This is a genomic window from Stenotrophomonas sp. GW821-FHT09E08 (assembly GCF_059416125.1).
In genome coordinates, this window is record NZ_JBWKOO010000001.1 from 309,558 (window position 1) to 422,505 (window position 112,948).

The following is a 112,948-nucleotide window of genomic DNA, read 5'->3' on the forward strand; positions in this document are numbered from 1 at the left end:
CCCCGCCCCCCGCCACTACCCGATATCACGCTTACAACCCGTAACGCTCGATCACGTCCAGGTGCGGCTGGCGATCCTGGTCACAGGCCTCGGCCAGGCGCAGCCAGCAGTGCGGGTGCGGCCACTTCGCGGTCTCCTGCTGCAGGAGGCGGTGCAGCGCCAGCGGCGCATGATCCTGCGGCTGGGCGACGGTGAACAGCACGCCCGGCAGGGTGCCCTCCTCCATGTCCGGATCGGTCACGGTGTAGTCCGCACGGCTGTGCGACCACACCTTCCAGCCCTGCGCCTCGGCGGCTTCGACGAAGGCATTCCACGCGTCCTCGCCCGGATGCGCGCCATCGACCAGCCAGCTGCGGGCAAAGCCGCCGCGCTCCAGCACATGCACCTGCGCATAGGTCGGGATGAAATGCTCGCGCGCTTCCTCTTCCTCCGGCGCCGGATGCACCAGCGCGGCGTCGAACACCACCCAGTCGCCCACCTGCTGCGCACGATTGGCCGGCGCGTTCTCGACGATGCGTGCGGTCACCGGGCCACTACGGCGTGCGTAGTACTCCATCGGCTCGCCGTTCTCTTCGCTGCGGATGATCACCCAGCCCCACGGCTCCTCGACCACGCCGTCCTGGCTGGACAGCTCCATGCCGATCGCCGCCGCCGAGCGACGCACCGCGTCCCAGTCGCGTGCCGCGCTGGCCGCACTCATGTGGTCCCAGTGCGCGGCGCTGGGTTCTTCCAGCAACTCCACCAGCTGCGCATAGCTGGCCTGCGCCTCGCTGAAGCGACCGGTTTCCATGTACATCCGCGCCAGCGTGCCGCGTGCGCCATGCGAGCCCGGCGAGGCCGCCAGCAGCGCCTGCGCGGCCTGCTCCAGCGCCGGCCAGTCCGACACGCGGCGGGCGCGCTGCACCTCGCACCAGTGTGCGAACACCGGCACGCTGCCGCGATAGGTATCCGCCAGCTGGCGCAGGCCGTCGTCGTCGCCCTGCTCGGTCAGCCAGCGCATCAGGGTGTAGGCGGCCGGGCCATCATCCTGCGCGTGCGCGCGCACGAAGCGCCACAGCAATGCGCGCGCTTCCGTCTGTGCACCACCGGCGCTCAGCGCAGAGGCGGCCATCTCGGCCAGCGCCTCATCATCTGGCAGCTGCGCCTGTGCCTGCAGCAGCCACTGCGCCTCACGTTCGGGATCGCGCGACTGATTCTGCTCCCCCTGCTCGTTCAGCCAAGCCAGCAGTTCAGCGGCCGGCACCGGCAGCGGTGCGACCTCCGGCAAGGCATCGATGCGCGCAGCCAGGCCCGCCACCAGCGCAGCCGCACCGCGGTCCTGGCGCAGCTGCGCCAGATGAGTGCGGGCCAGTTCCAGCTGGCGCTGCGCGACCCAGCGCGCGCCACGCTGCAGGGCCAGCTCCAGGCTCAGCGCGGCCACCTCGATCAGCAGCCGATGCGAACCGACGCGGGCGAAGTGTTCGATGATGGTGTTGAAGCGCGTGCCCAGGTCCCAGGTATTGCGCGCCGGATCACGCTGGCACAGCGCTGCGGCGGTGTTCGCCCACAGTCGCCAGTAGGTAGGCGTCAGTTCGCTCCATGGCACCAGCTGCTGCAGCGCCTCTTCGTCGCGACCCAACTGAGCCAGCGCCCAGGCTTTGGACAAGCGGCGGGGCACCGTGCAGTTGGCCGGCTCGTACTCGCCGGACGCGGCCACTTCGGCCTCGCGCTTCTCGATCAGTACCAGCGCTTCTTCGGCGCGGCCCATGCCCAGCAGGATCTTGATCTGCATCTCCGGGAAGCTGTCGAACACTTCCTTGCCGCAGGCTTCGATCGCATCCGACTGCACCTGCAGGTAGTCCAGCGCGTCCTGGCCGCGACCATCGTCAAGCAGTGCATCGGCCTTCTCGCAGCTCAGGCACTGGAAGCAGGCCCAGCTCGGGTCGATGCGACCCAGTGTTTCATCGCACACCTCGATACGTTCCGGCACCCAGCCCGGGCCATCGATGTTGCCGTAGCAGGCGGCCAGGTCCTGGGTCACGCAGATCGACTGCGGGCACTCCAGGGTGTCCTCGCGGTGTGCACGCTCGAACAGCGCCACGGCTTCGCCCAGCGCGCTTTCGCCTTCGACGCGGTTGCCGACGCGGTTGCGCAGTGCCCAGTGGCCTACGTAGACGTCGACCCAGGGGTTGTCCAGCGCCTTGCCCAGCGCACGCGCTTCGGGCAGCAGTGCGTCGACGCGGTCGACCTGCAGTTCGCTGACCTCGTCGGCGAGACGGTTCAGCAGGTGCGCGTTCTGCGCCTGGCCGGCCTGGCGCAGGTCACCCTGCAGTTTTTCGACCCAGTTCCAGATGTCCATGGGGTAAATGCTCCTGTCTAACGAAGGCTGGATGAGAGGGGGTGGTGCTCAGCGCAGCATCTGCTGCAGGGCACCGGCAATATCGGCGAAGGCGCCATTGAGATCCGGGCCCGGCGTGGCAGCCGTGCGGGCCAGCGGACGGCCCTGCGCGGCGACAATGATCTTCAACGAACGCAACAGGCGTGCAGCGGCTTCGGCCTGCGGATGGCCGTCGCGCTGGGCGCGCAGCAGGGCCTGCACCGCCGGGTTGTCGAGATTGAGGTACAGCCGCGACGGCGCGCGCGATTCGATGCGCGCGGTGAACTGCCGGGCCAGGCGCAGCGCCGCCATTGAAACGCGCTTGTCGTTCTCGTCGTCTTCCAGGCGCTGCTTCAGCTCGGCCTCGCGGTCGGGCACCACCACCACCGGCAGCGCCTCCGGGCTGAAGCGTGCCGGCAGCAGCTGTTCACCATCGCCCAGCTGCTCGCGCAGCCACGCCAGCTGCGTCTCATCAAGGCTGTCATCGGTACGGAACAGCGCGCGATTGCCCTGCTCGGTGCCGAGTTCGACCAGACGCAGGCCCTTGGCCTGGGCCCAGCGCCGCAGGAACGGCACCACCGCATAGCGATGGCCGTGCGCCACCGGTACGCCCATCGCGCGGAACAGCATTTCCTCGAAGCCGCCGCCGTTGTCGAGGATGACGTGCACCGCGCCACGTGCCGGCAACGCGCTGGCCGGCAGGTCGCCCTGCGAGGTCGGCACGCGAACATGCTCCAGCAGCAGTTCGAACAGGCGGTCATCACACAGCGCCGCGCCCAGCAGTGCCTCGTTGTGGCGGCTCAGCACGCGCCGCCAGGCTTCCGGCTGTTGCCGTGCGACGTCGGCCAGGCCATCGATCAGCGCTTCCAGCAATGCATGCTGCACGGCGCGGTACTGGTCGTCACGCTGCAGGTCCTCGCGACTGGCAGTGGGCGTCAGCCGCGAGGATTCGATCACACCGCCGATGAAGCCGGCCCACGGCGGCAGCAGGTCGCGCGCATCGTCGTCCAGCAGCATCCCGCGCACGAACACCGACAGGTTGCGGTTGTCACTGGTGCCGTAAGTGGCACCGTCCTGTACCCACAACATGCCTGTGGCATCGCTGTCGCCATCGGCACGCAACGGCACGGTCACAATGGGCTCGAAATCATGCTCGAAGCGCGCCGCGAACTGCAGCGCCTGGCGCCGCGCCTGCACCGGATGCACGGCGACCTCTCCCTGGCCGCGCCACGGCGGCGGCTCAGGGTTGAGCGCCTCGGCCCCGGCACCAATGAAAATCGGCTCGGACAGCAGCGCGCAATAGCGGCCCAGCACTTCGTGCAGGCGCGCTTCGTTGGCCAGTGGCAGGAAATCCGGATGCAGCTCCAGCTCCACCTCGGTGCCAACCGCACGCGCAGGCATTTCACTGACGGTGTACTGCTCGGCGTTGCTGGACACGTACAGGTGCCCCAGCTCCGGCGTCTGGTACGAGGTGGTGCGCACGCTGACCCGGCGTGCCAGCACGAACGCCGACAGGAAGCCGAGGCCGAACATGCCGATCAGGCCTTCATCGTCCTCGCCGCCCTGGCGCAGGCCACGGGTGTAGCCGACGCCGACAGTGGCCAGGTAATCATGGATCTCCTGGCGGGTCAGGCCGGCGCCGGTATCGCTGATGCGCAGCACGCCAGCGGCGGCATCGACCTGCACCGAAATGCGCGAGGGCACCTCGACGCCAGGCTGTTCAATGCGACGGCGGATGATCGAGTCGTGCGCGTTCTGCACCAGCTCGCGCAACGCCACCACCGGGGTGGAATACAGGTGCTTGCCCAGCACCGTCATCAGTCCATTGAGATCGACCCCGGCGCGACGGATTTCGGCGTTGGGGGCGGTGAGTGCGGTGTCCTGCATGTAATCGGTTACTCCTGGGCACGGAAAGACGCCAGAGAGCGCCTTCGTCGAGCGGGAAAAACTAGCACAGGGAGGCTGACCGTTGCCGTGTTTGAGGTCGTATTCCAGATCCGCGCCGGTAGCGCCGGGCATGGTCCGGCGCTACCGGCGCGGTCACGCCGCGTCGATGGCCTCGGACAGGCGCTCCACTGCGATCACTTCCATGCCCTTCACCGAACCACCCTTCGGCGCATTGGCCTTGGGCACGATGGCGCGCTTGAAACCATGGGTGGCGGCTTCGCGCAGGCGGTCCTCGCCATTGGGCACCGGGCGGATCTCGCCGGACAGGCCGACTTCGCCAAAGGCAATCGTCTTTTCCGCCAGTGGCCGGTCCTGCAGCGACGACAACACCGCCAGCAGCACCGGCAGATCGGCCGCGGTTTCCTGCACGCGGATGCCACCCACGACATTCACGAACACGTCCTGGTCGCCGACCAGCACGCCGCCGTGGCGATGCAGTACCGCCAGCAGCATCGCCAGGCGGTTCTGCTCCAAGCCGACCGCGACACGGCGCGGGTTCGACAGCGGCGAGGCATCGACCAGCGCCTGTACTTCCACCAGCAGCGGCCGCGTGCCCTCGCGGGTGACCATGACGCAACTGCCCGGCTGGTGGGTGCTGCCACCAGACAGGAAGATCGCCGACGGGTTGGAGACCTCCTTCAGGCCCTTGTCGCCCATCGCGAACACGCCCAGCTCGTTGACCGCACCGAAGCGGTTCTTGAACGCGCGCAACAGGCGGAAGCGACTGCCGCTCTCACCCTCGAAATACAGCACCGCATCGACCATGTGCTCGAGCACGCGCGGGCCGGCGATGCCGCCCTCCTTGGTCACGTGGCCGACCAGGAACACGGCGGTGCCGGTCTCCTTGGCGAAGCGCACCAGCCGTGCCGCGCTCTCGCGCACCTGGCTGACCGAGCCCGGCGCGGCGGTCAGGCTCTCAGTCCACAGGGTCTGCACCGAGTCGGCCACGATCAGCCGCGGGCCGGCCTTGGACGCGTGCTGCAGGATCGATTCGACCCCGGTTTCGGCCAGTGCATTGACGCCGTCCAGCGGCAGTTCCAGGCGGTGCGCGCGACCGGCCACCTGGGCCAGTGATTCCTCGCCGGTGACGTACAGCACCGGCAGCACGGCGGCCATCTTCGCCACCGCCTGCAACAGCAGGGTCGACTTGCCGATGCCCGGGTCGCCACCGACCAGCACCACCGCGCCCTCGACCAGGCCACCACCCAGCACGCGATCGAACTCGCCGATGCCGGTCGAGACCCGGCGATGCTCGGTCTGCTCGACGTCCTTCAGCGCGGTGATCTTTGGCGGGTCGATCTTGCCGGCCCAGCCGGCCCGGCGCGAGGCCGGCGCCTTGGCCGCCGCCGCGCTTTCCAGCACGATTTCCGACAGCGAGTTCCAGGCGTTGCACTCGGTGCATTGGCCCTGCCACTTGCTGAATTCGGCGCCGCATTCATTGCAGACGTAGGCGGTGCGGGCTTTAGCCATCGGATGATTTCCAGCAACGGGAACAGGCGTGGCAGGATAGCCGAGCCGGGTCGCAGCTGCTGCGACCGCTCAAGTCCCGCCCACCTGCGCCGATAGGGGTCGCGGGCGTGCGCCTTGCGGGCGCCCCTCCCTCCCCCACTGGATCCGAAATGACTGGCAGTTACAGTCAGAGTCTGGTCACCATCTCCCTGCTGGTGGCCATTCTTGCTTCGTACACGGCGCTGGACATGGCCGGCCGGCTGGCCACGGCCGAAGGCCGCGTGGCGCGCTGGTGGCTGGCCGGTGGTGCGGCGGCGATGGGCCTGGGCATCTGGTCGATGCACTTCATCGGCATGCTCGCCTTCGACCTGCCGATCCCGGTCGGCTACGACCTCGGCATCACCCTGTACTCGCTGGCGGTGTCGATCGGTGCTTCGGCCTATGCACTGTGGCTGGTGTCGCGGCCCAGCCTGCCCTGGCGACGGTTGCTGGCCGGGGCGGTGCTGATGGGGCTGGGCATCGCCACCATGCACTACCTGGGCATGGCCGCGATGCGCATGCAGCCGGGTATCGACTATCACCCAGGCTGGTTCGCCGCCTCCATTGCGGTAGCCATCGGTGCCGCAGGTGCGGCGCTGTGGATCGCCTTCCGGCTGCGGGCCGAGCAGCGCAACACGCTGCGCCTGCGCGCCCTGGCCTCGCTGGTGATGGGGCTCGCCATCGTCGGCATGCATTACACCGGCATGGCCGCCGCACGTTTCCCTGAAGGCAGCATCTGCGGCGCGGTCGGCAGTGGCGGCATCGACACCCGCTGGCTGGCAGTGCTGGTGATCGTCACTACCGTGGCCACGCTGGGCATCGCCCTGGTCGCCTCGCTGTTCGACCGGCAGATGCGCGTGCGCACCGGCTTGCTGGCGGACTCGCTGGCGCACGCCAATGACAAGTTGATCCAGGCTGCGCTGCATGACCCGCTGACCCAGCTGCCCAATCGCATGCTGCTGCAGGACCGCATCGAGCAGGCCATCGAGAAGGCGCGCCGTCGTGGCCGCGCGGTTGCGGTGATGTTCTGCGACCTGGACGGCTTCAAGGCGGTCAACGATGCCTACGGCCACCAATTGGGCGACCGCCTGCTGGTAGCCGTGGCACAGCGCATCGGCAGCCTGCTGCGGCCGCAGGACACCTTCGCCCGCCTCGGCGGCGACGAGTTCGTGATCGTGCTGGCCATCGATATCCCGGACGACGCGGTGGTGGTGGCCGAACGCATCATCGCCGCCGCCGGCGAGCCGTTCACGCTGGATGCGGCCGAACTGCAGGTCAGCGCCAGTCTCGGCATCGCCCTGTACCCGGACGATGCCAGCAACGAGCGCGAGCTGATGGCGCATGCCGATGCGGCGATGTACCACACCAAGGAAACCGGCCGTAACGGCTATACCTTCTTCACCCCGTCGATGCAGCTCAGTGCCAACCGCCAGCTGCGCCTGCTGCAGGACCTGCGCAAGGCGATCGCGCGTGACGAGCTGCTGCTGCACTACCAGCCGAAGTTCCCGGCCGCTGGCGCACCGGCTACCGGCGCCGAGGCGCTGCTGCGCTGGCAGCACCCGGAACTGGGCCTTCTGGCGCCGGATGTGTTCATTCCCATCGCCGAGCGCAGCGGCCTGATCCTCCCGATCGGCGACTGGGTACTGGACCGCGCCTGTGCGCAACTGCGCGCCTGGCACGAGGCCGGGCATACGGAATGGTCGATGGCGGTGAACCTGTCGCCGCTGCAGTTCGCCTCGCCGGCGCTGCTGGACAGCGTGCGCGAGGTGCTGCAGCGGCACCGGATCGAACCGGCGCGGCTGACCCTGGAAATCACCGAGACCACGGCGATGAAGGATGTCGACGCCAGCCTGGCGATCCTCAATGATCTGACCGCGATGGGCGTGCATATCGCCATCGACGATTTCGGCACCGGCTACTCCAGTCTGCTGTACCTGAAGCGGATGCCGGCTACCGAACTCAAGATCGACCGCGCGTTCGTGCATGACCTGGAGCGCAACGACGAGGACGCCGCCATCGTGTCGTCGATCATCGCGCTGGGCCGCACCCTGCAACTGCAGGTGGTGGCCGAAGGCGTGGAGACCCAGGCACAGCGTGAGTACCTGAGCGAACTGGGCTGTGACCAGTTGCAGGGCTACCACCTGGGGCGGCCGATGGAAGCAGACGAGTTCCTGCGCCGGGTGGGTTGAGCCGGCGGTTCATCCACGCATGCCGTGGATCTACGGGTAGAGCCGGGCGCTGGCCGGCTTCCCGCAATGGCCGGCCAGCGGCCGGCACTACCACCACATACCTGCCATGCCCGGCGGCATTGATGCGTCGCCGGGCATGGCCCGGCGCTACCAGTAAACAAAAAGGCCGCCCGAGGGCGGCCTTTCTGCGTGGCAACGTCGCGAAGACGTCAGTGCATCATGTGCACGTTCATGTTGTGCATGACCCACAGGGTACCGACCACGATGATGCCGATCACCACCACGGTGAAGGCCGCAGCGTTGACGTTCCAGCGGCTTTCCGAAGAGCGGTCCAGGTGCAGGAAGAACACCAGGTGGACCAGCATCTGCAGTACCGCGGTGATCGCGATCACCACACCGTTGACGGTGCGCGAGAAGTCGCCCGACATCACCATCCAGAACGGGATGACGGTCAGCACCACCGCCAGCACGAAGCCGATCAGGTACGACTTCACGCTGCCATGGCTTTCACCGCCGGCGGCATGGTCGTGTGCATGGTTGTCATATGCCATTACAGCGCTCCATTGAGGTAGACGACGGAGAACACGCCGATCCAGATCAGGTCCAGGAAGTGCCAGAACAGGCTCAGGCACGCCATGCGGGTCTTGTTGGTCGGGGTCAGGCCGTACTTCTTCAGCTGCACGAACATCACCAGCAGCCACAGCAGGCCGGCGCTGACGTGCAGGCCGTGGGTACCGACCAGGGCGAAGAACGCCGACAGGAAGGCACTACGGTCCGGACCATAGCCCTGATGGATCAGGTGCTGGAATTCCCACACTTCCATGCACATGAAGCCGAAGCCCAGCAGCCAGGTGATGCCCAGCCACAGGTACATCTGCCCCATCTGCTTGCGGTGCATGGCAATCATGCCCAGGCCGAAGGTCAGCGAGGAGGTCAGCAGCAGCGCGGTTTCCCATGCCACGAACGGCAGTTCGAACAGGTCCTTCGCGGTGGGGCCGCCATCGGTGCCGCCGGCCAGCACCACGTAGGTGGCGAACAGCGAGGCGAAGATGAGGCAGTCGCTCATCAGGTACACCCAGAAACCGAAGACGGTGTTGCCGCCGGTGTCGTGGTGCTCGTGGTCGTCATGGCCATGGGCCGCCGCTTGCGCGGCGTGCCCGTGGCTCAGGGTCGAGGTATTGGTGCTCATGCCTTCAGCTCCGACTTCACCAGGCCCTGGGATTCCAGGTGCTTGCGGTGTTCGTTCTCCATGCGTTCCACCTCGGCGGCCGGGACCCAGTAGTCCACGTCCTGGTCGAAGGTGCGGTAGATGAACGTGGCGATCATGCCGACGAAGCCGACGATGGCCAGCCACCAGATGTGCCAGATCATCGCGAAGCCGAACACCAGGCTGAAGGCACCGATGACGACGCCCGTGCCGGTGTTGCGCGGCATGTGGATGTCGGTGTACTTGGCCGGCTTCGGCCAGGCTTCACCACGCTGCTTGCGCTCCCAGAAATCGTCCAGCTCGGTGACTTCCGGCAGGCTGCCGAAGTTGTAGAAGGCCGGCGGCGAAGAGGTTTCCCACTCCAGCGTACGGGCATCCCACGGGTCGCCGGTCAGGTCGGCGGTCTTCTTGCGGTCGCGGATCGACACGGCCACCTGGATGATCTGGCACAGGATGCCGGCACCCACGATGAAGGCACCTGCGGCAGCCACCAGCAGCAGCGGCTCGTAGGCCGGGTTGACCGTGCTCTGCAGACGACGGGTCATGCCCATGAAGCCCAGCACGTACATCGGCATGAAGGTCACGTAGAAGCCGATGAACCAGCACCAGAACGCGCACTTGCCCCAGAACTCATTGAGGCGGAAGCCGAACATCTTCGGCCACCAGTAGGTGATGCCGGCGAACATGCCGAACACCACGCCACCGATGATGACGTTGTGGAAGTGGGCGATCAGGAACAGGCTGTTGTGCAGCACGAAGTCGATGGCCGGGATCGCCAGCATCACGCCGGTCATGCCGCCGATGGTGAAGGTGACCATGAAGCCGATGGTCCACAGCACGGGCGTGGTGAACTGCACGCGACCGCGGAACATGGTGAACAGCCAGTTGAAGATCTTCACACCGGTCGGGATCGAAATGATCATCGTCGTGATGCCGAAGAAGGCATTGACGTTGGCACCCGAACCCATGGTGAAGAAGTGGTGCAGCCACACGATGAACGACAGCACGCCGATGCAGGCGGTGGCGTAGACCATGCCCTTGTAACCGAACAGCGCCTTGCGCGAGAAGGTCGCGATGACTTCGGAGAACACACCGAAGGCCGGCAGCACCAGGATATAGACTTCCGGGTGACCCCAGATCCAGATCAGGTTGATGTACAGCATGGCGTTGCCGCCACCGTCATTGGTGAAGAAGTGCGTACCCAGGTAACGGTCCAGGGTCAGCAGCACCAGGGTGATGGTCAGCACCGGGAAGGCAGCGACGATCAGCACGTTGGTCACCAGGGCAGTCCAGGTGAACACCGGCATCTGCATCAGCTTCATGCTGGGGGTACGCATCTTCAGGATGGTGATGAAGAAGTTGATACCGCTCAGCGTGGTACCCAGGCCTGCGACCTGTAGCCCCCAGATGTAGTAGTCCATGCCTACGCTTGGACTGTATTCGATGCCCGACAGTGGCGGGAACGCCAGCCAGCCGGTGGCAGCGAACTCACCGATCCACAGCGACAGCATGATCAGCACCGCGCCGGACACGAACAGCCAGAAGCTGAGCGAGTTGACGAACGGGAACGCGACGTCGCGCGCACCGATCTGCAGCGGCACGGCCAGGTTCATCAGGCCGGTGATCAGCGGCATCGCCACGAAGAAGATCATGATCACGCCGTGGGCGGTGAAGATCTGGTCGTAGTGGTGCGGCGGCAGGTAACCCTCGGACCCGCCGACGGCAAGGGCCTGCTGGGTACGCATCATGATCGCGTCGGAGAAACCGCGCAGCAGCATGACGAAGGCGACGATGAGGTACATCACGCCGATCTTCTTGTGATCCACCGAGGTGAACCACTCCTTCCACAGATAGCCCCACAGCTTGAACTTGGTGATCAGGGCCATCACGCCCAGGCCACCCAGTACTGCGCCGATCAACGTCGTCAGGACGATCGGATCGTGGGGGATCGACTCAATAGAGAGTTTTCCCAACATGTTCATTCTCCCGAGCCCGCGTGGCCGGCATGGCCTGCGTGTTCGTGTTCGTTGGCATCCAGGTTTTCACCCGATTCCTTGGAATCATGTGCATCACTGGGGGCATGGCCCTCGTGCGCTTCATGGCTGGCGGCATCGGCAGCGGCGGCACCGGCGTGCGAGTGCTTCATGCCGTAATGCTTGTTGTCGCCCATGTGCTTGGCGAGGACCCAGTCGAACAGGCCTTCTTCGGTCTTGCCGAAGTAGGTGACCGGATACCACTCGGCGTTGCGCGCATCACCCAGGGCCTTGAACGAAGCCTTGTCCAGGGTCTGATCGCCGGCGCGGACCTGGTCCAGCCACTGGCGGTATTCGGCATCGGTGACCGAGTAGGCGGTGAAATGCATCTTGGCGAAGCCCGCGCCGCTGTAGTGCGAGGACATGCCCGGGAATTCACCGGTCTCGTTGGCGATCAGATGGAGCTTGGTCTCCATCGCAGCCATCGAGTAGATCATGCTGCCCAGGTGCGGGATGAAGAAGGCATTCATCACCGTATCGGACGTGATCTTGAAGTTCAGCGGCGTGTTGACCGGGAACTTGATTTCGTTGACGACCGCCACCTTCTCTTCCGGATAGATGAACAGCCACTTCCAGTCCAGCGAGATCGCCTCGATGGTGACCGGCTTGACGTCCGATTCCAGCGGCTTGTACGGGTCCAGCGCGTGCGACGAACGCCAGGTCAGGACCGCCAGCACCAGCACGATCATGCAGGGAATGGACCACACCACCACCTCGATCGCCGTCGAGTGGGACCACTTCGGCTCGTAGCGGGCCTTGGTGTTGGAGGCGCGATACTTCCACGCGAAGGTCAGGGTCATGATGATGACCGGGATGACGACCAGCAGCATGAGCACGGTAGCCGTGATCAGCAGGGTCTTCTCATCCTGGCCGATCTGGCCCTTCGGACTGAGGATGGCCACGGCATCGCAGCCGGTGAGCATCACCAGCAACGACAGCAGCAGGCCCGGGCGCAACCAGCGCCCAAGGGTTTTCAACGGAATCATCGGTCGATCCAATTGCGAGGGAATGCCGTTCCCCGTCCTGCCTGTTCCGGCCAAAGCCGGTCCCACCTGTCCGGAAGACAGGCAGGGAGGTGGGGTCGAGTCAGCCTTTCAATTTTAGGCCGTCACGCACCATTTAAGAAAGGCATTGACAATGATCGAGCGCATGAAAGGCCTGATTCTGACTGCGACACGTTGTCGCACTGCGCGGCATGGCGGGCAGAACGCCCGAGCGCAGCATCCTGGCATCGGGCGATGGCGGGGGCTCCGACCGGGTTCGGCAAAGTCGACTGAACCTGTTCAGGCATGCTTGCCGGGGCATGGACATGGGATGCTCCACGCAGGAGGAAGGCCCATGGACAAGATCGACTTCAAGCGACGCGATCGCACGCTGTACCAGCCCCCGGCGGGCCGGTTCGTGACGGTGAACGTACCGCCGCTGCCCTACCTGATGGTCGACGGCCACGGCGACCCGAACACCGCCCCGGCCTACCTGCAGGCGGTGCAGTGGCTGTACGCGGTGAGCTATGCGCTGAAGTTCGCATTGAAAGCCGACGGACAGGACTACGTGGTGCCGCCCTTGGAAGCGCTGTGGACGGCTGAGGATCCCGCCAGTTTCGTGGCACACCGCAAGGATGAGTGGGTGTGGACGGTGATGATCCGTACGCCGGAAGGGATCAGTCCAGCGCAGCTGGAAGCGGCCCTCGGCAAGGCGCGGAAGAAGCTGGGTGAGGCGCCGGCCAGCCTTCGCCATGAAACGCTCGAGGAAGGTCTCTGCCTGCAGACCCTGCATGTGGGTGCCTACGATGACCAGGGGCCGATCCTGGCGCATCTTCATGACGAGCTGATGCCTGCACTGGGATATGCCTTTGCCGGCCCCCATCACGAGATCTACCTGAGCGACCCGCGCAGGACCGAAGCTGCTCGGTTGAAGACCGTGCTGCGGCAGCCGGTGCGCTTGCGCTCTGGTGAGGGCTCACGCCCATGACACAAGGAACGCCATGCGCCTGATTGCGAGACTGCTGCACTGGACCACCCTGCCCGCTGGGCGCCGCGTGATGGCTGTGCTCGGTACCCTGCTGGTGATCGTATTGGCCTGCAATCCGGATCTGCTGCCGTTGTTGCCGGTGATGGATGCGCTGGGGCTGGATGTGCTGGCGCTGCTGCTGGGTGCACAGGTGATGGCGATGCTGCCTTGGTTGCGGGAGGCTGGCCTGCGATCTGCGCGTGTGTTGCGGCGGTTGCTGCTGGGTGTAATGGCCGGTGCGGTGGGCGGGTACCTGCGGCAGCTCGCATGGTGGTTGGCGCGGGATGCGGTGATTGTGAGGCGCCAATGAGGTCGTATTCCCATCGACCAAGCCGTTGACAAGCGATTGCCTCAAATGCTTAAACAGAAAGCTCCGACCAAGGCCGGAGCTTTTCGTTTACGACCAAGATTGTTGCGCCCAGAGCGAACCTAGCTAGCTGCGGATCCATGTACCGCTGCTGCATGTAGCTCAGCTCGGTGGCCGCATCGCTCACATGCCCGGTGTACCCCGGGCCATCCGTGACCTGACCGCCTACCACTGCCCCGTAGGGCTCATAGTCATAGCGCTTGATCACGTTGCCGTTGGCATCGCTCTCAGCCACAACCGAGCCCAGCGCGTCCGTGTGGATGTAGGTGACCGTCTGGGCACCGGCAGAAACCACAACACTCCATGTAGCCGCCAGTTCAGTCACCACTTAATCTGAAAACCGATGAAATTCGAACGGACTCACAGGTTCTACGGCACGTATACCAAAACCACCTCGTATCGATATCCATCGCCAACTTCGTACACATGAGCCTGAAGCACAAGATCGCTCCTCCCCTCCTCTTCTGTGTAAAGATCAACCAGAACATTCCAAAAATCTCCATACCAAATGCATACGGAAGAGTTCCAGGATTCGTCTGGCAACCTTTTCAAGTGTGCGCCATACGCGCGAATGCTCTCTTGCGCGCTTGCCCACACATCTGGGGCCTGAAGGGTTACCTGCGGTAGCGATGGTTCGCCCCCTTGGATCAGCGCATCAACGATGGCTGCGAACATGGGCCGCCAAGCTTGCGGCACCGCAATCTCGTTCTCATCATCTTTAGCTATGGTCACCTCATTCATTGCTAATCTCTCCCGTGCAATTGCTTGTGGCAGTCCAAACAGACCTCGGCATGATTGGAGGATGTTGTAGGACCACCGTCGGCGTGTCGCTCGACATGATGCCCGGCGGAATTGCTCCGATCAATTGACGTCCCGCAGCCCGTTGCGCACTGTCCACCTTGTGCAGCTCGCTTGGATTCTCGTGCGGAATCAGTGAGCAACCGCTGTGGGTCTCCTTGTGCTACTGGAACTGACCCCGGCCCCGTGGGTGGCTTTGGAAGATCTCCAACCATCTTGCCCGCGCCGCCGAATTTGTCTGCTGTGCGCGCACCGTCAACAGCCTTCTCAAGTCCCCTGGCGGCCTTGATTGCCGCACCCGCGCCTCCGGGAACAAAGGACACTGCAGCTGCCGTCGCATCAATCGCCACGCCGATTGAGTCGACAATACCCGCCCCAACATTACCTTGGCTAAAGTTCGAGTAGGCACTGGTCGCGCCCATTGCGATGTTTGCAACGTCCCATACGGTTTCGACAATGCGCCCGTCAGGATCTTTGAACTTGCAAGGATTTCCGTTCGCATACCGGTATCGATTGAACTGTCCAACAGGCTGTTCATACGCCGTCACCGGATCCACCGACAGGAACACCCCAGACTGCGGATCCATGTACCGCTGCTGCATGTAACTCAGCCCGGTAGCCGAGTCGCTCACATGCCCTGTATAGCCAGGCCCGTCCGTGACCTGGCCGCCTACCACTGCCCGGTAGGGCTCTTAGTCATAGCGTTTGATCACGTTGCCGTTGGCATCGCTCTCGGCCACAACCGAGCCCAAGGCGTCCGGGTGGATGTAGGTGACCGTCTCCTGGGCGATTGCGGCTGGCGACAAGCCAAAGCCGATCAGCAGCACGCAGCACAGCCAAGTGCCTAATGCTCCCGACTTCCGAATTCGACCCTCAAATCCCCTGAAGCGGGTCGACACGCCGCCTGCAGCTCCCCCGAACCTGCGCATCCTTCCAATCCCTGAAAGAGCCTTGAAGCAAGGCTGGGCATTCATCGCACAGGGAATATCTTGCCACGCAGCACTCGCACATCAAGCACCGAACATGAACATGACAGCGTTGCCAGTTGAAACACAGGAGATAGAGCCACCCAAAGATAGTCCAGAACCAGCCCCCCCCTCCATCACGACTTGCCAGACAGAGCTCTCAAGCTCCATATCCTCGTCCGTGACAGCCAATTCGAGGACTGAATCATCCATAGAAAGAACAAGCCGACCTTCGAAATCGAGCTCTACACCAGATATCTCAACTCCAATCTTTTCATAGACCCTGGGGAGAAATGCCGCCCTCCCCACAAAGAAATCAAGTTTCGCTACATTGCCGGAAGAGATGCCACAATCACGAACAATGGCCGCGCATGAGAAGCTCATATCCACGTAAAGCAATCTACCAGGGCACGCCGAGGTGTTGATCAACCTCAACGTTATATTGAGACTACTTACGTTGAATGAATCAAGATATGAACCAAGCAGCATCCCCTCTAGGCTCGAGCGTGCGGCCACCACATCAACTTCCATCTTCTTGATTTTCGCCATCACGGCTTCTCTCGATAGTAGATATGACTTCCCGTGCGCTGCTCACCCTTGGGAATATTGCCGAAGTTCTTCCCATTTTCAGGATTCACGGGCTGACGCGGATTACCTTCTCGGGTCACCGATATTCTAGGTGAATGCTTCGGCCCTCCATCCATGACTCTAACGTCCATCTTCATAGACGGCACATTGTGAAGCGTTCCCGATTCCGTGCCTGCTTCGTTTGATATCCGTGTACCCATGAACCCAGCCTCCTCCAGCGCCAACCTGGTATCAGCAGGGCTATCCCCAACCTTCACTCCAGCAACGGTGCGACCTCGCATCTCTGCTGTGGCAGCCCTGGCAAAGGGGGCAGCGATCGCTCGAAGAATGCCTGGTAGCGTTGGACCACCTATGCCCACAGCTATGACAGCCTTCCCATTGTAGTGAAAAGCATCGTCTCCGAGCTCATTCCCGAAGCCAGGGTTCCCCATCTGATCAACGTTTGAGAACCACTCTTCATCACGACCGTCCGGGTCGATGAATTTGTATGGATTGCTCAAGGCGTAAGCGTATCGATTGAACTTCGCACCAGACTTCGCATCAACCACCACCGGATCAACCGACAGGAACACGCCCAACTGCGGATCCATGCACCGCTGCTGCATGTAACTCAGACCAGTGGCCGAGTCGCTCACATGCCCGGTATACCCCGGTCCATCCGTGACCGGACCACCCACCACGGCACCGTAGGGCTCGTAGTAATAGCGCTTGATTACGTTGCCGCTGGCATCGCTCTCGGCCACAACCGAGCCCAAAGCGTCCGTGTGGATGTAGGTGACCGTCGTCTGGGCAATTACGACTGGCGACAGGCCAAGGCCGATCAGCAGCACGCAGCACAGCCAAGCACCTATGGCGCCAAGCTGGCGAATTCGATCTTCAAATCCCCTAAAGCAGGTAGACACGCTGCCTGCAGCTCCCCCAAACCTACGCATCCTTCCAACCCCTGAAAGAGCCTTGAAGCAAGGCTGGGTATTCATGGCATAGGAATGGCCGGCTGCGAGTTCCGGTTCAGGAACAGTGCTAGGAGCTAGGCTCCTGAGAAGCCGGGGGGCCAGCAGGCCGCGAGGTTCGGGAATCGCGGGCTGCTAGCCATGGGCTGGCACTACTGGGGGGGGCCGGCCAGCGGCCAGCACTACCAGAGCACAAAAAAAAGCCCCAACTAGAGGCCGGGGCTTTTCATTGCAACTGGTGCCGGAAACAGGAGTCGAACCTGCGACCCAGCCGCCTACGACTCCAAATAAACCATTGCCTAGTCGCTGGACGCATCAGTCTGATTAGCGATAGCGCCAACGAAATCGATGATCTCTTCGATCTCGACGCCTCGTTGATTAGGCTCATCGTCAGATCCCAAACCGGTCTCCGAAAACTCTTGCACTAATGCATCGATCAGCGACTCGCGGTCCTGTTTGACAAGGTGCTTGATGCCCTCTTCAGGCAAGTGAAGGCTGTGCTTCGCTGCGATTTCAACCAACAGAGAATGCAGACGGGACGAGATAGACCGTTTCATTTCACTTCACCTTCGGGTCTCTCAACCCATCGCTGCTTCTTGGAATGGCAGTTATGACCTTCCCCTCACCATTCAGGACTACCTTCGCATCTTTCCCGGTGTAAGCAGTCCTGCCACCGACCTGCTCGGCGACCTTCGCAGGGTCTTTTACCGCCGATAGTATGGCCTTTGCAGAAACACCTCTGCCACCATCGCGGGAGATCGCCTGATTCAACCCATGCTTCGTGTACCCGGTGATCTTTCCCGCCACCGCGCCAGAGGTGCCCGTGACACCAGCAGCTCCTGCACCAATTTCGGCTGCCGTGGCAACTGCTCCTGGATTTGCCATTGCGACCAGACCTACCTCTGCCAGCACTGGAGCGGCCAGAACTGCTGTCAGTGCAGCGCCAATTGCCGGCCCGAGTCTGTCGCTTGGATTTTTGGGCGGTGGAGTAATCGGCTGCCCATTCGTGGCGTCGTTGACTACCTTGAAGGCTGCACCACTCTCCCGCCCGTCTGGATCCGTGAACCTGTACGGATTCCCGTTCGCGTACCGATAGCGATTGAACTGCCCAACCGGTTGCTCATACGCCGTCACAGGATCCACCGACAGGAACACACCCAGCTGCGGATCCATGTACCGCTGCTGCATGTAGCTCAGCCCGGTGGCCGCATCGCTCACATGCCCGGTATACCCCGGTCCGTCCGTGACCTGACCACCTACCACGGCGCCGTAGGGCTCGTAGTCATAGCGCTTGATCACGTTGCCGTTGGCATCGCTTTCAGCCACGACCGAGCCCAACGCGTCCGTGTGGATGTACGTGACCGTCGTCTGGGCAACTGCGGCTGGCGACACGCCAAGGCCGATCAGCAGCACGCAGCACAGCCAAGCGCCTAAGGCACCCAGCTTGTGAATTTGATCTTCAACTCCCCTGAAGCTGGTCGACACACCGCCTGCAGTTCCCCCGAACCTGCGCATCCTTCCAATCCCTGAAAGTGCCTTGAAGCAAGGCCGTGTATTCATAGCACAGGAATGGCCGGGTGCGGTTTCCAGATCGGGAACAGGGCGCGGCGCTAAGCGCCTGGGAAGCCGGGCTGGCCGCGAGATTCGGAAATTAGGGGCTGCCAGCCATGGGCTGCCACTACTGGGGCCGGCATTCCGCCGGGCATGGCCCGGCGCTACCAAAGCACAAAAAAAGCCCCGGCCTAGGCCGGGGCTTTTCATGCAACTGGTGCCGGAAACAGGAGTCGAACCTGCGACCTACGCATTACGAATGCGCCGCTCTACCAACTGAGCTATTCCGGCTGAGCCCGCGATTTTACGGGCTGGGCGCCCCGGCGGTCAATCCATCCGGCTCAGCCTGCCTCCACCCGGTTCGCACACGCTCTCCCCGCCGCGAAATCCCGCAGATTCCCCAGCGTGATCGCCGAGATCTCCTGCAGCGCCTCCACGGTGAAGAAGCCCTGATGGCCGGTCACCAGCACGTTGGGGAAGGTCATCAACCGCTGGAAGGCCTCATCGTCGATGATCTCTCCGGACAGGTCCTGGAAGAACAGCGCGCTCTCCTGCTCGTACACATCGATGGCCAGATGACCCAGCCGACGCGACTTCAGCGCGCGGATCACCGCATGGGTATCGACCAGCCCGCCGCGCGAGGTATTGACCAGCATCGCGCCCGGCTTCATCCGCACCAGTGAGGTGTCGTTGATCAGATGCTGGGTGTCCGGTGTCAAAGGGCAATGCAGCGACACAATGTCTGCGCGGGCCAGCAGTTCATCCATGCCCACCATCTCGCCCACATCCGCAAAGCCTGCCGACGGATACGGGTCGTGTCCCAGCACGGTGCAGCCCATGCCCTTGAAAATGCGCGCGGTGGCCAAGCCTATCTTGCCGGTGCCGACGATGCCGACCGTGCGGCCATGCAGGGTGCGCCCAAGCAGGCCATCCAGCATGAAATTGCCCTCGCGCACGCGGTTGTAGGCGCGGTGGGTCTGACGGTTGAGGGTCATCACCAGTGCCAGAGCATGCTCGGCCACCGCTTCTGGCGAATAGGCCGGCACGCGGGCAACAAACAGGCCAAGCGCCTTTGCCGCTGCAAGATCCACATTGTTGAAGCCCGCGCAGCGCAGCAGCACTGCCCGCACACCCACTGCATGCAGGGCGTGCAGCGCCGGTGCATCAAGTCGATCATTGACGAACACACAGACCGCCGCGCAATCCTGGGCCAGAGCAGCTGTATGCACATCCAAGGCTGCATCGAAGTAGACAAACACGAAGCCCTCTCCAGCGGCGTCGCGCTGGTTGGCTTCCTCAAGGAAACGACGATCGTAAGGGCGGGCGCTGAAGACGGCGATCTGCATGGAAGAGCCTGGGTGGGATGCCACGCCGACCATACCGCAGCAACGCGCCTTCTGGGGACGGCACCGGCGATGCCTTCATCGCCGGTGCCGTGTGCCACTTAGAACTTGTAGCCCAGCCCCAGCATCACGCCATTCTGGATCTGCCCGTCGCGGCGCTCGCCTACATAATCGGCCATGATCGAGAGACGCTCGCTGGCCCGGCTGGTCACACCCAGGTTCCAGGCCAGCACCTGCTCGCCCACGGCCTGGCTGCTGGCACCGAACACCAGATCAGGTGCAGCGGCGAAGCCGGTGCTGTAACGGGCCTGCGAGTCGCCCAGTTCCTTCTGCCAGACCACGCGGGCGCGCGGCGTGATGCGCTCGCCGTTGTTGCCCTCGAAGGTCTTGAACAGCTGCAGGCCTGCGCCCACGCGGATGCTCTCCAGGCTGCCGCTGCGACCCACCAAGGCACCCGCGCCCTGGCCTTCATTGAAGCGGGTGGCCGAGGTGCGCGCGTAATCCACCACCGGCAGCAACGGCTGGATCACCAGTCCCTTGCCGGTGGTGAAGGAGAACGCGTGCTCCGCCCGTGCGGAGATCGCATCGTTGCTGTACCTGGCGCGCAGTGGCTGCTCCAGGCCATCGATACCGCCGATGCTGCGGCGGGTATCGTGGCGCAGGTCGGTGTAGCGCACCGCTGCCGACAGGTAGCCCCGCGAGTAGGTCGCATCCAGGTAGCCGCCCACGTCCAGCGCGCGCACATCGCCGGTGAACCCGGAGCCGTCACTGGCCTTGGTCGACATGTCGGCCGCTGCCACGCTGACGCCGAGGGTAACGCGGTCATCGGCCACGCGGGTGTCGGCACCGATCACGATGCCGCCGATGTTGTGGCTGAGCCCCGCCACGCCACCGTCGGCATCGATGCGGCCATGGCTGGCGAAACCGCGGGCCCAGATGCCATGGTTGCGTCCAGCATCACCGCTGCCCGCAGCGCTGCCCGACGCCGGCTCGACCAGATGCATGGCGAGCTGGTTGAACAGGCTGCCATGGCGCATGCCCGGTTGAGATGAGACCGACTGCGCGGCCTGCGAAGCCAGGCCGTCGGCGTCCCCGCCGCTGCGCATCGCGGCCTGGTGCTGCTGCACGACGTTGCCGATGCTGCCCACCAGCGCAGTGTCGGCCAGGCGCAGGCTGGCGTGCGCATCACCGCGCAGGGCTCCGGCCTGCTGTGCGATTACGTCGCGATCAGCGAACTGCAGTGCACCGAGCAGCGACTTCAGGCCTTTGTCCTGGCGATCGGAGGCGGTTGCCAATGCGCGGCCCAGGCCATCGCCCGAAGTGCCGTTGGCGAACAGCCCCACCTGGTCGAAGCCGGGGTTGGCGGTCAACCACAGACCATCGGCGGTCTGCTTCACATTGAAGCTCAACAGCGAGTTGTGGCGCGGGCGGAACACATCACCACCAGTGATGCTGGCACTGTAGCCGGTATCCCCCAAGCGCACGGCTTCTTCGAAACCACCTTGGTAGATCGGTCCTTCCACCAGATCGCGACGGAAGTCCTGGCCGTAGTAGCCCTGTGCCACGTTCAGTTCGAGGAAGGCGCCCTTGGAGATCACCAGCGCGCCGTCGGTCTGTTCGTCATCGAAGAAGGTGCCCACGCGCAGGCGGCCTGTTGCCGTGCCGCCGCCCTCGGTCACATCGAACAGCACCCTGCCGCCCGGCATGATATTGACGTAACCATGGGTGACCAGATCGCCACCGCGCGGCATCAGTGTGCCGAACACGCGCAGGCGATTGAAGCCGTCTTCACGGTAGGAAGGGCCAGTGCCTTCGCCCAGTGCATTGAGATCCATCGCCGTGCCGGCAACGTCGCCGTGGCCAACCAGCATGCCAGCCCCGAGCACGCGCACTTCCGAGGCGCGCAGGGCACCGCCTTCCAGGGCGATGGTGCCGTTGTCCACCAGCATGAAGTCCGCACCCGTGGTAGCGGACGTGCGCCAGGTGGCGCCATTGGTCACGCGGATCACACCCATGGCGTTGTCCAGCGTAGAGGCATCCAGATCCGCCAGACGCAGTTTGGACAGCAGCAGGTCCTGGATATCCGGGTCATTCAGGTAACCCTGCACCGACAGCGGGCCGATGCCCTGCGGGCCGCGGCGCGAGGCGTTGTAGATGCTCTGCGCAAGGCTGATGTAGGTGGATTGCCCGTCGGTATTCCAGCGCGCGAAATCATCATCGACGAAGGCCTGCAGCTGGCGTCCGGTACGCAGGTAGCCTGGATTGATATCGCCGCTCACGTTCGCGCTCACATTCAACGTGTCGCCCGGATCGCGGTACCCGTTGGCGGTGATGATCCTGTTGCTGTAGATGTCCTGGCCCGGGAATGATTCCAGCTTGCTGCCGCTGCCATCCGGATCAAAGGTGATGGAGGCCCCCGTGCTGCGGGCTGGATCGCGGAACACCAGCAGCCCGTTCCGCTGTACCACTTCATACATGGCCTTGTGCAGCAGGCCGGCATCCATGCCGCCGCCATAGTTGCCGGTGTAGATCTGGGTCATGCGCGGCGACGGCGTGTAGATCACCTTGCCACCGCTGCTGGCCGCGTGGATCTGCACCGAGTCGATGATCGGCAGGTCGCCGGCCAGATAGCGCTCGACACCACCGGACTGCATGATCGAGCAGGATGAAATGCAGTTGCCGGACACGATGGTGTTGAGGCCGGAGGTGCGGATCACTCCCTGCAGCCACTCGCCGGCGATCAGCGCGCCACCATTGGAGGTGCGCAATACCACTTCGCGGATCGGCCGGCCTTCGGCCTGCGCTTTGGCCAGCAGTGCCGGCAGGGACACCACGTCGGCGTAGGTCACATCGCCACTCAGGAAGATGCGATCGCCCAGCACGTGATAATTCATTGCCATGACGTCATCAGCCACGGACATGGTGGCGACACCCATCAGCCCGGCCAGGGCCAGGCTCAACTTCGAATACTTCATGTGTTCTCTCTCCAACCGCAACACGCGGGTAGAACGATCAACGCCGCAGCGGGGCGATCTCCCCCAGTGGATCCGGCGCCGAAAGATGAATACATTCACAATGAGAATTCGATCGATGCACACTCTTCCCCATCCGGTCATCGTCGCGTAAAACTCGATGACGCATCTGCCACCGACACGCGAGGCCTGCCCTGTCCACCCCGTCCCCCCTGCTCCATCGCGCGCCGCAGCTGCCCGCGCCTGCGGATGCCTTCATCGCGTTCGTACGCGAAGAACGCGCGCCGCTGTGCGCGTTCCTGCGCACGCGAGGGGTCGGGCCGGAAGATGCGGAGGACATCGCACAGGACTGCATGGAGCGGTTGATCCGCTATCGCGCGCAGGGCCCGGACGAACTGCGCCTGCTGCTGTATCGTATCGCCCGCAACCGCCTGGCAGACCGCGGCCGTTCGCCGCAGTCGCGGCCGCACCTGCCGCTGGCCGAGCACGATGGCAGCGACGAGCCTTCCAGTACCTCGCCCGATCCATTGCGCCAGGCCGAGTCCGGGCAGATGCTTTCCCTGCTGCGGCAGGCCCTGTTCAAACTGCCCGAGCGCGCGCGCGAGGTGTACCTGCTCAACCGGATCACCGGCATGAGCTATACACAGATTGCGCGGCACTGTGGAATCACTGCCAAGACCGTGGAAAAACATATTGCCCGCGCCCTGCAGGGCCTGCGCCAGGAATTGGGGCCGGATCCACTGCATAACGACAGGGACGCTGAATGAGCCGCCACCGGCACATGGAAGACGCCTCGGTGTTCGAACGCGCCAGCACCTGGGTGGCGCGGCTGGAAGCCCCGGACTGCACAGCGGACGAGCGTGAAGCGTTCGAAGACTGGCTGGCTGAGGACCCTGCCCATGTCAAAGCCTGGGTACAGGCCGAGACCCTGTTCCAGCAGGGCGAAGGGCTGGCCACCGACCCCTGGTTGCGGACCGCCGCAGCGCGCGCCGCGCGACCTGCCCGCCGTCGCCTGCTGCCCGGCCTGGCCGCGGCCGCCGGCATCTGCCTGGCCATCGGCATCGGCTGGATGGTTGCGGTGGGTGGCAATCCGACACCGCAGCTGTACGCCAATGACACCCGCCTGCCGCGCCAGTTGACCCTGGCCGATGGCAGCGTGGCCACGCTTGATGCCGGCACCACGCTGCGCGCCAGCTTTGGCTGGCGACATCGCGAACTGGATCTGGAGCGCGGACGCCTGCAGCTGCAGGTGGCGCCATCGAGCAAGGCACTGCGGCTGCAGGCTGGCAACAGCACGATCCGCGACATCGGCACCACCTTCCAGGTCGAGCGCCTGCACGATGGCCTGGTCGAGGTCGCACTGCTGGAGGGCGCAGTGGAAGTCAGCAGCGGCACGGCCCAGCACATGCTGGCACCTGGCCAGCAGCTGCAGGTGCTGCCCTCCGGGCGCATCCAGCCTGGCCCGGCGCTGTCATCCAACGCGGCCGCCGAAGGGTGGCTGCACGGGCAACTGGTCTTTGATGCCACGCCACTGTCCATCGTGGTCGAGCGCATGAACCGCTATGGCCGCACGCCGCTGGTGATCGCCGATCCGGAGATCGCCGATCTGGCGGTAAGTGGCACGTTCCGCGCGGGGGATGCACAGGAGCTGCTGTCCGCACTGGAACTGGGCTGGTCCGTTGCTGGCCAGACGCGCCCGGATGGCGCGCTGGAACTGCGCCGCACGTACTGAGGAGGCCGGCAGTGAAGGCAGGTCCGGGTGCGCTGCAGTGGGGGCTGCTCCGCGCCTTGCTTTATCTGGCAGTGGGTATAGCGGCATTACCGGTGGCCGATGCCAGCGAGCCTGCCGGCACGCTGGAGATCGATGTGGGCGCCGGACCATTGGTCCCGGCGTTGCAGCAATGGGCACGGCAGAGCGGTACCGCCCTGCTGTTCGATGCACGTGAGCTGGAGGGGCTGCGCACCAACGGTAGCCATGGCCAGCGTGATACGGCAACCGCGCTGAAACAGCTGGTCGGCGGCCTGCCGGTGAACATCCTGCGCACATCCTCAGGCGCCTTTGTCATCCGCCGCGTTCACGCCGAACTACCGGCCAAGGTATCGAAAGCCCCGGCAGCGGCCCACGCCATACGCACCGTGCCGAACGCGCCCGATGCAGCACCGCAGGTGGAACTGGCACCGATCCACGTCACCGGCAGCCGCCTGCCGCGCACCTCGGTGCAGACAACGCTGCCGGTCACCACCATCGACCGCGACGACATCCTGCGCAGCGGCTACGGCAACCTGTTCGACCTGTTGCGGCACCTGCCGGGCATGAACGGCCATCCGGCCATGAGCACCTCGCGCAGCGGCGATTCGCAGTACCTGCCAGTAGGAGCGGCCGCGACAACCAGTCTCGACGGCATGGGACCGCGAGCGACGCTGTTCCTGGTCAATGGCCGGCGCCTGCCCCGCTATCCAATGGTGTCGCTGGAACAAGGCGGACTGACCGATCTGGGCGGCATTCCGCTGAGCTTCGTCGATCGCATCGAACTGGTCCGCGGTGGTGCCTCCGCCATCTACGGTGCCGACGCGATGTCCGGCGTGGTCAACATCATCCTGCGCGACCAGGCCGATGGTCCCGAAGCCATGCTGCAGACCGGGCTCAGCAGCCGCGGCGATGCCGGGCAGTACCGGGTGCAGGCAGCCACCGGTACCCTGCGCGAGAACGGCGACCGCTGGTTTGCGGGCCTTGACCTGCATCGTGTCGAACATGTGGCCGGTGATCGCCGCGACTGGCATGCGGAAACCTCGCTGTATCCGATCGGCGCGATCTTCGGCAACTGGTACGTGCCGGCCCGGCGCTGCGAGCCCCCGTTGAAGCGCCGCGAGGATGGCTGCTGGTTCGACAGTGCCCGCCCGCGCTCGCTGCAACCGGCCTCGGATACCGCATCGGCCTACCTGCATTACCGGCACGAACGCGGTGAAGGACGCTATGCCTATGTCGAAGCACGCGCCAGCCACAACCGGCAGCGCTTCGACCTGGGTCCAACCGCCATCGCCGTGGTCGCGCGCGGAATCACCTTCAACAGCGTCATGCATGAAGCCGGCAATGTGCGCCCCAGCGTTCGCGCCACCGATACGGATGTCACCTTCGGCATCGGCCGCGACCAGGGCCGGCGCAGCTGGGAAGCGGGAATCAGCGGCCAACGCAGCGGAGTCACGCTGTCCACCGCAGGCACCGTACGTGCGACCCGGTTGCTGGAAGCCACGCAGTCGCGACGGTTCCTGCCCGGCTTCGACGCACCACCTGCCGCCGAAGCAGAGACATTGTTCCCATCGATCCGCAACCGCGGCAGTACCGAACAATGGCAGGGCTGGTGGGGTATGCAGCGCGAACTGATGCCGCTGCCCGGTGGCCCTGCGCAGCTGGCCACCGGCATCGACCTGCGCCATGAGCGCTGGACATCGCGTCCCGACGCGCTGCTCAGCCAGGGTGACCTCGCATTGGGGCTGTCACAGCAGCAACGTCGCCTGTCGCGGCAGAGCAGCGGCGTCTACGCCGAGCTCGGCCTGCCGCTTGCGCCCACGCTGCGCGCGGATCTGGCCGCTCGCTGGGATCGTGATGGCGGTTTCATGGCGTTCTCGCCCCGGGCCGGCCTGCGCTGGAGCCCGACGCCGCAGTGGTCGTTCCTGCTGGCCAGCGGACGCGGCTATCGCGCTCCCAGCCTGTTTGAACAGCGGCGACCGCCCGGCTACTTCGGCTCGATCACGCTGCCCGCCTCCAGCGCGCTGCCGGAATGCGCGATGACCATCAGTGATGGTCGTTGCAGCGTCACCGCCGAGGTGGTGGAGAACGACGCGCTGAAAGCCGAGCGCTCGCGCAGTCATTCGCTGGCCGCCACCTGGACACCCAACGACACCTTCTCACTGTCGCTGACCCACAACATCGTCGAGCTGCGCAACGAGATCCTGGCCCTGCAGCCATCCGACGCAGTCTGGAACCGCAGCACCTGGCAGCTGGACGAAGACGGCCAGCTGCGCAGCCTGCGCCTGTCCTTCGACAACATCGGGCGCACCACGTCCCGCAACTGGGTGCTGCGCGGCGAGTACCGTATCGATGCAGGCAGCAACGGCCAATGGCTGTTCTCGCTCGATGCATTGAAGCAGCAGGAACTGCGTCGGCGCCGCGACCATGAGCCTGCGGTGGACCTGCGCGGCCATGTGACGCCGGAGATCGCCGCCGTACTGAACGTGCAATGGCAGAACAGCAATTGGGATATCGCGCTGCGTGGCAACCAGACCGGACGCACGCGTGCGTGGCTGCCCGGTGCCGAGTGCCCGCAGGAGCAGATCGAACTGAGCCACTGCATGAACCCGCGGCAGCTGCGCTGGAACCTGCACCTCGCACGCCGGCTGGGCCCCCGCATTGTCGCCGCGATGGATGTGCACAACGTACTCGACACGCAGCCGGTGAACTATCTGGTCGGCAACGGCGGACAGATGCCGGGGCTGGACGACCCACTCGGCCGATACTATCTGCTGACCCTGCAATTCCGCTGAAGCGTAGTAACCTACGCGCCCTGTTCCACCGGTCTGCCACCTCCACCCCATGAAGGCCTATCTCTGGTTCTGGGGCGCGTTCCTGCTGTTCTTCGCGTTACCTTTTCCCTGCATCCTCTATTTCGGCACGTCATGGCCGGTGGCGCTGGCTGATCGCAGTGCACCGTGGCTGGCAGTGCTGCTGCTGGCGTTGTCGCTGGCCTTGTGGCTGGTCCTGCTGCTCGCCTTCCTGCACTACCTGCTGCTCGGCCCACCACGTGCCCTGCATCGGGTGCGCTCGATCCTCGCCAACGGTGAGCCACGCACTACACTGATCAAGCAGGCCGAACAAACCGGCGTGCATGTGCGTGGCTTCGCGCAGTGGAAGCTGCAGTTGGCCTTCCAGAACCTGTCCGGCACGCCGATCAGCGAGCAGATGCTGGTGGTCGACAGCAAACCCCAGCTGCAGCGCTTCGTCGTCGGCAATCACCTCGATGCACGCCTGAGCCGCACGCCAGGCGAATTCCCCAACGTGGTGCTCGACGGCGCCCATCCCGAGCTGGATGTTGCCAGCCTGTGGCGGCGTGGGATCGGCGGTGGCATCGCCATCGTGGTGGTTGCCAGTGCCTATGTATTCACCTACCGGCTGCAGAGCGAAGGCCTGGGCTGGACCTTCCTGTCGTTCGGCCACCCGTTGCTGGTGTGCCCGCTGGTGCTGTGCGGCTACGCACTGGGCCTGCGCCTGCTCGGCCGACTGCTGCACGCCGATGCACGTGGCGATGCGCTGAAGTACCGTGGCATCGGTGTGGAGGCCAGGGTGCTGAAGGTGCGCCAGACCGGCACCTATCTCAACGAACAGCCGCAGGTGGAATTCCAGCTGGAGTACACCGACCGCGAAGGCGCTATGCGGCAGGCCAGCGTGCGTCGCTTCATCCCGCTGATCGAACTGGCCAACATCCCGCGCGAGCACGTGACGCTGCTGTACGACCCGGATGATCGTGGAAACGTACGCATGGAGGAGGTATGAAACAGCCTCCCTCCACCCGACTGGTGTTCTCGCTGGTGCTGCTGGTACTGGCGGGCGTGGCCGTTGCTGGCGGCGGATTGCAGACGATCAGCGAAACGCTGGGGTATTCGGTGCAGCGCGACCTGTTGCCAGCCACCACCGGTACGCAGCCGTCGCGCGAGAATCCCGCATCGCTTGCGCCGATTCCCGATCCACGGCCGATTTCCATTCCCGAACGCAGCAACCGTCTGTTCGATGCAGACTACCTGCAGGCCGCACGCCAGGCGCTGGAGCAGCTGCCGGCGCTGGCCGGACAGCGATTGACCGTGTTCCACAGCATCCACTTCTACGACGACGGGCGCATCAACCTCGATCTGGTCGACCCCCAACAGCCAACCCACGTCGACAGCTACCATTTCGAACGCGGCCAGTGGCGCAAGGGCAACCCGGTCAACCCGCAGCAGTTCGCGCCGACCATCAGCCTGCAGCGCAGCAGCGCGCCATTGGCCCACATCGATTTCGATGCGGTGCCACGCGTAGCCCAGGCGCTTCAGGAAAAACGCAACGCATTGCAGAACCCAGCCTCCGAAGTCGGCCATGTCTACGTGGTCGTACGCAAGGCGGGCAAGCTGGTGTGGCTGCCGGATGAAATCGCCGGAGACCGCGAATCGGTGCGCCTGCAGTTCGATGCGCAGGGTGCCCTGCGCGGTGTGAGCCGCCGGTAGCCGACGAAAAAAGGGGACGGAGGGGATTAAGTCGTATGTGGCATCAGGTCGTACACGACTTAATCCCCACCGTCCCCTTTCTGCTACTTCACCGAGCGCGCGATGGCGTACTGCGCGCCGTAGTACGTGGACAACACCAGCAGGCTGGCCAACGGCAGGCCGCCGGCGAAGCGGTCCCAGGCCAGCAGTGAATCGCTGGCCACGAACAGCAATGCACCTGCCGCGGCCCAGCGGGCGCTTCGGGCTTCCACGGCATCGGGCTGCGGGCTGCGCCACTGCCGTGCCAGGGCCAGCACCGCCATCGACGCCAGCACCACCACGTACGCCAGTACCGGAATGCGCATCGGCGCCGGCAGGTGCGGCCACAGGCCCAGCACGTTGAGCACGGCGAACGCACCGAGCAGCACACCGGCGGCGACCAGCCCACGCCCTGCATGCAGGCCGTCGCGGAAGGCGACGATGTAGCAGACGTGCGCCAGCAGGAACGCGACCAGCCCCGGCACGAACGCGTCCATCGGCAGCATCAGCGCGATATCGCCCATGCACGAGAGCAGCATGCCGGCCAGCACCGTGCGGCGGTAGAACGGCTGCGCCGGATCATGCACCCGCCAGACGATGGCGGCGATCAGCAGCGTGGTAGCCGGCTTGGTCAGCCAATGCAGCCAGCGCCCGTCACCGTGCAGGAACGCGCCGATGATGGCGAGGATCGCCATCAGCAGGATCAGACCATCGCAGGCGCGCGGCTTCATCGTGCCTTCCACAGATCCGCAAGGCGGTCAGGTTTGCCGGCGATGCGCTCCAGCACCGGATACTGCAGGCCACCGTGGTAGGCGATGCTCATCGTTTCGATGCGATCGAACTGCTTCACCAGCAACACGATCGGCGCCTTGTCCTTTGCTGCGGCCGCCACTGCATCCTTCAAGCGCTGGCTGCTGTATTCGCGGCCACCAACCGCGATCACCTTCATGCCGGGTGCAAGACCGGCGTTGAACGCCGGGCTGTCCCAGATCACGTCACCGACCGTGCCGTTGTCGAGCACGGTGGCACCCAGCGAATAGGCCAGCAACGCGGCCTTGGCACGCTTTTCCTGCGCCTTGTAGGCGTCGTTCGGGGTATCGCGGTAAACCAGCTTCCAGCCCGCCAGTTCCAGGCCGCCGGTCAACGAACCATGGCCGTCCAGGCGCCCGCGCAGGAACGTGGCCCAGTCGTACGGCGCGATGCCATTCAAGGTCGCGACCACATCATCGAAGGTGTACGGATTGACGTCCCAATCGCCATTACCGACGCCGAAAAACGCACGTGCGAAGTCGTCCAGGCTGCGCCGGTTGCCACTCAGTTCGCGCAGCTTGCCCTCCACTTCCAGCCACAGCATCTGGCCGCCGGAGTAGTAGTCCTCGCTCATCTGGTAGTTGCGATAAGGCAGCGTACGGCGCTGAGCAATGGTCGGGTCGTTGGTGGTGTCCTGCAGCGGGCGCCAGGCCAGGCCCGGACGGCCACGGTCGTAGGTCGCGGCCACGTTGGCCAGCATGTCGCGTGCCTGGTCGGTGGACCACAGCCCCGAGCGTGCGGCCAGCACCTGTCCCCAGAACTGGGTCTGCCCCTCATACACCCACAGCAGGCTGTCGCCCATCGGCACGTTGAAGTTGGCAGTGGCCAGGTCCGCGCCGCGGCGGTACTTGCCGTTCCAGGAGTGGGTGTATTCGTGCGGCAGCAGATCGCGCATCCACGCGCTCTTTTCCCACTCGGTGAAGTAGCCCGGCTCGGCGCTGTTTTCGCTGGAACGGTGGTGTTCCAGACCGATGCCGCCGAGGCGGTCGGTCAACGCCAGCAGGAACTCGTAGTGGTTGTAATGGCGGTCGCCATAGAGCTTGTCGGCCTGCTGCACCAGCGCGCGGTGCAGCTTGATCTGTTCGTCGGTCGGCTTCAGCGACTTGGCGTCGTCGGCGAACACGTTCAGATGCACCGGCACCTTCGCGCCGGGGTCGAGGTCGATGCGCTGGTGGTGCTCGCCGGCAAACAGCGGCGAATCGACCAGGTGGTCATAGGAGATCGGCTTGAACACCACGGTGTCACCGTCGCGGCGCGCAGTCTCCAACGCGGTGGCGAACGACCAGCCCTTGGGCAGGGTCACGCTGGCCTGCGCCTGCAGCTGCCGCGCATCGACACCGGCCGGATACAGCGAGTTGGCGTTCCACTGCAGGTTGAGCATTTCCGGGGTCATCACCACCCGGCCCTGGCTGCCGCCCTGCGAGGACAGGAAATCGAAGTGGGCGACAATCTCGCTCACGCCCTCGGGCACGTTCACCTTGAACGCATAGACGTTGAACTGGTCGCGCTGCCAGGCCAGCGGCTTGCCGTTGGCAGTCACACGCAGGCCGGCCAGCTTGTCGATCGGGCCGGTCGGCGAATGGTTGCCTGGAATCCACTGCGGGTACAGCAGGGTCATCGGGCCGGGCTTGGCCGGCACCGTGGCAGTCACCTTGAAGATGCGCCGGGCCAGATCGCGCGCGTCCACATCGATGCGCAGCAGGCCGGGGGCCGCGGCATCGCCCGGCGGCGAGGTCTGCGCCAGCGCAGGCGTGGCCGCCAGCGCGAACAGCACGGACATCACCAGGGCACGGGTCTTCATCGGGCAGGTTCCAGCAGCGGTAGAACCTTTGATGCTAGGCCTGTCGAGTGCGCGGCCCCATGGCCGAAGGTCATGGTCGGTGGCGCTCCGGCCTGATGTGGCAAAACGCCATCCGGCAGTGCGAACCAAGGTTCGCACCCACCAGAGTCAGGCCCGGTCAGTCGACCAGGCGCAGGCGCAGTTCCTTCGGCAGTGCGAACACCATCGATTCCGGCTCGCCATCCAGCTCACCGACGCCGTTGGCACCCAGCTCGGCCAGCCGCGCCAGCACGCCATCGACCAGCACCTGCGGCGCCGAGGCACCAGCGGTCACGCCGATGTGCTGCTTGCCCACCACCCACGCCGGGTCGATCTCGTGCGCACCGTCGATCAGGTACGACTCCACGCCTTCGCGGCGGGCCAGCTCACTCAGGCGGTTGGAGTTGGAGCTGTTCGGCGAACCGACCACCAGCACCAGATCGCAGCGCTTGGCCAGGTCGCGCACGGCATCCTGGCGGTTCTGGGTGGCGTAGCAGATATCGTCGTTCTTCGGCCCTTGCATTGCCGGGAAGCGCTCGCGCAGCGCATCGATGATGCCGCGCGTGTCGTCCACCGACAACGTGGTCTGGGTGGTGTAGGCGAAGTTTTCCGGCTGCTTGATCTGCAGCGTGGCAACCTGCTCCACGTCTTCCACCAGATAGATCTGGCCGGTACCGGCTTCGCGGTTCCACTGGCCCATGGTGCCTTCCACTTCGGGGTGACCGGCGTGGCCGATCAGCACCACGTCACGGCCAGCACGGCAGTGGCGGGCAACTTCGAAGTGGACCTTGGTCACCAGCGGACAGGTGGCGTCGAACACCTTCAGGCCACGCCGCTCCGCTTCCTGGCGCACGGCCTGGGACACGCCATGGGCACTGAAGATGACCGTGTTGTTGTCCGGCACTTCGTCGAGTTCTTCGACGAAGATCGCGCCGCGCTGCTTCAGGTCATCGACCACGAAGCGGTTGTGCACCACTTCATGGCGGACATAGATGGGCGCGCCCAGCGTTTCGATCGCGCGCTTGACGATCTCGATCGCACGATCGACGCCGGCACAGAATCCACGCGGGTTGGCGAGCAGCACATCCATCAGTTCAGTCTCCCGGCAGCGGCCGGCTTACGGTTTCGGATTGGCATTATCCGCCTTTTTGGCGGACTTGCCGTCGAACAGGCCGAACAGGGCGATGCCGACGGCACCGACTACGATGGCCGAATCGGCGATGTTGAACGAGGGCCAGGTGTAGCTGCCCACGTACCACTGGATGAAATCGACCACGTGGCCGTGCACCTGGCGGTCGATCACGTTTCCGATGGCGCCGCCGATGATCAGCGCATACGGCACCGCCGCCTTCCAGTTGCCACGGGCGGTGCCGCGCAGCCACCAGGCCATCAGGCCACTGATGGCGATCGCCAGCACGGTGAAGAAGTGCTTCTGCCAGCCACCGGCGTCGCTCAGGAAACTGAACGCCGCACCGGTGTTGTAGGTGCGGTACCAGTTCCAGAAGCCGTCGATGACCACCACCGGCTGGAACTCCGGCAGGCTCGACAGGACCCACGCCTTGGACCACTGGTCCAGGCCGATGATGGCCGCCGACAGCAGCAGCCAGACCAGGGCGTTCGGATGCGGACGGGGCGCGGCCATCAGAACCAGCTCCGCACTTCACCGGCGCCGGTGATGTTGCTCACGCAGCGGCCGCACAGTTCCGAATGGTCGGCGTTGCTGCCGACGTCGGCGCGGTGGTGCCAGCAGCGCACGCACTTGGCCTTGGTGGTCGGCTGGGCACTGACGAACACCTCGTCGGTGGTTGCCGGGCGCACCTGCACGTCGCCGCTGATGAACAGGAAACGCAGTTCATCGGCCAGCGGCTGCCAGCGCGCGGCCTGCTCTTCGCTGGTGGCGATGGTGATCTCCGCTTCCAGCGCGGCACCGATGGCGCCGTTGGCACGCATCGGCTCGAGCACCTTGGCCACCTGCTCGCGCACGGCCAGCAGCTGGTCGAAGTCGGCGGCGTTGAGCTGTGCATCGGCCGGCAGCGGCGCCAGGCCGTCGTACCAGGTGGTGAACAGCACATGCTCGGCGCGTTCGCCCGGCAGGTAGCCCCACAGCTCGTCGGCGGTGAAGGTTAGGATCGGCGCGACCCAGCGGGTGAATGCTTCGGCGATGTGGTACATCGCGCTCTGTGCCGAACGGCGACCGCTGGAATCGGTCGGCATCGTGTACAGGCGATCCTTGGTCACGTCCAGGTACAGCGAGCCCAGGTCCACGCTGCAGAAGTTCAGCAGCAGCTGCACGATCTCGGCCATGTTGTAGCCGTCGTAGGCCGCCTTGATCTTCTCCTGCAGCTCCCACGCGCGATGCACGATCCAGCGGTCCAGCGCGACCATCTGGTCCAGCGGTTGCAGGTGCTGGGCCGGATCGAAACCGTCCAGGTTGCCGAGCAGGAAGCGCGCGGTGTTGCGCAGGCGGCGGTAGGCGTCGGCGTTGCGCTTGAGGATTTCCTGCGACAGCGACATCTCGTTGCTGTAGTCGGCCGAGGCGATCCACAGGCGCAGGATGTCCGCGCCCAGCTTGTTCATGATGTCCTGCGGCTCGATGCCGTTGCCCAGCGACTTGGACATCTTGCGGCCGTGCTCGTCCACGGTGAAGCCGTGGGTCAGGCACTGCTTGTACGGCGCGCGTTTGTCGATCGCCACGCCGGTCAGCAGCGAGGACTGGAACCAGCCGCGGTGCTGGTCGGAACCTTCCAGGTACAGGTCGGCCGGCTTGCCGAAGCCACGCGCCGCAAGCACGCCTTCATGGGTCACGCCCGAGTCGAACCAGACATCGAGGATGTCGGTGACCTTCTCGTAGTCGGCCGCTTCAGCGCCCAGCAGTTCGGCGGCATCCAGCGAATACCACACGTCGATGCCCTCGGCTTCGACGCGGTCGGCGACCTGCTGCATCAGCTCCACCGAACGCGGGTGGATCTCGCCAGTCTGGCGATGAGTGAACAGTGCGATCGGCACGCCCCAGGTGCGCTGGCGCGAGATGGTCCAGTCCGGGCGGCCATCGACCATGCTCTGGATGCGCGCCTTGCCCCAGCTCGGGAACCAGCCCACGGTATCAATGGCGGCCAGCGCATCGTTGCGCAGGTTGGCCTTGTCCATCGAGATGAACCACTGCGGAGTGGCGCGGAACACGACCGGCGTCTTGTGGCGCCAGCAGTGCGGGTAGCTGTGGCGGATCGGGTGGAAGGCCAGCAGCGCGCCGTTGTCGCGCAGCACGCCGACGATGGCCTCCTGCACCTTCCACAGGTGCTGGCCGGCCAGCACCACGTCACCGGCCGGCGGGGTCGATTCCAGGTACACGCCACGGCCATCGATCGGGGTCACCTGGCCGGCGTTGTACTTGTCCAGCAGGCCGTACTTCTGGCTGACCACGTAATCTTCCTGGCCGTGGCCGGGGGCGGTGTGCACCGCACCGGTACCGTCCTCATCGGACACATGCTCGCCGTTGAGCACCAGGATCTCGCGCTCCGGGTAGAACGGATGCGCCAGCAGCTGGTTTTCCAGCGCCGAACCGTCCGCCTCACCGTGCAGCACCACCGCTTCCACGCCGTAGCGCTGCAGTGCGCGCTCGGCCAGGGCGGCAGCCAGCACCAGCCAGCGGCGCTTGCCGTTGTTGGCCGGGCCTTCGGCCAGCACGTAGCGGATGTCCGCGCCCAGCGAAACGGCCAGCGAAGCCGGCAGCGTCCACGGCGTGGTGGTCCAGATCGGCACAGCCACTTCGACATCGGCCGGCACGCTCACGCCGAACGCCTGGCCGATGGCCTGCGCGTCGCGCGCGGTGTAGGCCACGTCGATCGCCGGCGATTCCTTTTCCTGGTACTCGATCTCGGCCTCGGCCAGCGCCGAGCCACAGTCGAAGCACCAGTACACCGGCTTCGCACCACGCAGCAGGTGGCCATTGGCCACGACCTTGGCCAGCGCACGGATCTCGTTGGCTTCGAAGTCGAAGCTCAGGGTCTTGTACGGGTTGTCCCAGTCACCGGTCACGCCCAGGCGCTTGAAGTCCACGCGCTGGATGTTGATCTGCTCTTCGGCGAACTCACGGCACTTCTGCCGGAACTCGACGGCGTCGAGCTTGGTGCCGACCTTGCCCCACTTCTTCTCGACCGCGATCTCGATCGGCAGGCCGTGGCAGTCCCAACCCGGCACGTAGGGCGCATCGAAGCCGGCCAGGTAGCGCGACTTGACGATGATGTCCTTCAGGATCTTGTTGACCGCGTGGCCCAGGTGGATGCGGCCGTTGGCGTACGGCGGGCCGTCGTGCAGCACGAACAGCGGGCGGCCGGCGGCGTTGTCGCGCAGCTGCTGGTAGAGCCCCTGCTCTTCCCACCGCGCCAGAATGCCCGGCTCGCGCTTGGGCAGGTCGCCGCGCATCGGGAATTCGGTGGCTGGCAGGTTCAGGGTGGTCTTGTAGTCCTGGCTCACGCAGTGGCTCGCAATCTATGTTCGGAAAGGATGGCGCGCGCCTGTTCGGCGTCACGGTGCATCTGGTCGGTCAGCGCCGCCAGATCATTGAATTTTTCTTCGTCGCGCAGCTTGGCGACGAATTCGACTTCGATGTGGCGCCCGTACAGATCGCCCTGGAAATCGAACAGGTGGGCTTCCAGCAACGGCTCCACGCCATCCACGGTCGGCCGGGTGCCGAAGCTGGACACCGAAGGCCACGGCTGGTCGAACACGCCGTGCACCCAGGTTGCGTAGATGCCCGACAACGCCGGGGTCTTCGGGAAACGCAGGTTGGCGGTAGGGAAACCCAGCGTACGGCCAAGCTGGCGCCCACGCACCACCCGGCCGCTGATCGCATACGGGCGGCCAAGCAGGTCGCCGGCACGGGCGAAGTCGCCGTCCTGCAGCAGCTGGCGGATGCGGGTGCTGGAAATGCGCTCGCCATGCAGGTCGACCGCTTCGATCTCGCCAGCGCTGAAACCGAGCTCGGCGCCGAGCTTCTGCAGCAGGGCCAGGTCGCCGCGACGGCGGTTGCCGAAGCAGAACTCCGGTCCGATCCAGACCTCACGCGCACTCAGGCGATTGACCAGCAGCTGGCGAACGAACGTCTCGGCCGGCATCGCCGCCATCGCTGCGTCGAAACGCAGCAGGCCGATCGCATCGACGCCGAGCTCGCGCAGGATCTCGACCTTGCTGCGCGCCAGGGTCAGCCGCGGCGGCGGCGTGCCCTGGGCGAAGAATTCACGCGGCAACGGCTCGAACGCCACGGCAACCGCGGCCACGCCCAAGGCGCGCGCGCGGGCAACCGCGTGGCGGACCAGCGCACGATGGCCCAGATGGAGGCCGTCGAATGCACCGATACAGACCACGCTTCCGTTGGGGAACAGCTCCCCGCCCTCGACGCTTCTGAACAGCCTGCTCATCAACTCTCGTTCCGGCCCAACCGGGGCCGCCGCTTCAATGGTGTAACCCTGAAGTATAGCCGCCACGGGCCGTGATCAATGCCCGCGCAGGTCGCGCGGGCGGAAGCCCATCGCCACCATGGCCACCGCATAGGTCGCGCCACCGCCGCCGACCAGCAGCATCAGGCCACCGATACGGTGCCATTTGTCCATGACGGTGAAGTCGGGAACCCAATGCAGCAGGGCCAACAGCACGCCGACCATGGCCGCACAGGCCAGCAGCAGCCGCACCAGATAGCCGCCCCATCCCGGCCGGCGCTGGTAGACATCGGTCTTGCCCAGCCAGTACCAGAGCAGGCCCAGGTTCAGATAACTGGACAGCGCGCTGGCGATGCCCAATGCCAGGTGCAGGCCCGGCTGCTTGCCGATGGCCGCCATCACGCCCTGTGCCTTCAGCTCGTCCGGCACCATCACCTGGTACAGCACCGCCAGCAGGGCGAAGTTGAACACCATGTTGGCCACCAGCGCGGCCACACCGGCACGGACCGGGGTCTTGGTGTCCTGGCGGGCATAGAACGCCGGCAGCACCACCTTCAGCAGGGCAAACGCCGGCAGGCCGAAACTCAGGCCGTACACCGACAGCGCGGTCATGCGGGTATCGAAGGCGCTGAACTGGCGGTACTGGAACAGAGTGGCGATCAGCGGCTCGGCCAGCAGCAGCAGGCCCAGCATGGCCGGCACCGAGATCAGCAGGGTCATGCGCAGGCCCCAGTCCAGCGAGCGCGAGAAACCCTCGCGGTCGGTGCTGACGTGGTGGCGGGCCAACGCCGGCAGGATCACCGTGCCCAGCGCCACGCCGAACACACCCAGCGGCAGCTCCAGGAAGCGATCGGCCAGCGACAGCCACGACTGCGAGCCGTCGGTCAGCTTGGCCGCGATGAGGGTATCCAGCAGCAGATTGATCTGCGCCACCGAGGAACCGAACAGGGTCGGCACCATCAGCGTCAGCACCTTGCGCACGCCCGGATGGCGCCAGCCCCAGCGCGGCAGGGTCAGCAGGTTGATGCCCTTCAACGAGGGCAGCTGGAACAGCAGCTGCAGGATGCCGGCGGCGAGTACCGCCCAGCCCAGCGCCAGGATCTGTTTTTCCGGGGTGCCACCGAGCCGCGGCGCCAGCCACAGCGCACCGGCGATCATGCACAGGTTGAGGATGACCGGGGTCAGCGCCGGCATCGCGAAACGCTGGAAGCTGTTCAGCGCGCCACCGGCCAGCGCGGTCAGCGAGACGAACAGCAGGAACGGGAAGGTCAGGCGGAACAGGTCGACCAGCAGGGTCTGCTTGACCGGGTCGGTATCAGCACCACTCGAGAATGCGACCGCCAGCTGCGGCGCGAAGATCAGCGCCAGCGCGGTAACCAGCATCAGCACCCCACCCAGTGTGCCGGCGGTGCGGGCCATCAGTTCACGCAGCTCGGCATGGCTGCGGGTTTCCTTCACTTCCGTGAACACCGGCACGAAAGCGGTGGCGAAAGAGCCTTCGGCGAACAACCGGCGCAGGAAATTGGGTACCCTGAAGGCAACCCAGAACGCATCGGTGACCGCATTGGTGCCGAACGTGGTGGTGATCACCTGGTCACGGACAAGTCCGAGCACCCGCGAGACCATGGTCATGCTGCTGAACGACAGCAGGCCTCGCAACATCTTCGGTGAACTCACTCAGCGTCCCTCTTGACAATCGACTTGACGTGCATTTCTCGGGCCATCATACTAGCTAGCTTGCTGTTCCCATAACACCGATTTTTTCAGGAAACCACCACCGTGGCCAATATCAAGTCCGCCAAGAAGCGCGCCAAGCAGACCGTCGTGCGCAACGCGCGCAACGTGGCTCAGCGCTCGATGCTGCGCACCGCTGTCAAGAAAGTGATCAAGGCGCTGGACGCCAACGATGCCGCCGGCGCCCAAGCCGCCTTCGCCGTTGCCCAGCCGATCCTGGATCGTTTCAGCGCGCGTGGCCTGATCCACAAGAACAAGGCTGCTCGTCACAAGAGCCGCCTGAACGACCGTATCAAGGCCCTCGCGGCCGCCTGATCCGGTTGGTTGCCGGGGCTTCGGTTCCGGTAGCACGCAAAAGCCCGGCTTCGGCCGGGTTTTTTGTTGCCTGCACGCCCGGGGTCAGATCCCTTTTCCAGCGGAAAAGGGATCTGACCCCAACAACAAAAAAAACCCGGCCGAAGCCGGGTTTTTCGCGCGGAACCACAACGGCATTACAGCGCGTTGCGGGCTTCCAGCTCATCTTCCTTCTGGCGATCAAAGAACGCCATGATCCGGCTCATGATCGGGAAGGTGCCTTCGCGGCCCAGCGCGGAAACCAGGAACCACGGCTCCTTCCAGCCCAGCTCGGCGACAATCTGCTCCGCCGCAGCCTTGGCCTCGTCCTCGAACATCAGGTCAGCCTTGTTCAGCACCAGCCAGCGCGGCTTCTGCAGCAGCTCCGGGTCATGCTTCTCCAGCTCACGCTCGATGGCACGTACCTGCTCGACCGGGGAAATGCCTTCCACGCCGCCTTCCATGGGGGAAATGTCCACCAGGTGCAGCAGCAGGCGGGTGCGCTGCAGATGGCGCAGGAACTGCGCGCCCAGGCCGGCACCGTCGGCGGCGCCTTCGATCAGGCCCGGAATGTCGGCAATCACGAAGCTGCGGTAGTTCTCCACCTTCACCACACCCAGGTTCGGGTACAGCGTGGTGAACGGGTAATCGGCCACCTTAGGCGTCGCCGCCGAAACGGCACGGATCAGGGTGCTCTTGCCAGCGTTGGGGAAGCCCAGCAGGCCGACATCGGCCAGCAGCTTCAGCTCCAGCTTCAGCGTGCGCTCTTCGCCCGGCTCGCCCGGCAGCGCCTGGCGCGGCGAGCGATTGGTCGAGCTCTTGAAGTGCATGTTGCCGAGGCCACCACGACCGCCCTGCGCCACCAGCAGGCGATCGCCATGCTGGGTCAGGTCGCCGATGACTTCGTCGGTGGCCACATTGATGATCACGGTGCCAACCGGCACGGTGATGGTCAGGTCTTCGCCACCCTTGCCATAGGCCTGGCGGCCCATGCCGTTCTCGCCGCGCTGCGCCTTGAAGATGCGGTCATGGCGGAAGTCGACCAGGGTGTTCAGGTTTTCGTCGGCGCGGATGTACACGCTGCCGCCCGCACCGCCGTCGCCGCCGTCCGGGCCGCCGAGCGGAATGAACTTCTCGCGACGGAAGCCAATGCAGCCGTTGCCGCCGTTGCCGGCGAACACTTCGATTTCTGCTTCGTCTACCAGTTTCATTGTTTCGATGCCTGCGATGGGCGCGGCCTGCGTGCCGCCGCCTTGCTTGAATGTCGGGCCGGATGTGCTCCGGCTGCCGGGGCTGCGCCCCGCGATCGGGCCGTGCCCGTTGTACCACTGATTCCAACGAAAAGCCCCGCCGAAGCGGGGCTCTTCATGCAGCGTGCGATTCGACCAGCAACACCATGCCGGGGCATGGCAGCCAGCCAAGCCTTATCAGGCTTCGACCGACACGACGCTGACGGTGCGACGCTTCTTGGCGCCCTTGACCGAGAACTCCACCTTGCCGTCCACGAGGGCGAACAGGGTGTGGTCACGGCCCAGGCCAACGCCGGAACCCGGGTGGAACTGGGTGCCGCGCTGACGCACGATGATGTTGCCGGCTTCGATGGCCTGGCCACCGAAGATCTTGACGCCGAGGTACTTCGGGTTGGAGTCGCGACCGTTGCGCGAAGAGCCTACGCCTTTTTTATGTGCCATGACCTATCTCCTTACTTGCTGCCACCGGCAATGCCGGTGATCTCGATTTCGGTGTAGTACTGACGGTGACCCTGACGCTTCATGTGGTGCTTGCGGCGACGGAACTTGATGATCCGGACCTTGTCAGCACGACCCTGGGACAGGACGGTGGCAGTGACCGCAGCGCCGCTCAGGGCGTCGCCGATCTTGATGCCATCGCTGTCGCCGAGCAGCAGGATGTTGTCGAACTTGATCTCGCTGCCGACTTCGACTTCGAGCTTTTCAATGCGGAGCTTTTCGCCCTGCGCCACGCGGTATTGCTTACCGCCGGTGACCAGTACTGCGTACATGACCAGACTTCCTCTGTAGTTATTGTGGTCTATGGACTGCCGCCATCGAGGGCGGACAGGAGCGGAATTGTACGTGGACCACCGGGGACGGGTCAAGTCAACCCCTGAACGGCTCTGGAGGCCGGGCCGGAACAGGCGGGGGTCAGATCCCTTTTCACCGTGTGAAAAGGGATCTGACCCCCGCCTGTCGGGCGGTCTCAGCAGGTGAGACTCCGGGCTGGCATTGTCGCCCATTGCCCCCATCTGGTCACCTCGGTAGGCTGACCGATTGCCGTTCCCTGCTGGCCCGGCATCCAGCCAACGCCCCCACAACCGGATCCCCCATGGCGATGGATTTCATCCGCATCCGCGGCGCGCGGACGCACAACCTGAAGAACCTCGACCTCGACCTGCCCCGCGACAAGCTGATCGTGATCACCGGCCTGTCCGGTTCGGGCAAGTCCTCGCTGGCGTTCGACACCATCTATGCAGAAGGCCAGCGCCGCTACGTCGAGTCGCTGTCGGCCTATGCGCGCCAGTTCCTGAGCGTGATGGAAAAGCCAGACCTGGACCACATCGAAGGCCTGTCCCCGGCCATCTCGATCGAGCAGAAGTCGACCTCGCACAACCCGCGTTCGACGGTCGGCACGATCACCGAGATCTACGATTACCTGCGCCTGCTGTATGCCCGCGTCGGCACTCCGCGCTGCCCGGACCATGGCTACCCGCTGGAAGCGCAGACGGTCAGCCAGATGGTCGACCACGTGCTGACGCTGGATCCGGAGCAGCGCTACATGCTGCTGGCGCCGGTGATCCGCGACCGCAAGGGCGAGCACGCCCAGGTGTTCGACCAGCTGCGCGCGCAGGGCTTCGTGCGCGTGCGCGTGGATGGCGAGCTGTACGAGATCGACGAGGTGCCAGCGCTGGCACTGCGCCAGAAACACACCATCGAAGCGGTGATCGACCGCTTCCGCCCGCGCGAGGACATCAAGCAGCGCCTGGCCGAGAGCTTCGAGACTGCGCTGAAGCTGGGCGACGGCATGGCCTCGGTGCAGAGCCTGGACACCGCCGACAGCACGCCGACGCTGTTCTCCTCCAAGTATTCCTGCCCGGTCTGCGATTACTCGCTGCCTGAGCTGGAACCGCGCCTGTTCTCGTTCAATGCGCCGATGGGCGCCTGCCCCGGCTGCGATGGCCTGGGCATGGCCGAGTTCTTCGATCCCTCGCGCGTGGTCGTGCACCCGGAGCTGTCGCTGGCCGCCGGCGCCGTGCGTGGCTGGGACCGTCGCAACGCCTATTACTTCCAGCTGATCGCCTCGCTGGCCAAGCACTACAAGTTCGATGTCGACGCGGCGTGGAATTCGTTGCCGGACAGCGTGCAGCAAGCCGTGCTGTATGGCAGCGGCGATGAAGCGATCACCTTCACCTACTTCACCGAAGCCGGTGGCCGTACCCAGCGCAAGCACCGCTTCGAGGGCATCATTCCCAACCTCGAACGCCGCTACAAGGAAACCGAGTCGCCGGCGGTGCGCGAGGAGCTGTCCAAGTACATCAGCGAACGGCCGTGCCCGGAATGCAACGGCGCGCGCCTGAACAGGGCCGCGCGCAACGTGTTCGTGGCCGACCGCCCGCTGCCCGAGCTGGTGGTGCTGCCGATCGACGAGGCACTGAAGTTCTTCAGTGAACTGAGCCTGCCGGGCTGGCGTGGCGAGATCGCCGCGAAGATCGTCAAGGAGATCGGCGAACGCCTCGGCTTCCTGGTCGATGTCGGCCTGGATTACCTGACCTTGGAGCGCAAGGCCGACACCCTGTCCGGTGGCGAGGCACAGCGCATCCGCCTGGCCAGCCAGATCGGTGCCGGCCTGGTCGGCGTGATGTACGTGCTCGACGAGCCATCGATCGGCCTGCACCAGCGCGACAACGAACGCCTGCTCGGTACGCTCACCCGCCTGCGCGACCTGGGCAACACGGTGATCGTGGTCGAGCATGACGAGGACGCGATCCGCCTGGCGGACTACGTGCTGGACATCGGTCCGGGCGCGGGCGTGCACGGTGGTGAGATCGTCGGCCAGGGCACCCTGCAGGACATCCTGGAGGCACCGCGCTCGCTGACCGGCCAGTACCTGTCCGGCAAGCGTGCGATCGAGATCCCCGCGCGCCGGCACAAGCCGAACCCGAAGATGACGCTGCACCTGCGCGGCGCCAGCGGCAACAACCTGAAGGGCGTGGACCTGGCGATTCCGTCGGGCCTGCTGACCTGCGTGACCGGCGTGTCCGGCTCGGGCAAGTCGACCCTGATCAACGACACCCTGTTCTCGCTGGCTGCCAACGAGATCAACGGTGCCTCGCACCCGATCGCCCCCTACAAGGAGATCGATGGCCTGGATCTGTTCGACAAGGTGGTGGACATCGACCAGTCGCCGATCGGCCGCACCCCGCGCTCGAACCCGGCCACCTACACCGGTCTGTTCACCCCCCTGCGCGAACTGTTCGCCCAGGTGCCCGAAGCACGTGCACGCGGCTACTCGCCGGGCCGCTTCAGCTTCAACGTGCGCGGTGGCCGCTGCGAGGCCTGCCAGGGCGATGGTCTGATCAAGGTCGAGATGCACTTCCTGCCGGACGTGTATGTGCCCTGCGATGTCTGCCACGGCAAGCGCTACAACCGCGAGACGCTGGAGATCGTCTACAAGGGCTTCAACATCAGCGACGTGCTGGAAATGACCGTCGAGGATGCACTGAAGCTGTTCGAGCCCGTGCCATCGATCGCGCGCAAGCTGGAGACACTGGTCGACGTCGGCCTGAGCTACATCAAGCTGGGCCAGAGCGCGACCACGCTGTCCGGCGGTGAAGCGCAGCGCGTGAAGCTGTCCAAGGAACTGTCGCGCCGCGATACCGGGCGCACCCTGTACATCCTCGACGAGCCGACCACCGGCCTGCACTTCCACGACATCGAAGCGCTGCTGGGCGTGTTGCACAAGCTGCGCGACGAAGGCAACACGGTGGTGGTGATCGAGCACAACCTGGACGTGATCAAGACCGCCGACTGGATCGTCGATCTGGGTCCGGAAGGTGGCCATCGCGGTGGCACCATCCTGGTCACTGGCACGCCGGAAGACGTGGCGGCCTGCCCGCAGTCGTATACCGGCCAGTTCCTGGCCCGCATGCTGCCCTCCACCAGCGCGCGCCCGGACCAGCCCGCCGCCGTGGCCAACAAGCCCGATGCGCGCCCGCCGCGCAAGGTCAAGCCGGAGAAGCCGGCGAAGAAGGCGGCCGCTGCCAAGAGCACCGGCAAGGCCAGCAAGACCGCTTCGCCCCGCAAGAAGAAGGATGCCTGATGAGCAACGAGCACAAGATCCTGGCACGCGTTCCGATCAGCGTGCGCTGGCGTGACATGGACAGCATGGGCCATGTGAACAACGCCAAGTACATCTCCTACCTGGAAGAAGCGCGCGTGCGCTGGATGCTGGGTGTGGAAGGCGTGTCGATGACCGACCGCATCGCACCGGTGGTGGCCGCGACCAACGTCAACTACCGGCTGCCGATCGTATGGCCCAACGACATCCTGGTCGAACTGTTCGTCGAGCGCCTGGGCAACAGCAGCGTGACCATCGGCCACCGCATCGTCGACCAGCAGGACGAGTCGAAGCTGTATTCGGATGGCAACGTGGTGGTGGTGTGGATGGATACGCAGACCGGCAAGAGCGCACCGTTGCCGGACGCGATCCGCAGCGCCTCCAGCTGACATGCCCTGGTAGGTGCCGACCTTGGTCGGCACGCTTCGGCGGCAATGAGGTTGCCGGCCAGCGGCCGGCGCTACCGATCCCGTTCAAAGGACTGACATGATCCACCAGACTGAACTGCGCGACCTGCTGCCCGGCATGGTCCCCTTCCCCACCGACGTCTTCACTGCCGACCAGGCCTGGCTCGGCCAGCACCTGCTGCCGCTGCTGAAGATCGACCTGGGCGTACTGCGACCGGAACTGGCCGGCCAGGTGGCAACAATGCTGTGCCCGATCGAGCCGTATGACGGCTGCATCGGCGAGACCACCGAAGAGCACCACAACGCGTTCACCGGCACCAACTGGATCGCCTTCGAGCTGACCGCTTGCAACGAGATGCGCTTCCTCGGCAACGAGGGTTATTTCATCGGCGATGCGGTGCAGGACAAGGATGCGCAGGAGCACATCGCGCAGATGCGCGAGAGCTACGCCAAGGCCCGCGATTACCATGCCACGCACGGTCGCCTCGCCTGCTACTCGCGCTACGGCAAGGGTGAGCCCAGCGAGCGCGATTATCTGGATACGCTGGGGGGACAGATTTCCTGCGGCAACTGGATCGAGACGGCTGACATCCCGAACGCCTTCACTCTGGAATTCACCGACGCCGCCAACGACCGGCATGCGCCGGATGATGCGGAGCTGGCAATCATCCGCCGCGATGGCAACACGTTCTTCGCAGTGGCCGAAGTGGCCGGCTACAACTGGTGCGCTACTGGCGCCGATGCGATCGTGATGCTGTACGAGCCGGTAAGCCGCACGGTGCTGTTCTCGTACGACTGGTCGTAAAGCCTCACCGCGCTACGCGCTCGCCGGGCATGGCCCGGCGGAACGGGCAGTGCATCACGGGGCAGCCTTGCGCACGGTCAGCGTCGCGCTCGCTTCACTGCCGCCTTCCAGTTGCAGCCGCAGCGGCAGCGCCTGGCCTTCCTTCAACGGGCCCTTGCCCTGCATCAGCATCAGGTGCAGGCCACCGGGCTTGAGTTCGGCGCGCGCGCCCGGTGCCAGCGGCAGGCGCTCGATCGCGCGCATCCGGCTGACGCCATCGACAATCGTGGTCTCGTGCAGCGACACATCAGCGAAGCCGCTGCTGGTCGCCCCGGTGATCGCCACCGCCTTGCTGCAGCCGTTGTGGATCACGCCGTAGCCGGCGGTCATCGGCATCGCCGGGTTCGGCGGCAGCCGCGCCCAGCCCTGCTCCACCGTGACGCAGTCCGGTTCCGCCGCCGACGCCGATGCTGCGGCCGCACACAGAACCAACAGTACGCCAACGAATGGTTTGGTTATCATCGCCCAGGTTCCTTCTTCGCAACGAGACCGCAGCATGACGACGCTCATCGAGGTGATCAACCATGGCCCTATCCGCGAACTGCGCCTGGCGCGGCCGCCGGTCAACGCGCTGGACACCGAACTGTGCCGGCAGTTGATCCATGCCATCGAGCTGGCCATGGCTGAAGACGCGCACGGCATCGTGCTGTCGGGCAGCGAGCGCGTCTTCACGGGCGGCATGGACGTGCCGCACCTGCTCTCGCATGGCGATGACAAGCACAAGCTTCTGGACACCTGGAACGCTTTCTTCGGCGCCGTGCGCACGCTGGCCGAGAGCCGCATTCCGGTGGTCGCGGCGATCACCGGCCACGCGCCGGCCGGTGGCTGCGTGCTGGCCCTGTGCTGCGATTACCGGGTGATGGCGCGCAGCGCCGATCCGTCGCGCCCGTATGCGATCGGCCTGAACGAAGTGCAGGTGGGCCTGATCGCGCCGGAGGGCATCCAGCGCCTGCTGCGCCGCGCAGTCGGCGTGCACCGCGCCGGCGTCCTGCTGACCACCGGTTCGCTGGTGCCTGCCGAACAGGCCGTGCAGATCGGCCTGGTCGATGAACTGGCCGAGGGCGACCTGGTGGTGGCACGTGCGGTGGCCTGGCTGCAGAACCTGCTCAAGCAACCGCGCCAGCCGATGCTGCTGACCCGCGCGATTGCCCGTGCCGACCTGCACGTGGCGCTGCAACCGGACCTGATCCAGCTCGACCGCTTCGTCGAGGCCTGGTTCGCCCCGGATGCGCAGAACGCCCTGCAGGCGCTGGTCGCCCGGCTGGGCAAGTAACGGTCGCCCGCGCCCGGGGTGGCGCCAGGGGTCAGATCCCTTTCGCAATGCGAAAGGGATCTGACCCCTGACCGGTATAATCGGGCCTTCTTCATTGCTGTGGCCGCCCCCTTGAACGACACGCCCGAACCCGTCGTCTCCGAGCTGATCGACCTGCTCACCCTGGAGCGGCTGGAGGACAACCTGTTCCGCGGGCAGAGCCGCGACATCGGCACCAAGTACGTGTTCGGCGGGCAGGTGCTGGGCCAGGCGCTGGCTGCGGCGCAGGCTACGGTCGACAACGGCCGCCACGTGCACTCGCTGCACGCCTACTTCCTGCGCGCCGGCAACATCGACCACCCGATCGTCTACGACGTGGACCGTACCCGCGACGGCGGCAGCTTCTCGGTGCGCCGCGTCACTGCGATCCAGCACGGCAAGGTGATCTTCTTCTGCGCGGCCTCGTTCCAGCAGGCCGAGACCGGCGCCGAGCACCAGCACAAGATGCCCGAAGTGCCGCAGCCGGAAGACATCGAACCGAACCGTCCGCTGCCGGCCGAAGTGCTGGAGCGGCTGCCAATCAAGGTGCAGCGCTGGCTGTCACGCGGCGGCCCGTTCGAGTTCCGCCACGTCTACCCGCGTGACGAACTCAACCCGCCCAAGCGCCCGCCCTACCACCAGGTGTGGCTGCGCCTGAGCGAGCCGGTCGGCGATGCCCCGGAGCTGCACCAGGCACTGCTGGCCTATGCCTCGGACTTCCACCTGTTGGGTACCGCCACGTTCCCGCATGGCATCAGCTACTACCACCCGCACGTGCAGATGGCCTCGCTCGACCACGCGATCTGGTTCCACCGCCCGTTCCGCGCCGACGACTGGCTGCTGTACTCGCTGGACAGCCCCAGCGCGCAGGATTCGCGCGGGCTGGCCCGCGGCCAGTTCTTCACCCGTAACGGCGTACTCGTCGCCAGCACCGCGCAGGAAGGCCTGATCCGCGTCGTTCCCGACCAGGCAGCAGCGGCCGCCGTGCCGGCCAAGGATTGATCCGATGCGTCAGATTTTCAGCAGCCAGCGCGTGGAAACCGTCGAAGGCGTCGCCGAGCTCCTGCGCGAGCATGGTATCGAGGTCAAGGTGACCAATGGGCGCTCGTACAAGACCCGTCGCCGTGGCCAGTTCAGCTATACCGAACTGGGCAACGCCAACGCCTACCCGGCGGTGTGGATCGTGCGTGCCGACGATCAGCCGCGGGCGCGCGAGATCCTGCGCGACGCACGCCTGCTCGACACCACCCGCCGCGATCATCCCACCGCCGAGTTCGCTTTCCGCGATGACGTCGCCGCCCCCAGCGGCGGCCGCGGCTGGGCCTGGCGCATCCGCATCGGCCTGCTGGTGATCATCGCCGGCGTGGCGCTGGTGATCGGCCTGCGCCATCGGGGCGCCCCGGCGCCGGTCGCACCGGCCGCTGCCCCGCAGGCCCAGCCGCAGCCGACGCAACCGGCCCCGCAGGCGGCACCGGAAGAGGAAGAAGTGCGGGTCCGGATCCAGCCCGCAAAGTAACCGGGTGCGGTAGCGCCGGGCCATGCCCGGCGAGCGCAGCGGCCTGCATCAGCAGCCGTGTCGCCCTGTAGAAGGGCCGCCGGGCATGGCCCGGCGCTACCGTGACAAATGACCGGTCACAAACCGGCACGCGGCTCCGTCATGGGACACAATCCCAGCAGGAGAGCCGCCGCCATGACGACCTTCGCCGCATCGATCGACCAGACCCTGGAACGCGAACTGCCTGCGGCCGCTGGCGGCTGCCAGCATGCCTATGGCCGCATCGTGCTGGCCTGCCAGAACACGGTCACCGCCATCGCGCTGGCCATTACCCGCGACCGCCAGGCCAGCGAGGACATCGCCCAGGAAGCGTTCGTGAAAGGCTGGCAGCAGCTGCATCAGCTGCGCAGCTCGACCAGCTTCCTGCCCTGGCTGCGGCAGATCACCCGCAACCTGGCCCGCGACTGGCTGCGCGCGCAGCGCGGCCGGCCACTGACCGGCGAGGCGGCCGAAGTGGCACTGGGCATGGCCGCCGATCCAACCCCGGGGGCCGCCGACCGCCTGCAGCGGGTGGAAGAAGAGATCGCCGCCGAGGACATCATTTCCGCATTGCCGGCCGATAGCCGCGAAGTGCTGCTGCTGTACTACCGTGAAGGCCAGCGTTCGCAGCAGGTGGCCGACCTGCTCGGGCTCAGCGATGCGGCCGTGCGCAAGCGCCTGTCACGCGCCCGCGCGCTGGTGCGCGATGGCCTGCTGCAGCGCTTCGGCGAATTCGCCCGCAACAGTGCGCCGAGCGCGGCATTCGCCACCGCCGTGGTGTCGATGGTGCTGGTGGCCGCGCCCGGCACGGCCAGCGCCGCGATCCTGCTCGGCACCGGCGTCGGCATCGGCGGCAGCAAGCTTGGCCTCGGCGGCGCCAGCGCTGCGGGCGGAACCGCGATGGGCTCGTTGACCGCCACGCTGGGCCAACTGCACGTGCTGCCGGCCGAAAGCTGGGGGGCGGTCATTGGCGGCGTGGTCGGTGGTGCGATCGGCAGCTATCTGGGCGGACGCTTCCTGATGTCGTACACCGAAACGGCGTCCGAGCGCGCCGACGTGCGCCGCTTCCTCTACCTCAACATCATCACGGGCATGTTCTGGTGCCTGGCGATCCTGCTTGCGGTACTGCTGCAGACACCGGTCTGGGCACAGCTGACGGTACTGGCCGTGGGCCTGGGGGTGGTCAACTACCAGTGCCTGGCGCCGCTGCAACGGGTGATGGCACCGATGATCGCGCGCGATTCGGCACGGCGCGGGCGCACCGGGACCAACTGGAAGTACGAATCCATGTATGGCCGCACCGGCATCATCGCGATGAACCTGATGGTCATCGCGCTGGTGGTGTATTCGCTGGCACGCAGCGGCCGCCTGTAGCGGACAACGCCGGCAGTGCGCCGGCGTTGTCGTCGATCATTGCAATGAAACTCAGCGCTGCGGCTTCGGCGCGGCACCGTCACGCGGGCCGCCGTGGCGCGGGCCACCGTGCATCGGGCCCTTGGCGGCATCGAACTCGGCCTTGCTCAGCTGGCCATCCTTGTTGGTGTCGGCGGCGGCGAACCAGGCATCACGACGCTGCTTCATGCGCAGCTCGCGGTCGGCCTTGTCCAGGTAACCGTCCTTGTTGAGGTCGAGCTGGTCGAAGCGCGCGGCCAGGCGCGGATCGGCCTTGGCTTCCTCGCGGCTGATGCGGCCGTCCTTGTTGACGTCCAGCTTGGCCCAGCGCTCACCGCCGTGGCCACCACGGCGACCATGCTGCCAGCGCGGCAGCTCATCGCGCGAGAGCTTGCCGTCCTTGTTCTTGTCCAGCTCGTCGAACTTCGCGGCCAGGCGCGGGTTGGCAGCGGCCTCGCTGCGGTCGATGACGCCGTCGCCGTTGGTGTCCAGCTTGGCCGGGCGCTGCGCCGGCGTGGTCGGGGTGTCGGCCGCGAGCGCGATACCGGTAGCGGAAGTGCCGAGCAGCAGGGCCAGCAGCAGGGGGGTACGGATCATGGGGTCACTCCTGGGGATGGGGATTGCGTCGGGGTGATCACTTCACCCTCGGGAGACAACAACGCCCGGGCGCGACATCGGTTGACGCCGCTGCCGATTCCATTCATCCGGCGGACAGTCGCCGCCACTGCGACAGGCTGGGGCTATGCTGTGCCCATGGCGATTCACGGCGACAGAGACGACGAACTGCGACTTTTCCAGACCGGCGAGCACCCCTGCGGGTACTGGTCGGACCGGGCGGCACGCGACCTGGTGCTGGACCCGCACGACCGTCGTCTCGGCAGCCTGTACCCGCTGGCATTGAGCTGGGGCTTCCGCCGCAGCGGCGACCTGGTCTACCGCCCGCACTGCGCACACTGCCAGGCCTGCGTGGCGGTGCGTATTCCGGTGGCTCGCTTCGCCCCCGACCGCAGCCAGCGCCGCTGTGCCGCCCGCAATGAAGACCTGGAAGTGCGGATCACCGCCGCCACCGCCCGCGACGACCTGTTCGCGCTGTATCACCGCTACCTCACCCATCGCCACGCCAATGGCGGCATGGATGACCACGGCCCGCACGAGTTCGAGCAGTTCCTGATCGGCAGCTGGTCACACACCCGCTTCATGGAAATGCGCCTGCCGGGCCAAGATGGCCAGCCCAGCCAGCTGCTGGGGGTGGCGGTGACCGACGTCACCGAGCATGGCCTGTCGGCGGTCTACACCTTCTTCGACCCGGACCATGCCGCGCGTGGGCTGGGCACCTTCGCGATCCTGCAGCAGATCGAATGGGCCCGCCGCGAGGGCCTGCCGCACGTGTACCTGGGCTACTGGATCCGCGGGCATCAGAAGATGGACTACAAACGGCGCTATCGACCGCTGGAAGCCTACGACGGCCGCCGCTGGCACGATTTCGACGACGAACTGGACGGACGCTGACAAACCACTGACACCGGGCCGGGTGCACAATACGGCGCATGAACCTCCGACCCCAGATCCTCGCCCTGGCCCTGCTCTGCGGCGCCACCGCCCCCGCCTTCGCCACTTCCCCTGCGATGACCGAAAAGCCGTCCGCTGCGCTGCGCCTGGCCACCTACAACACCTCGCTGTACTCCGATGAGACCGGTGGCCTGATCAAGGAGCTGGAAGGCGACAGCGAGCACGCGCGCAAGATCGCCGCGGTGCTGCAGCAGGCGCGCCCGGACCTGGTGCTGCTGAACGAATTCGATTTCGACGACGCCCACCGCGCCGCCGACCTGTTCCAGAAACGCTACCTGGAAGTGGCCCAGCCCGGCGGCGGCAAGCCGCTGCACTTCGCCTACCGCTACCTGGCCCCGGTCAACACTGGCGTGCCCAGCGGCCTGGACCTGGACAACAACGGCGTGGTCGGCGGCGAAGGCCGAGGCCGCGGCAACGATGCGTGGGGCTACGGCCTGCATCCAGGCCAATACGGCATGCTGGTGCTGTCGCGCTACCCGATCGATGAAGCCAAGGTGCGCAGCTTCCAGCTGCTGAAGTGGAGTGCGATGCCAGGCGCGATCCGCCCGGTCGATCCGCGCACCGGCAAGAGTTTCTACAACGACCACGTGTGGTCGCAGCTGCGGCTGTCGTCGAAGTCGCATTGGGACGTGCCGGTGAAGACCCCGGCCGGCGTGGTGCACGCGCTGGTCTCGCACCCGACGCCGCCAGTGTTCGATGGCCCGGAAAAGCGCAATGCCGCGCGCAACCACGACGAACTGCGCCTGTGGCAGGAATACCTGTCCAAGGGTGACAAGCCGTGGCTGTGCGACGACAAGGGCCAGTGCGGCGGCCTGGCGCAGGACGCACGCTTCGTGATCCTCGGCGACCTCAACAACGACCCGGTGGATGGTGATGGCCGCCATGAGGCGATCGTCGAACTGATCGAGAACGCCCGCGTGCTGCGCTACCCCACCCCGCGCAGCGTCGGTGCCGAACAGACCAGCCTGGCCTATGCGGCCAAGGGCATCGAGCGCAAGGGCGCACCGTTCCACGCCACCGGCGATTTCGGCCCGAAGTCCGGCACCATGCGCCTGGACTACGTGCTGCCCTCGACCGGTTTCGAGTACATCGGCAGCGGCGTGTTCTGGCCGGCCAATGAAAGCCCGGAAGCAAAGATCGCCGACGGCAGCGACCATCACCTGGTGTGGGTGGATGTGAAGCCGTAACCGGTGTCGATGGGGTACCGACCAACGGTCGGTACCCACCGGGATGCGGTCGCCGGGCATGGCCCGGCGCTACCGGTTTACGGGCGCAGTTCGACGCCGATGGCGTCGGCAGCATCACGCGCGATGGCGCGCGCTTCGTCGATGGTTTCCGCGCGCGCCAGGGTCACGCCCACGCGGCGGTGACCATGCACGCTCGGCTTGCCGAACAGGCGGACGGCGGTATCCGGCACCTGCAGTGCGGCGGCGACGTTGTTGAAGTACGGCACGCCCTCACCATGCGCCAGCAGCGCGCACGAGGCCGACGGTCCGCTCTGGCGGATCACCGGAATCGGCAGGCCGAGGATGGCGCGCGCGTGCAGCGCGAACTCGCTCAGTTCCTGCGATACCAGCGTCACCAGGCCGGTGTCGTGCGGGCGCGGCGACACTTCGCTGAACCACACCTCGTTGCCCTTCACGAACAACTCGACGCCGAACAGGCCCCAGCCGCCGAGGTCATCGGTGATCGCACGCGAGATCTCTTCGGCACGCGCCAGCGCCTTGCTCGACATCGGCTGCGGCTGCCAGCTCTCGCGGTAGTCGCCGTCCTTCTGCAGATGGCCGATCGGCGCACAGAACGAGGTGCCACCGGCATGGCGCACGGTCAGCAGGGTGATCTCGTAATCGAAGTCGATGAAGCCCTCCACGATGCAGCGACCGGCACCGGCACGACCACCGGTCTGTGCGTACTCCCACGCTGGGGCGATGTCCGCCTCGCTGCGCAGGGTGCTCTGGCCCTTGCCCGAGGACGACATCACCGGCTTGACCACGCACGGCAGGCCGATGGCAGCCACGGCTGCACGGTACTCGGCTTCGGTATCGACGAAGCGGTACGGCGAGGTCGGCAGGCCCAGGGTTTCGGCGGCGAGGCGGCGGATGCCCTCGCGGTCCATGGTCAGGCGTGCGGCGCGTGCGGTCGGGATCACCCGCAGGCCCTGCTCCTGTTCCAGCTGCACCAGGGTCTCGGTGTGGATGGCCTCGATCTCCGGCACCACCAGGTGTGGCTGCTCTTGGGCGATCAGCGCACGCAGGGCCATCGCATCCAGCATGTCGATCACGTGCGAGCGGTGCGCCACCTGCATGGCCGGGGCATCGGCATAGCGGTCGGCGGCGATCACTTCCACGCCCAGCCGCTGCAGCTCGATGGCCACCTCCTTGCCGAGTTCGCCCGAGCCCAGCAGCAGCACGCGGGTGGCAGAGGGGGACAACGGAGTTCCAAGCTTGGCCATGGCGGTTCCAGCAGCAATGTGAAGGCGGGTGGGCATTCTAGCTGGCCGGGCACCCAGGCCATGGCATCCGACGAACGGTCGCCCTTATGTGATATCACTTTGATATCTTCATTTCGAACCCTCAAGGACGTACCGCCATGAAAGAGAAGTCGCTGTCTTCCCTCAACGGCCTCGGCACGCTGGCCGGCGCCCTGCTTGTCGCCCTCGCCGGCGGCGCCCTGTTCGTACTGGGGGTGGCAGCCAAGGCCAGCACCGGCTCCCCGAACCTGCTGCTGATGCTGGTCGGCATCCTGGTGGCGGCGCTGGCGATCTTCGCTCTGGCCGGCCTGTACACGGTCCAGCCCAACCAGGCGGCCGTGCTGAGCCTGTTCGGCAAATACGTGGGCACGGTGAAGGACAACGGCCTGCGCTGGAACAACCCCTTCTACAGCAAGCGCCGGGTCAGCCAGCGCGTGCGCAATTTCGAGAGCGGCAAGCTGAAGGTCAACGAGCTCGATGGCAGCCCGATCGAGATCGCTGCGGTGATCGTGTGGCAGGTGGTCGATGCGTCTGAAGCGGTCTACAACGTGGACGACTACGAGAGCTTCGTGCACATCCAGTCCGAATCGGCGCTGCGTGCGATGGCCACCAGTTATCCCTACGACCAGCACGAAGAAGGCCAGCTCGCGCTGCGCAGCCATGCCAGCGAGATCTCCCAGCACCTGAAGAACGAACTGGCCGAGCGCCTGGCCGATGCCGGCGTGCAGGTGATCGACGCACGCATCAGCCACCTCGCCTACGCCGCCGAAATCGCCCAGGCGATGCTGCAGCGCCAGCAGGCCAATGCGGTGATCGCCGCACGTACGCGCATCGTTGCCGGTGCGGTCGGCATGGTGGAGATGGCACTGGCCGAACTGCAGAAGAATGGCGTGGTGCAGCTGGATGAGGAACGCAAGGCGCACATGGTCAGCAACCTGTTGACCGTGCTGTGCTCGGACCGCGGCACCCAGCCGATCGTCAACGCCGGCTCGCTGTACTGAGCCACCCTCGCAACGGGGCGCCCCACCGCCCCGCCAGGAGCCCCCATGAGTGAGAAGAAAGCCTATCCGCTGCGCATCAATGCCGAGGTCCTGGCCGCGGCGCAGCGCTGGGCTGATGACGAACTGCGCAGCCTCAACGCTCAGATCGAATACGTGCTGCGCGACGCGCTGCGCAAGGCAGGACGCCTGCCCAAACCCAAGGCATCGCCGGAGGACAAGGAATGAGCAAGCGCTGGAGCTACCAGACGATCGAGGTCAAGACCTCCATGATGGGCGTACTCAAGGCCGAGGATGTCCAGGCCGAGCTGGGCCGGCAGGGCCAGCTGGGCTGGGAACTGGTCAACATCATCATCCCCGCGCCGATGCGCCCGGCCATGCTGGTGTTCAAGAAGGAGTCCTGAGCCATGGGCGGCAGCGATCCGAAACCGTTTGAAGTGGCCGAGAGCTCGCCGCTGCGCGTGCTCTGGGTGGTCCTTCCATTGCTGGTGGCGTTCGTGGCCTGCGTGTATGCGCAGTTGTACAAGGCACCGGCCACTGCGCCCTGGATCGAAGTGACGCTCTCCCCGCCCTGGTTCCGGATGGGTGGCAGCGCAGCGTGGAGCCTGGTGGTGATCGCGCTGATGGGCATCGGGCTGGGCACGGCCTTCTTCCGGCGCCGGGTGGAACTGGCCGGTGACGTGCTGGATGTGCGCTCGACGATGTACCGTCGGCGTGTGCCGGTGGCACAGCTGCGGCTGGACCAGGCCGAGGTGGTCGATCTCAGCCGTGATCGTCGCTATGGCATCCGCTTCAAGACCAACGGCTATTCGATGCCCGGCTTCCATTCCGGCCATTTCCGCCTGCAGGGCGGTGGCAAGGGTTTCGCGCTGGTCACCGACCGTGCACGTGTTCTCGCTCTTCCGGTCAGCGATGGCAGCACGCTGCTGCTCAGCCTGGACCGGCCGCAGGTGCTGCTCGAGGCCCTGCGCAAGGTGGCCGCCACCGCGCTGCCGCAGTAAGCTGGATCGATGCACCGCACCACGCCGCTGTTGATCAATACCGAAGCCATCGAGTTGTGGCCCGCCAACCTGCTGCGCGCGCGCAGCAACCTCGATGCACGCCTGCTGGCGCGTGCGCGCTGGGTGCTGCGACGCAAACGCGATGGCCGCTACCTTGCGGCGGTACTGGCGCATGGCGTGCACTCGCTGGTGCCGAGCCTGCCGCGCGAGCCCGGGGTCGAGGAAGCGCTGGCGCTGCTGGACGCGGCAGTGGCACGCCCGTTCGGCGCTGCGTTGGAAGAGCAATGGCTGCCGCTGGCCGGGCTGCAGCATCGCCTGCAGCAGCTGGGTCTGGATGCACAGCGCTATGCAGACGACAGCGGCCTTCCACTGGAACCCGAGCCCTGCCTGTTGCACTTCGCCGGCCGTGATCGTTTCGCCCGCCCGTTGTGGCTGCGCCGCGGTGCCGCGCAGGGTTGGCGTCGCATGCGCCTGCACGCCGCGCGGGACGGCATTGCGCTGGACGCGATCTCCGGCTTCCGCAGCCACGCTTACCAGCTGGGCATCTTCGAACGGAAGCTGGCGCGCGGCTTGAGCGTGGCGGAGATTCTGAAGGTCAACGCCGCGCCGGGTTTCAGCGAACATCACAGCGGCCACGCGCTGGACATCGGCACACCGGGCGATGCGCCGGCCGAAGAATCGTTCGAAGCCACCGACGCGTTCGCGTGGCTGCAGGCACATGCCGGCGAGCATGGTTTCCACTTGAGCTACCCGCGCGACAACCCGCACGGGATCGTCTACGAACCGTGGCATTGGTGCTGGGGACCGGCCAACGGCTGAGCCCCTCGTGGCGGCCGCAAGGCGAACTCCATGGAGCTGTCCGGGCGAATGGGCTGCGCAGGAGACGCAGTCAATACGTCCCTGTAGGCTCGGGCGCCCCATCCATGGCGCTTACGCTCCTGCGCAACCCACCCACCCGGCCACGGACAGATTCCGCGTGCGTCCGCCACGGAATGGAACAAGAGAGGAAAGGCAGAAGCGGGTCGCCTTGCTCGAAGCCTCTATAACGGATCAGCGCGCGGCTGTTGGGTCCGCCTTCAAGCGAGCCGAGCACCGCAGGTCCGGCGAGGGCGAAGAGGTGCGGGTGTCTGAGCGCAGCGAGTTCCCGCACCGCCCCTCGACGGGCCGAGGAGCACAGGGCACCGGTGCGCAGCGCCGGCTCGCGGCCGGCGGCGCGCTTCTTTTGGTTACTTTTCTTTTCGCGCGAAAAGAAAAGTAACGCCCATGAACGGTGCAGATCGCATCAGCATGGATTGAAGCGACAATCTCGACTCAGTTACCGCCTCAACGCATTGATCGCCAGCAGCACCCATCCGGCCATCATGCTGGTGCCACCGATCGGCGCCAGCCGCGTCGGCCACTGCCACAACGCGCCGCCCACCAGGCTGCCGGAAAACAGCAGCACGCCCAGCAGCAGCACGTACAGCGCCAGGTGCGCGATCGCGCCCTGCGCACGTGGCCCCAGCGCCACCAGCACCGCGCCATGCGCGAACGCATACAACGCCGCCATGTTCAGATGCTGCTGCGCCAGCGGATCGGCAACACCGTGCGAAGCGTAGGCGGACAGACCGATCGAAGCCGCCGCCAGCAACGCCCCCAGGCAGGCCAGCAGCGAGGGCTTACGTGCGCGTCGTTCAAGATTGAACATGACTGCTCCTTGCGCAGCGCCCGATGCCGGGCGCGGGATGAAAAAAAACGCGCCGCAGGAAGCGGCGCGTTTTCGTGTCCAGCACTACATGGGTCAGCCGAGGCTTACTTGACGGCCCAGTAGATGTCGTACGTGGCTTCCGGAGTGAACGACTTGTCGAGGCCGTCCTTCCAGGTTTCGTACGGACGGTCGATGACTTCGTTGCCCGAGGTCACGGCCCAGGCACGCAGGCCGCTGCGCGCCACGTCCAGACCCGCCATGTGGCCGGTGTAGGCCGCATGTGCCGAACGGTGCGGAGCAACGTGCACGTACTTGACCGGAGCACCACCGTCGATCTTGACGGTCAGGGCTTCAGCAGTTGCACCTTCAGCACCCTTCTTCTTCACCGGCTGGGCGATGTCGAAGGCGTACTTCTCAGCGCCGAAGTCGGTGGTGATGATGCGGAACGGGCCGGCGGCTTCGAGGCCATTGGCCTCCATCACGCGCTTGATCCACTCCTGGTTGTCCTTGATGGACTTGGTGATGCTGTCCTGGCCGCGGTCCACGTTACCGGCGTTGACGACCAGCAGGTCTTCAGCCGGCACATCGACGATGGCCAGATCGGTCAGCGGGGCTTCCGGGGTGCGGTAGTCCACGTTCGGAACGCTGGCCAGCATGTTGGCCATGCGCGACAGGCCCATCTTGATGTCGTCGCCGATCTGGCGGCTGACATAAAGACCGGCGTAACGGCCGAACAGGTCGAAGCCGTACTTCACCGAGTAGTCCTGGGTGATCTTGACGTTGCGACCGCCCTTGCCGGTCGGCTCCAGGGTGAAGGTGGTGACCTTGTCGTGACCCTTGGTGGCGTCGTCGATGTTGATCACAACACGCTTGTTTTCCTCGGCTTCGGTGATCTTCCAGGAACCGGTGCCCAGGTCCTTGGAGGTGAAGTCGAGGGTGGCACCGGTACCGGAGACCGGGCCGGACAGCTTCAGTTCAACGGCGGGATCGCGCAGTACCAGCGGGTTCCAGTCCTTGAAGCGGCGCAGACTGCTGACCGTGTCGTACACGATCGTCATCTTGCGGTTGGTCTCGATGCTTTCGGTGATGTGACGCTCGCCCGGCAGACATACGCCAATGATGACGAACAGGCCAGCCACGATCCCCAAGGCGATCAGGAACTCGATAATACGGGTCATTCAGAGAGTCTCCGGGGCCGATCCCACGGCCGGGTTGATTGAAGCGAAGCGCCAATCCTAGCAGGCTTCGCGGGCATTGTTTATCGGGATTGGCGCACCGGTTTCCCTGCCGGCTGCGTATTTGTATGGACAAAGAATTCGAAGGGTAACGCATACCGGTGCCCGGCATGTAGGGGTCAACCCCGGCCAGGGTCCGGGGTTGCGGTCCAAGTCGTTGTCCGGGAACGATTTTCCTCAGACCAGCTGCAGTTCGAACGCCTTCAGTACGGCACGCGTACGGTCGCGGACGCCCAGCTTGGAGAGAATGTTGGACACGTGGTTCTTGATCGTGCCTTCGGCCACGCCCAGCGAATTGGCGATCTCCTTGTTGGAGAAACCACTGGCCATCAGCCGCAGGATCTCGGTCTCGCGGTCGGTCAACGGATCCGGGCGATCCAGGCTGACGAAGTCGTTGCGCATGTGCTCCAGGCCGGACAACAGGCGCTGGGTCACCGCCGGCTGCACCAGCGAGCCCCCGTCGGCCACCGTGCGGATGGCGCCGACCAGCTGTGCCAGGGTCACGTCCTTGAGCAGATAGCCCTTGGCACCGGCCTTGAGCCCGGCCAGCACCAGCTGATCGTCATCGAAGGTGGTGAGGATGATGGTCGGCGGCAGTTGTTCCTGCCGGGACAGCATCTGCAGCGCCTCCAGCCCGGACATCACCGGCATCCGCATGTCCATCAGCACCACGTCCGGGCGCACCTGCGGGATCAGCTCGACCGCCTGCCGGCCATCGCCGGCTTCGGCCACTACTTCGATACCGTCGTCGAGCGCCAGCAGGGAGCGGATTCCCTGCCGCACCAGGGTTTGGTCGTCGACCAGGCAGACGCGAATCATCAACGCACTCCTTCAGGAACCTTGGTAAGGGCGGCCACCAGCACCGTTGCCGGCACCGTCGCCCGCAGGCGGAAGCCTTCGCCGGGACGGGTCTCGACCTGCAGCTGGCCACCACATTGTTGCAGGCGCTCGCGCATGCCGCGCAAGCCATTGCCGACATTGACCATTTCCGCGCCGACACCGTCGTCGCGGGCCTCGATCACGACCCGGTCGGGGGCTTCACGGTACACCTTGATCCACAGATGGCGCGCACCGGCATGGCGCACGGCGTTGGTGATGATCTCCTGGGTGCAGCGCAGCAGGACGTGGGCCCGCTGCGGGTCCTCCACGTTCAGCGAGTCCTCGATCTCCAGCTGGATGTCCAGCGAGGGCACGTTCTCGGTCAGCGGCCGCAGCGCGGCAGCCAGGTCGATGGCACCGGTCTCGCGCAGTTGGCTGACCACCTCGCGGACGTTGCCCAGCAGCAGCTTGGCCAGGCCATGCGAACGCTTTACATGCTCCAGGGCCTGGCCCTCGGCCAGGTGGCTGGCCACTTCCAGGTTCAGGGTCAGCGCGGTCAACTGATGGCCGAGCAGGTCGTGCAGCTCGCGCGAAATGCGGGTGCGCTCGTTGACCCGGGCACTTTCAGCCAGCAGGGCGCGGGTCGCGCGCAGCTCCGCGTTCAGCCGGCGCTGCTCGTCGCGGGCCTCGGTCTGCTGGCGGGCGACCAGGCTGGTCACGAAGATGAACATGGAGAAGCCGCCGTACAGCAGCGACTGCATCACCGCCTCGAACAGCGGGAAGCGCAGCAGCATGTAGTAGACCGGGGCCACCGCCAGCTGGCTGACCAGCAGCCACAGCACGCCCAGCCGCACCGACAGCATCCAGGGAATGACCCCGGCGGCGACCATCATCAGGATGCTGCCCAGGCCCGAGCCACTGAGGAAGCTCACCGCCAGCGCCGAGACGGTCAACAGCAGTAGCAGCCCGCGGTCCAGCCAGGTGGTATGGCTGTCGCTGCGCAGAATGCGGGTCAGCCAGTAGTAGGCGGTGCCGAAGGACAGATAGGCGACGAACAGCAGGATCGCCCAACCGCCCATGTCGTTGCGGCTGTGCAGGTTCTCGAACTGCGAATACGCCAGCGGCAGTCCGACCATGACCCAGGTGAACAGGCCGGCCAGGCGGAGGACGCGTGTATGGCTGAGGACTCCCAACATGCCAGCACTCTACGGGCCCAGCCTGCGTCCCGCACCCCACGGAAGTCATGCCCGCCCGGTCGCCTGTTCATGCCGCAGCCCACCCCGGGCATGCAATAATCGTGCGCAGGGTCCTTTGATGGACCAACCGCGTTACCCCACGGAGTCACAATGTCGATTGTCATCCGCGACGTGCGCGAGCACGAGCTCGATTCCGTCCTGGCTTTGAACAACAACGCTGGCCTGGCCATCCTTCCCCTGGATGCGGCACGCCTGCGCCTGTTCTATGAAACCGCTGAATATTTCCGCGTCGCCGAGCGCGACGGCAACCTGGCCGGCTTCCTGATCGGCTTCGGCAGCGACAGCCAGCACGACAGCAGCAACTTCGCCTGGTTCAAGCAGCAACTGGACACCCCGTTCTTCTATATCGACCGCATCGTGGTCGCCAGCCGCCGTCGCGGCGGTGGCGTCGGCCGTGCGTTCTATGCCGACGCGCAGAGCTTCGCCGAGCTGCGCTATCCGCAGATGACCTGCGAGGTCTTCCTCGACCACGGCGCCGATGCCGCCCTGCTCTTCCACGGCAGCTTCGGCTTCCGCGAGCTGGGCCAGAACACCATGCCGCACGTCGATGTGCGCGCCAGCATGCTGGCCAAGGAACTGTGCAGCTACCCGTGGGTCCAGGAGACCTACGGTGACAAGCTGCCGGATGTGGCATGGACACGTGCCCGGCAGCTGCCGGCACAGGCACAGCGGCCGACGGGGACCTGAGCGTGGCGGTGAATTTCGATTACGAACAGGCCGGTGAACTGAAGATCGGCCAGGTGGGCATCGCCAACCTGCGCATCCGTACCCTTGATGTCGAGCGCCTCGTACAGGAAATGCACGAGCGCGTGACCCGCGCGCCGAAGCTGTTCGGCCGCGCGGCGGTGATCCTCGACTTCGGCGGCCTCAGCCAGGTGCCGGACGTGGCCACCGCGCAGGCGCTGGTCGATGGCCTGCGCAGTGCCGGCGTGCTGCCGGTGGCACTGGCCTATGGCACCAGCGCGGTCGACCTGCTCTCGCAGCAGCTCGGACTGCCGCTGCTGGCCAAGTTCCGCGCCCAGTACGAACGTGCCGAGGCCGAACCGGCTCCGCCACCGCCCGCACCGGAACCGCGCCGGGCCGCGCGTGCCGAACCGAAGCCAGCCCCGGCCACGCCGGTGGCCAAGGTCGCCGATGCGGCCGCACCGCAACCGGGCCGCATGCAGCTGGGCAACGTGCGCTCGGGCCAGCAGCTGTACGCGGAAAACTGCGACTTGACCGTGATGGCCACCGTCGGCGCTGGCGCCGAAGTCATCGCCGACGGCAGCATCCATATCTACGGGACCCTGCGCGGCCGCGCGCTGGCAGGGGCTCAGGGCAACACCGCGGCACGCATCTTCTGCCGTGATTTCCATGCGGAACTGGTCGCCATTGCAGGCCACTACAAGGTACTGGACGATGTCCCGGACACCCTGCGCGGCAAGGCCGTGCAGGTGTGGCTGGAACAGGACCAGATCAAGATCGCTGCGCTGGACTGACGCAGCACCCAAACAGAATCATCAGGAGAAGTCCTTTGGCTGAAATCATCGTAGTCACCTCCGGCAAGGGCGGCGTCGGCAAGACCACTTCCAGCGCAAGCCTGGCCTGCGGCCTGGCACGGCGCGGCAAGAAGGTGGCGGTGATCGACTTCGACGTCGGCCTGCGCAACCTCGATCTGATCATGGGCTGCGAACGCCGCGTGGTGTACGACTTCGTCAACGTCGTGCACGGCGAAGCGACCCTCAAGCAGGCCCTGATCAAGGACAAGCGCTTCGACAATCTGTACGTGCTGGCTGCCTCGCAGACCCGCGACAAGGATGCGCTGACCCAGGAAGGCGTGGGCAAGGTCCTGAAGGACCTGGCCGCCGACGGCTTCGACTACATCATCTGCGACTCCCCGGCCGGCATCGAGAAGGGCGCCTTCCTGGCGATGTACTTCGCCGACCGCGCCGTGGTCGTGGTGAACCCGGAAGTGTCCTCGGTACGCGACTCGGACCGCATCATCGGCCTGCTCGACTCGAAGACCCACAAGGCCGAGTCCGGCCAGGACGTGCCGGCCTTCCTGCTGCTGACCCGCTACACCCCGGTGCGCGTGGAAAGCGGCGAGATGCTCAGCATCGCCGACGTCGAGGAAGTGCTTGGACTGAAGGCGATCGGCGTGATCCCCGAGTCGGGTGACGTGCTCAACGCCTCCAACAAAGGCGAGCCGGTCATCCTGGATGTCGAGTCCGCTGCCGGCCAGGCCTACGACGACGCCGTCGCGCGCATCCTCGGCGAAGAACGCCCGATGCGCTTCACCAACGTCGAGAAGAAGGGCTTCTTCAGCAAGCTGTTCGGAGGGTAAGCATGGGCCTGTTTGATTTCCTCAAAGCGAAGAAGACCACCGCCGAAACCGCCAAGAACCGCCTGCAGATCATCATCGCGCAGGAACGCAGCAACCGCGGCGGTCCGGATTACCTGCCGCTGCTGCAGCGCGAGCTGCTGGAAGTGATCAAGAAGTACGTCAACATCGACGTCGATGCGGTGAAGGTCGACCTGGTCAAGGATGGCCAGCACGATGTGCTGGACATCTCCGTGGCGCTGCCGGAAGGCCCGGACAAACCCTGACCCCTGCCCCGCCCGTGCCTGCATGGGCGGGGCTGCATGACCTGCATGACCGACACCACGCCCGAACCGAACGTCACCCGCGTCGGCGATATCGCCTTCGCCGATGCGCAGCGCCTGCTCGCCGCACACGACCTGCGGCTGCACCGGGTCGCCGCCGGCGCGCCGATTCCCGGCAGCTACTGGGGCGAGCCCGAGGCCGGCATCATCGCCAGCGACGTGTACGTGCGCGATGACACGCCTGTGCACTCGATGCTGCACGAGGCCTGCCACCTGATCGTGCTGCCGCCCGAGCGCCGCGCGCAGGTGCATACCGATGCCACCGACTCGGTGCCCGAAGAGGACGCCACCTGCTACCTGCAGATCGTGCTGGCCGGCCACCTGCCTGGTGTCGGCAGCGAACAGCTGATGGCTGACATGGATGCTTGGGGGTATACGTATCGGTTGGGATCTACGAAGGCGTGGTTCGAGCAGGACGCGGAAGACGCGAAAGCATGGTTGATCGAACGCGGGTTGCCGGTAGCGTGAACCACCGTGAACCGGGGTCAGATCCCTTCGTCCTGAATCATCGGTAGTGCCGGCCGCTGGCCGGCAACCTCATGAACCAGTGAAGCATCACCTGGTTGCAGGCCAGCGGCCGGCACTACCCATCAACCTTGCCCCGCCAGCGCGCGCAGGGTGATGCCGACGATGTAGGCCAGGTAGGTGCCGGTGGCATAGCCCATCGTGCCCAGCAGCACACCCACCGGTGCCAACGCCGGATGGAACGCGGCCGCCACCACTGGCGCCGACGCGGGTCCGCCGATATTCGATTGCGAACCGATGGCAAAGTAGAAGAACGGCACTTTCAGCAGCTTGCCCAGGCACCACAGCAGCACGATGTGCACGCTGATCCAGATGATGCCAAGCAGGAACAGCCACGGGCGGTCCAGCAACGCCAGCAGATCCATCTGCATCCCGATGCAGGCGATCAGGAAATACAGCAGCAGCGAGCCCAGCCGCGAGGCACCCGCGCCTTCCAGCGTGCGTGCGCGGGTGAAGCTCAGGCTCAGGCCCAGCGTGGTCGACAGTACCACCACCCAGACAAACGGTGCGTCCAGGCTGAACTGCGAGGCCCAGCTGACGTTGAGCTTGAACCATGCCGCCAACGGCGCACCGATCGCATGCGAGAGGCCGACGCCGCCGAAAGCCACCGCCACGATCAGCATCAGGTCGGTCAGGCTGGGAATGCGCTCGTGTTCGGCCTGGAAGCGCGCGATGCGCTCCTTCAGCTCATCGATCGCCGAGGTATCGGCACCACTGCGCGCGTCGATCTTCGCCGCGCGCCCAGCAAGGAAAATGAGCGCCGCCATCCACACATAGCCCACGCCGACATCGACCACCGCGAACTGACCAAACGTGGTGGCGTTGACGTCGAACACTTCGCGCATCGCCAGCATGTTGGCACCGCCGCCGATCCAGCTGCCCGCCAACGCGGCCATGCCGGCCCAGGTATCGCCGGCCACGGTTTCCGGATGCACGGCGCGCATCAGCAGGAAGGCCACCACCGCACCGAGCATGATGCTGGCCGAAGCGCCCAGATACATCAGTACCAGCTTCGGGCCGAGCCGCAGGATGCCCTTGATGTCCACCGCCAGGGTCAGCAGGATCAGCGCCGCCGGCAACAGGATGTCGCGCGCGATCGGGTTGTAGAGTTTGGTGTTCTGGCCGTCGATCAGGCCGACGGTGTTGTAGATGCCGGGAATCAGGTAGCACAGCAGCAGTGCCGGCACGAAGGTGTAGAAACGCTTCCACAGCCCCTGCTCGCGCGAGGCGGTCCAGAACACGGCGCCGAGGGTGGCGGCGATCAAACCGAAGACGACGATGTCGTTCTGGATCATGCAGGTGCTCTGGGTAGTGCCGGTCGCTGGCCGGCAATCTCGTTCAGGTGGGAAGCAGCAAGCGGTTGCCGGCCAGCGGCCGGCACTACCAGAAAGCAGAGCGCCGCCCCGGAGGGCGGCGCTGCAGTCATCAGTTGCCGATGTGCTGCTTCAGCCAGGCATTGACGGTGTCATGCCACAGGATGCTGTTGTTCGGCTTCAGCACCCAGTGGTTTTCATCCGGGAAGTACAGGAACTTCGATTCGATGCCCTGGCGCTGGGCGGCGGTGAACGCGGCCAGGCCCTGCTCGACCGGGATGCGGAAGTCCTGCTGGCCGTGGATGACCAGGATCGGCTTCTTCCAGTCCGCCACGTGGTTGACCGGGTTGAACTTCTCGTAGTTCGCGGCCTTCTGGTACGGCGTGCCGCCCTGCTCCCACTCGGTGAACCACAGTTCTTCGGTGGCGTAGCCCATCATGCGCTGGTCGAACACGCCGTCATGGTTGACCAGGCACTTGAACGGGCTGTTCCAGTTGCCGGCGATCCAGTTGACCATGAAGCCGCCGTAGCTGGCGCCCAGTGCACAGGCCTTGTCGCCGTTGAGGAAGGAGTACTTCTTCAGCGCGGCGTCCCAGCCCTTCTGCAGATCTTCCAGCGGGCGGTCGCCCCAATGCTGGCTGATCGCATCGGTGAACGCCTGGCCGTAGCCGGTGGAACCGTGGAAGTCGATCATCACCACGGCGTAGCCCTGGCCGGCGTAGGTCTGCGGGTTCCAGCGGTAGCTCCAGCCGTTGCCGAAGCTGCCCTGCGGGCCGCCGTGGATCAGGAACGCAACCGGGTAGGACTTGCCTTCCTGGTAGTTGTGCGGCTTGACCACATAGCCGTGGACGGTGTCGTTGTTCCAGCCCTTGAACTCGAACTGCTCGTAGTCGCCGAAGGACACGTCATTCAGCACCTCGCCGGCGGCGGGGGTCAGCGCGCGCAGTTCACCGATGGCTTCGCCTGCGGTCGGCAGCAGACCCACCAGCACCTGGTCGTTGCTCTTCAGACTGTTGCGGGTGATCGCCACGCTGGTGCCGGCCACGTCCACCGAGGTCACGCTGCCGTCGCCGATCAGCTTGGTGGCCTTGCCGCTGGCCACGTCGATCTGGAACAGCGGGTGTTCGCCGAGGTCATCGGCGGTGGTGTAGATGCTGCTGCCATCGGCGGACAGGGTGATGCCGCCCGCCGAACGATCCCACTGCGGCGCGATCTCGCGGGTCTTGCCGCTGGACACGTCCATCGCCATCAGGCCGAAACGGTCGGCCTCGAAGCCGGGGCGCTTCATAGCGCGGTAGAACAGGGTCTTGCCGTCGGCGCTGAACACCGGGCCGGCATCCCAGGCCGGGTTGGAGGCGGTCAGGTTGACCGGGGCCTGCTTGCCCGCAGCATCGAAGCGGTACAGGTCGAAGTTGGTCGACCACGGCTCCTGCTTGCCGGCCACGCGGATGCTGGCGACCACGCTGCTGCCATCCGGCGACCAGGCGAAATCGTCATTGCCACCGAACGGCTTGGACGGAGCGTCGCCGTCGATGGTCGCGCTCAGCGCCGAAGCGCCCTTGACCGCACCCGCCTTGGCCGTGGGCAACGGCGCCACGAACAGCGTGTTGCGGCGGCCGTCGTTCCAGGTATCCCAATGGCGCACGAACAGCGAATCCCACACCTGGCCGCTGGCCTTGGCGTCCTTCTTTTCCTTCAGCTTCTTTTCGGTGCAGGCCAGGTCCGAGGCGCAGGCCTGGAACACGCCGGCACTGAACAGCACGCGGTCGTCCTGCGGCGACACGTGGTAGCTGTCCACGTCCACCGGGAAGTCAGTCAGCTGGCGCGGGGTGCCGCCGCTGATCGGCTGCGCGTACAGCTGCTGGCTGCCGTTCTTGGCGCTGAGGAAGTACACGGTCTGGCCATCGGCCGACAGCGACGCCGAGTTGACGTTCCAGCCGGCCGGGGTGATCTGCTTCGGCGGCGCTGCATCGCGGGTACGCAGATTGCGCGCGAACAGTGCGGTAGAGGCCTTCAGGTTGGCGTCCACGCTGCGCTTGGCGAACACCACGGTGCCGCCGTCTGCGGTCAGTACCGGCGCGGAAACGCGGTCCATGGCCACCATGTCGCGGACTTCCAGGCCACGGGCAGCGGCAACGCTGGGCAGGGCAGCCAGCAGGCTCAGTGGCAGCAGGGCATGACGCAGTTTCATCGGGGTCTCCGCAGGACGGCAAAAAACCGATGGTAGGCCTGCGCGACCGGGCCTGCCAAGGCCATCGGTCATGGCCGCGGCTGAGCTGCCGCCAGAAAAAGCAAACCGCGCCGTAGCGCGGTTTGTCGGAGGTCGGGGTCGGATCCGATTCCATGGGAATCGGCTCTGACCCCAGACGCTGCCAGCATGGGGTCAGAGCCCTTCCCTGCGGGAAGGGATCCGACCCCGTGGGCGTCATGCCACGGCGCGCTTGCCGGTGCGGTAGATCAGCCAGCCGACCAGGAACAGCACGGCCAGGCCGATCCACTGCGCGGCCGGCAGGTGGAACGGCACGGCCAGCACGTCGGCACGGCTGCTGACCACGATCGGCACGGCGATGGCGATACCCATCAGTGCCTCGCCGGTGATCAGGCCGGCAGCGAACAGCACGCCCGGCTTGTGCACGCGGTCGCGGCCTTCTTCATCATCGGCGCGCACCTTGTGGAAACGCTCGACCAGGTAGGAGATCAGGCCGCCGAGGAAGATCGGCACCATCAGCTCCAGCGGCAGGTAGATACCGATCGCGGCGGCCAGCACCGGCACGCGGAAGCGCGCGTTGCGCGACTTGAGCCAGCTGTCGAAGGCGATGATGGCCGCACCGACCACTGCACCGATGCCGATGAAGGTCCACGGCAGTTCACCACCGAACAGGCCCTTTGCGACCGAGGCCATCAGGTTGGCCTGCGGCGCGGCCAGCGCGTTCGGGTGCAGCTCGGACTTGACGCCGATGCCATAGGCGGTGGCCAGCAGGTTCAGCACCGGGGCCATGATCAGCGCGCACGAGAATGCGCCGATGCCCAGCATCAACTGCTGTTTCCATGGGGTCGCGCCGACGATGTAACCAGCCTTCAGATCCTGCAGGTTGTCGCCACCGACGGCGGCGGCGCAGCACACCACCGCACCGATCATGATTGCGGCCACCGCACCCAGCGGTGCGCCGAAGGCACCCACCGGCTGCAGGCCATCCTTGCCCAGCAGCAGCACCAGCACCGCCGAAGCAAACAGGATGGTGGAGATGGTGATGCCCGAGACCGGGTTGTTGGACGAACCGATGAGGCCGGCCAGATAGGCCGACACCGACACGAACAGGAAGCCGGCGACGATCATGATCAGGGTCATCGGGATCGACACGTGCCACTGGCCGACGATGGCCTGGTACAGCGCCAGCAGCGGCAGGGTGAACACCACCAGGGCCACCAGCATCCACTTCATTGGCAGGTCGCGTTCGGTGTGCGCCAGTACCGGACCACCGCTCTTGCGGGCAGCGGCAAAGCCACTCTTGACCCCGTTGAGCAGCGACTTGCGCAGCGAGATCAGGGTCCAGATGCCGCCGATCAGCATCGCGCCGACACCCAGGTAGCGCATCTTCGCACCCCAGATGGCGAACGCCGCCTCGGTGGAGGATGCGGTAGCGACCGAGGCGGCCAGGCCCGGATCGGTGTTCATGAAGAACGCCTGGTAGATCGGAATGGCGATGTGCCAGGTCAGGATCGAGCCGGACACCACCACGATGCCGACGTTCAGGCCGACGATGTAGCCCACGCCCAGCAGCGCCGGCGACAGGTTGGTGCCGATGAAGGCGGTGACCTTGGAGCTGCCGACGTAGGCCGAGGTAGCCCAGGCATCGGGAATCAGGCGCATGCCGCTTTCCGCGGCCAGCTTGACGAAGGCACCGATCACCGCCGACAGGCCGAGGATCTTCAGCCCCGGGCCCGGGTTCTCACCGGCCTTGAGTACTTCGGCCGCGGCCTTGCCTTCCGGGAACGGAAGCGGGTCTTCAACGATCATCGAGCGCCGCAGCGGCACCGAGAACAGCACGCCCAGCAGGCCGCCGAGACCGGCGATGCCCAGCACCCACCAGTACTTGAAGTCCGGCCAGTAGCCCATGATCACCAGCGCGGGGATGGTGAAGATGACACCGGCGGCGATCGACGAGCCAGCCGAGGCACCGGTCTGCACGATGTTGTTTTCAAGGATGGAACCGCCACCCAGCAGGCGCAGCACGCCCATGGAAATGACCGCGGCGGGAATCGCGGTGGCGATGGTCAGGCCTGCGAACAGACCGAGGTAGGCGTTTGCGGCCGACAGCACCACCGCCAGCACGATGGCAAGGACCACCGCGCGGAAAGTGAGCTGCTTGGGCGCAGCGTCATGGTTCATGAAAGCCCCTGCTGGCAAAAAATCCCTGCCACGCTAGCGTTCAGGCTCCGGCAAGTCCAGCGTGCCAAAGGATGGGGCCCGATGCTGCGGTGCGATGGACCCGCACGTGCACGGGCAACCGACCGATGCAGCAAAGCCGGAGTGGGCATGAACTCAATTGATATGTTATATCTTTCTGTTGTCCCTTCACATCCTGCATCGCATGCCCCCTTCCCCCGCCCCGCGCCTGGCCTCCATCGACCAGCTGCGCGGCACCGTGATGCTGCTGATGCTGCTCGACCACGTCCGCGAGACCTTCTTCCTGCAGTACCAGGTCAGCGACCCGATGGATGCGTCCACGGTCTCTCCCGCCCTGTTCGCCTGCCGCCTGCTGGCCCACCTGTGCGCGCCGGCGTTCGTGCTGCTCACCGGCCTGTCGGCCTGGCTGTACGGCCAGCGCCAGCCGGATCCACGACGGGCCACGGCCGCCTTCCTGCTCAAGCGCGGCCTGTTCCTGGTGGTGCTGGAACTGACCCTGGTCAACTTCGCCTGGACCTTCCAGCTGCCGCCGGACACGTTGTACCTGCAGGTGATCTGGGCTATCGGCCTCAGCATGATCGCGCTGGCCGGCCTGCTATGGCTGCCGCGCCCGGCCTTGCTGGTGCTGGCAATTGCGCTGGTGGCCGGCCATGACCTGCTCGACGGCGTGCGCGTGGAAGGCAATGGCGCGCTGGCAGTACTGTGGAAGGTGCTGCACCAGCGCGACTGGATCGAGGCCGGGATACTGCGATTGCGCACCTCCTACCCGGTGCTGCCGTGGATCGGGGTGATCGCCCTGGGTTACCTGATGGGACCGTGGTTCGCCCGCGAGCGCGCGCCGGAGCAGCGGCGGCGCTGGCTGTTCTGGGCCGGTGCGGGGGCGCTGGCCCTGTTCGCATTGCTGCGCTTCGCCAACGAATACGGCGATTCCCCCTGGCAGTACCAGACCACCGCGCTGCGTACCTGGCTGAGCATCTTCAACCTCACCAAGTACCCGCCGTCGCTGCAGTTCCTGCTGTTGACGCTGGGCGTGGGCCTGCTGCTGTTGCGCCTGTACGAATGGCCGCCGTTGGCACGTGCGCTGCAGCCATCGGCCGATATTGGTGCAGCACCGATGTTCTTCTACCTGCTGCACCTGTATGTGCTGAAGGGGCTGTACCTGGCGGCGCTGGCGGCCTGGGGCCCGACCCACGGCGAGCTGTATGCGCTGGATTCGGTCAGCGGCCTGCTGCTGCTGGCCTGTGCACTGGCGGTGGTGATGTATCCGCCGACGCGGGCGTTCGCGCGGTTCAAGGCACGAAGGCGCGATCTGGCGTGGCTGCGGTACCTGTGACTCCGTTCGCCGGGCATGGCCCGGCGCTACCGGGTGCGGCGCCGGTTACGGGCCTATAATCGCGCCCTTTCCTGCTGTCCCTGCCGTCGATGACCGTTGCCGCTACTGCTTCCAACGACTTCCTGGGCCATCCCAAGGGCGTCTACGTCTGCTTCTTCACCGAAATGTGGGAGCGCTTCTCCTTCTACGGCATGAAGGCGCTGCTGCTGCTGTATCTGACCAAGTACCACCTGTTCGGCGACAAGGCCGGCCTGGACCTGCTCGGTGCCTATGGCGGCCTGGTGTACTGCATTCCGGTGTTCGGCGGCATGCTGGCCGACCGCTGGCTGGGCATGCGCCGGGCAGTGCTGTTCGGCGGCATCCTGCTGGTGCTCGGCCATCTGGGCATGGCCTTCGAGGGTCACGCCGCCTATCGGGTCAACGGCGAAGTGGTGCGCGATACCTCGGCACTGGCGGTGACCTACCTGTCGCTGGCGCTGATCATCATGGGCGTCGGCTTCCTCAAGCCGAACATCTCCACCATCGTCGGCAAGCTGTACGCCAAGGACGACCCGCGCCGTGATTCGGGCTTCTCGCTGTTCTACGCCGGCATCAACCTTGGCGCGCTGTTCTCGTCGCTGGTGTGTGGCTTCCTCGGCGAGGCCTACGGCTGGAAGTACGGTTTCGGTGCAGCCGGCATCGGCATGCTGGCCGGCCTGGCAATGTTCCTGTGGGGCCAGAAGTACCTGCAGGGCCATGCCGAACCGCCGCAGCCGGCCGCGCTGAAGCAGAAGGTGCTGGGCCTGCCGCGCGAATGGCTCATCTATCTGTGCGCGGTGCTCGGTGTGCTGCCGGTCGCGTGGCTGATGTGGGCGGCCGGCAACGGCGCGTTCGCGCTGGGCGGTGAAATCAGCCTGGCGCTGATGCTGATGCTGGTGGTGCTGGGCGGCGTACTGGTCTGGTTCGCCTGGTTCACCGGCAGCAAGTGCACGCCGGTACAGCGCCAGCAGATGATCGCGCTGATGGTGCTGATCTTCATGGCGCTGGTGTTCTTCACCATGTACGAGCAGTCCTACGGCTCGTGGGTGACCTTCACCGACCGCCTGCTGACCAAGGACATCGTGCCCTCGCTGGTGATCACCGGCGGCACGCCGCTGCCGTGGTCGATCATCTCGCTGCTGCTGGCGCCGCTGGGCTTCGTGGTCAGCGCGCGCCTTTCCGAACGACGCCCCGGCTCGACCGCACCGCGTGCGTTCTTCATCGGCATCGTTGCGCTGATGCTGGTGCTGCTGGTGCGCGACTGCCTGGTGATTCCGCAGACCGCCGGTTCGCTGACCTACCTGGGCGGCCTGTTCCTGGTGCTGCTGGCACCGGCCTTCGCGGCGTTGTGGACCTGGATGGACCGCCGCGGCTGGGAGCCGGGCAAGCCAGTGAAATCAGCGTGGGGCCTGGTGATCGGCGCGCTGTCGTTCGTGCCACTGGCGCTGGCCGCACAGCAGGTCGGCGCCACCGGCGAGATGGCCAGCGTGTGGTGGCTGGTGCTGGCCTACTTCCTGCTGGCCAGCGGTGAGATGTGCCTGTCGCCGGTCGGCCTGTCGGCGGTGACCCAGCTGGCCGTGCCGCGGGTGATGAGCCTGATGATGGGCACCTGGTTCCTGGCCACCGCATTCTCGGAGACGCTGGCCGCGCTGTTCGGCAAGCTGGCCGCGATCGAGGTGCCAGAAGGCGAATCGCTGGACATGGTGGCCGCGGCCGGCGCCTATGCCCACCTGTTCTGGCTGCTGATGTGGATCGGCCTGGGCTGCGCGGTGCTGGCCTTCATTGCTGCGCCACTACTGAAGCGGATGATGCACGGGGTGAAGTAACTTCCGCGCGTGTGGAAAGCCAGGGCGGCGGATCGAGCATCCGCCGCCCTTTGCGTCAGGGCGCCTTGTCCTTGCCGGCCACGGGTGCGGTGGTCGCGGTCTTGCCACCCAGGCTGCGCGACAGGAAGGCCAGCAGCTTGCCGTAGTACTCGCTGCGGTGGGCCTCGGTGTAGAAGCCATGGCCCTCTGTCTTGTAGTACAGGCTTTCCACCGGGGTACCAGCGCGCTTGAGCGCTGCTTCCATGCGCTCGGTGTGCTGGATCGGCGCGCGCTTGTCTTCGCCACCCGCTGCGAGGAACACCGGTACCTTGATCCGCTCGGCCAGGTTCACCGGCGAGACCGCGCCCAGCTTGGCCGGATCTCCCAGCCATTCGCGCAGGTAGGTCACACCTGAACCGCGGTCCTGGATATCGCCGCGGGTGTACATCATCGGCAGGTCGTAGACACCGACATAGCCGGCCGCGCACTGGTACAAGCCTGGCTCGCGGGCAGCGCCCATCATCGCCGAGTAGGCCCCGTAACTGGCGCCATAGATACAGATGCGCCGGCCATCGGCGATGCCCTCGGTGATCGCCCAGCGCGTGGCATCCGTGACATCGTCCTGCATCGCCGCGCCCCACTGCTGCGCACCGGCCTGGGTATGCGCACGGCCGTAATTGCCGGAGCCACGGAAATTGACCTGCAGCACGGCATAACCGGCAGCGGCCAGCATCTGGGTTTCACGGTCGTACTGGCCCGAATCGAAGATGTCGAAGGGGCCGCCATGCGGCATCACCACCATCGGCAGGTTGCGCCCGTCACTGCCGGCCGGCAGGGTCAGGAAGCCATGCAGCGGCAGTCCGTCGCGAGCCTTCAATGCAACCGGGCGCACGCTGGCACTGCGGTCCACATCGATCCACTCACTGCGGCTGATCAGGTGCTCGGCCTTGCGTGCCACTGTATCGTACAGATAGAAATCGCCGGGGTTCGCGCCCGACCAGGTCTCCACCAGCACAACGCGACCATCGCGGGTACTGGAGGTGATGTAGACCGCGCTTCCGAATGCCGCCTCCAGACTGCGGTACAGGCGCGCCTCGGCCGAACTGTCGTCGAAGAAGCGGGTCCGCGGCTTGTCCCCGAGGTACAGCGCACCCACGGGCACATGGGTCCCGGGTCGATGGATGATCCGGTACGGATTGACCACCTCGTCGCGCAGCAGCGTCGCGCGCTCACCGGTCTGCGGATTCCAGCTGACGATCGCGTTGGGCCCTTGCGCCTGCTCGACATTGAGATAGGCCAGGCCGTCACCAGCGGAGAAACCGATGGCGGTTTCGATGCGCTTGCTGACCGCTTCGTCATTGATCAGCTTCCAGTTGTCGCCGGAACGCTCCCGGAAGTAGAGCTTGTTGACGTTGTCACTGCCGGCGCCGTGCACGAAGCGGACTTCGCCGGCACCATCGGTGGTGAACTCGCCACGCCGTACCGGCGACGACGCCACCCGCGAGCGACGGCCGCTGGTCACGTCCATCCGATCGACACGGGTGAAGGGGTCTTCGGCAAGCGGCCACACGGTAACCAGCACATTGCGCTCGTCGCCTGGCAGGTCATCGGCCAGGAATGCGGCAACGGCCTCCACCTTCTTCGGCTGGATCAGGGTGCCCGGCCCCTTGCTTTCCACCCGATAGCCGACCAAGAGCTCGCCGCGGTTGCCATTGGCATTGATCGCGTACAGCTCGCCAGTCGGGTTGGGCTGGTCAAGCGAACCCCACTTCTGGGCCAGGCCGATCAGCAGGCGCTCGTCGCTGACCCAATCGAACTGGTAGGCGTGATTCTTGTCCGGTGGCCGGAAATTGCCGACCATCTGCTTGTCCTTGAGGCGCAGCACCACGATCGCGGTGGCATCCTCCAGCGGCACGGTCGCCGCGACGTACTCGCCAGTCGGTGAAATCTTGATGTCGGTGAAGGCTTCCTGCCGCACGTACTGCGACAGATCCACCGCACCCACGCTGCCCATGGCAACGCACCCCAGAGCGGCCAGTGCAGCCGCCAACATCGTCCTGCGCATCCTTCCCCCTGCTCCTTCGGACACCTTGTCCTGGTCGCCGATTCTAGGCAGGCCCCGATGCTTCCCGCCAGAGGTGGACGAAGCGGCCCCACAAAAAACGACGGCACCGTTGCCGGTGCCGTCGTTACCACTACCTTGGAGAGAGAGTCAGGACGTGGGTTCGGGGGGCGTGCGCCGGGTCAATGGACCCCGCGCACCGCCAGAGTGAGGGCCAGGATGCTGAGGATCACGGCGATGGTGCCATCCAGCACGCGCCAGGTGCTGGGCTTGGTGAACAACGGTGCCAGCAGGCGCGCGCCGAGACCCTGCGCGGTCAGCCACAGGCAGCTGGCGGTGACCACGCCGGCCGCGAAGGCCATGCGGGCATTGCCGAAGTTCTCGGCGATCGAACCGATCACCATCATGTCCAGCCAGAAGTGCGGATTGATCAGCGAGAAACCGACTGCGGCCATCAGCACCGCGCGGCGGCTGCCGTCGTCGCTGTCAGCCTCGCCCATGCCGCCGCCACCGGCGATCGCACGGCGTGCCGACTTCATCGCGTACCAGGCCAGGAACGCGACACCGGTCCACAGCACTGCGGTGGTCAGCCACGGCAGCGCCGAGGTCAGCGTGCGCAGGCCGGCCACGCTGGCGAAGATGAAGATGGCATCGATGGCCGCGCAGGTGGCGACCACCGGCACGATGTGCTTGCGCAGGATGCCCTGGCGCAGAATGAAGGCGCTCTGGGCCCCGACCACGGCGAACAGGCCGATGCCGGTGGCTGCACCAGAGAACCAGGCACCGAGGCCGGTGCTGGCGGAGATGACCGAGAACATGGGATTCACTGCCTTTACTTGCTTGGGGGACGGTGCCTCGCGAAGGCGGACAGCACCGGAACTGGCGCCATTGTCGCGCCGCAACATTAAAAAGACGAGCTAAACTTACTAATCCAACATTAGCGGAGCTTAATTCGATGCGTATCGACCATGCCCAGCTGCGCGCCTTGGCTGCAGTGATCCGCGAAGGTAGCTTCGACCGCGCCGCGCAGTCGCTGAATGTCACGCCGTCGGCCATCTCGCAGCGGGTCAAGGCACTGGAGGACAGAGTCGGCCGCCTGCTGGTCAAGCGTGGCACTCCGGCCACCGCCACCGCCGAGGGCCAGGTGCTGGTGCAGCTGGCCGAACAGACCGCCCTGCTTGAGCACGATGCGCTGCACCGGATGGGCCTGGCCGACGAGGACCTGCCGCAGGCCAGCATCCCGGTGGCGGTGAACCATGACAGCCTGGAAACCTGGTTCCCGCAGGCGGCCTTCCAGTTCGCGCAGAGCACCGGCACCACCCTGGACCTGCGCGTGGAAGACCAGGACCACACCGTCGAACTGCTGCGCCAGGGCACCGTGCTGGGTGCGGTGACCACCCTGGACGAGCCGGTGCAGGGCTGCCAGATCCATGCGCTGGGCAGCATCCGCTATGCCGCCACCTGCACCCCGGAGTTCCGCGAGCGCCATTTTGCCAAGGGTGTGACCGCCCAGGCCCTGGCCACGGCACCGGTACTGGTGTTCAACCGCAAGGACGATATGCAGTCACGCTTTGCGAGGCGCATGGCCGGCGACGACCTGCCCAGCACCGCACCGACCTGGTGGATTCCCTCCACCCGTGCCTTTGTGCAGGCCAACCTGGGCGGCATGGGCTGGACCATGAATCCGCTGCCGCTGGTGAAGCGGCATCTGGACGCAGGACGCCTGGTCTACGTTCGCCAGCGCGCGTGGGAAGACGTGCCGCTGTACTGGCAGCACTGGAAGGGCGACGTGCAGACCATGGCGCTGCTGACCCGCGCAGTGCTGGAGGCGTCGTCGGCGCTGGTGCGGCGCAAGCGCTGATGAAGAGCCACCCAAAAGGGGACGGAGGGAACTAAGTCGCTTAAGACCCAAATGACATCCGGGACAAAGACGACTTAATCCCCTCCGTCCCCTTTTTGCTCCATCGGATCTCCACGAAACCTCCACATCCGGTCCATGCGCGATGCGGATACTGACCGGCCAATCACTACAAGGATGTCCTGCATGCCCGTCTCCGTGCGCGATGCCCACCCCGACGATGCCGCCGCCTGCATCGACCTGCGCGGGCGTACCCGCGAGAACGCCTTCAGTGCCGCTCAACTGGCAGAACTGGGCATCACCGAGCAGAGCTGGGCCGCAGGCATCGCCGAAGGCGATTCGATCGGTCGTGTTGCCTGGGAAGGCGAGCGCATGGCCGGCTACTGTTTCGCCGACCGCGACAGCGGCGAGGTGCTGGTACTGGCCCTGCTGCCGGACTACGAAGGCCGTGGCATCGGCCGGCAGCTGCTGCAGGAAGTGGTCAGCCTGACCCGCGACGCCGGCCACCAGCGCCTGTTCCTGGCCTGTTCGGCAGACCCGCGTTCGCGCTCTCACGGCTTCTACCGCCGCCTGGGCTGGCGCCCGACCGGTGAGATCGACGACGCCGGAGACGAGATTCTGGAACTGGTCTGATTGAAGGCGTCGCCAGGCATGGCCTGGCGCTACCGGGTGAAGGTGCCGCGAAACGCCGGATGCTGCGTTGCATCAAAAAAGGACCAGAAGCGGTTAAAATCCGCGAATGGATGGCGCAACGCCTTGTTTCTTCACGTCCTTTCGCGTTCCCTCGCGCATCCTGACCCCCTCCCCTCCGCCAACGATCCCGCCCCCATGAAGAAATTTGGCAAGGTTCTGCTCGCCCTGCTCGTGCTGCTGTTGCTGGCCGCCGCACTGTTCCTGTACTGGCCGCTGACCAAGCGCTCGGTGCCCGCCGCCAGCAACGACAAGCCCGTCGACGTTGTACTGGTCGGCGCCGGCATCATGAGCATCACCCTGGCCACCTACCTGCAGGAACTGCAGCCGGACTGGAACATCCAGATCTACGAACGCCTCGACGGCGTCGCCGGTGAAAGCTCCGACGGCTGGAACAACGCCGGCACCGGCCACTCGGCCTTCGCCGAACTGAACTACACCCCGGAACTGCCCGATGGCAGCATCGAGACCAAGCGCGCGGTCGGCATCGCCGAATCGTTCGAGGTCTCGCGCCAGTTCTGGTCGCACCAGGTGAAGGAAGGCCGGTTGAGCCAGCCCAGCGACTTCATCAACCCGACCCCGCACATGAGCTTCGTCTGGGGCGATGACAACATCGCCTACCTGCACAAGCGCCAGCAGGCCCTGGTGAAGAACCCGCTGTTCTATGGCATGCAGTACTCCGAGGATCCGGCACAGATCAAGCAGTGGGCACCGCTGCTGATGGAAGGCCGTGATCCGAAGCAGAAGGTTGCCGCGACCTGGATGCCGCTGGGCACCGACGTCAACTTCGGTGTGATTACCCGCCAGCTGACCACCGGCCTGCAGCGCAGCCCGAACTTCAGCCTGCACCTCAACCACGAAGTGAGCGCGCTGCGGCAGAACGCTGACAAGAGCTGGAACGTGACGGTGAAGGACCTCAAGGCCGGCACCGAGTCCACCACCCACGCCCGCTTCGTGTTCATCGGTGCCGGTGGCGCCGCGCTGAAGCTGCTGCAGATGTCCGGCATTCCGGAATCGAAGGACTACGCCGGCTTCCCGGTCGGTGGCCAGTTCCTCGCCTTCCAGGGCCAGGACGTGACCTCGCGCCACGGCGTGAAGGCCTACGGCATGGCCGAAACCGGTTCGCCGCCGATGTCGGTGCCGCACCTGGATGCTCGCAAGCTGGACGGCAAGCCGGTGGTCCTGTTCGGGCCATTCGCGCTGTACAGCACCAAGTTCCTCAAGCACGGCTCGTGGTGGGACCTGTATTCTTCGGTCAACCACAACAACGTCGGCCCGATGCTGGAAGTGGGCAAGGACAACCTGGACCTGGTGCAGTACCTGATGGCCCAGGCACGCTTGAACGATGCTGATCGCCAGGCCGAACTGGTCAAGTACTTCCCAAATGCCAAGCCGGGCGACTGGAAGCTGGTGACCGCCGGCCAGCGCGTGCAGATCATCAAGCGCGATCCGTTGAAGGGCCCGGTGCTGCAGTTCGGTACCGAGATCGTGACCGACAAGGACCACACCATCGCCGCCCTGCTCGGCGCTTCGCCGGGTGCGTCGACCTCGCCGCCGATCATGCTGGACCTGATGACCAAGGCCTTCCCGGACCAGATGAAGGCCGGCTGGGAAAGCCGCCTGCGCGAGATCGTGCCGTCGTACGGGCGCAAGCTCAACGACAGCGCGGCGCTGGTCAATGAGATCCGCACGCTGACCAGCCAGAGCCTGCACCTGCCGTACCTGGAGGTGCCGGTGGACGCCAATGCGGCGGCGCCGGCCCCGGCGGTCGCGCCGGCAGCGGTGCCGGCACCGGCCAAGGAAAAGCGCAACGCCAACGAGGAACTGCAGGCGCTGTAAGCCCGGCAGATTCCCTGCAACAGACACGGACGGCCACCCTCGGGTGGCCGTCCGTGTCTGTTGCAGGGATCCGACCCCCAAACGGGCGCTGCTGCATGCCGGGAAGCCTCTGCGCAATGACGAGAATTGTAATGTTGTTAAGAATTATTTACATTTGCGTCCTGCGCAGTGACCGCGCCTCTCCCAGATGGACCTGCCGTGCCCGAAGCCGCCGCCCCGGGTGCTGGACGACTGCTGCCGCCCCCTTCCCGTCTCCGAGCTTCGAACCCGCCATGTCCCTGACGTTCCGTAATCGCCTGCCCCGCCGTGCGCTGCTGCCGGCTGCCCTGCTGTCCTCGCTCGCAGTGGTCGCGTCTCCGGCGTTCGCCGAGGCCGCCGTCGATGGTGCTGCCGATGCCAAAACCCTGGACCGGGTCAGCGTGCGCGCCGAAAAATCCGCGCCGCCGGCCAGCACCACCCGCCTGCCGATCACCCTGCAGGAAACCCCGCAGTCGGCCACCGCGATCAGCCTGAAGCGCCTGCAGGACGAATCGCTGTTCAGCATCAACGATGTGATGCGCAACGTCACCGGCGTCAGCGTGTCCTTCTATGACACCCAGCGCCCGCTGTACTACGCGCGTGGCTTCGCCATCACCGACTTCCAGGTCGATGGCATTCCCACCTACAGCGGTTCGACCAACCAGGAATACGACACCGCCTTCTACGACCGCATCGAAGTGATCCGCGGCGCCAACGGCCTGCTCAGCGGTGCCGGTGTGCCGTCGGCCACGGTCAACCTGCTGCGCAAGCGCCCGGGCAAGGAGTTCGACGCCTCGTTCTCGGTCAGCGCCGGCAGCTGGGACTATCGCCGCATGGAAGCCGACGTGACCGCGCCGCTGACCGCCGACGGCCGCTTCCGCAGCCGCGTGGTCGCCGCCTATACCGATCGTGGCCTGTACTACGACCGCTACGACGAAAACAAGATGGCCGGCATGGCGGTGCTGGAAGGCGATGTCACCGACAGCACCACCCTCACCCTCGGCTACCAGAGCCAGGACAACAACCCCACCGGTTCGACCTGGGGCACCGTGCCGTTCTTCGACAGCCAGGGCAACTTCGCGCACCTGCCGCGCTCGACCAATCTGTCGCCGAAGTGGAGCTACTGGAAGCGCGAGAGCAACACCGCCTTCGCCAACCTGGAACAGCGTTTCGGCGACAACTGGCTGTTGAAGATCAACACCGCCTACACCCGCGGCAACGTGCAGAACGTACGCCTGTACGGCACCGGCAACCCGGACCCGGTGACCGGCTCGGGCATCTACCTGCGTGCCGCTGCCGGTGATTCCAAGGACACCCGCCGCAATGTCGATGCCTACCTGACCGGCAGTTTCCCGCTGTTCGGCCGCGACCACGATGTCACCCTCGGTGCGCAGTGGTCGGATCTTGAAGGCACCACCAACACGCTCGCACTGAACTTCCCGACCGACTGGGCGCGCTGTGGCAGCGACCGCTGCTACTACATCCCCAACGTGTACAGCTGGAACGGCGACATCTCCGAGGTGACCTACCGCCGCACCGGCGCGCGCCGCGTGGCCAAGACCACGCAGAGTGGCGTCTACCTGGCCACCCGCCTGCGACTGGCGGATCCGCTGTCGCTGATTGCCGGCGCACGCCTGAGCCGCTGGGAAACCCTCAGCCGCTCGTACAACGCGACCGGGGCCTACACGGCCACCAGCGGTGCGTACAAGGTCAGCGATGAAGTCACCCCATACGTGGGCCTGGTCTACGACATCACTCCGAACGTGTCGGCCTACGCCAGCTACACCGAGATCTTCAATCCGCAGAACTTCAAGGACCGCAACGAGAACCTGCTGGCACCGGTGCAGGGCTCGAACCTGGAAGCAGGCATCAAGACGCAGTGGCTCGATGGCCGCCTGACTGCCAATGCCGCCGTGTTCGAGGCCAAGCAGGACAACTACGCGGTGCGTGATATGAGCGTGCCGGACGGTTCGCTCAGCGATGGCACCTCCGCCTACATCGGGATCAACGGCACCAAGGCCCGCGGCTGGGAGATGGACGTCAACGGCGAGATCCTGCCGGGCTGGACGGTCAATGCCGGCTATACCCACGTCAAGGTCACCCGCGCCGCCACCGATCTGCTGTACGCCAATCCGCCCAAGGACCTGCTGCAGCTCAACACGCAGCTGCAGCTGCGCGGCGCGCTGGAGCGCCTGAGCATCGGCGGTGGCCTGCAGTGGCAGAGCAAGGTACAGGGCTACAACATCGCCTACCCGTTGGGCGGCACGGTCACCGTGAACCAGCCGGCCTACATGCTGGTGCAGTTCAACGCCAACTATCGCATCAGCGACAACTGGACCGCGACGCTGAGCGTGCGCAATGCGCTGGACAAGACCTACTGGGCCAACCTGGACTACAACAACTACGGCGAACCACGCTTCGTGTCGGCCAGCCTGCGCTGGAAGTTCTGAGGGGCCCGCGAACCGGTGGGTGCCGACCGTTGGTCGGCACACCCCAACCCTGAATGGGCCCGCCTCCGCGCGGGCCCTTCTTTTTGCTGCATTGCGGGTTGCACTCCCGTTCGTAATTATGGCGTAATTATCTCAACGCCAATCGGAAGCCGGTCGATGAACCCGAGCTGGGATACGTTGGAACGCAGCCGTCAGGCGCGCCTGGAGCGTGCTTCGCCCTGGGCACGCGGCCATGAGGTCGCCGCCGCCGACGTCGGCGAGCTGCTGCACGCACTGCTGGAGCCGGGCGACAAGGTCTGCCTGGAAGGCAACAACCAGAAGCAGGCCGACTTCCTCGCCCAGTGCCTGGCCGACCTCGATCCCGCGCGGGTGCATGACCTGCACATGGTGCAGTCGGTGCTGTCGCTGCCCTCGCACCTGGATGTATTCGAGCGCGGCATCGCCTCGAAACTGGACTTCTCGTTCTCCGGCCCGCAATCGGTGCGGCTGGCGAATCTGGTGGCCGAAGGACGCATCCAGATCGGTGCCATCCACACCTACCTGGAACTGTTCGGCCGCTACTTCATCGACCTCACGCCGCGCATGGCGCTGGTCGCCGCGCAGGCGGCGGACCGCCACGGCAACCTCTATACCGGCCCGAACACCGAAGACACCCCGGTGATCGTCGAGGCCACCGCCTTCGGTGGCGGCATCGTCATCGCCCAGGTCAACGAGATCGTCGATACCCTCCCCCGCGTCGATATCCCCGCTGACTGGGTCAACTTCGTAGTCCAGGCGCCGAAGCCGAACCACATCGAACCGCTGTTCACCCGCGATCCGGCACAGATCTCCGAGATCCAGGTGCTGATGGCGATGATGGCGATCAAGGGCATCTACGCCGAGTACGGCGTGAACCGCCTCAATCATGGCATCGGCTTCGACACCGCCGCCATCGAGCTGCTGCTGCCGACCTACGCCGAATCGCTGGGGCTGAAGGGAAAGATCTGCCAGCACTGGGCGCTCAATCCGCACCCGGCGCTGATTCCGGCCATCGAATCGGGTTTCGTCAAATCGGTGCACTCGTTCGGTTCGGAACTGGGCATGGAGAAGTACATCGCCGCGCGCGGTGATGTGTTCTTCACCGGCGCCGATGGTTCGATGCGCTCCAACCGCGCGTTCTCGCAGACCGCAGGGCTGTATGCCTGCGACATGTTCATCGGCTCCACCCTGCAGATCGACCTGCAGGGCAACAGTTCCACCGCAACGCGCGACCGTATTGCCGGTTTTGGTGGCGCACCCAACATGGGCTCGGATGCACGCGGACGCCGCCATGCCAGCGACGCCTGGATCAAGGCGGGCCAGCAAGCCGCGCGGCCGGGCGAGATGCCACGCGGACGCAAGCTGGTGGTGCAGATGGTGGAAACCTTCCGCGAGCACATGGCGCCGGCCTTCGTCGACCGCCTCGATGCCTGGGACCTGGCCGAGCGCGCGGCCATGCCGCTGCCGCCGGTGATGATCTACGGCGACGACGTCAGCCATGTACTGACCGAGGAAGGCATCGCCAACCTGCTGCTGTGCCGCACTCCTGAGGAGCGCGAACAGGCGATCCGTGGCGTGGCCGGCTACACCGCAGTGGGCATGGGCCGCGACCGCGCGATGGTGGAGAACCTTCGCGACCGTGGCGTCATCCGCCGTCCCGATGACCTTGGTATCTCCGTGCGCGATGCCAGCCGCGATCTGCTGGCCGCACGCTCGGTGAAGGACCTGGTTCGCTGGTCCGGCGGACTGTACGACCCGCCCAAGCGCTTCCGCAACTGGTAAGGGACAGAGCATGGAAACCCTTGACTATCAATTCGACGGCACGACGCCTGCACACTTCCCCACCGATGCGGTGCTGGTCGGCGTGCTGGCATCGGGCAACCTGGAAATCCTGCTGGAGCCGGCCGCACTGGACGGCGCGATGACGGTGCGCATCATCACCTCCGCGCAGGGCTTCGGCAGCGTGTGGCAAGCGGTGATCACCGACTTCGCGCGACGCCATCCGCTGCGCGATGTGCGCATCTCGATCAACGATGCCGGCGCAACCCCGGCGGTGGTCAGCCTGCGCCTTGACCAGGCAGTGGAAACGCTGCTGGCCGGAGGCACGCCATGAACCGCGTACAGCGCCACAGCTACTACGAAGCCGACGCCCGCGAGCGTATCGCCGGCCTGGTCGATGCCGGATCGTTCCAGGAATTCCTGGGCCCTGCGCGACGGATGATCAGTCCGCATCTGGCGCAGCTGGACCAGCCGGCGGCGTTCGACGACGGCATCGTTGTGGGTGAAGCCACGCTGCGTGGCCGGCGCGTGCTGCTTGCCGCACAGCAGGGCCAGTTCATGGGCGGCGGCGTCGGTGAAGTACACGGTGCCAAGCTCACTGGCCTGCTGCGCCGCGCAGCCGCGACCCGGCCCGAAGGCGTACTGCTGCTGCTCGATACCGGCGGCGTGCGCCTGCACGAAGCCAATGCGGGATTGATTGCCATTTCCGAGATCATGCGCGCCACGCTGGATGCGCGCGCTGCAGGCGTGCCGGTGGTAGCACTGATCGGCAGCGGCAACGGCGCGTTCGGTGGCATGGGCATCGTCGCCCGCTGCTGCAGCACCGTGATCATGTCGGAGGAAGGCCGGCTGTCGCTGTCCGGGCCGGAGGTGATCGAGACGGTTCGCGGCGTGGAAGAATTCGATTCCCGCGACCGCGCACTGGTCTGGCGGGTGACCGGTGGCAAGCACCGCTACCTGATCGACCAGGCGCAGGTACTGGTGCCCGATGCCATCGAGGCGTTCGCGCAGGCAGCATTCGATGCACTACAGCCGGACACGGCCAGCACCGATGCCGATGCGGCATTGAGTGCGCTGCAGGCCCGCCATGTCGCGTTGAAGGCACGCGTGCAGGCGTGGGGCGGATGCCGCGATGGACTTGAGATCTGGTCTCTCCAGGGCATCGCCGAACCCGAGCGGCTGCCGCTGCTGGATACCGATGCCTTCCTCGCCGCCACCGCCGATCGGAGCCTGCCATGAGCCTTCCGCTGCACGCGCTGCTCGATGCCCTGTTCCCGCGCGGCCACGCCATTACGGTGAACGATTCGGTACTGACCGGCAGCGCCACCACCGACGACGGCGACGTGACCGTGATCGGCACCGCCGACAAGCTTGAAGTGGGCGTGGACCACGCAATGGCGCTGGCCGAAACCGTGCTGGCCAGCACCGCCGCGCATCCGCAACGACCGATCGTGATGCTGGTCGACACCGCCGGCCAGCGCCTGGCGCGCCGTGACGAACTGCTTGGCATCAACGGCTACTTCGCGCACCTGGCGCAGACGCTGGATCTGGCACGCCGACGCGGTGCGCGGCTGGTGAGCCTGGTCTATGGCGAATCGGTCAGCGGCGGCTTCCTGTCGTTCGGCTTGATGGCCGACCGCATCCACGCCCTGCCCGATGCGCAGGTGCGGGTAATGGACCTGCGCGCGATGGCAAGGGTGACCAAGCAGCCGCTGGAGAAACTGCAGGCACTCAGCCAGACCTCGCCAGTGTTCGCGCCGGGCGTGGAGAACTACGTGGCGATGGGTGCGGTGGAATCGCTATGGGATGGCGATCTGGCGACGCACCTGCTGCAGGCCCTGCGTACGCCCGCCGAAGGCGACTGCCGCGCCGCGCGGGGTGCTGAACGTGGTGGGCGCACACTATCCGCAAGCGTGGCGGCAGCCGTGAGCCAGGGCGATGCCTGAGCGGCTGCCCCGCCATACGCTGGTCTGGTTGTCGGCGCGCGCCGGCTGGCAGGCGGACATCGCTGCGCATGAGCCGCGCCTGGCCAACTGGTTTGCGCAGGGTCTGCCGGCCATCGTTGCGCGTCGTGCCGCGGACGATGCCGACCCACGCCTGCGCCTCGGCGTGCCGCTGCCCCCGATGGAGGGCAAGCTGCGCCTCGCTCTGCGCGTGCCGGCACGCGATGTGCTGCGCACCGCGCCGCCACCGACGCTGCAGGCCGTGCTGGAAAGCGACCTTGCACCGGACTGGCAGCGTCCCCTGCTGGCGTTGCAGGACATCGCAGCAGCACGCGTGTTCGGAGCGTTTGCCTGGCAGTACCTCACTGGATTGCACTATGTGCACGCGCGCTCGGACATCGATCTGCTGTGGCGGATCGACACCACCGCGCAGGCCGATGCCCTGGCTGCAAAGCTGCAGGCATGGGAAGCCGGATACGGTCGCCGGGTCGATGGCGAGCTGTGCCTGGCCGACGGTGCCGCCGTGAACTGGCGGGAGTACGCGGGACGCAGCCGCGAGGTACTGGTCAAGCGCCCGGAAGGCGCCGCACTGGAACTGCGCGAGTCCGTGTTCGCCTCCGCCGGGGTGAGCGCATGAACGCCGTTGCGCAGCCGACTGTCCGGCCAGCAACGGCCGTGGACTGCGCGCGCCTGGGGCGTCTCGCCGTTGCCAGCCTGCATGCAGAACTGGCCTTGGCACCGAAGCCGGGACTGGTCACACCGTTCGATCGCGGCAGCCACCACGACATGGATGCCGGCACGTTCCTGCGCAGCCTGTTTGCGCTGCGCCACTATTTCACCGCCGTGGCCCGCGCCGGCGCTACGGAATCCCCGTTCGATGCGTTGCGCCAGCACGGTATCGCGGCCGAAGCAGCGATGCTGCGTGCCACCTCGGGCGTCAACACCCATCGCGGTGCGATCTTCAGCCTCGGCCTGCTGGTGGCGGCCGCCGCTGCCTGTCGCTTCCGCCTGGGCCATGCCGCCACCGGTGAGCAGATCTGCCTGGAGGTACGCCGTTGGGCTGCGGATTTCGCAAACGCCCCGCTGGACGCAGCCAGCCCAGGCCAGCGTGCGCGCGCCCAGCACAAGGTGCCGGGCGTGCGCGAGCAGGCCGCCGCCGGTTACCCGCTGTTGCGCGAGGTGGCGCTGCCCAGCCTGCGCGATGCGCTGGCCAGCGGGCTGACGCGTGAGGCCGCGATGTGCCACACGCTGATGCAGCTGGTCGCCCACACCGACGACCTCAACCTGCTGCATCGCGGTGGTGCTGAAGGCCTGCGTTGGGCACAGCAGCAGGCGCAGGATTTCCTTGCTACCGGCGGTGCCTTTGCACCGGACTGGCGCGCACGCCTGAAGCTCGTCGCTGCCGCCTTCGTTGCGCGTCGGCTGAGCCCGGGCGGCAGCGCCGATCTGTTGGCATGCAGCGTGTTCCTGCTGCACCAGGAGCGCGCATGAGCCTTGCCCTGCTCTGCCCCGGACAAGGCGCACAGCATCCGGCGATGTTCGATCGCGTGCGCGACCTTGCTGCCGCACGGCCGGTGCTCGATGCCACCAGCGAACTGCTGGGCCGCGATGTATTCGCCGCCGCGACGGCCGACGACCGCTTCGACAATGTGCAGGCGCAGCCCCTGCTGTGCGCGGCAAGCCTGGCGCACTGGCAGGGCCTGCGCGAGGTGTTGCCAACGCCGACAGTGATCGCGGGCTACAGCATCGGCGAACTGGCCGCCCACGCCATCGCTGGAAGCATCGATGCAGCCACCTGCCTGGCATTGTCCGCGCAGCGTGCGCACCTGATGGATGCCGCCAGCCCCGACGATGCTGGGCTCCAAGCGGTCCTGGGAGTTGACCGCATTGCCACGCAGCGGTTGTGCGATGCGCATGGCGCCTTCATCGCGATCGCCAACGGCCACGACCACTTCATCGTAGGCGGCGCATGGCGGTCGCTGCACGCATTGGCGGAGGACGCGCAGTCGCACGGTGCCGAGATCCGTCCGCTGCCGGTCCATGTGCCCGCGCACACGCCGCTGCTGGCTGGCGCAGTGGCACCGTTTGCCGCCGCACTGGAAGCAGCGTCACTGCAGGCGCCACGCCTACCTCTTCTGGCCGGCATCGATGCGCGCCCGGTGCGTGATCGCGCCACGATGGTCCACACGTTGTCGGCGCAGCTGGCACAGACCATCGAATGGGCGCAGGTGATGCGCCAGGCCTTCGAGCGCGGCGCGCGGGTGTTCCTGCAGCTGGGCCCGGGCAACGCATTGGCACGCATGATCGCGCCGGCCTACCCGTGCTGCGAGGTGCGCGCGGTGGAAGAGTTCCACAGCCTTGAAGGCGCGGCGGCATGGGTCCACAGCGCGCTGGAGCGGCTGCAGTAACGGGTTCGAGCAGTACGTATCACGCAACACGCAGTACGTCGCCTTACCCCGGGATGGCGGGTCTCCATCCGCGCTGTACGTGAGCCACGTGTCTGGGAGGGCGCATGAGTCCACAAATCGCAACGATCATCGGTCTGGTGATCATGTTCATCGTTGCCACCGCGATGCCGATCAACATGGGCGCCGTCGCCTTCGCGCTGGCCTTCATCATCGGCGGGCTGTGGGTCGACATGGGGGGCAAGGAAGTCCTGGCCGGCTTCCCCGGCGATCTGTTCCTGACCCTGGTCGGCATCACCTACCTGTTCGCCATCGCGCAGAAGAACGGCACCATCGACCTGCTGGTGCACTGGGCAGTGAAAGCCGTGCGCGGCCATATCGTGGCCATTCCGTGGGTGATGTTCGTGATCACTGCGGTGCTGACCGCCTTCGGTGCGCTGGGCCCGGCAGCGGTGGCGATCATCGGCCCGGTCGCGCTGCGCTTCGCAAAGCAGTACAACATCAACCCGCTGATGATGGGCCTGCTGGTCATCCACGGCGCACAGGCGGGCGGCTTCTCGCCGATCAGCGTGTATGGCAGCATCACCAACGGCGTGGTGCAGAAGGCCGGGCTGGAGGTGACCGAGATGGCGGTGTTCCTGACCAGCCTGGGCTTCAACTTCATGATGGCGACGATCTGCTTCTTCGCCTTCGGTGGCGTCGCCCTGCTGCGTCGTGGTTCGATCACCGCGGCGGGAACAGTCGGCAACGCGGAGCTGGCGATGGCCGGTGGCCCGCAGGCGTCGTCGCGCCAGTTCGCGATCGAAGGCCACGGCGCGCTGGTCGCAGCAGGCGGCGGCACGCTCAGCAATGATCCGGCGGCACTGGATGCGGTGAGCCTGACCCGCGAACGGTTGTTCACCCTGATCGGTCTGCTCGGCCTGGGCGTGGCCGCGCTGATCTACAACCTCAACGTAGGTCTGGTGTCGATCACTGTGGCGGTGGTGCTGGCACTGCTTTCGCCGCAGAGCCAGAAAGGCGCGGTCGATGGCATCAGCTGGTCCACCGTACTGCTGATCTGTGGCGTGGTGACCTACATCGGCGTGCTGGAACATGCTGGCGCTGTGGACTTCATCGGGAATGGTGTCTCCGACATCGGCATCCCGCTGCTGGGCGCACTGCTGGTCTGCTACGTCGGCGGCATCGTCTCCGCATTCGCCTCGTCGGCAGCGGTGCTGGGCGCGACGATTCCACTGGCCGTGCCGTTCCTGATGCAGGGTCACCTCAGCGCCGCCGGCGTGATCTGCGCGCTGGCGGTATCGTCCACCATCGTCGATGTCAGCCCGTTCTCCACCAATGGCGCACTGGTGGTGGCCTCCGCCGCAAAGGAAGAACGCGAGACCCTGTTCCGCCGCTTCCTGGTCTACAGCGGACTGGTGGTGGCGCTGGGGCCGCTGCTGGCCTGGCTGGTGTTCGTGGTACCGGGCTGGATGTAACCGCCATCCGGTCGTGCCGACCGCTGGTCGGCACGACCTGGCGTTACACTCTGCGCATGGCTATTGCCCCTGCCCCACGTTCACCGAAGAAGCGCGCGCCTCTGTATGAAGAGGTGGCCGAACACGTGCGCGAACGCATCTACGACTACCGACTGCCGCCCGGTGAGTGGATCGACGAGCCCGCGCTGTGCGAAGAACTGGGCATCAGCCGCACACCGCTGCGCGAGGCGCTGAAGCTGCTGGCAGCCGAAGGCCTGGTGCAGATCGATGCCGGTCGTGGCAGCCGGGTCACCCGTTTGACGTTGGAAGACCTCAACCAGCTGTTCCCGGTGATGGCGATGCTGGAAGGCCGCTGCGCGCATGAGGCGGTCAAGCACATCGACGACGCCGGCGTGCAGCAGCTGGAAGACCTGCATGCGGCGATGGAAACCGCAGCAGCCGAGGGCAACATCGCCGAGTACTACCGCAACAACTACCTGATCCACGAAACCGTGCAGCATTACGCCGGTAACCCGTGGCTGATCCGCATCACCCACGATCTGCACCGCATCCTGAAGATGCATCGCGGCCGTCAGCTGCTGACCCCCGGGCGCACCGCGCAGTCACTGGCCGAACACCGTGAGTTGATGGAGTGCTTCCGCCGCCGCGACGCACAGGCTGCCGAGCGCACCATGGAACGCCATCTGCTGAGCCAGGGCCAGGCACTGGCCGCCTACGTGGCGGCAGGGGGCCTGTTGAACGTTCCCGCACCGTTGCCGACCGCAGGCGGCGGCTGAGCTGTTGAGGTTGCCGGCCAGCGGCCGGCACTACCAGGACGTGACCTTGACCGACACCCTGGGACGTCTCATCAATCGCCACCACCGCAGCTGCCGCCGTCACCCCCACCGTCATCACTGCTGCAGTCGGAGCTGCTGTGGCTGTGATGGCTGTGGTTGTCACCGGAATATCCGCCTGAGCTGTCGTAGCTTGCGCCGCCATCCCCCCGGCGACCCGAGCCATCGGCCGTGGCCACCGCCATGCACAGGATCGCGCCGACCAGCGGCAGCAGCCAGACCAGCAGCAACTGCACCGTCCGGCCGCCCGCCGTCAGGCCGTCACGCTGCGCGATCACCACGGTGGCCACCACGTTCAGACCCAGCACCAGCAGGACCAGCAGAAGGGCAACGATCAGCATTCGGCGGCTCCGTGCCTGGACTGGGGGCATTATGGCCTGCCACCCCGGCAATGGCCCTGCCTGTCATGAAGATGGGACAATGTAGGGCGCGCCGGCCTGCCCGCAAGGCCGCCGGCCCCCCTGCACCACACGGAAGAAGAAGAACAACAACATGCTGAAAGTCATTTTCGATACCGACCCGGGCGTCGACGACGCCCTGGCCCTGCTGTACCTGCACAAGCACGCCCAGATCGACCTGATCGGCGTCACCACCACCTTCGGCAATGCCTCGGTGGAGTCGACCACCCACAATGCGCTGTACCTGAAGCAGGCCTGGGGCTTTGCCGCCCCGGTCGCGCGCGGCGCGGAAGGCCCGCTGCAGCCGGAAGCCACCCCGGAAGCCTGGCCGGTACACATCCACGGCCACAACGGCCTGGGCAACCACCCGGTGCCGGCCAACCTGGACGTGGCTGCCGACGCACGCCCCGCCCACCAGCTGATCATCGACCTGGTCCGCGCCCATCCGGGCGAAGTGACCCTGGTCGCGGTCGGCCGCATGACCAACCTGGCCCTTGCCCTGCAGCAGGCGCCGGACATCGCCGGCCTGGTGCGCGGCGTGGTGATCATGGGCGGCGCCTTCCACGTCAACGGCAACATCACCCCGGCCGCCGAGGCCAACATCTGGGGCGATGCCGAAGCCGCCGACGTGGTGTTCACCGCCAGCTGGCCGGTCACCGCGATCGGCCTGGACGTGACCACCCGCGTGGAAATGAACCGCGACGGCCTGGACAAGCTGGCCGCCCTCGGCGGTGCCGACGCCGAGCTGGTCCGTGCGCTGTCACAGGACTACGTCGACTTCTACCTGCAGGCCGGCCACAAGGGCATGGTCGTGCATGACTGCTGCGCCTGCATCGCGCTGACCCGCCCGGAGCTGTTCCAGTTCGAACGTGCCAGCGTGCGCGTGGCCACCGATGGCGTTGCCCGTGGGATGACCATTCCCAAGCCGGAAGGCATGGGCTTTGGTCCCAGCGTGTGGGACGGCCATGTACTGCAGTCGATTGCCATCGGCGTGGATGCGGCCGCCGTACTGGCCGACATCGAGCAGACCCTGAAGGTCTGATCGCCTAGCGCTTGGCCCTGCCCGGGACCGTCTCGGGCAGGGTCCACAGCACTGGCAACACCAGCACCGCCACCAGCGCGATCATCGCGCCCGGCGCGGCCGCCCAGCCGCTGCGCTCCACCCACCATTGCGCCAGCCAGGGTGTTGCCCCGCCGAAGAATGCGGTGGCCATGGTCACCCCCAGTGCCAGCCCACTGACCCGGCCTTCGCCGGGGAACTGCTCGGCCGTGGCCGGGGCCGCCACCGCGCTCACACCACCGGCTACACAGGCCAGCAACACCGCCGCCAGCGCGATGCCCAGCGCCGTCGCCTGCGCCATCCACGCGAACAGGGACAGCGGCAGCAGCGCTGCCAGCAGGGTCAGGCCCAGCAGCATCGGCCGTCGCCCTACGCGATCGGACAAGGCACCACACAATGGCGTGATCGCGATGACCGCGACTGCCGCAATCGTCGACAGCCACAACGCATCGCCCTCGTCGTGGCCCTGTGCATGCAGGAACGCCGGCACATAGGTGATGCCCACGTAGTAGGTGATCGAGCCCAGCGCCGAGATCGCGAAGGTGCGTGCCACCGCCAGCAGATGGTTACGCAATACGTGGCGAAGCGGCGTAGCCGGAATACTGCCCTCGCGACGCTGGCGTTCGAACTCCGGCGACTCGTGCATGCCCGAGCGCGCGACCAGGATCACAACCGCCAACGCCGCGCCGACGAAGAAGGGAATACGCCAGCCCCAGCTGTCCAGCTGCGGGCTGGGCAGCAGCGCAACCGTAAGCGCGGAGATCGCCACTGCCAGCAGCGCACCCACTTCACTGGCCGCCGAAGCCAGCGAGGTCACCAGGCCGCGTCGCCGCACCGGCGCGCTTTCCAGCAGGTACGCCACCACGCCGGTGTATTCGCCTCCTACCGAGAACGCCATCACGCAGCGCAGCACCAGCAGCAGCACTCCCGCCGTGGCACCTGCGGTGGCCGCAGTCGGCAGCAGCGCAGTGGCCAGCATCGCCGCCGCCATCAAGGCCATCGACGCCAGCAGCATCCAGCGCCGGCCCAGCCGGTCACCCAGGTGGCCGAAGCACAGCGCACCCAGTGGACGCATCAGATAGGACACCGCGAACCCGGCCAGGGTCACCAGCATCGCCTCCTTGCCGCCGCCGAAGAACACCCGCGACAGCACCGTGGCGAAGTACAGATACAAGGTGAAGTCGTACCACTCCACCACCGTGGACAGGCCGGCCACCCACATCGAGCGCTGCCGCGCCGCGGTCATTGCGTGTTCGCCCTCAACAGCCTCGATCCCGATTGTGCAGGTTCGGGGGAGGATGTCATGGCCGGGGTGAAATACCGGTCATCGGCTATCCGTCGCCTGCATGTACTGGGTTTCATGGCCGGTGAATCGTTCACCGTCAAAGCCGAAGCAGAAGCGGCCTTCCTCGAACACACGGTAGACCAGCAACGCGCCATCGAGGCAGAACTGCGGCTGGTCCACGCCCGTTTCCAGTGTCCCATAGCCGGTGGCATCTCCGCCTTTCCCTGCTGGCCCGGTGAAGGCATCGAACGGCAGTGGCGTCGCCCTGCCCGTGCGGGTATCGACCAGCACCAGCGTACGCTGGAAGTACTCGGGACGATCATCGACCTGCACCAGCAGGTAGTGCTGGTTGAAATTGGGTTTCTGCTGCTGAAGCGCATCTTCGATGGCTGCCCGATGCCGCGCATCGCAGAAGTCCACCGGGCTGTAGCGGTAGCTGCAGCCGTCGTGGTCGTAGGGCAGATTCACGCCCGAGTAGCTGACGCCTCCCCGGCTGCCCACATCGTCCCCCGGCTCCGGCGTGCTGCACAACAGCCATGAGCGCTGCGCATCTTCGGGATCGGCCATCAGTTTCGGCTCGCGGCCCTGCTCGTAAGCCGCACCACCCGGGAACGCCTGTTCGAAGCGTTCGCGGACGATCGGACGCGCCTTCTCCAACGGCAGGCCGATCTTCGCGCCACGGAACGAAACGAACGTCATCGTCGGCAGGATCACCTCTTCCACCGGCAGCCCCTTCCACTGCCCCTGCACGCAGAACGTGGCGATCTCGTTCTCCTCGTCCTTTCTGCAGGGCAGTGGCGCATTCGCGGCCAGCCAGGGGTGGTCCGGGCGGTCGGTTTGCTGATCGATGTACCAGCCTTCCAGCGCGCAGGTCGGCAAGGCATCGAGCAGAGGCGAGAGGTCTGTCGTGGCTTTCGGCGCGGCAAGCGGCCTGCCCGCTGGGGGCGGTTCGATTGGCGCTTCCGGTGTGCGCTGGCAGGCCGCCAGTACGAGTAAACCGACCAGCAGTGCGACAAGGCGCAGACGCCGGATTGAATGATGCGTTCCCTGCATTGTGTGTTCCTTGGCTCTGCAACCAGGTCAGATGATCACCGATCAGGCGCCGCAGGGACAGCTGATGGGAACCACCTCCTCGCATAAAGGAGAGCTACCGGGGGCCCGCGCGATAGGCAGCGTAGTCATCGAGGATCTTCTGCAGCCGCGCGTGTTGCTTCGTCCCCATGGGGACCCGTTGCGCGCGCTTCAGCAGCGTCTTCCACATGTATCCGGAACGGAAGAAATACGGCCGCACTTCGAGGAAGGTCAGCACGACATCCAGCGTATTTGGATCGTGTTCGGCAAGTTGCCTCAGCGCGTTGGCGTAGCCACCCGGGAAAGCAAGCTGTTCATAGCGCTGGTTGTATTCCGCGCAGGCTGCCGCATGCCGCTGCATTTCTTCCGGGCCACGCCAGCGCGCACCAGCGGCTTCGCGGATGGCTTGGCGCAGCCGATTGATCTCGTCCGCATTGGCGCGGATCAGACGTTCCATGGGTGCGCGGGGATGGGACATGGTTTCTTCCATGTGGTTTGTCAGGGGTCACGGGGCGCGGCGCAGGGTGATCAGGGTGATCTCCGAAGGAACGCCGATTCGTGCCGGGAAACCGGCCCACAGGCCAGCGCCATTGCTCACGTACAGTGTCATGCCATCCACCTCGTAGCGGCCGGAAACATAGCCGCCATTGGCGCGCTTCACCAGCTGGTCCATGCCGATGATCTGGCCGCCATGTGTATGCCCGGACAGCTGCAGCTTCACCCGACGCGCGGCCGCCTCGCGTGCGTTGCGCGGGCGATGGTCGAGCAGGATCACCGGCGCGGCCGGATCGGCGCCAACCAGCGCGGCCTCCAGGTCCGGCAGAGGCAGGCCGTAGCGCGCCGCCACCGGGTCGGTGACGCCGGCAATGGTCAGCGCCGCATCGCCGCGCCGCACCTGCAGGTGGCTGTTCTCAAGCACCTGCATGTGCAGTGCGCGGAACGCCTGCATCCACGCCTGGTACTGCGCGTAGTACTCGTGATTGCCGGTGATGGCGATGACGCCGTCCGGTGCATGCAGATCGGCCAGCGGCCGCGCGTCGTCGCGGCGGGCCTCGACGCTGCCGTCGATCAGGTCGCCGGTGATCACGATCAGGTCCGGCTTCAGCGCGTTGCTGTCGTCCACCACCCTGCGCACCCACTCACCGGTCAGCAGGCGGCTGGCATGGATGTCGGTCAACTGCAGCACGCGATAGCCGTCGAACGCGGCCGGCAAGCCGGCGATGCTCACCTCGATCTGCCGGGGCTTGGGGACGGCCATGCCCTGGCTGACGCCATAGCCACTGACCAGCAGCGCCAGCACACCCGCCGCCGGGCGTAGCTTCGGCGCGCGCAACGCCGATACAGCACGTGGCCTGCGCAGGATGCGCGACACCAACAGGCCCGCGTCCAGCACCAGCAGGACCAGCGCCAGCAGCAGTACGGCAGTCGAACCCGTGGCCAACGAGGCGATGGCCAGCTTCGGGATTTCCGGCGAGGCCATCGTGCCCCAGAAGGTGGCTACGATGCGCAGCTGCACGGCAACGCCCACCAGCAGCAGCGACAGCACGACCTTCAGCCCGGTGGGCATGCGCAGTGGCCAGAACAGGCGCCAGGCTACGTACAGGCCCATCAACAAACCGATCGTACTCAGCACTGCAACCATCCGGGAAGGAAAACGGGCCCGCCATGGTGACGGTTGCGGGAGGTGTTGTGTAGAGCCGGGCCATGCGGCGCTGCTTTGAATGTAGAGCCGAGCCCGTGCTCGGCTTCTCAACATGCAGCCGAGCATGGGCTCGGCTCTACAACAACAGGTGGCTCAAGCCATTCCGTCGAGACGCTCCACTCGCAGCCGCGTGATGCGGCGCTTCTCCATCGCCAGCACGGTGACGCGTACACCGGTCACCTCCACCGCATCGCCGGCGTCCGGAAGGCGGCCCAGCTGTTCCAGCACCAGCCCGGAGATGGTCATGTAGTCGTCACTGCGCGGCAGCGACACACCGGTCAGCCGCTGCAGATCGTCCAGGGTCAGCGCGCCATCGGCCTCCCAGCAATTTTCACCCTGCGCGACCACGCCATAGCGCTCGTCCTGGGTATCGACCAGGTCACCGGCAATCGCCGCCAACAGGTCATTGGCGGTCACCAGGCCTTCCACGCTGCCGTACTCGTCCACCGCCACCGCCAACGGCACCGGGTGCTGGCGGATCAGTTCCAGCGCCTGCAATGCGCTGGCACTGGACAGCACGTACTGCGGCTCGCGCAGGTTGCCTTCCAGCTGCAGCGGCTTGCCCTGCAGCAGGTCGGCCAGCAGGTCGCGGCTCTGTACCACGCCGCGCAGGCTGTCCAGATCGCCATCGCCCACCAGCAAGCGAGTGTGCGGCGACGCCACCAGGCGTGCCACCACATCCTCCGGCCCACGCGCCATGTCGATCCACTGCACATCGGCACGCACGGTCATCACGCTCGACACCGGGCGATCGGCCAGGCCCAGCACGCTGCGGATCATCTCGTGCTCGGCCGGCTGCAACCGCTCTTCGGCATCCACCTGCTCGTTCGCATCTTCATCGTGATGACCATTGGCCGGGCGCGCGCCGAGCATGCGCAGCACGGCGTCGGCGGTGCGCTGGCGGAACGGCTGGCGGCGCTCGTTGCGCTCACGGTTGAAACGCACCCACTGGTTGAAGGCTTCGACCAGGATCGAGAAGGCAATGGCCGCGTACAGGTAACCCTTCGGAATCTTGTAGCCCAGGCCTTCGGCCACCAGGCTGAAACCGATCATCAACAGGAAGCCCAGGCACAGCACCACCACCGTGGGATGCTTGTTGACGAAGCGGGTCAGCGGCTTGCTGGCCACCAGCATCAGCACCATCGCGATGGTCACCGCGGCATACATCACGCCCAGGTTGTCGACCATGCCGACCGCGGTGATCACCGAGTCCAGCGAGAACACCGCATCGAGCACCACGATCTGCGCCACCACCATCGCGAAGCTGGCATAGACCTTCTTGCCATCTTCGTGATGCTCGCGGCCTTCCAGCCGTTCGTGCAGTTCCATCGTGCCCTTGAACAGCAGGAACAGACCACCGCCCAGCAGGATCAGGTCACGCCCGGAGAAGCTGTGGTCGAACAGCGTGAGCAGCGGCTCGGTCAGTTTCATGATCCATGCCAGCGCGGCAAGCAGCACCAGCCGCATCAGCAGGGCCAGGGCCAGGCCGATCACCCGCGCGCGATCGCGCTGGTGCGGCGGCAGTTTGTCGGCAAGGATCGCGATGAACACCAGGTTGTCGATGCCGAGAACGATCTCCAGCACGACCAGGGTTGCAAGGCCCATCCATATCGAGGGGTCAGCCAACCATTCCATTTCAGGTCCGTTTCGTCAGTAGGTAAGGGAAAAGGGGAAACACTCAGTCAGCCTCCTGCGCCTGCGCCGGGTCATGCCCGAGCAGGTCGCCAGGTGTGCACTGCAGTTCGCGGCATATCGCATCGAGCGTGGAAAAGCGGATGGCGCGTGCCTTGCCGGTCTTCAGGATCGACAGGTTGGCCAGGGTGATGTCGATGCGCCCGGCCAGCTCGGACAGGGTCATGCCCCGCTCCTGCAGCATGCGGTCCAGGGTGATGACGATCGCCATCAGTACATACCCATCAGATCAGGCCATCCAGGTCATCGCGCATCGCCGCACCCACCGCGAACACGCGCGCCAGCACGAACAGCATCAGCACCGCGACCAGGCCGGTGATCGACATGCCGCCACCGACTTCCATCCAGGTGAAGTCCGGGCCCATCCATGCGGCGTAGGCGCCGATCAGGATCGACAGCAGTTCCATCGCCAGCATCAACCACGCCATGCGCTGCAGGCGCTGCGCATTGGCATGGGTGAACGGCCGCTCGCGTGCCGCCGATGCCAGCAGCCGCAGCAGGTGGCGCAGGAACACCAGGCACAGCACCAGCAGCGCGACGATCGCGCCCAGGCCCAGGCAGAAATGCAGGAACAGGTCGTTGCCATGCGCGGCGGCAGCATTGGCGTCGTGGATGCTGTCGAGCAGCCAGCGACGATCGTGGGCAACCAGCGGCACGGCCAGCAGTGCGGCCAGGATGCCCAGCCAGCACATTGCCCGGACGGCCTGTACGGCGGCCTGGGCCAGGGTGAACAAGCCTCGCGCGGATCTGGCGCGGGCGGGACGAGCGGTCAAGCGGCCTCCGGTGTTGGGGTGGCTTCGCCGCCCCGGGGTGGATTTATTGATAAACGATATACCACATCCCCGGTGAAAAGCTGAATCGCGGGCGTGGCCCCGCGCCTGGCCCGACGCTAGCGTCCGGGCGCGGCCTGTTCCAGCATCGCCTCACCCGGGGTCGCCGACGCCATCGCCTGCACGCCGGCCTCCGGTGCCTGCCGCGTGACCAGGCGGAAACGGACCTGCAGCCTGCTCTGGCCAGGTGCGGCCCAGCCGTACTGGATGGCGACCTGGTCGGCCGACAGCGGTCCGCGCCCAGGCAACGAACGTGCCTGCAATGGCTTCGGTGCGGCCAGCATCAACCGTGCGAAGCCCTTCTGCACCACCGCCGCATCGGCCTTCTCCGCATATACCGTACAGGTGCCATCGTCGGCCCAGCTCACCGCATAGCGGCCACTGGCCAGCGGTACCATCCAGGCCACGCCCGGCTGGCCCTGCAGCAGCGTGGCCGCTTCGGCAGGCTGCAATGGCGACAGTCCATTGGATTCCATCAACGACTGCAGCCGCGCCGGGGCACCGATGTGCTGCATGCAGGCGGTATCGAACAGTTCGCTGAAGGGGTCCTGCGCGGGGGCGTTGCCCTTGGTCGTGCGCGCGGGCTGTGCCACTGCCAGGGTGGGCAGCAGGGCCAGGACCAGCCAGAACGCAGCGCGCATCGGAACTCCAAGGGCGGAAAGCAACAGGGAGGATGGCAAAGGGCATGCGGGCCGTGCAACTGGCCGACGCTTGACAGCCGGCTGTAGCGGGAGGACTATCAATTAACGAATTAGTTAATTAGCTCGCCATGGACCGCATCTTCGAAGCCCTCGCCTCCACCGCCCGCCGACAGATCCTGGCCTATCTCAGCGCCGGCGAGCTCAGCGCGGGTGAACTGGCCGAGCGCTTCGATTTCAGCAAGCCCGCGCTGTCCAGCCATCTGCGCATCCTTGAGGAAGCCGGGCTGATCGAACGCGAGAAGCGTGGCCAGTTCGTGTACTTCCGGCAGGTGCCGGACCGCCTGGCCAATACGCTGTTCTCCTGGGCCGCTGAAGTCTGTCCGGTCGGTGGCCCGCTCAAGCGCGAAGCCCGCGCCCGCCGCAAGTCCCCTGCCCGCTGAGCATCCCTGCCAAGGAGCCGACCATGCCTGGATCGACCCGCGACCGCCGTTCGTTTCCAGCAGTCAAGCTTCCCGCCCGGGAAGGAGCCAGCCCGACCGAAGTCACGCTGATCGCCCAATTGGGCATCGGTGCCGGTGATGCACTGATCACCGACGCCAGCCAGCGCCAGCGCCACCATCCGGCCTTCATCGATGCGCTGGATGAGCCCTCCGCACGGCTGGGCGGCATGCATCTGCAGCAGGGTGATCCGTCCTCGCTGTACAGTTTCTCTGTTGGTGCCGGTGGCCATCCGTTCCATCGCCATGCCGGTCCACGCATGTTCACGGCCATCGCCGGCAGCGCTGGTGCCGAGCTGCGCTTCGCCAGCGCTTCCGACGCCGAGCTGGCGAGCGATCCCGGCGTCTTCGCACGCACGCTGCGGCGCGTCCGCATCCCGCCGGACTGCCTGTTCACCGTGCGCTTCGGCGGCGGCACCTGGCACCAGTTCGCATCGAACCACCGCAACCATCCGGCGCTGTTCGCGCTGTCGTGCCACAGCAATGAACTGGCCGGTGCGATGAGCGAGCACACCCGTGCGCAGGTACAGCGCAATGCCGCCGACATTCCCAGCCTGACCGACGTACTGCCGGAAGCCTGCTGGCCAACGGCCGCCGCACTGACGGCCACACCGCTGGTACAGCTGTCATTGCAGGCTGCGGCCCCCAGCCTGCGTGCCCGGCTATGCGCGCGCACCCGCGCATGGTTCGGCCCGCTGCGGCGGATCACATTGCAGCCGCTGCGTGGATTCGTCGAACGCGCTACGCCGGCCTACCCCATCCAGTCGCAGCCGCCACACAACGACGGCCTGCTGGCCACCGCGCTACCGCTCAGCCACTACCAGGACCTGACTACGCTACTGCTGGACAGTACGCAGGTGCGGCAGCGTTCCGCGTCGACACTGCTGGCCGAGGTACTGGAAGGCTTCCTGCGCAATCCCCCCAGCGGCGTGGGCCGGTTGATGGCGCTGCGCAACCGCCTGGTTGCGCCGCTGAGGCTGCGCACCTCACCGCTGGGCTGCCCGGTATCGTCGCTGCTGTCCAATGACCGCAGCCGGTTGTTTGTTGGCCGTTATCCAGTGCTGGATTCGCGGGTCGATGCAGATGACCACTGCGCGGAAGTCCTGCTCGGTGCCGACGACCGCCATCTGCGTTTCCGCAGCAGCGTGCGGGTGCAGCTGCGTGCGGATGGTGGCGTCGAGATCAGTCTCGGTTCGCGCGTGCAGACCCACAATGCGTTCGGTCGCATCTACATGGCGCTGATCGACAGCACGCATCGCCACTACGTCGCACCGGCACTGCTGCGGCGTGCGGCCGAGCACGCACTGGCACCGGAACTGGATGGCATCGGTGACTGGGCGGGACACCCCGCGCCCAGGTAATGCCGGCCAGCGGCCAACGCTATCCCGCGCTGTAGCGGTACACCAGATCGCCAGCATCGCTGCGCACGGCCTGCGCATCGAGCACGCCGCCCAGCCGCTGCGCAACGGCCTGTGATGCCACATTGTCCGGCGCCATGTAGCTGACCAGGGTCGGCAGCTGCGCCACCACGAAGGCCCAGTCGCGCAGCGCGCCGGCCGCCTCGGTGGCGAATCCCTGCCCTTCATGACCGTCATACAGCAGCCAGCCCAGTTCCTTCTCCGGGAACAGCGGACCGTGGTTGATACCGACCTGGCCGATGCAGGCACCATTGTCACCACGCTCGATCATCAGCGCACCGTGGCCGAACAACTGCCAGCTGGCCAGATCGTGGCAGAACTGCCCCCACGCGGCGACCTCACCAAACGGACCGCCCATGCCGCCCGCGCGCGGCGATGCCAGGAACGCGGCGTAGACCTCGAAGTCATCGAGCCGTTGCGGGCGCAGCCGCAAGCGTTCGGTGTAAAGCGTGGGAATCTCAAGCATGCCGTCGCGCGACCTCAATACACCGCCAGGTGGCCACAACCGCGGCGCTGTGGCTGCCCTTCCATCGTCACCTGTACGCTGGCCAGGGTGTCGACACCTTCGGCAGTGCGGCACGACTCGCGCTTGATCTCGACGACGGCCGGCTGCCTGCCAAGTTCGCCGTTGAGCACGATCAGCGAGCTGGGTGCATCCGCCGGTTGCCCCATATAGCGCAGCGTGCCCTTGTGGGTGCGGCCGTCAGCGCTGAGGCTGGCATCGTGGTTGCCCTTGCCGGTAGAAGCAATCTCGATGCTCCAACCCGCACCGCCACCGGTGAAGGCCGGCACCGGGCTCAGGTCCGCGGCGATCGAAGGATGGCGCGGCGCATCCGCAGCGGTCTGCGAAGCGGTGGAGGTACAGCCGGCCAACAACCCGGCCAGCAGCACTGCGGCGACAACAGGGCGAGCGGTCATGATGGCTCCTTCCAAGCGATCGGAGGGTCAGTCTAGATGGCACTGCGTGCGCCAGCGATGAACGTGGCGTTTCAGCGCGGAACGCGCCCACCACCGGCCACCCGGACGCGATCACGGCCCTGCGCCTTGGCCTGATACATGGCGGCATCGGCGGCACGCAGCAGCGTGCGCCAGCCCAGTGCATCGGTGCCGCCCTGGGCCACGCCGAAACTGGCGGTCACCCGCAGTTCGATGCCACCCGAGATTACGATGTCCAGCTGCTGCAGCGCCAAGCGCAGCGACTCCGCCAGGCGGCGGCCGCCCGCGAGATCACCGTCGGCCAACAGCACCAGGAATTCCTCGCCACCGTAGCGGGCAATGCTGTCACTGCGGCGCAGGTGGCGCTGCAGCAGCTGTGCCACCTGCTCCAGCACCTGGTCACCGGCATCGTGGCCATGGCCATCGTTGATCGCCTTGAAGCGGTCGACGTCCAGCAGGATCACCACCGCACTGGCCTCGCCCTCGGCATGCCGCTGCTGCACCACTTCCTCCAGCGCGCGCCGGTTCAGCAGTCCGGTCAGTTCGTCGGTACCGGCCAGCTGGCGCAGCTCACTGGTCAACGCCGAGCGTTCCCGCGACTTCTCGCGCAGCACTTCGATGGCATCGAACAGGCGCTGCATTTCGGCCAGCGGATGGGTGACGTGCTGCTCCGGGCCGGGTGCATCGGAGGCGATCTGGATCACCTGCCGCTGCGCCTGCAGCAACGGCCGCAGGATCTGCAGATGGGCAATGCGCAGGGCCACGCCAAGCACCACCAGCGTGCCCAGCGCAGTCGCCAGCAGCACTGCCAGCCGCGTCGCCTCGCGGTTGCGGGTGCGCTCGAAGCGGGCGATGGACACGCTCAGGTAACCATCACGCAGCGCTTCCAGCGACTGCAGTGTCGGCACGTAGCGTGCGGTGAACTCGGCCGCGGTCCACGGTGGCGGCACGCCGCGGCGACCGTCCTCGATCAGCTGCTCGATCATCGGCAGCGACTCGCCGAAGAACTGCCGGCGAGCCATGTCCCAATGCCAGGACAGCGCCGGGTCACTGCGGAACACCGATTGGTGGCTGCCAGCCAGCCGCCACAGCTCCAGAAGGCGGCCCTCGGTCTGCAGAGCAGCGCGTACCTGTTCGTCGCGCCAGGCACCCCGCACCGCCACCGGTGCCATTACATTGGACGCCAGGCGACCGCCATGCTCGCGCAGATCGATCAGCACCTGGCCCTGCATCGCCGGAATGGCTGCTTCACGGTCGACACTGACCAGCAGATTGATCTGCGCCGAGGTCAGCAGGTGCAGCCGGTCGACGACCGCGAACATGCTGTTGATCGCCCGCTCCACTTCCTCCACCCGGCGCTCCTCCTGCGGCTGCGCGGTGACGCGGTCGACCGCCGCACGCGCCGATTTCAGCCGACGCTGCGCATCGGCCAGCAGGCCTTGCTCATCCACTACGCTGGGAGCAGCCCCGAACACGCTGTCCAGCTGCTGCATCAAGGTATCCACCCGCCTGCGCGCCATCGCCAGCTGCGCAGCCAGCCGCGCGTGTTCGGCGGCATCGGCCGGGTCGGCGCCGAGCAGGCTGTTGGCCGGGCCGCGTTCGGCGGAGACCAGGTTGGCCAGGTCGAAGGTCTGCCGCAGCTGGCGCAGGCTGACCAGATTGTCTTCGGCGGCGCTGTAGCGCAGTGTGCCCTGGACCAGCGCGATGGCCATCAACGGCAGCGTACAGACCACGAACAACCCCGCCAGGATCCAGACCCAGGTCCGCAACCCGATGGGCGATGCCTTGCCGGCCATGCAAATTTCCCCTGAAGTGCGGATCACTGTAGCCGCCGGTCCCGGTAGCGCCAAGCCAGTGCCGCGCGAACCGTGACCACGGGTATACCGCAGTCACCGCGAATGCGCCGGCAAGGCCTCACCAAGCGCCTGGCCGGGGCAAATGCGTCACACCCTGCCGTACTAGATCCAGCGCTGGTCGACCAGTTCGCGCTTCACATAGGCGTAGAACACCGGCGCGGCAACCAGGCCCGGCAGGCCGAACGCCGCTTCCATCACCAGCATCGCCAGCAGCAGCTCCCAGGCACGGGCCTGGATCTCACCACCGACGATGCGTGCGTTGAGGAAGTACTCCAGCTTGTGGATCACGATCAGGTACAGCAGCGCCGCCACCGCCACATAGAACGAAACCGACAGCGCGACGATGGTGATGATGGTGTTGGAGATGATGTTGCCCACCACAGGCAGCAGGCCGGCGATGAAGGTGATCAGCACCAGGGTCTTGGACAACGGCAGGTGCACGCCGAACAACGGCAGTACGCCCAGCAGGAAGATGGCGGTGAACACGGTGTTGAGCAGCGAGATCTTCACCTGCGCGAACACCACCTGGCGGAACGCGGTGGCCAGGCGGCTGGTGCGGCCGATCAGCTCCTGCGCCAGCGGGCCCATCTTCGGCAGCGGCAGTTCGTCGTACAGCGCGATCATCGCGCCCAGCACCATACCGATCAGTACGCGTACACCCACCTGCACCACCGAGGTACCGGCCACGCCCAGCTGGCGCTGATGTTCGGCGGCCCAGTCGTTCAGCGCCGTACGCAGTGCCGGCATGTCCTCGGGGATGTACGGCTGCAGCAGCGCCGGCACCTGGTGCCGCGACGAATTGAGGATCTCCATCAGCCGCGCCAGCAACGCGTCCGGCCCACCGGTCTCGTTGCGGAAAAATGACGCCACGCCGATTCCGGCCAGCACCAGCGCACTGATGATCACCGCTGACAGCACGATCACCGCGATGGCCCGCGCCCGGCCTGGCGGCAGCTTGCCCTCCACGGTGGAAGCCAGCAGGTGGGTCAGCTGGAACACCAGCAGGCCCGACAGCAGGGTCACCACCAGGCCCAGCTTCAACGCCAGCCACATGCCCAGCAGCATCATCAGCCAGGCCGCGATCCTCGGGACGGGGGGCTTGGGCTGGGCAACAAGGGCGTCATGCATCAGGGCAGGTCCGGGCGGGGTGGCCCATGGTAGAGGATTGCCGTGGCGATGCCGCGTGCAGGATGAATGGCCGTTACGCCACGATTGCACAGGCCGCCTCCCTGCCCCCGGCAGGCTTCCTCGACTCAGGCGCGATCCAGCGCCAGATAACGACCGGTACGCACGATCTCCTCGCGCTCGCTGAAGCTGGCCAGCGCATTGGCGACACGTCCGCTGTCACCGGTCACAGCAATCTCCTGCAGGGTGCGTTGCATGGCCCGGATCGCCGCGCGTTGCAGGTCCGAGGGAATGATCACCAACCGGTAATCGAGTTCGGCAAGCCGCGCCACCGGCACCAGCGGCGTCTTGCCGCTGTGGAACATGTTGATCAACTTCGGCCCGGGAACACGCTGCGAAATCACCTCGATCTGTTCCAGCGTTTCCGGTGCTTCAACGAAGATCATGTCCGCGCCCGCCTCCACATACGCACGCGCGCGTTCGATCGCCGCGTCCAGGCCTTCGCAGGCGATGGCGTCGGTACGCGCGATGATCATCAGCTCCGGGTCGATCCGCGACTGGCAGGCGACGCGGATCTTCGTGCACATCTCGCCCACGTCGACCAGTGTCTTGTCATCCAGGTGGCCACAGCGCTTGGGGAAGGCCTGGTCCTCGATATGCAGGGCGGCAACCCCTGCCCTTTCCAACGCGCGCACCGTACGTTCAACATTCGCGGTGCCGCCGAAGCCGGTGTCAGCGTCGGCGATCACCGGCAGGTCGCAGGCATCGACGATCCGTTCCACCTGCGCAAGCACTTCGCTGAGACCGAGCAGGCCGATGTCCGGCACGCCGGCCGAACGTGCGATGGCCCCGCCGCTGGCGTACACCGCATCGAAGCCGGCCAGCTCCACCAGGCGTGCCGACAAGCCATCGAATACGCCCGGTGCGATCACGCTGCCCCGCCGAAGCAGATCGCGCAGCCGACGTGTCTTCTTCATGTGGTCTCCCTTGTAGTTGGACATCTGCCGTGGGATACCGATGATGTTGCCGCCACCGGCGACCGTCCAATACCGTGTTCGTACAGCACCAGAACGCCTGAGGTTCCAATGGAACTGCGCCACCTGCGCTACTTCGTCATGACCGCCCAACTGCAGAGCTTCACCAAGGCCGCTGAGGCCCTGCATATCGCCCAGCCACCGCTCGGGCAGCAGATCCGCGCCCTGGAGGAAGAGATCGGCACGCCGCTGTTCCATCGCCAGGGACGCGGCATCGTGCTCAGTGACGCTGGCCGCGTGTTCTGGGCGGCTGCAGTGGACATCCTCGCGCGCGTCGACCAGGCCAAGGAACAGGCGCTGAGCGCTGCACGCGGCGAGGTCGGCACGCTCACGCTGGGGCTGACCGAATCGGCCTCATACAACGACGCGGTGACCGCCCTGCTGCGCAGGTTCCGGCAGGCGCATCCGGCGGTGCAGCTGCAACTGGTCGAAGACGGCAGTGAATCCCTGATCCGGCGCCTGGACGACGGCGAACTGGACGCGGTAATCGTGCGCCCACCGTACTCGCATCCCGGCGAGCTGGTGATCCAGCAGCTCAGCGCCGAACCACTGGTGGCGGTACTGCCGGCCGAACACCCGCTGGCCTGCCGGGCGGGCATCGCACTGACCGAGCTGCGCGATGAGCGCTTCATCCTGTTCTCGCGGAAATCCGGCTATGGCCTGAGCGCCGATGTCGTCGCTGCCTGCCGCAGCCAGGGCTTCACCCCCGCCATCCAGCAGGAAGCGCCACAGGTGGCCTCGGCCATCAACCTGGCCGCAGCGGGCCTGGGCATCGCCATCGTGCCGGCCTCGATGCAGACCTTGCATCGGCCGGGCCTGGCCTTCGTCGCGCTGGAACTAGGCATGCCGATCACCGCCCTGCAGCTGGCCATGCGCGGCCAGCATCCCGCGCTGGCCGCCGCGCTACTGCGCTGTGCATGCATCAGCGCACAGCCGCCGCCGGTGCTGGGCGACGCCCGCAGCACGGAGCTGCCTACCCCTTGATTATTTGACTTGGGCAAGTAATTATTTGACCAAGTCAAACAAGTGGATCGGCCATGACAACGGGTGCGCTTTCCGAACGCGCCGATGCAGTGCGGCGCTTCAACCGTTTCTATACCCGGCAGATCGGCGTACTGCAGGAATCGCTGCTGCGCAGTGGCCTGTCCCTCACCGAAGTCCGCATCCTGTACGAACTGGCCCACCACGCACCGTTGTCGCCCTCGGACCTGTGCCGCGAGCTGGGCCTGGATGCCGGCTATGTGAGCCGGGTCATCGCCAGGTTCGAGCGGCAGGGCTATCTCATCAAGGACCGCTCGGCCGAGGATGCGCGCGTGGTCGTTCTGACCCTGACTCCGGTTGGGCACAGCGTGTTCGCGCCGCTGGAAGAAACCTCGCGGCGGGAAATGGCCGAGCTGTTGGCGACGCTGCCCGAGACGGCACAGCTGATGCTGCTTTCGGCCATGGGCCAGATCGAAAGCGTGCTGGGCGACAGGTCTCCCTCGTACCTGCTGCGTGACCCGCGGCCGGGCGACATGGGGCTGGTGGTCTCGCGGCAGTCCGCGCTGTACGCCCGCGAATTCGGCTGGAATGCGGAGTACGAAGCGCTGGTGTCGGAGATCGTTGCCAGGTACCTGCGCGAACTGGACCCGGCGCGTGAACGCTGCTGGATCGCCGAGAAGGACGGCGACATGGTGGGCTCGGTGTTCGTGGTCAGGCAGGACGACAGCACCGCCAAGCTGCGCCTGCTCTATGTGGATGCCACCGCGCGCGGCATGGGCATCGGCGCCCGGTTGGTGGAAGAGTGCATCGCGTTTGCGGCGTCCGCCGGCTATACGCGGATGACGCTCTGGACCAACAGCGTGCTGGCCGATGCCCGGCGCCTGTACGAACGCGCAGGCTTCCAGCTGGTGCAGGAAGAACCCCACCACAGCTTTGGCCACGATCTGCTCGGCCAGGTCTGGGAACGAGCGCTCTGATACCCGCATGCGCACGGCGTGCGGTGCCGTATATCAGTCCGCCCAGCTGGCCGTATTCTTGCCTTGGCGCTTGGCGTGATAGAGAGCCTTGTCGGCCGTGGCCAACCAGTCTTCCACGGTGCCCTGGCCCGGCGTCGCCGCGATACCGATGCTGACACTGAACTCCACGCCCGGTGCCACCTGCCTTGCCGCTTCGAGCAGATGCAGCCGGATCCGCTCGGCCACATGCATCGCATCACGCGTTGTGCAATCACGCAGCAGCACCACGAATTCGTCGCCACCCAACCGTGCCGGTATGTCGCCCGGGCGCGCGAATTCGCGCAAGGTGGCGGCGATCTGCCGCAACACCTCATCCCCGGCCCGGTGCCCATGTGAATCGTTGATGCGCTTGAAGTCGTCAACGTCGAGCATCAGCAGGCAGGCGAATCCACCCTGTCCCTGCGCCTTGTCCAGCACCTGCTGCGCGCGAAGGATCAGAAAGCCACGGTTGGCCAGCTCCACCAGTGGATCCATCCGGCTCAGCCGCTGCAGCTGGCGGTTCTGTGATTTGACCCGGCGTGCCAGTTGCCAGCTCAGGATGCTCAGCCCGATGCCATATACGAACAGGAACGGCACGCTCAGCACGATCGTGCGCTGCGAGGAGATGGGCTGGTAGGGAAATCCAAGCGCCCACCAGCTGAGCAGAAAGCCCAGCACCAGTGCCAGCGTCGCCCGCATCGCCAACCGCACGCCACCGGCAGCGATCTTGTCGGCGACCGGCAGCGCGGCGAACAACGCACTGGGGACCGCGCTCAGCGCCATGAAGGCGATCCAGCCGCCGCCGAAGAAGGAGTCGGCCACCATGCAGCGGAACTGGACCACTGCGGGCTGGCGGGATCGGTGGGTCAGCAGCAGTGCAAGCGCCGGCCACGCCAACGCGTTGAGCAGCAACAGTACCCACGCCCAGGCGCCATCCTGGCGTTCGAGAATGATCGAAGCGATGGGGATCGCCCCCAGCCCATTGCCGACGAAGCGCATCCAGCCGATGCGCCGCGCCGCGCCGATGCCCTCGACTGCGACTTCCGTCGCGTCAATCAAGAACGGCATGGCCGACCCCCTTGAGCGATCGCACGTTCCCCCCTGGCAGCCTGGCGGGCTGCCTGTGCCGAGTCTGACAGCTTCGCGTCAATTCCGGATCAAAGGTTGCTGGCTGCAACGGCGCGGGCCGGCGGCCGCACGTCCATTGCCCCGCACCGCCCTCAGCCGTTCCTGGGTGCAGCCGTCGAGCCGCGCAGCATCAGGCTGAACTCCAGCGTCTGCTGCAGCGGCACATCGACCTGCTCGATGATGGCGAGCAGCAGGCTGACCGCGCGCTCACCGATCTCGCGCATGGGCTGCCGGATGGTGGTCAGCGGCGGCGTGAGGTAACGCGACGATGCCAGATCGTCAAAGCCGACGATGGACAGGTCATCCGGCACGCGGATGCCCAGATCCCGGCAGGCCGCCAGGGCACCCAGCGCCATCTGGTCGCTGAAGCAGAAAATCGCCGTCGGCGCGGCGGCCGAGGCCAACAGCCCCTGCGCAGCCGCATGGCCGGACTGCAGGGAAAAGTCGCCCGGCACGATGCCCAGCTGGCGCAGGCGGCCACGCGCCTTGGCGGCGGCCCGGACCCCTTCCATCCGTTGCTGGTGCAGCGGATTGTCGGACGGTCCGCCGACCACGGCGATGCGCTCGTGCCCCAGTCCATACAGATGGTCCATCACCGCGCGCGCGCCGGCCGCGTTGTCGATGTGCACGCTGGGGATGCCCAGCGCGGGATCGAATTCGCAGCCATTGACCACCGGTGCAGCGGTGCCCCGCTGCTGGACAATCTCGTGGGCCGTCGGCGGCAGGCGGTGCCCCAGCACGATCAGGCCGTCGGCCTCGTTGCGCCGGAGCATCTGCGCGTAGCGCTCCTCGCGCTCGGGCAGATTCTGGGTATCGCCCAGCAGCACGGCGTAACCGACCGCCTGCGCCGCGTCCTCCGCGCCCTGCAGGATCTGCGCGAAGAATGGATTGGCGATGTCCGGGACGGTGACCAGGATCTTGCCGCTGCGCTGGGTCTTCAGCGTCCGGGCGACCGTGTTGGGCACATAGCCCAAGGCAGCGGCCGCCTGTTCGATGCGCGTGCGGGTGGCCGGCAGCACCTTGTCCGGCCGCGAAAGCGCACGCGACACCGTGCCAGCGGAAACGCCAACGTGCTTTGCGATGTCATAGATGGTTGCCATGGCGTTACGTTGTTCCAGCCGCTGTGCAGTGCACAACGGGTCTGCAGGAGGCCCATGCTAGGGTAATGCAATCGATTGCATCAGGGCGAATCATCTTGAAGACGCTCAAGGGTCCAGCGCTGTTCCTGGCGCAGTTCATTGGCGACACACCTCCCTTTGATCGACTGGACACGCTGGCCGGATGGGCCTCGGCGCTGGGCTATTCTGGCCTACAAGTACCGACCAGCGCGCCCCACCTGTTCGATCTGGCCGAGGCCGCGCGCAGCCAGGCTTACTGCGACGACCTCGCTGGCATGCTGGGCGGGCATGGCCTGCAGATCACCGAGCTGTCCACCCACCTGCAAGGGCAGCTGGTTGCCGTCCACCCCGCCTACGACAGCCTGTTCGACGGTTTCGCGCCGGCAGACAAGCGCGGCGACCCGGCCGCCCGCCAGGCCTGGGCGGAGCAGCAGCTGCTGCTGGCCGCCAAGGCCAGCCAGCGCCTGGGGTTGACCGCGCATGCCACGTTCTCCGGCGCACTGGCCTGGCCCTATTTCTATCCCTGGCCGCAGCGTCCACCGGGGCTGGTGGAAGAAGCCTTCGCCGAACTCGGCCGCCGCTGGCGCCCCATCCTGGATGCCTTCGACGCCTGCGGCGTGGACCTGTGCTTCGAGATCCATCCGGGCGAAGACCTGCATGACGGCGCGACCTTCGAGCGCTTCCTCGATGTGGTGGATCAGCACCCACGCGCGAAGATCCTCTACGACCCCAGCCACCTGCTGCTGCAGCAGATGGACTACCTGGGTTTCATTGACCGCTATCACGATCGCATCGGCATCTTCCACGTCAAGGACGCGGAGTATCACGCAAGCGCGCGCAGTGGTGTCTATGGCGGCTACCAGGACTGGATTGATCGTCCGGGGCGGTTCCGTTCGCTCGGCGACGGCCAGGTCGACTTCAAGGCGATCTTCTCGAAATTCGCGCAGTACGACTTCCCGGGCTGGGCGGTGCTGGAGTGGGAGTGCTGCCTGAAGCACCCCGAGGACGGCGCACGCGAAGGTGCCGCGTTCATCCGCGACCACATCATCCGGGTAACCGAGCGTGCCTTCGATGATTTCGCCGACAGCGGCACGGCCCCACACTCACTGCGCCGCATGCTGGGGATCTGAGCCATTACCGCCCCGGGAGGGCAAGCCATGACGCACACCATGTCGCGCTTGGGCGCGATGATGTTTCTGCAGTTCTTCACCTGGGGGGCCTGGTTCGTCACCCTGGGGACGTACCTGGTGCAGGGCCCGCTGCAGGCCAGCGCCAGCCAGGTGGCAACGGCCTTCCTCAGCCAGTCCATCGGCGCCATCGTCGCGCCCTTCCTGGTCGGCCTGATCGCCGATCGCTACTTCGCCGCGCAGCGCATCCTCGCGGTGCTGCACCTGGCCGGCGCTGTGCTGATGTGGCTGGCGTCCACGGCCACCAGCTTCAGCATGTTCTCGGCGTACGTCATGGGCTACATGCTGCTGTTCATGCCCACGCTGGCGCTGGCCAACAGCGTGGCGATGCGGCACATGCAGTCGCCCGAGAAACAGTTCCCGCTGGTGCGGGTGGCCGGCAGCATCGGCTGGATCGTGGCAGGCGTGCTGATCGGCTGGCTGGGCTGGGAACAGGCGCATCGTCTGGAGCTCACGTTCCAGATGGCGGCGATGGCCTCGCTGGCGCTGGGCCTGTACGCGTTCACCCTGCCGCATACGCCGCCTCTGGCACAGCAGCGTGACGCTGGGCTGGGGCAGATCCTGGGGCTGGACTCGCTGCGGCTGCTGAAGTCGCGCGCCTACCTGGTGTTCTTCCTGGCATCCATCGCCATCTGCATCCCTCTGTCGTTCTACTACAACTTCACCAACCCATATCTCAACGACCTGGGCGTGCGCGGCGCGGCCGGCCTGCAATCGCTGGGCCAGGTCTCCGAAGTGCTGCTGATGCTGGCAATGCCGTTGCTGTTCGTGCGGCTGGGGGTGAAGACGATGCTGGCGGTCGGCATGGCCGCGTGGGTGGTTCGCTACGTCATGTTCGCCTTCGGCGATGCGGGTGGCGGCTTCTCGCTGCTGGTGATCGGCATCGTGCTGCACGGCATCTGCTACGACTTCTTCTTCGTCACCGGCCAGATCTACACCGATGCGCATGCCGGCCCTGATGCACGCAGCAGCGCGCAGGGCTTCATCACCCTGGCCACCTACGGCGTGGGCATGTTGATCGGCACCTTCCTGTCCGGCGCGGTGGTCGAGCACTACACGACGGCCGCAGGGCCGGACTGGCAGAAGATCTGGCTGTTCCCGGCCGGCGTTGCACTGGTCGTGCTGGTCGCCTTCCTGCTGCTGTTCCGCGAGCGGCCTGCCGCCGCGGCCACACCTTCCACGCCTTGAGGACCGCAGCCGATGCCAAAGCTTGGAATCGCCATCATCGGCGCCGGCATGATCGGTACCGTGCATCGCCGTGCGGCATTGCTGGCTGGTGCCGAGGTATGCGGCGTGGCGGCCTCGTCACCGCAGCGCGCGCGTGAGGCAGCGCAGTCGTGGAATGTGCCGCGCGCCTACCGGAACATCGAGGAGGTGGTCGTCGATCCGCAGGTGCAGGTCGTACACGTCTGCACGCCCAACCATCTGCACCGCTCGATGGCGCAGTCTGCGCTGGAAGCCGGCAAGCACGTGATCTGCGAGAAGCCGCTGGCCACCACGCTGGAAGATGCGCAGGCGCTGGCAGGTTTGGCCGCGTCGACCGGACTGGTTGCTACGGT

106 protein-coding genes and 1 tRNA gene (1 of these 107 running past the window's edge) are annotated in these 112,948 nt (G+C 66.0%); 51 read left to right on the forward strand and 56 right to left on the reverse strand.

Annotation, left to right across the window (positions count from 1 at the left end):
- Positions 1-31 precede the first annotated feature (31 nt).
- From AC07M7_RS01460 to radA, 3 genes are all read right to left on the reverse strand, one after another.
- The gene (locus AC07M7_RS01460; RefSeq protein WP_495206582.1) at positions 32-2,338 is read right to left on the reverse strand and encodes a hypothetical protein; all 2,307 of its coding nucleotides are present in this window, start codon (positions 2,336-2,338) and stop codon (positions 32-34) included.
- 48 nt (positions 2,339-2,386) lie between these two features.
- Positions 2,387-4,243 carry an ATP-binding protein gene (locus AC07M7_RS01465; RefSeq protein WP_046983277.1) on the reverse strand — a complete coding sequence of 619 codons (1,857 nt, stop codon included), beginning with the start codon at positions 4,241-4,243 and terminating at the stop codon, positions 2,387-2,389.
- A gap of 153 nt (positions 4,244-4,396) precedes the next feature.
- The gene (gene radA, locus AC07M7_RS01470; RefSeq protein ID WP_046983278.1) at positions 4,397-5,773 is read right to left on the reverse strand and encodes a DNA repair protein RadA; all 1,377 of its coding nucleotides are present in this window, start codon (positions 5,771-5,773) and stop codon (positions 4,397-4,399) included.
- A 149-nt stretch (positions 5,774-5,922) separates the two neighbouring features.
- On the opposite strand from radA, the gene AC07M7_RS01475 reads away from it, so the two are divergent.
- The gene (locus AC07M7_RS01475) at positions 5,923-7,980 is read left to right on the forward strand and encodes a putative bifunctional diguanylate cyclase/phosphodiesterase (RefSeq protein ID WP_495206583.1); all 2,058 of its coding nucleotides are present in this window, start codon (positions 5,923-5,925) and stop codon (positions 7,978-7,980) included.
- A 209-nt stretch (positions 7,981-8,189) separates the two neighbouring features.
- Here AC07M7_RS01475 and cyoD read toward each other — a convergent pair whose 3' ends face one another.
- The 4 genes from cyoD to cyoA are packed head-to-tail and all read right to left on the reverse strand — an operon-like array spanning position 8,190 to position 12,206.
- Entirely contained in the window at positions 8,190-8,531 is a 342-nt protein-coding gene (gene cyoD / locus AC07M7_RS01480; protein WP_495206584.1) for a cytochrome o ubiquinol oxidase subunit IV, read from the reverse strand.
- Positions 8,531-9,169, reverse strand: coding sequence for a cytochrome o ubiquinol oxidase subunit III (gene cyoC, locus AC07M7_RS01485; protein ID WP_012510428.1), 639 nt, complete (start codon positions 9,167-9,169; stop codon positions 8,531-8,533). The genes cyoD and cyoC overlap by 1 nt, the downstream gene beginning before the upstream one ends.
- On the reverse strand, positions 9,166-11,163 hold the full coding sequence (cyoB, locus tag AC07M7_RS01490) for a cytochrome o ubiquinol oxidase subunit I (protein WP_495206585.1): 1,998 nt from the start codon (positions 11,161-11,163) through the stop codon (positions 9,166-9,168). The genes cyoC and cyoB overlap by 4 nt, the downstream gene beginning before the upstream one ends.
- 2 nt (positions 11,164-11,165) lie before the next feature.
- Positions 11,166-12,206 carry a ubiquinol oxidase subunit II gene (cyoA, locus tag AC07M7_RS01495; protein WP_046983282.1) on the reverse strand — a complete coding sequence of 347 codons (1,041 nt, stop codon included), beginning with the start codon at positions 12,204-12,206 and terminating at the stop codon, positions 11,166-11,168.
- A gap of 352 nt (positions 12,207-12,558) precedes the next feature.
- On the opposite strand from cyoA, the gene AC07M7_RS01500 reads away from it, so the two are divergent.
- Both AC07M7_RS01500 and AC07M7_RS01505 read left to right on the forward strand, forming a co-directional pair.
- Positions 12,559-13,191: a GyrI-like domain-containing protein gene (locus AC07M7_RS01500; protein WP_495206586.1), complete on the forward strand. Its 633-nt coding sequence runs from the start codon at positions 12,559-12,561 to the stop codon at positions 13,189-13,191.
- 13 nt (positions 13,192-13,204) lie between these two features.
- On the forward strand, positions 13,205-13,540 hold the full coding sequence (locus AC07M7_RS01505) for a hypothetical protein (protein WP_495206587.1): 336 nt from the start codon (positions 13,205-13,207) through the stop codon (positions 13,538-13,540).
- Positions 13,541-13,589: 49 nt separating this feature from the next.
- On the opposite strand, the gene AC07M7_RS01510 is transcribed toward AC07M7_RS01505, so the two are convergent.
- From AC07M7_RS01510 to AC07M7_RS01560, 11 genes are all read right to left on the reverse strand, one after another.
- Positions 13,590-13,922 carry a hypothetical protein gene (locus AC07M7_RS01510; protein ID WP_495206588.1) on the reverse strand — a complete coding sequence of 111 codons (333 nt, stop codon included), beginning with the start codon at positions 13,920-13,922 and terminating at the stop codon, positions 13,590-13,592.
- A gap of 44 nt (positions 13,923-13,966) precedes the next feature.
- The gene (locus AC07M7_RS01515) at positions 13,967-14,338 is read right to left on the reverse strand and encodes a DUF7668 domain-containing protein (protein WP_495206589.1); all 372 of its coding nucleotides are present in this window, start codon (positions 14,336-14,338) and stop codon (positions 13,967-13,969) included.
- Between the two features lie 2 nt (positions 14,339-14,340).
- Positions 14,341-14,997: an RHS repeat-associated core domain-containing protein gene (locus AC07M7_RS01520; RefSeq protein ID WP_495206590.1), complete on the reverse strand. Its 657-nt coding sequence runs from the start codon at positions 14,995-14,997 to the stop codon at positions 14,341-14,343.
- Positions 14,998-15,087: 90 nt separating this feature from the next.
- Positions 15,088-15,294, reverse strand: a complete 207-nt coding sequence (locus tag AC07M7_RS01525; protein WP_495206591.1) for a hypothetical protein — start codon at positions 15,292-15,294, stop codon at positions 15,088-15,090.
- A gap of 111 nt (positions 15,295-15,405) precedes the next feature.
- Positions 15,406-15,909, reverse strand: a complete 504-nt coding sequence (locus tag AC07M7_RS01530; RefSeq protein ID WP_495206592.1) for a hypothetical protein — start codon at positions 15,907-15,909, stop codon at positions 15,406-15,408.
- On the reverse strand, positions 15,909-16,880 hold the full coding sequence (locus AC07M7_RS01535; RefSeq protein WP_495206659.1) for an RHS repeat domain-containing protein: 972 nt from the start codon (positions 16,878-16,880) through the stop codon (positions 15,909-15,911). The genes AC07M7_RS01530 and AC07M7_RS01535 overlap by 1 nt, the downstream gene beginning before the upstream one ends.
- A 317-nt stretch (positions 16,881-17,197) precedes the next feature.
- Positions 17,198-17,455 carry a hypothetical protein gene (locus AC07M7_RS01540; RefSeq protein WP_046983285.1) on the reverse strand — a complete coding sequence of 86 codons (258 nt, stop codon included), beginning with the start codon at positions 17,453-17,455 and terminating at the stop codon, positions 17,198-17,200.
- A gap of 1 nt (position 17,456) precedes the next feature.
- Positions 17,457-18,383, reverse strand: coding sequence for an RHS repeat-associated core domain-containing protein (locus AC07M7_RS01545; RefSeq protein ID WP_248298434.1), 927 nt, complete (start codon positions 18,381-18,383; stop codon positions 17,457-17,459).
- Between the two features lie 281 nt (positions 18,384-18,664).
- Positions 18,665-18,740: transfer RNA gene (locus AC07M7_RS01550), tRNA-Thr, on the reverse strand.
- Between the two features lie 50 nt (positions 18,741-18,790).
- Positions 18,791-19,795, reverse strand: coding sequence for a 2-hydroxyacid dehydrogenase (locus AC07M7_RS01555; protein ID WP_495206593.1), 1,005 nt, complete (start codon positions 19,793-19,795; stop codon positions 18,791-18,793).
- A 98-nt stretch (positions 19,796-19,893) separates the two neighbouring features.
- Positions 19,894-22,767 (reverse strand): autotransporter outer membrane beta-barrel domain-containing protein, encoded by a 2,874-nt coding sequence (locus AC07M7_RS01560; RefSeq protein WP_495206594.1) that lies wholly within the window; start codon positions 22,765-22,767, stop codon positions 19,894-19,896.
- A 230-nt stretch (positions 22,768-22,997) separates the two neighbouring features.
- Between AC07M7_RS01560 and AC07M7_RS01565 the strand changes: the two genes are divergently transcribed.
- Genes AC07M7_RS01565 through AC07M7_RS01585 form a run of 5 tightly spaced genes read left to right on the forward strand, consistent with a single transcriptional unit; the run spans position 22,998 to position 29,016 of the window.
- A complete protein-coding gene (locus AC07M7_RS01565) occupies positions 22,998-23,531 on the forward strand; it encodes an RNA polymerase sigma factor (protein WP_136638348.1) in 534 nt (177 codons plus the stop codon).
- Positions 23,528-24,496: a FecR family protein gene (locus AC07M7_RS01570; RefSeq protein ID WP_495206595.1), complete on the forward strand. Its 969-nt coding sequence runs from the start codon at positions 23,528-23,530 to the stop codon at positions 24,494-24,496. Before AC07M7_RS01565 ends, AC07M7_RS01570 begins: the two co-directional genes overlap by 4 nt.
- 11 nt (positions 24,497-24,507) lie before the next feature.
- Positions 24,508-27,306 (forward strand): TonB-dependent receptor plug domain-containing protein, encoded by a 2,799-nt coding sequence (locus AC07M7_RS01575; RefSeq protein ID WP_495206596.1) that lies wholly within the window; start codon positions 24,508-24,510, stop codon positions 27,304-27,306.
- 49 nt (positions 27,307-27,355) lie between these two features.
- Positions 27,356-28,312, forward strand: coding sequence for a hypothetical protein (locus AC07M7_RS01580; protein WP_478474947.1), 957 nt, complete (start codon positions 27,356-27,358; stop codon positions 28,310-28,312).
- A complete protein-coding gene (locus AC07M7_RS01585; RefSeq protein ID WP_495206597.1) occupies positions 28,309-29,016 on the forward strand; it encodes a hypothetical protein in 708 nt (235 codons plus the stop codon). The genes AC07M7_RS01580 and AC07M7_RS01585 overlap by 4 nt, the downstream gene beginning before the upstream one ends.
- Before the next feature lie 83 nt (positions 29,017-29,099).
- Here AC07M7_RS01585 and AC07M7_RS01590 read toward each other — a convergent pair whose 3' ends face one another.
- The 7 genes from AC07M7_RS01590 to murJ form a co-directional block, all read right to left on the reverse strand.
- On the reverse strand, positions 29,100-29,765 hold the full coding sequence (locus AC07M7_RS01590) for a lysoplasmalogenase (RefSeq protein WP_495206598.1): 666 nt from the start codon (positions 29,763-29,765) through the stop codon (positions 29,100-29,102).
- The gene (locus AC07M7_RS01595; RefSeq protein WP_495206599.1) at positions 29,762-31,645 is read right to left on the reverse strand and encodes a M61 family metallopeptidase; all 1,884 of its coding nucleotides are present in this window, start codon (positions 31,643-31,645) and stop codon (positions 29,762-29,764) included. The genes AC07M7_RS01590 and AC07M7_RS01595 overlap by 4 nt, the downstream gene beginning before the upstream one ends.
- A 157-nt stretch (positions 31,646-31,802) precedes the next feature.
- Positions 31,803-32,753, reverse strand: coding sequence for a 4-hydroxy-3-methylbut-2-enyl diphosphate reductase (ispH, locus tag AC07M7_RS01600; RefSeq protein WP_004148461.1), 951 nt, complete (start codon positions 32,751-32,753; stop codon positions 31,803-31,805).
- Between the two features lie 27 nt (positions 32,754-32,780).
- Positions 32,781-33,305, reverse strand: a complete 525-nt coding sequence (lspA, locus tag AC07M7_RS01605; RefSeq protein ID WP_046983300.1) for a signal peptidase II — start codon at positions 33,303-33,305, stop codon at positions 32,781-32,783.
- Entirely contained in the window at positions 33,305-36,136 is a 2,832-nt protein-coding gene (ileS, locus tag AC07M7_RS01610) for an isoleucine--tRNA ligase (protein ID WP_495206600.1), read from the reverse strand. Before ileS ends, lspA begins: the two co-directional genes overlap by 1 nt.
- The gene (locus AC07M7_RS01615) at positions 36,133-37,080 is read right to left on the reverse strand and encodes a bifunctional riboflavin kinase/FAD synthetase (RefSeq protein ID WP_495206601.1); all 948 of its coding nucleotides are present in this window, start codon (positions 37,078-37,080) and stop codon (positions 36,133-36,135) included. The genes ileS and AC07M7_RS01615 overlap by 4 nt, the downstream gene beginning before the upstream one ends.
- A gap of 75 nt (positions 37,081-37,155) precedes the next feature.
- Complete coding sequence (murJ, locus tag AC07M7_RS01620; RefSeq protein WP_495206602.1) at positions 37,156-38,760, reverse strand: murein biosynthesis integral membrane protein MurJ; 1,605 nt, start codon at positions 38,758-38,760, stop codon at positions 37,156-37,158.
- Positions 38,761-38,877: 117 nt separating this feature from the next.
- Here murJ and rpsT point away from each other — a divergent pair, with 117 nt between their 5' ends.
- A complete protein-coding gene (rpsT, locus tag AC07M7_RS01625; RefSeq protein WP_004148449.1) occupies positions 38,878-39,147 on the forward strand; it encodes a 30S ribosomal protein S20 in 270 nt (89 codons plus the stop codon).
- Between the two features lie 176 nt (positions 39,148-39,323).
- Here rpsT and cgtA read toward each other — a convergent pair whose 3' ends face one another.
- The 3 genes from cgtA to rplU all read right to left on the reverse strand — a co-directional run bounded on the left by cgtA (position 39,324) and on the right by rplU (position 41,185).
- Complete coding sequence (cgtA, locus tag AC07M7_RS01630; RefSeq protein ID WP_495206603.1) at positions 39,324-40,376, reverse strand: Obg family GTPase CgtA; 1,053 nt, start codon at positions 40,374-40,376, stop codon at positions 39,324-39,326.
- A gap of 216 nt (positions 40,377-40,592) precedes the next feature.
- Positions 40,593-40,856 carry a 50S ribosomal protein L27 gene (gene rpmA, locus AC07M7_RS01635; protein WP_004148333.1) on the reverse strand — a complete coding sequence of 88 codons (264 nt, stop codon included), beginning with the start codon at positions 40,854-40,856 and terminating at the stop codon, positions 40,593-40,595.
- Positions 40,857-40,867: 11 nt separating this feature from the next.
- Positions 40,868-41,185, reverse strand: coding sequence for a 50S ribosomal protein L21 (rplU, locus tag AC07M7_RS01640; protein ID WP_004148331.1), 318 nt, complete (start codon positions 41,183-41,185; stop codon positions 40,868-40,870).
- Between the two features lie 323 nt (positions 41,186-41,508).
- Between rplU and uvrA the strand changes: the two genes are divergently transcribed.
- From uvrA to AC07M7_RS01655, 3 genes are all read left to right on the forward strand, one after another.
- Positions 41,509-44,499, forward strand: a complete 2,991-nt coding sequence (uvrA, locus tag AC07M7_RS01645; protein ID WP_495206604.1) for an excinuclease ABC subunit UvrA — start codon at positions 41,509-41,511, stop codon at positions 44,497-44,499.
- Positions 44,499-44,906, forward strand: coding sequence for an acyl-CoA thioesterase (locus tag AC07M7_RS01650; RefSeq protein ID WP_136638357.1), 408 nt, complete (start codon positions 44,499-44,501; stop codon positions 44,904-44,906). The genes uvrA and AC07M7_RS01650 overlap by 1 nt, the downstream gene beginning before the upstream one ends.
- A 97-nt stretch (positions 44,907-45,003) precedes the next feature.
- Positions 45,004-45,729, forward strand: a complete 726-nt coding sequence (locus AC07M7_RS01655; protein ID WP_478474933.1) for an enolase — start codon at positions 45,004-45,006, stop codon at positions 45,727-45,729.
- A 54-nt stretch (positions 45,730-45,783) separates the two neighbouring features.
- On the opposite strand, the gene AC07M7_RS01660 is transcribed toward AC07M7_RS01655, so the two are convergent.
- Positions 45,784-46,230 carry a copper chaperone PCu(A)C gene (locus AC07M7_RS01660; protein WP_495206605.1) on the reverse strand — a complete coding sequence of 149 codons (447 nt, stop codon included), beginning with the start codon at positions 46,228-46,230 and terminating at the stop codon, positions 45,784-45,786.
- 34 nt (positions 46,231-46,264) lie between these two features.
- Here AC07M7_RS01660 and AC07M7_RS01665 point away from each other — a divergent pair, with 34 nt between their 5' ends.
- From AC07M7_RS01665 to AC07M7_RS01680, 4 genes are all read left to right on the forward strand, one after another.
- Positions 46,265-47,041, forward strand: a complete 777-nt coding sequence (locus tag AC07M7_RS01665) for an enoyl-CoA hydratase/isomerase family protein (RefSeq protein WP_012510409.1) — start codon at positions 46,265-46,267, stop codon at positions 47,039-47,041.
- A gap of 99 nt (positions 47,042-47,140) precedes the next feature.
- A complete protein-coding gene (gene tesB, locus AC07M7_RS01670; protein WP_004148214.1) occupies positions 47,141-48,061 on the forward strand; it encodes an acyl-CoA thioesterase II in 921 nt (306 codons plus the stop codon).
- Between the two features lie 4 nt (positions 48,062-48,065).
- A complete protein-coding gene (locus AC07M7_RS01675) occupies positions 48,066-48,575 on the forward strand; it encodes a pathogenicity-like protein (protein WP_046988009.1) in 510 nt (169 codons plus the stop codon).
- Positions 48,576-48,749: 174 nt separating this feature from the next.
- A complete protein-coding gene (locus AC07M7_RS01680; RefSeq protein WP_495206606.1) occupies positions 48,750-49,967 on the forward strand; it encodes an RNA polymerase sigma factor in 1,218 nt (405 codons plus the stop codon).
- 51 nt (positions 49,968-50,018) lie between these two features.
- Here the strand turns inward: AC07M7_RS01680 and AC07M7_RS01685 are convergent, their stop codons facing one another.
- A complete protein-coding gene (locus tag AC07M7_RS01685) occupies positions 50,019-50,582 on the reverse strand; it encodes an EF-hand domain-containing protein (RefSeq protein ID WP_253079758.1) in 564 nt (187 codons plus the stop codon).
- 156 nt (positions 50,583-50,738) lie between these two features.
- Here AC07M7_RS01685 and AC07M7_RS01690 point away from each other — a divergent pair, with 156 nt between their 5' ends.
- Positions 50,739-51,494 carry an arginyltransferase gene (locus tag AC07M7_RS01690; RefSeq protein ID WP_495206607.1) on the forward strand — a complete coding sequence of 252 codons (756 nt, stop codon included), beginning with the start codon at positions 50,739-50,741 and terminating at the stop codon, positions 51,492-51,494.
- 38 nt (positions 51,495-51,532) lie between these two features.
- Positions 51,533-52,741 carry an endonuclease/exonuclease/phosphatase family protein gene (locus tag AC07M7_RS01695; protein ID WP_253079757.1) on the forward strand — a complete coding sequence of 403 codons (1,209 nt, stop codon included), beginning with the start codon at positions 51,533-51,535 and terminating at the stop codon, positions 52,739-52,741.
- Positions 52,742-52,818: 77 nt separating this feature from the next.
- Here AC07M7_RS01695 and purT read toward each other — a convergent pair whose 3' ends face one another.
- Complete coding sequence (gene purT / locus AC07M7_RS01700; protein WP_430766504.1) at positions 52,819-54,006, reverse strand: formate-dependent phosphoribosylglycinamide formyltransferase; 1,188 nt, start codon at positions 54,004-54,006, stop codon at positions 52,819-52,821.
- Positions 54,007-54,143: 137 nt separating this feature from the next.
- Here purT and AC07M7_RS01705 point away from each other — a divergent pair, with 137 nt between their 5' ends.
- Genes AC07M7_RS01705 through AC07M7_RS01725 form a run of 5 tightly spaced genes read left to right on the forward strand, consistent with a single transcriptional unit; the run spans position 54,144 to position 56,842 of the window.
- Positions 54,144-55,025 carry an SPFH domain-containing protein gene (locus AC07M7_RS01705; protein ID WP_004148136.1) on the forward strand — a complete coding sequence of 294 codons (882 nt, stop codon included), beginning with the start codon at positions 54,144-54,146 and terminating at the stop codon, positions 55,023-55,025.
- Positions 55,026-55,070: 45 nt separating this feature from the next.
- Positions 55,071-55,250, forward strand: coding sequence for a type II toxin-antitoxin system antitoxin (locus AC07M7_RS01710; RefSeq protein WP_004148134.1), 180 nt, complete (start codon positions 55,071-55,073; stop codon positions 55,248-55,250).
- Positions 55,247-55,426, forward strand: a complete 180-nt coding sequence (locus AC07M7_RS01715) for a DUF4177 domain-containing protein (protein ID WP_004148133.1) — start codon at positions 55,247-55,249, stop codon at positions 55,424-55,426. The genes AC07M7_RS01710 and AC07M7_RS01715 overlap by 4 nt, the downstream gene beginning before the upstream one ends.
- Before the next feature lie 3 nt (positions 55,427-55,429).
- Positions 55,430-56,023 (forward strand): PH domain-containing protein, encoded by a 594-nt coding sequence (locus tag AC07M7_RS01720; RefSeq protein WP_495206608.1) that lies wholly within the window; start codon positions 55,430-55,432, stop codon positions 56,021-56,023.
- Between the two features lie 9 nt (positions 56,024-56,032).
- Positions 56,033-56,842, forward strand: coding sequence for a M15 family metallopeptidase (locus AC07M7_RS01725; RefSeq protein WP_046985244.1), 810 nt, complete (start codon positions 56,033-56,035; stop codon positions 56,840-56,842).
- A 496-nt stretch (positions 56,843-57,338) separates the two neighbouring features.
- On the opposite strand, the gene AC07M7_RS01730 is transcribed toward AC07M7_RS01725, so the two are convergent.
- The 4 genes from AC07M7_RS01730 to AC07M7_RS01745 form a co-directional block, all read right to left on the reverse strand.
- Entirely contained in the window at positions 57,339-57,710 is a 372-nt protein-coding gene (locus tag AC07M7_RS01730) for a DUF423 domain-containing protein (protein WP_012510401.1), read from the reverse strand.
- A 104-nt stretch (positions 57,711-57,814) separates the two neighbouring features.
- On the reverse strand, positions 57,815-58,888 hold the full coding sequence (locus AC07M7_RS01735) for a polyketide cyclase (RefSeq protein WP_046985241.1): 1,074 nt from the start codon (positions 58,886-58,888) through the stop codon (positions 57,815-57,817).
- A 234-nt stretch (positions 58,889-59,122) separates the two neighbouring features.
- Positions 59,123-59,764: a response regulator gene (locus AC07M7_RS01740; protein WP_004148082.1), complete on the reverse strand. Its 642-nt coding sequence runs from the start codon at positions 59,762-59,764 to the stop codon at positions 59,123-59,125.
- A complete protein-coding gene (locus AC07M7_RS01745) occupies positions 59,764-60,960 on the reverse strand; it encodes a sensor histidine kinase (RefSeq protein ID WP_046985240.1) in 1,197 nt (398 codons plus the stop codon). The genes AC07M7_RS01740 and AC07M7_RS01745 overlap by 1 nt, the downstream gene beginning before the upstream one ends.
- A gap of 150 nt (positions 60,961-61,110) precedes the next feature.
- On the opposite strand from AC07M7_RS01745, the gene AC07M7_RS01750 reads away from it, so the two are divergent.
- The 5 genes from AC07M7_RS01750 to AC07M7_RS01770 are packed head-to-tail and all read left to right on the forward strand — an operon-like array spanning position 61,111 to position 64,131.
- Positions 61,111-61,707, forward strand: a complete 597-nt coding sequence (locus AC07M7_RS01750; protein ID WP_004148078.1) for a GNAT family N-acetyltransferase — start codon at positions 61,111-61,113, stop codon at positions 61,705-61,707.
- A complete protein-coding gene (minC, locus tag AC07M7_RS01755) occupies positions 61,653-62,498 on the forward strand; it encodes a septum site-determining protein MinC (RefSeq protein ID WP_046985239.1) in 846 nt (281 codons plus the stop codon). Before AC07M7_RS01750 ends, minC begins: the two co-directional genes overlap by 55 nt.
- Positions 62,499-62,533: 35 nt before the next feature.
- Positions 62,534-63,343 carry a septum site-determining protein MinD gene (gene minD, locus AC07M7_RS01760; protein WP_004148075.1) on the forward strand — a complete coding sequence of 270 codons (810 nt, stop codon included), beginning with the start codon at positions 62,534-62,536 and terminating at the stop codon, positions 63,341-63,343.
- Between the two features lie 2 nt (positions 63,344-63,345).
- Positions 63,346-63,606 carry a cell division topological specificity factor MinE gene (minE, locus tag AC07M7_RS01765; protein WP_004148073.1) on the forward strand — a complete coding sequence of 87 codons (261 nt, stop codon included), beginning with the start codon at positions 63,346-63,348 and terminating at the stop codon, positions 63,604-63,606.
- A gap of 45 nt (positions 63,607-63,651) precedes the next feature.
- The gene (locus AC07M7_RS01770; protein WP_295377483.1) at positions 63,652-64,131 is read left to right on the forward strand and encodes a hypothetical protein; all 480 of its coding nucleotides are present in this window, start codon (positions 63,652-63,654) and stop codon (positions 64,129-64,131) included.
- Positions 64,132-64,253: 122 nt separating this feature from the next.
- On the opposite strand, the gene AC07M7_RS01775 is transcribed toward AC07M7_RS01770, so the two are convergent.
- The 3 genes from AC07M7_RS01775 to AC07M7_RS01785 form a co-directional block, all read right to left on the reverse strand.
- Positions 64,254-65,483, reverse strand: a complete 1,230-nt coding sequence (locus AC07M7_RS01775) for a DUF819 family protein (protein WP_136638364.1) — start codon at positions 65,481-65,483, stop codon at positions 64,254-64,256.
- A 130-nt stretch (positions 65,484-65,613) separates the two neighbouring features.
- Positions 65,614-67,692 (reverse strand): S9 family peptidase, encoded by a 2,079-nt coding sequence (locus AC07M7_RS01780; RefSeq protein WP_495206609.1) that lies wholly within the window; start codon positions 67,690-67,692, stop codon positions 65,614-65,616.
- A gap of 234 nt (positions 67,693-67,926) precedes the next feature.
- A complete protein-coding gene (locus tag AC07M7_RS01785) occupies positions 67,927-69,891 on the reverse strand; it encodes an OPT family oligopeptide transporter (RefSeq protein WP_004148011.1) in 1,965 nt (654 codons plus the stop codon).
- 202 nt (positions 69,892-70,093) lie between these two features.
- Between AC07M7_RS01785 and AC07M7_RS01790 the strand changes: the two genes are divergently transcribed.
- Positions 70,094-71,242, forward strand: coding sequence for an acetyltransferase domain-containing protein (locus AC07M7_RS01790; RefSeq protein WP_495206610.1), 1,149 nt, complete (start codon positions 70,094-70,096; stop codon positions 71,240-71,242).
- Positions 71,243-71,331: 89 nt separating this feature from the next.
- Positions 71,332-73,086 carry a peptide MFS transporter gene (locus AC07M7_RS01795; protein WP_046985236.1) on the forward strand — a complete coding sequence of 585 codons (1,755 nt, stop codon included), beginning with the start codon at positions 71,332-71,334 and terminating at the stop codon, positions 73,084-73,086.
- A gap of 55 nt (positions 73,087-73,141) precedes the next feature.
- Here the strand turns inward: AC07M7_RS01795 and AC07M7_RS01800 are convergent, their stop codons facing one another.
- Both AC07M7_RS01800 and AC07M7_RS01805 read right to left on the reverse strand, forming a co-directional pair.
- On the reverse strand, positions 73,142-75,130 hold the full coding sequence (locus AC07M7_RS01800; RefSeq protein WP_046985235.1) for an alpha/beta hydrolase family protein: 1,989 nt from the start codon (positions 75,128-75,130) through the stop codon (positions 73,142-73,144).
- Positions 75,131-75,309: 179 nt separating this feature from the next.
- A complete protein-coding gene (locus AC07M7_RS01805; protein ID WP_005408523.1) occupies positions 75,310-75,945 on the reverse strand; it encodes a LysE/ArgO family amino acid transporter in 636 nt (211 codons plus the stop codon).
- Between the two features lie 137 nt (positions 75,946-76,082).
- Here AC07M7_RS01805 and AC07M7_RS01810 point away from each other — a divergent pair, with 137 nt between their 5' ends.
- The 13 genes from AC07M7_RS01810 to AC07M7_RS01870 all read left to right on the forward strand — a co-directional run bounded on the left by AC07M7_RS01810 (position 76,083) and on the right by AC07M7_RS01870 (position 90,378).
- Positions 76,083-76,988, forward strand: coding sequence for a LysR family transcriptional regulator ArgP (locus tag AC07M7_RS01810; protein ID WP_046985233.1), 906 nt, complete (start codon positions 76,083-76,085; stop codon positions 76,986-76,988).
- 183 nt (positions 76,989-77,171) lie between these two features.
- Complete coding sequence (locus AC07M7_RS01815; RefSeq protein WP_046985232.1) at positions 77,172-77,618, forward strand: GNAT family N-acetyltransferase; 447 nt, start codon at positions 77,172-77,174, stop codon at positions 77,616-77,618.
- Positions 77,619-77,813: 195 nt separating this feature from the next.
- On the forward strand, positions 77,814-79,514 hold the full coding sequence (gene mqo / locus AC07M7_RS01820) for a malate dehydrogenase (quinone) (RefSeq protein WP_253078426.1): 1,701 nt from the start codon (positions 77,814-77,816) through the stop codon (positions 79,512-79,514).
- A gap of 272 nt (positions 79,515-79,786) precedes the next feature.
- Positions 79,787-81,982 (forward strand): TonB-dependent siderophore receptor, encoded by a 2,196-nt coding sequence (locus AC07M7_RS01825; protein ID WP_295377464.1) that lies wholly within the window; start codon positions 79,787-79,789, stop codon positions 81,980-81,982.
- Between the two features lie 156 nt (positions 81,983-82,138).
- Entirely contained in the window at positions 82,139-83,782 is a 1,644-nt protein-coding gene (mdcA, locus tag AC07M7_RS01830; RefSeq protein WP_428709253.1) for a malonate decarboxylase subunit alpha, read from the forward strand.
- 10 nt (positions 83,783-83,792) lie between these two features.
- On the forward strand, positions 83,793-84,113 hold the full coding sequence (gene mdcC, locus AC07M7_RS01835) for a malonate decarboxylase acyl carrier protein (protein ID WP_046988478.1): 321 nt from the start codon (positions 83,793-83,795) through the stop codon (positions 84,111-84,113).
- Entirely contained in the window at positions 84,110-85,018 is a 909-nt protein-coding gene (locus AC07M7_RS01840) for a biotin-independent malonate decarboxylase subunit beta (RefSeq protein ID WP_495206611.1), read from the forward strand. The genes mdcC and AC07M7_RS01840 overlap by 4 nt, the downstream gene beginning before the upstream one ends.
- Positions 85,015-85,725, forward strand: coding sequence for a biotin-independent malonate decarboxylase subunit gamma (mdcE, locus tag AC07M7_RS01845; RefSeq protein WP_495206612.1), 711 nt, complete (start codon positions 85,015-85,017; stop codon positions 85,723-85,725). Before AC07M7_RS01840 ends, mdcE begins: the two co-directional genes overlap by 4 nt.
- Positions 85,718-86,359, forward strand: coding sequence for a malonate decarboxylase holo-[acyl-carrier-protein] synthase (gene mdcG / locus AC07M7_RS01850; RefSeq protein ID WP_253078432.1), 642 nt, complete (start codon positions 85,718-85,720; stop codon positions 86,357-86,359). Before mdcE ends, mdcG begins: the two co-directional genes overlap by 8 nt.
- On the forward strand, positions 86,356-87,213 hold the full coding sequence (gene mdcB / locus AC07M7_RS01855) for a triphosphoribosyl-dephospho-CoA synthase MdcB (protein ID WP_495206613.1): 858 nt from the start codon (positions 86,356-86,358) through the stop codon (positions 87,211-87,213). Before mdcG ends, mdcB begins: the two co-directional genes overlap by 4 nt.
- The gene (mdcH, locus tag AC07M7_RS01860) at positions 87,210-88,130 is read left to right on the forward strand and encodes a malonate decarboxylase subunit epsilon (RefSeq protein ID WP_253078433.1); all 921 of its coding nucleotides are present in this window, start codon (positions 87,210-87,212) and stop codon (positions 88,128-88,130) included. The genes mdcB and mdcH overlap by 4 nt, the downstream gene beginning before the upstream one ends.
- 104 nt (positions 88,131-88,234) lie before the next feature.
- Positions 88,235-89,602, forward strand: a complete 1,368-nt coding sequence (locus AC07M7_RS01865) for an SLC13 family permease (RefSeq protein WP_495206614.1) — start codon at positions 88,235-88,237, stop codon at positions 89,600-89,602.
- A gap of 56 nt (positions 89,603-89,658) precedes the next feature.
- Positions 89,659-90,378, forward strand: a complete 720-nt coding sequence (locus AC07M7_RS01870; RefSeq protein WP_046985729.1) for a GntR family transcriptional regulator — start codon at positions 89,659-89,661, stop codon at positions 90,376-90,378.
- 71 nt (positions 90,379-90,449) lie between these two features.
- Here AC07M7_RS01870 and AC07M7_RS01875 read toward each other — a convergent pair whose 3' ends face one another.
- Positions 90,450-90,776: a hypothetical protein gene (locus AC07M7_RS01875; RefSeq protein WP_495206615.1), complete on the reverse strand. Its 327-nt coding sequence runs from the start codon at positions 90,774-90,776 to the stop codon at positions 90,450-90,452.
- 151 nt (positions 90,777-90,927) lie between these two features.
- Between AC07M7_RS01875 and AC07M7_RS01880 the strand changes: the two genes are divergently transcribed.
- Entirely contained in the window at positions 90,928-91,875 is a 948-nt protein-coding gene (locus AC07M7_RS01880; protein WP_495206616.1) for a nucleoside hydrolase, read from the forward strand.
- Between the two features lie 4 nt (positions 91,876-91,879).
- Here AC07M7_RS01880 and AC07M7_RS01885 read toward each other — a convergent pair whose 3' ends face one another.
- The 8 genes from AC07M7_RS01885 to AC07M7_RS01920 all read right to left on the reverse strand — a co-directional run bounded on the left by AC07M7_RS01885 (position 91,880) and on the right by AC07M7_RS01920 (position 99,114).
- On the reverse strand, positions 91,880-93,139 hold the full coding sequence (locus tag AC07M7_RS01885; RefSeq protein WP_495206617.1) for an MFS transporter: 1,260 nt from the start codon (positions 93,137-93,139) through the stop codon (positions 91,880-91,882).
- A gap of 78 nt (positions 93,140-93,217) precedes the next feature.
- Positions 93,218-94,231, reverse strand: a complete 1,014-nt coding sequence (locus tag AC07M7_RS01890) for a hypothetical protein (protein WP_253078438.1) — start codon at positions 94,229-94,231, stop codon at positions 93,218-93,220.
- Positions 94,232-94,325: 94 nt separating this feature from the next.
- Positions 94,326-94,727, reverse strand: coding sequence for a hypothetical protein (locus AC07M7_RS01895; protein ID WP_495206618.1), 402 nt, complete (start codon positions 94,725-94,727; stop codon positions 94,326-94,328).
- A gap of 27 nt (positions 94,728-94,754) precedes the next feature.
- Entirely contained in the window at positions 94,755-95,891 is a 1,137-nt protein-coding gene (locus AC07M7_RS01900; protein WP_495206619.1) for a metallophosphoesterase, read from the reverse strand.
- 153 nt (positions 95,892-96,044) lie between these two features.
- Complete coding sequence (locus AC07M7_RS01905; protein WP_495206620.1) at positions 96,045-97,586, reverse strand: TerC family protein; 1,542 nt, start codon at positions 97,584-97,586, stop codon at positions 96,045-96,047.
- Positions 97,587-97,629: 43 nt separating this feature from the next.
- Positions 97,630-97,854, reverse strand: coding sequence for a helix-turn-helix domain-containing protein (locus tag AC07M7_RS01910; protein ID WP_032127628.1), 225 nt, complete (start codon positions 97,852-97,854; stop codon positions 97,630-97,632).
- Between the two features lie 13 nt (positions 97,855-97,867).
- Entirely contained in the window at positions 97,868-98,335 is a 468-nt protein-coding gene (locus AC07M7_RS01915) for a DUF2975 domain-containing protein (protein ID WP_495206660.1), read from the reverse strand.
- 197 nt (positions 98,336-98,532) lie between these two features.
- The gene (locus tag AC07M7_RS01920) at positions 98,533-99,114 is read right to left on the reverse strand and encodes an NMCC_0638 family (lipo)protein (RefSeq protein WP_253078442.1); all 582 of its coding nucleotides are present in this window, start codon (positions 99,112-99,114) and stop codon (positions 98,533-98,535) included.
- Between the two features lie 128 nt (positions 99,115-99,242).
- Between AC07M7_RS01920 and AC07M7_RS01925 the strand changes: the two genes are divergently transcribed.
- Together AC07M7_RS01925 and AC07M7_RS01930 are read left to right on the forward strand one after the other, a co-directional pair.
- Positions 99,243-99,554: a metalloregulator ArsR/SmtB family transcription factor gene (locus tag AC07M7_RS01925; protein WP_004147836.1), complete on the forward strand. Its 312-nt coding sequence runs from the start codon at positions 99,243-99,245 to the stop codon at positions 99,552-99,554.
- Between the two features lie 23 nt (positions 99,555-99,577).
- Positions 99,578-100,972 (forward strand): DUF2867 domain-containing protein, encoded by a 1,395-nt coding sequence (locus AC07M7_RS01930; protein WP_495206621.1) that lies wholly within the window; start codon positions 99,578-99,580, stop codon positions 100,970-100,972.
- A 19-nt stretch (positions 100,973-100,991) separates the two neighbouring features.
- Here AC07M7_RS01930 and AC07M7_RS01935 read toward each other — a convergent pair whose 3' ends face one another.
- The 5 genes from AC07M7_RS01935 to AC07M7_RS01955 all read right to left on the reverse strand — a co-directional run bounded on the left by AC07M7_RS01935 (position 100,992) and on the right by AC07M7_RS01955 (position 105,923).
- Positions 100,992-101,495, reverse strand: a complete 504-nt coding sequence (locus AC07M7_RS01935) for a GNAT family N-acetyltransferase (RefSeq protein WP_337302077.1) — start codon at positions 101,493-101,495, stop codon at positions 100,992-100,994.
- Between the two features lie 14 nt (positions 101,496-101,509).
- Complete coding sequence (locus tag AC07M7_RS01940) at positions 101,510-101,947, reverse strand: hypothetical protein (RefSeq protein WP_337302078.1); 438 nt, start codon at positions 101,945-101,947, stop codon at positions 101,510-101,512.
- Positions 101,948-102,018: 71 nt separating this feature from the next.
- On the reverse strand, positions 102,019-103,761 hold the full coding sequence (locus AC07M7_RS01945; protein WP_495206622.1) for a GGDEF domain-containing protein: 1,743 nt from the start codon (positions 103,759-103,761) through the stop codon (positions 102,019-102,021).
- 162 nt (positions 103,762-103,923) lie between these two features.
- Complete coding sequence (locus AC07M7_RS01950; RefSeq protein ID WP_046985719.1) at positions 103,924-104,949, reverse strand: AI-2E family transporter; 1,026 nt, start codon at positions 104,947-104,949, stop codon at positions 103,924-103,926.
- A gap of 125 nt (positions 104,950-105,074) precedes the next feature.
- Positions 105,075-105,923, reverse strand: a complete 849-nt coding sequence (locus AC07M7_RS01955; RefSeq protein WP_426354048.1) for an isocitrate lyase/PEP mutase family protein — start codon at positions 105,921-105,923, stop codon at positions 105,075-105,077.
- A 108-nt stretch (positions 105,924-106,031) separates the two neighbouring features.
- Between AC07M7_RS01955 and AC07M7_RS01960 the strand changes: the two genes are divergently transcribed.
- Positions 106,032-106,964, forward strand: coding sequence for a LysR family transcriptional regulator (locus AC07M7_RS01960; protein WP_495206623.1), 933 nt, complete (start codon positions 106,032-106,034; stop codon positions 106,962-106,964).
- A gap of 53 nt (positions 106,965-107,017) precedes the next feature.
- Positions 107,018-107,938, forward strand: a complete 921-nt coding sequence (locus AC07M7_RS01965) for a bifunctional helix-turn-helix transcriptional regulator/GNAT family N-acetyltransferase (RefSeq protein ID WP_495206624.1) — start codon at positions 107,018-107,020, stop codon at positions 107,936-107,938.
- 33 nt (positions 107,939-107,971) lie between these two features.
- Here the strand turns inward: AC07M7_RS01965 and AC07M7_RS01970 are convergent, their stop codons facing one another.
- Complete coding sequence (locus AC07M7_RS01970; protein ID WP_495206625.1) at positions 107,972-109,024, reverse strand: sensor domain-containing diguanylate cyclase; 1,053 nt, start codon at positions 109,022-109,024, stop codon at positions 107,972-107,974.
- Positions 109,025-109,176: 152 nt separating this feature from the next.
- Positions 109,177-110,184, reverse strand: a complete 1,008-nt coding sequence (locus AC07M7_RS01975; protein ID WP_495206626.1) for a LacI family DNA-binding transcriptional regulator — start codon at positions 110,182-110,184, stop codon at positions 109,177-109,179.
- A 95-nt stretch (positions 110,185-110,279) separates the two neighbouring features.
- Between AC07M7_RS01975 and AC07M7_RS01980 the strand changes: the two genes are divergently transcribed.
- The 3 genes in view from AC07M7_RS01980 to AC07M7_RS01990 are tightly spaced (at most 27 nt apart) and all read left to right on the forward strand, a layout consistent with a single transcriptional unit that may run on beyond the window.
- The gene (locus AC07M7_RS01980; RefSeq protein WP_136638415.1) at positions 110,280-111,332 is read left to right on the forward strand and encodes a sugar phosphate isomerase/epimerase family protein; all 1,053 of its coding nucleotides are present in this window, start codon (positions 110,280-110,282) and stop codon (positions 111,330-111,332) included.
- 27 nt (positions 111,333-111,359) lie between these two features.
- Entirely contained in the window at positions 111,360-112,577 is a 1,218-nt protein-coding gene (locus AC07M7_RS01985) for a nucleoside permease (RefSeq protein ID WP_495206627.1), read from the forward strand.
- Positions 112,578-112,589: 12 nt separating this feature from the next.
- Positions 112,590-112,948 carry the 5' portion of a Gfo/Idh/MocA family protein gene (locus tag AC07M7_RS01990; protein ID WP_495206628.1) on the forward strand. 805 nt of this gene lie beyond the right edge of the window, so 359 of the gene's 1,164 nt are visible here — the first part of the coding sequence; its start codon is at positions 112,590-112,592; the stop codon falls past the right edge of the window.

What these genes read in the sequence shown, in the direction of transcription:
- AC07M7_RS01520 (WP_495206590.1), bottom strand. Translation starts at nt 14,997, where the DNA reads ATGCAGCAGCGGTACATGGATCCGCAGTCTGGGGTGTTCCTGTCGGTG.
- AC07M7_RS01840 (WP_495206611.1), top strand. Translation starts at nt 84,110, where the DNA reads ATGAACCGCGTACAGCGCCACAGCTACTACGAAGCCGACGCCCGCGAG.
- AC07M7_RS01735 (WP_046985241.1), bottom strand. Translation starts at nt 58,888, where the DNA reads ATGACCCGTATTATCGAGTTCCTGATCGCCTTGGGGATCGTGGCTGGC.
- AC07M7_RS01800 (WP_046985235.1), bottom strand. Translation starts at nt 75,130, where the DNA reads ATGCGCAGGACGATGTTGGCGGCTGCACTGGCCGCTCTGGGGTGCGTT.
- radA (WP_046983278.1), bottom strand. Translation starts at nt 5,773, where the DNA reads ATGGCTAAAGCCCGCACCGCCTACGTCTGCAATGAATGCGGCGCCGAA.
- mdcB (WP_495206613.1), top strand. Translation starts at nt 86,356, where the DNA reads ATGAACGCCGTTGCGCAGCCGACTGTCCGGCCAGCAACGGCCGTGGAC.
- AC07M7_RS01725 (WP_046985244.1), top strand. Translation starts at nt 56,033, where the DNA reads ATGCACCGCACCACGCCGCTGTTGATCAATACCGAAGCCATCGAGTTG.
- cyoB (WP_495206585.1), bottom strand. Translation starts at nt 11,163, where the DNA reads ATGTTGGGAAAACTCTCTATTGAGTCGATCCCCCACGATCCGATCGTC.
- AC07M7_RS01745 (WP_046985240.1), bottom strand. Translation starts at nt 60,960, where the DNA reads ATGTTGGGAGTCCTCAGCCATACACGCGTCCTCCGCCTGGCCGGCCTG.
- rpmA (WP_004148333.1), bottom strand. Translation starts at nt 40,856, where the DNA reads ATGGCACATAAAAAAGGCGTAGGCTCTTCGCGCAACGGTCGCGACTCC.
- AC07M7_RS01865 (WP_495206614.1), top strand. Translation starts at nt 88,235, where the DNA reads ATGAGTCCACAAATCGCAACGATCATCGGTCTGGTGATCATGTTCATC.
- AC07M7_RS01590 (WP_495206598.1), bottom strand. Translation starts at nt 29,765, where the DNA reads ATGAAGCCGCGCGCCTGCGATGGTCTGATCCTGCTGATGGCGATCCTC.
- minE (WP_004148073.1), top strand. Translation starts at nt 63,346, where the DNA reads ATGGGCCTGTTTGATTTCCTCAAAGCGAAGAAGACCACCGCCGAAACC.
- mqo (WP_253078426.1), top strand. Translation starts at nt 77,814, where the DNA reads ATGAAGAAATTTGGCAAGGTTCTGCTCGCCCTGCTCGTGCTGCTGTTG.
- AC07M7_RS01505 (WP_495206587.1), top strand. Translation starts at nt 13,205, where the DNA reads ATGCGCCTGATTGCGAGACTGCTGCACTGGACCACCCTGCCCGCTGGG.
- AC07M7_RS01950 (WP_046985719.1), bottom strand. Translation starts at nt 104,949, where the DNA reads ATGCATGACGCCCTTGTTGCCCAGCCCAAGCCCCCCGTCCCGAGGATC.
- AC07M7_RS01585 (WP_495206597.1), top strand. Translation starts at nt 28,309, where the DNA reads ATGAAACAGCCTCCCTCCACCCGACTGGTGTTCTCGCTGGTGCTGCTG.
- AC07M7_RS01665 (WP_012510409.1), top strand. Translation starts at nt 46,265, where the DNA reads ATGACGACGCTCATCGAGGTGATCAACCATGGCCCTATCCGCGAACTG.
- AC07M7_RS01710 (WP_004148134.1), top strand. Translation starts at nt 55,071, where the DNA reads ATGAGTGAGAAGAAAGCCTATCCGCTGCGCATCAATGCCGAGGTCCTG.
- AC07M7_RS01795 (WP_046985236.1), top strand. Translation starts at nt 71,332, where the DNA reads ATGACCGTTGCCGCTACTGCTTCCAACGACTTCCTGGGCCATCCCAAG.
- AC07M7_RS01895 (WP_495206618.1), bottom strand. Translation starts at nt 94,727, where the DNA reads ATGTCCCATCCCCGCGCACCCATGGAACGTCTGATCCGCGCCAATGCG.
- mdcA (WP_428709253.1), top strand. Translation starts at nt 82,139, where the DNA reads ATGAACCCGAGCTGGGATACGTTGGAACGCAGCCGTCAGGCGCGCCTG.
- uvrA (WP_495206604.1), top strand. Translation starts at nt 41,509, where the DNA reads ATGGCGATGGATTTCATCCGCATCCGCGGCGCGCGGACGCACAACCTG.
- ispH (WP_004148461.1), bottom strand. Translation starts at nt 32,753, where the DNA reads ATGGATGTGCTGCTCGCCAACCCGCGTGGATTCTGTGCCGGCGTCGAT.
- AC07M7_RS01825 (WP_295377464.1), top strand. Translation starts at nt 79,787, where the DNA reads ATGTCCCTGACGTTCCGTAATCGCCTGCCCCGCCGTGCGCTGCTGCCG.
- AC07M7_RS01650 (WP_136638357.1), top strand. Translation starts at nt 44,499, where the DNA reads ATGAGCAACGAGCACAAGATCCTGGCACGCGTTCCGATCAGCGTGCGC.
- AC07M7_RS01715 (WP_004148133.1), top strand. Translation starts at nt 55,247, where the DNA reads ATGAGCAAGCGCTGGAGCTACCAGACGATCGAGGTCAAGACCTCCATG.
- AC07M7_RS01730 (WP_012510401.1), bottom strand. Translation starts at nt 57,710, where the DNA reads ATGTTCAATCTTGAACGACGCGCACGTAAGCCCTCGCTGCTGGCCTGC.
- murJ (WP_495206602.1), bottom strand. Translation starts at nt 38,760, where the DNA reads ATGTTGCGAGGCCTGCTGTCGTTCAGCAGCATGACCATGGTCTCGCGG.
- AC07M7_RS01970 (WP_495206625.1), bottom strand. Translation starts at nt 109,024, where the DNA reads ATGCCGTTCTTGATTGACGCGACGGAAGTCGCAGTCGAGGGCATCGGC.
- mdcH (WP_253078433.1), top strand. Translation starts at nt 87,210, where the DNA reads ATGAGCCTTGCCCTGCTCTGCCCCGGACAAGGCGCACAGCATCCGGCG.
- AC07M7_RS01660 (WP_495206605.1), bottom strand. Translation starts at nt 46,230, where the DNA reads ATGATAACCAAACCATTCGTTGGCGTACTGTTGGTTCTGTGTGCGGCC.
- AC07M7_RS01775 (WP_136638364.1), bottom strand. Translation starts at nt 65,483, where the DNA reads ATGATCCAGAACGACATCGTCGTCTTCGGTTTGATCGCCGCCACCCTC.
- mdcE (WP_495206612.1), top strand. Translation starts at nt 85,015, where the DNA reads ATGAGCCTTCCGCTGCACGCGCTGCTCGATGCCCTGTTCCCGCGCGGC.
- AC07M7_RS01475 (WP_495206583.1), top strand. Translation starts at nt 5,923, where the DNA reads ATGACTGGCAGTTACAGTCAGAGTCTGGTCACCATCTCCCTGCTGGTG.
- AC07M7_RS01750 (WP_004148078.1), top strand. Translation starts at nt 61,111, where the DNA reads ATGTCGATTGTCATCCGCGACGTGCGCGAGCACGAGCTCGATTCCGTC.
- AC07M7_RS01945 (WP_495206622.1), bottom strand. Translation starts at nt 103,761, where the DNA reads ATGGCCGGCAAGGCATCGCCCATCGGGTTGCGGACCTGGGTCTGGATC.
- AC07M7_RS01810 (WP_046985233.1), top strand. Translation starts at nt 76,083, where the DNA reads ATGCGTATCGACCATGCCCAGCTGCGCGCCTTGGCTGCAGTGATCCGC.
- AC07M7_RS01570 (WP_495206595.1), top strand. Translation starts at nt 23,528, where the DNA reads ATGAGCCGCCACCGGCACATGGAAGACGCCTCGGTGTTCGAACGCGCC.
- lspA (WP_046983300.1), bottom strand. Translation starts at nt 33,305, where the DNA reads ATGGCCGCGCCCCGTCCGCATCCGAACGCCCTGGTCTGGCTGCTGCTG.
- cyoC (WP_012510428.1), bottom strand. Translation starts at nt 9,169, where the DNA reads ATGAGCACCAATACCTCGACCCTGAGCCACGGGCACGCCGCGCAAGCG.
- AC07M7_RS01880 (WP_495206616.1), top strand. Translation starts at nt 90,928, where the DNA reads ATGCTGAAAGTCATTTTCGATACCGACCCGGGCGTCGACGACGCCCTG.
- AC07M7_RS01955 (WP_426354048.1), bottom strand. Translation starts at nt 105,923, where the DNA reads ATGAAGAAGACACGTCGGCTGCGCGATCTGCTTCGGCGGGGCAGCGTG.
- AC07M7_RS01940 (WP_337302078.1), bottom strand. Translation starts at nt 101,947, where the DNA reads ATGACCGCTCGCCCTGTTGTCGCCGCAGTGCTGCTGGCCGGGTTGTTG.
- AC07M7_RS01655 (WP_478474933.1), top strand. Translation starts at nt 45,004, where the DNA reads ATGATCCACCAGACTGAACTGCGCGACCTGCTGCCCGGCATGGTCCCC.
- mdcG (WP_253078432.1), top strand. Translation starts at nt 85,718, where the DNA reads ATGCCTGAGCGGCTGCCCCGCCATACGCTGGTCTGGTTGTCGGCGCGC.
- AC07M7_RS01555 (WP_495206593.1), bottom strand. Translation starts at nt 19,795, where the DNA reads ATGCAGATCGCCGTCTTCAGCGCCCGCCCTTACGATCGTCGTTTCCTT.
- AC07M7_RS01595 (WP_495206599.1), bottom strand. Translation starts at nt 31,645, where the DNA reads ATGAAGACCCGTGCCCTGGTGATGTCCGTGCTGTTCGCGCTGGCGGCC.
- AC07M7_RS01535 (WP_495206659.1), bottom strand. Translation starts at nt 16,880, where the DNA reads ATGCGTAGGTTTGGGGGAGCTGCAGGCAGCGTGTCTACCTGCTTTAGG.
- AC07M7_RS01615 (WP_495206601.1), bottom strand. Translation starts at nt 37,080, where the DNA reads ATGAGCAGGCTGTTCAGAAGCGTCGAGGGCGGGGAGCTGTTCCCCAAC.
- mdcC (WP_046988478.1), top strand. Translation starts at nt 83,793, where the DNA reads ATGGAAACCCTTGACTATCAATTCGACGGCACGACGCCTGCACACTTC.
- AC07M7_RS01935 (WP_337302077.1), bottom strand. Translation starts at nt 101,495, where the DNA reads ATGCTTGAGATTCCCACGCTTTACACCGAACGCTTGCGGCTGCGCCCG.
- AC07M7_RS01975 (WP_495206626.1), bottom strand. Translation starts at nt 110,184, where the DNA reads ATGGCAACCATCTATGACATCGCAAAGCACGTTGGCGTTTCCGCTGGC.
- AC07M7_RS01785 (WP_004148011.1), bottom strand. Translation starts at nt 69,891, where the DNA reads ATGAACCATGACGCTGCGCCCAAGCAGCTCACTTTCCGCGCGGTGGTC.
- cyoA (WP_046983282.1), bottom strand. Translation starts at nt 12,206, where the DNA reads ATGATTCCGTTGAAAACCCTTGGGCGCTGGTTGCGCCCGGGCCTGCTG.
- AC07M7_RS01515 (WP_495206589.1), bottom strand. Translation starts at nt 14,338, where the DNA reads ATGAATGAGGTGACCATAGCTAAAGATGATGAGAACGAGATTGCGGTG.
- AC07M7_RS01720 (WP_495206608.1), top strand. Translation starts at nt 55,430, where the DNA reads ATGGGCGGCAGCGATCCGAAACCGTTTGAAGTGGCCGAGAGCTCGCCG.
- cyoD (WP_495206584.1), bottom strand. Translation starts at nt 8,531, where the DNA reads ATGGCATATGACAACCATGCACACGACCATGCCGCCGGCGGTGAAAGC.
- AC07M7_RS01530 (WP_495206592.1), bottom strand. Translation starts at nt 15,909, where the DNA reads ATGGCGAAAATCAAGAAGATGGAAGTTGATGTGGTGGCCGCACGCTCG.
- AC07M7_RS01580 (WP_478474947.1), top strand. Translation starts at nt 27,356, where the DNA reads ATGAAGGCCTATCTCTGGTTCTGGGGCGCGTTCCTGCTGTTCTTCGCG.
- AC07M7_RS01910 (WP_032127628.1), bottom strand. Translation starts at nt 97,854, where the DNA reads ATGGCGATCGTCATCACCCTGGACCGCATGCTGCAGGAGCGGGGCATG.
- AC07M7_RS01915 (WP_495206660.1), bottom strand. Translation starts at nt 98,335, where the DNA reads ATGTGCTGGCTGGGCATCCTGGCCGCACTGCTGGCCGTGCCGCTGGTT.
- AC07M7_RS01920 (WP_253078442.1), bottom strand. Translation starts at nt 99,114, where the DNA reads ATGCGCGCTGCGTTCTGGCTGGTCCTGGCCCTGCTGCCCACCCTGGCA.
- AC07M7_RS01685 (WP_253079758.1), bottom strand. Translation starts at nt 50,582, where the DNA reads ATGATCCGTACCCCCCTGCTGCTGGCCCTGCTGCTCGGCACTTCCGCT.
- AC07M7_RS01540 (WP_046983285.1), bottom strand. Translation starts at nt 17,455, where the DNA reads ATGAAACGGTCTATCTCGTCCCGTCTGCATTCTCTGTTGGTTGAAATC.
- AC07M7_RS01930 (WP_495206621.1), top strand. Translation starts at nt 99,578, where the DNA reads ATGCCTGGATCGACCCGCGACCGCCGTTCGTTTCCAGCAGTCAAGCTT.
- AC07M7_RS01985 (WP_495206627.1), top strand. Translation starts at nt 111,360, where the DNA reads ATGACGCACACCATGTCGCGCTTGGGCGCGATGATGTTTCTGCAGTTC.
- rplU (WP_004148331.1), bottom strand. Translation starts at nt 41,185, where the DNA reads ATGTACGCAGTACTGGTCACCGGCGGTAAGCAATACCGCGTGGCGCAG.
- AC07M7_RS01815 (WP_046985232.1), top strand. Translation starts at nt 77,172, where the DNA reads ATGCCCGTCTCCGTGCGCGATGCCCACCCCGACGATGCCGCCGCCTGC.
- AC07M7_RS01500 (WP_495206586.1), top strand. Translation starts at nt 12,559, where the DNA reads ATGGACAAGATCGACTTCAAGCGACGCGATCGCACGCTGTACCAGCCC.
- AC07M7_RS01925 (WP_004147836.1), top strand. Translation starts at nt 99,243, where the DNA reads ATGGACCGCATCTTCGAAGCCCTCGCCTCCACCGCCCGCCGACAGATC.
- AC07M7_RS01740 (WP_004148082.1), bottom strand. Translation starts at nt 59,764, where the DNA reads ATGATTCGCGTCTGCCTGGTCGACGACCAAACCCTGGTGCGGCAGGGA.
- AC07M7_RS01560 (WP_495206594.1), bottom strand. Translation starts at nt 22,767, where the DNA reads ATGAAGTATTCGAAGTTGAGCCTGGCCCTGGCCGGGCTGATGGGTGTC.
- AC07M7_RS01875 (WP_495206615.1), bottom strand. Translation starts at nt 90,776, where the DNA reads ATGCTGATCGTTGCCCTTCTGCTGGTCCTGCTGGTGCTGGGTCTGAAC.
- AC07M7_RS01465 (WP_046983277.1), bottom strand. Translation starts at nt 4,243, where the DNA reads ATGCAGGACACCGCACTCACCGCCCCCAACGCCGAAATCCGTCGCGCC.
- AC07M7_RS01905 (WP_495206620.1), bottom strand. Translation starts at nt 97,586, where the DNA reads ATGGAATGGTTGGCTGACCCCTCGATATGGATGGGCCTTGCAACCCTG.
- AC07M7_RS01780 (WP_495206609.1), bottom strand. Translation starts at nt 67,692, where the DNA reads ATGAAACTGCGTCATGCCCTGCTGCCACTGAGCCTGCTGGCTGCCCTG.
- AC07M7_RS01690 (WP_495206607.1), top strand. Translation starts at nt 50,739, where the DNA reads ATGGCGATTCACGGCGACAGAGACGACGAACTGCGACTTTTCCAGACC.
- AC07M7_RS01885 (WP_495206617.1), bottom strand. Translation starts at nt 93,139, where the DNA reads ATGACCGCGGCGCGGCAGCGCTCGATGTGGGTGGCCGGCCTGTCCACG.
- AC07M7_RS01790 (WP_495206610.1), top strand. Translation starts at nt 70,094, where the DNA reads ATGCCCCCTTCCCCCGCCCCGCGCCTGGCCTCCATCGACCAGCTGCGC.
- minC (WP_046985239.1), top strand. Translation starts at nt 61,653, where the DNA reads ATGGACACGTGCCCGGCAGCTGCCGGCACAGGCACAGCGGCCGACGGG.
- AC07M7_RS01890 (WP_253078438.1), bottom strand. Translation starts at nt 94,231, where the DNA reads ATGCAGGGAACGCATCATTCAATCCGGCGTCTGCGCCTTGTCGCACTG.
- AC07M7_RS01960 (WP_495206623.1), top strand. Translation starts at nt 106,032, where the DNA reads ATGGAACTGCGCCACCTGCGCTACTTCGTCATGACCGCCCAACTGCAG.
- AC07M7_RS01675 (WP_046988009.1), top strand. Translation starts at nt 48,066, where the DNA reads ATGCGTCAGATTTTCAGCAGCCAGCGCGTGGAAACCGTCGAAGGCGTC.
- AC07M7_RS01965 (WP_495206624.1), top strand. Translation starts at nt 107,018, where the DNA reads ATGACAACGGGTGCGCTTTCCGAACGCGCCGATGCAGTGCGGCGCTTC.
- AC07M7_RS01870 (WP_046985729.1), top strand. Translation starts at nt 89,659, where the DNA reads ATGGCTATTGCCCCTGCCCCACGTTCACCGAAGAAGCGCGCGCCTCTG.
- purT (WP_430766504.1), bottom strand. Translation starts at nt 54,006, where the DNA reads ATGGCCAAGCTTGGAACTCCGTTGTCCCCCTCTGCCACCCGCGTGCTG.
- AC07M7_RS01705 (WP_004148136.1), top strand. Translation starts at nt 54,144, where the DNA reads ATGAAAGAGAAGTCGCTGTCTTCCCTCAACGGCCTCGGCACGCTGGCC.
- cgtA (WP_495206603.1), bottom strand. Translation starts at nt 40,376, where the DNA reads ATGAAACTGGTAGACGAAGCAGAAATCGAAGTGTTCGCCGGCAACGGC.
- AC07M7_RS01900 (WP_495206619.1), bottom strand. Translation starts at nt 95,891, where the DNA reads ATGGTTGCAGTGCTGAGTACGATCGGTTTGTTGATGGGCCTGTACGTA.
- AC07M7_RS01695 (WP_253079757.1), top strand. Translation starts at nt 51,533, where the DNA reads ATGAACCTCCGACCCCAGATCCTCGCCCTGGCCCTGCTCTGCGGCGCC.
- AC07M7_RS01680 (WP_495206606.1), top strand. Translation starts at nt 48,750, where the DNA reads ATGACGACCTTCGCCGCATCGATCGACCAGACCCTGGAACGCGAACTG.
- AC07M7_RS01805 (WP_005408523.1), bottom strand. Translation starts at nt 75,945, where the DNA reads ATGTTCTCGGTCATCTCCGCCAGCACCGGCCTCGGTGCCTGGTTCTCT.
- AC07M7_RS01460 (WP_495206582.1), bottom strand. Translation starts at nt 2,338, where the DNA reads ATGGACATCTGGAACTGGGTCGAAAAACTGCAGGGTGACCTGCGCCAG.
- AC07M7_RS01770 (WP_295377483.1), top strand. Translation starts at nt 63,652, where the DNA reads ATGACCGACACCACGCCCGAACCGAACGTCACCCGCGTCGGCGATATC.